This window comes from Bacillus sp. URHA0034 (assembly GCF_056280405.1).
The window spans coordinates 2,014,166-2,129,508 of sequence record NZ_JBWCDK010000002.1; the positions used below are offsets into that span (position 1 = coordinate 2,014,166).

The following is a 115,343-nucleotide window of genomic DNA, read 5'->3' on the forward strand; positions in this document are numbered from 1 at the left end:
CATCATCAGTGACAAAGCTGTTACAGGCATGGCGGCTTGAAGTTCAAGTGCTGTTTCAATTGTCCATTTTCCTTCTCCCGAAGAATGCATAACCCCTTTAATAGAATCGAGTTTCGGATCTTTAGAAAAGGCGTTTTCCGTTAGTTCCATCAGCCAAGAGCGGATGACGGAACCATTATTCCAAACACGCGCAACCTTTTCATAATCAAAATCAAAATCACTTTTTTCCAAAACTTCAAACCCTTCCGCAATTGCCTGCATCATTCCATACTCTATTCCATTATGAATCATTTTTAAGAAATGGCCGCTGCCGCTCTTGCCTGCATACAAATAGCCATTATCTACATTAATATCACGAATAACCGGCTCAATTGTGCTAAAAATCTCCTTATCCCCGCCTATCATCATACAGGCGCCTTCCCTAGCACCAGCCATACCGCCGCTCGTTCCAGCGTCGAAGAAATGGATGCCCTTCTCTGCAAGTTCCGTTCCTCTTCGGATAGAGTCCTTATAGTGTGAATTTCCACCGTCAATAACGATATCACCTTCTGCCAATACGTCCTTAAGCTCCTCAACCACTTGTTCAGTGATAGGCCCAGAAGGAACCATTATCCATATGATTCTAGGCATGGAAAGCTGATTAACAAGTGCAGAAATTGACTCAGCACCAATCGCCCCATCCCCGCTTAGTTTTTTTACAGCTTCCTTATTTACATCAAATGCGACTACATTATGTTTATTTTCCATTAAATTAAGTGCAAGATTATAACCCATTTTTCCTAATCCAATTAATCCGATCTCCATGAGCAAACCCTCCGAAATAAATTTTTCTTGATAGTTCCATTATATGAAAATTTATTTCTTAAATCAAATACTACTTGAAAAAATATTTTTTCAGAAAATTTCATGCTATACTAAAGATACGATTTTTTTATAGAGAGGAAAACAAGTAATGGCGCAAAACTGTCTGGGAAAGATACGATCTTATTATGCTCGGCTTAGTGAGAAGGAAAAGAAAGTAGCAGATTATATCTTGCAGAATCCTGATAAAATAATTCATAATACCATCAATGAAGTTGCCGAAGATTTGCAAGTAGCTGATGCTACTGTATTCCGCTTTTGTAAGCGGATTGGCTTTAAGGGTTATCAAGCCATGAAAATTGCTCTTGCTTCTGAAATTATTGAACCCATCCAGCAGATTCATGAGGAAATCAGTGAAAACGATAATGAAAAAACTGTGGCCGATAAAATTTTTCATTCAAATATCAGAACATTAGAAAACACCTTGCAAATCCTTGATGAAACTTCCATTCAAAAAGCAGTTGGTCTGCTAATCAAGGCTAAACGGGTGGAGTTTTATGGTACTGGTGGATCAAATGTGGTAGCAATGGACGCTTTTCATAAATTTGTGCGCACCGGAATTAAAGCGTTTGCATTTATAGATACCCATTTCCAACTCATGTCTGCTTCACAGTTAGGAGAAAATGACGTTGCTGTTGTGATCTCCCACTCTGGCACAAATAAAGATACCCTAAATGTATTAAAGACAGCTAAAAAAAATGGGGCAAAAACAATTGGCATTACAAGTTATCCAAAATCGCCGATTTGCCAGTATTCGGATGTAGCACTTTTTACTAGTTCAGAAGAAACAGAATACCGTTCCGAAGCTCTCTCATCCAGAATCGCCCAATTAAGCATCATTGACGCACTATATGTGAATATAATGATCCTTAATAAAGAAAAAGCAAAACACTCACTTGGGAAAGTAAGAGAAGCGATATCCGATACAAGAATATAGTTTATTCATCAATAATTAAGAGGATGGCCTAAGGGCCATCCTCTTACTATTTATACAAAAATGTTAAGAATAAGTGCACCTGCGAACGCAATGAAGGATAAAATCGTTTCCAGGACAGTCCATGTCTTAAATGTTTCTTGAATCGAAAGACCCAAATACTCTTTCACCATCCAAAAGCCGGCATCGTTAACATGAGAGAACATTAACGAACCTGCTCCTGTAGCGATAACAAGTAATTCTAAATTAACCCCTGACATGTTAGCTACAATTGGGGCAACAATCCCAGCTGCCGTTGTTAAAGAAACTGTAGCTGAACCAGTTGCAATTCGAATTAAACCAGCAATCAAAAATGCTAATACAAGAGGAGATAATGACATTCCTTCTGACATAGAGGCAATAACCTTTGCTACTCCACTTTCAATCAGAATCTGCTTAAATCCACCGCCGGCACCGATAATTAAGACAATCGAACCTACTGGGAGGATGCATTCCTCTGTAAATTTCTGTATCTTGTTTTTATCGATTCCCTGACGGAAGCCTAGGAAATAAAAGGCAAGGAAACAAGAGATTAGTAAAGCGATGATCGGACTTCCAATAAACACTAAGAACTTTTCAAATCCAGCTGGTACAGGTAAATAGGGCGCTGCTGTTCCTAAAACCATTAAAATAACGGGCATTAAGATCGTTAGGAAAGAAATTCCTACACTTGGCAATGCCTTTTTATCCATATGGTCATCAATACGAACTAATTCAGGTTCTCCAACGGGAACTACACGTTTATTGATAAATTTCGCAAATAGTGGTCCGCCAATGATGCCGGCTGGAATTGCAATAATTAAAGAATACAGTAATACTTTACCGAGATTAGCCCCGTAAAGCCCAATCGCAGCAATCGCACCTGGATGGGGAGGAACGAGTCCATGAACAATTGACAAACCTGCAATCGCTGGTAAACCAATTAATAAGATATTTTGTTTTGATGCTTTTTGAATGGAGATAACAAGCGGTAATAAAATTAAAATTCCAACTTCAAAGAAAACAGGGATCCCGATGACAAACCCTGATAAAAACATAGCCCAAGGCAGTTTCTTCTCACCAAATACTTTGATAAAGAAATTAGCAATCTGCAAACCTGCGCCTGATTCAGATAACATCTTTCCTAAAATAGTTCCCAAAGCCAAGATTCCGACTAAGTGCCCTAACGTACCGCCAACTCCTGTTTCGTAAGCGGCTACAATCTTATCTAAACCTAATCCTGACATAATCGCCAAGAATAATCCTGCTACTGTTAAACTAATAAACGCATGCCACTTAAACAATGAAACTCCTAAAATAACAATAACAATTGAGACAAGTGTAACTAGTAATAAATAGGCATCCATTAAACTGCCACCCCTCTAGGTTATATCTATTTTTGCAGAAATACTATGAAAGCACTTCCAACAAAAATGATTATACGAAAAAAAATTTCTTTTTTCAATACCTTTTTTCAAAAAATTTTTTATTAGTTAGACTGGTAAACGAATTATTTTTTCACATTTGAAAGAAAATGGTCTGAAAATGATCTCTACACAACAAACAAAAGACGGGTGCAAATGCCCCGTCACTACTCTCCAATATTGTCTTCAAACCATTCTTGGAGCTGATTCAAAGAAGTGAAAGTAAAAATTTCTTCACCATTTTGGCCATTATCCATTCCAGCATTTCCTCTTAATGTAATTTGCCCCTCATCCTCGGAAACCAGGATAGCATAAGGATGATTGACATTGATATACCTTGAGTCTAAATCGGTATCCCGCCAATTCTTGCTTCGTAAAAATGCTTCAATATGATCCATTTATTTCCCTCCTCTTCCTTTTATTGTTCCAAACTGCAAAAAAAAGAGACAAATTAATGTCTCATTGTGATATTTTTATTTTTTAGTCATTTAAGTAAGGCTCTGTTAAACGATATTGTTGTTTTTTATACTCTTTTGATTGGAGCGGAAGGCGCTCGACTCCTATTACAAACTAAAATCAGATTCCAGTCGTCTCATAAACTCCTCTGCAGCACTATATCCTTCCTGCTTCAGAAGCCAGTTATTTGCTGCGGCTTCAATCAACCCCGCAACATCACGGCCAGGTTGGAGCTGAATCTCAATATGAGGTATTCGCACGTCCATATATTCCGTAAATTTAGATTCGTGATCCAATTCATTATGAAGGGAATTTTTTTGCCATTTGGTTAGTTCAATATCGAGTGCGACCCTCGTCTCGTCCTGAAATGCTTTTCTCCCGTATAGGCGGACTACATTCAATAGTCCGACACTTCTTAAAGCAAGGAACTCCTTCGTTTTTCCGTCATGTGTGGCAAGTATGGTTCTTGGACTAAGCTTTTTTAATACAACAATATCATCAGCCACAAGCCGATGACCTCTGCCAATCATTGTGTGTGCAATTTCACTTTTACCAATTCCTGATTTCCCTCGAAGTAAAATGCCCATTCCATATACATTGATACATACACCGTGTACGGCGATTTCTGGAGCTAACTTTTTTACCATATAAGCATCAAGCTTCATAATAAATTCAGAAGTCGTTTGAGGCTCTAACGTACATAACAACGGGATTCCCTCTTCAATACAATACTGAGTTAAATACGTTAGTCCTTCCTGTCCCGCTGTAACGATAAAGCATGGCGGGTGGTATTTAACGATATTACCTATTCGTATTTGACGCTCCTCAATGCTTAACTTATGCAAATAGGTAATTTCTTTTCTTCCAAGGATTTGAACACGTTCAGTCGGAAAAAAATCAAAGTGTCCCACGAATTCTAAACCCGGACGATGAGATCGGGATTGTGTAATGGTTTTTTGTAATTGATTTTCTCCAGCCAATACATCCAAAGAAAACTTTCGTACTAAATTTTCAACTGTTAATATCTTCACGTCTTTGGCACTCTCCATCCTAAGTCACTTTCTTATTCTTGATTTTATCATCCTTTACAAAAGGGAATGAGCTATAGCAGTTAAAGTTATAATAATAGAAAAGGTCAACCAGGAAACTGGTTAACCTTAAAGTTTATTAGAATCTACGAAAAAAAACAAAGAAACCATTCATACTCTTACTATATAACATAGTTACATAGATTGTTATTTCTGTGATTTTACCACTTTTGCCTTCCGTGTTGAAAAGTCTGTATCTTGGTAATAACTGCTTTTCACTAAAATATTAGGGCCTAGGCACGCTGCAGCTGGGCAATGACAACTTAATTCTTTGGCTAGTTTAGAGGATTGCCAATTATGGTATGCAGTTAACAAATTGGTTGTTTGAATATTTCCTAGGGCTGGTGTATCACCAAAATCCGTTACGATGATATCACCATTAAAGATGTTCACATTCAAACGGGAACGGCCATCAGGATCATTTCTGACGGTAACATTTTTACTATCATATAATCTTTTTAAAAGGATTAAATCCTCTTCATTACTGCTGCAAGCATAAAACGGAAGGGTTCCAAACAACATCCAGATTTTTTCATCACGAATATCCAATAAATGATGGATGGCCTCTCTTAACTCTCTAAGCGACAAGGTTTCAAGGTTGCTGGCAAAATCGCTCGGGTACATCGGATGAATCTCATGCCGCTGACATAACATCTCATCAACTATTTGACGGTGAATCTTTTCTAAATGTGGAAGCGTCCGCTTGTTTAACATTGTTTCTGCAGAAACCATTATTCCCGACTTCACCAGTTCACGGCTGTTTTCTATCATTCTTGTAAAATAGGCTTCCCGTTGTTTACTATCAGGCTGTTTCTCCATTCTCGCAAACCCGCCTTGAGCGAAATCTTCTACAGTACCCCAGTTATGTGAAATATGTAAGACATCTAAATAAGGAACAATTAACTCATAACGTCCTAAATCCAGGGTTAGATTGGAATTGATTTGCGTTCTTACCCCACGCTCATGGGCGTACTTTAAGAGCGGTACAACATAATTTTTTACAGAGGATAACGATAGCATTGGTTCTCCCCCTGTAATACTTAAGGAGCGTAATGTTGGAATCTCGTCTAATCTCTTTAATAACAGTTCAAGCGGTAATGCTTGCGGATCCTTTGTCTGCAATGTATAACCAACTGCACAGTGTTCGCAGCGCATATTACATAGTGTTGTAGTGGTGAATTCAATATTTGAAAGCAGAGGCTTCCCATACTCCTCAATATCTAAGTAAGCTTCCCATGGATCATATTCTGGGGTTATATTTTTTCTAGTTAACATATTTACTCCTTAAAAATCAGTCTTCAAAACCTTTTTATTATAGCTGATTTCTAGAAAAATGGGTTGTTTTAACTATTACACAATTCTATGTTGCCTAATATGTGTCTATTCAAGGAATATTCCCCAAAATTATACATATCCCGACTACTTTCGTTTACAATATACAGATAATAATAAATGTACGAATGGTGGTAATCTAGATGGAAATGCAACCTTTAAGTGAAGCGGAAAAGCTCGCTTTAAAAAAAGTTAAAATTTTTCGGCAAAGTATCCTTCGCTATTTATTAAGGGCGATGCTCGCGAGTATGTTTATTGGCTTTGGTGTCATTGTCGCCTTTAAGACAGGAAACTTTTTTTATTTAAAAGATTCACCGTTTGCCTATCCTATGGCAGCACTTACTTTTGGGGCAGCAATCATTTTAATAGCTTATGGCGGCGGTGATTTGTTTACCGGTAATACATTTTACTACACCTATGCAGCCATCAGGAAAAAAATGGTGTGGCTAGATGTCATAAAACTATGGATCTGCAGTTATATTGGAAATATTTTAGGAGCATTGGTGTTCGCCTTTATTATCTTTACTACTGGACTTTTTGCTGATTCGTCTGTTAATAGTTTTTTACTTCATGTTGTGGAAATAAAAATGCAGGTTCCAACAACCCAATTATTTTTCCGGGCTATTCTATGTAACTGGCTCGTTTGTATGGCCTTTTTCCTTCCAATGGGGTTAAAAGGGGATGGACCGAAAATGTTTGCGATGATGCTGTTTGTATTTTGCTTCTTTATTTCTGGCTATGAACACAGTATTGCTAATATGTGTACATTCGCAATTGCTTTAGTATTAAATCATCCGGGAACAATTTCTTGGGCAGGTGTCGTACATAATTTGGTACCGGTCACGATTGGTAACTTAATTGGCGGTGCTGTTTTTATGGCGATGATGTATTATTACGCTAATAAACCATTCTTAGAGGAGTACGATAAGGAGGGGCACTAAGGAAGGAACTCTCCCTGTTTATCGACAATTTCCAGGGAAATATCAACAAGAATATTGGGATTTCGACAATTATCAATGAGGAAAACCTCACTGCAAGAGATAGTGAGGTTTCCATAACTGCAAGGATTCCTCCATTCTCGGCTGCCCCAAGGTTATGAAACTAATAAATTATGTGCTGTTCAGCGGTTATCAATTAATTTCTCAAAACTGCCGTAGGGTTTCCATCTCTTGCTTTCCAGCAGTTATGAGCCTCTCTTATCTGTCGTAGCACCTTCATCTCTTGCTTTTCAACAGTTATGAACCTCTCTTATCTGTCGTAGCACCTTCATCTCTTGCTCTTCAGCGGCCATAAACCGCTCATAACTGCTGTAGCACACCCACCACTTGCTGTTCAAGGGGTTATAAACCCTCACTCGAAGCCTTAAACTTACCCCAACTTCAATAGCTTTCTTTTATTATCAGTATAGACCTGATTATTTACTTAAAAAATAAAGATATGCCTTAATCATAAAGTAGCTGACTTCTTCAGGCAGTAGTTCCTTAATCGGTTTTAAGCGGCTTCTTCCTGCTTCCGATACAGCCTGCTTCAGTAATGGCAGATACTCGCCAGGAATGAGTTCGGTAAAGTTAACCTCCATCCCCTGCTGTGCGCATTGGATGATATGTTCCTCAACCGTTTTGAGAGATAAGTCCCTCTTTTCAGCAATTTCATTTAAAGACAGATTTTCTTTATATAAGCTATACGTTTCTAAATGAGAGTCACGAACAGGCCTTTTGGTCGTTTTTTTCGGCGCATTGGATGCTGGTACTTCTTCACTCTGATATTCTGGATTCTCCTCAAGAAACTTACGAATACCCTGAATAAACTCGAGCCCATATTTTTGCAGCTTGTGCTCTCCAACTCCACTCACCTGTAAAAATTCCTCATTCGTTTTCGGCTGTTTGGCACACATATCTTTAAGCGCGGCATCTGAGAAAATCACAAATGGCGGGACATTTTCCGTATCAGCAATTTGTTTACGCACTTCTCTCAAGTACTCAAATAGTGGATCATTTTTCGAAACTTGTGTGACCTGCACTGCTTCTCTTCGGTAGACCTGCTGCTTGCCCAGGAGGACATCCTTACCCTTAGGTGCGACAAAGATGGTTGGAAATTGCCCCTGCTCGATCGCGATTAGTTCTTGTGAGATTAGGAATTCAATAAATTCGCCCACTTCTTTTGCACCCTGGTTTTTCATGATTCCATAAGTGGTCAGCTTATCAAAGCCCATCTCTGAGACTTTTTTGTTCTTTGAGCCCGTTAACACTTGAGCAGTCAGATTTTTCCCAAAGCGCTGTCCCATTCGAATCACACAGGACATCACCATTTGTGCCTCTTTGGTTACATCTACCTTGCTTCTTGAATCTAAGCAATTACCACATCTTCCGCAGCTTTCCGTTTCAGTTTCACCAAAATAGTTTAAAATAAATTCCTGAAGGCAGTTCTCGGTATGACAGTAATCCGCCATTTGCTGAAGCTTTTCTAACTCCTGTGTCATTCTACCGCGATCACTTGATTGATCGATAAGAAAACGCTGAACTTGGACATCCTGCGGGGAATAAAGCAAAATACATTCACTATCTAACCCATCCCGGCCAGCACGGCCTGCTTCCTGGTAATAGCTCTCCATATTTTTGGGCATTTGAAAATGAACCACATAGCGGATATTGGATTTATCTATCCCCATGCCAAACGCTGAGGTTGCAACCATAACAGATGCTTTATCCTCTAAAAAGCGTTCCTGTTCCCGTGCTCGCTCTGCATCCCCCATGCCTGCATGATAGCGGGCAGCATCAATTTGTTCCTTGCGTAGTTTTTCATATAGCTGATCAACATTCTTTCGTGTAGCCGCATAAATAATTCCTGCTTCTTGTCGATTCTTTTTTAGATAATCAAAAAGGAACTTAAGACGGTCCTGCCCCTTAATAACGGAAAAAGATAAGTTAACCCGTTCAAATCCAGTAATAATCGTATTCGCTTGATCGATTTCGAGAGAATAGCAAATATCTTCCCGAACCCTTGGTGTCGCAGTTGCTGTAAGGCCGAGTACTACCGGTTCTTGCGGCAGGTTGTGAACCATCTGCTGGATATGACGGTAACTTGGGCGGAAGTCGTGTCCCCATTGGGAGATACAGTGGGCTTCATCCACGGCTACTAATGGAATTTCCATCTGTTTTAAGTCCTCGATAAAATCATAGGACTCTAATCTTTCGGGCGCTATGTACAATAGCTTATATTTACCTGCTTTTGCTTCGTTGATTCTCCTGCTTGCCTCTGCAAAGCTTAACGAGCTATTAATAAATGTGGCTGGGATTCCTGCTTGGATAAGGGTATCAACTTGATCCTTCATTAAGGAAATCAATGGGGATATAACGATTGTGGTCCCTGAAAGAACGAGGGCGGGAATTTGATAACAAATCGATTTACCGCCGCCTGTTGGCATGACACATATGGTATTCTGGCCTGATAAAACGGACCGGATTGCCTGTTCCTGCCCGTTGCGGAAGGAACTATAACCGAAGTGAGTTTTTAGCAGGGAAAGTGCTTGTTCGAACAAAATGGCATCTCCTTTCAATTTTAGGAACTGACTCTATTATACTGCTATAGGAGCCGATCCTGCTCTATTAATTAAAAAAACTGAGTGGTAATTTCTTGTTGATGAGAGTGAATTCTTCTTATCCCCTCTTCATACAAGAGCAACACCCGTATATGCCTTTCCAAGATGATCGTTTTACTACTAAATAAAATAATAAGGCTATCGGATTAACCGACAGCCTTAACCAGTTATATAAAAATATCTTTTAAAATCTCTGCTTCATGCTCCCCCTTTTTAGGAGGAGGGACCATTACGGAAAGAGGTAAGTCACTGTGCATTTTAACCTGATAATCTCCCCAAGGCGATTGAAAAACGAGTTCCTTTTCCTTAAAGTATGGGTTCTCACTCAGTTCCCTCACCTCAAGCACAGGTGCCATACAACAATCCACTACTTGGGCGAACTCAATCCATTCATAAAACGTCTTACTTTTAAAAAGGCCGGTGATCTCCTGGTAGACGTGGTTGGAAGCATCTGTTTTGGAAAAGTGAGCACTCAACCAATCCTCACGACCATGTGCTAAACAAAAATTCTTCCAAAACTTTGGCTCCAAGGCTGCTAAGCTCATGTAACGCTGATCCTTTGTTTCGTAAAGGGCATACGAAATAAGGCTGCCGTTCAAAACATTAATACCTGTTCCTTCACCTGTTTCTTTTTCTATCAAAACATGATTTCCAAGCAAAGATACTAGTTGATCAGTAATGGAAATAGAATGATAGCTTCCCTTCCCTGTCAAAAGTTTTGAAACAAGCCCTGCCAGAATCCGCTCATTGGCGGCAAACCCGCCTAAATAATCAGCAAGGGTAATGGATGGATGAATTGGTCTGCCCTGATGATCTTTAAGCTGAGAAAGAACTCCACTTAGTGCCATATAATTAATGTCATGGTTGCCAAGCTTACTTAACAGACCATTTTGGCCATAGCCAGAGATAGAACAATAAATGATATCAGGCTTCACCTGTTGAATGGCTTGATATCCCAAACCGAGTTTTTCCATTACACCCGGTCTGAAACTTTCTAATACCACATCAGCTTGGGAGATCAAGCGTTTTGCCGTCCCCAAGTCATCCTGCTCCTTCAGATTAAGAGTAATACTCTTCTTTTGCCTGTTATTAGCGAGAAAAACAAGGCCCGTATTATCCTTCAATACTCCTGTATTCCTGGCCGGATCTCCTTCAGGCGACTCTACCTTGATGATTTCTGCACCCAATTCCGCTAATCTGAGCGTCGCAAATGGTCCCGGAAGATAGTTGGTAAAATCAATCACCTTTATCCCTTTTAGCATAGACAAAACCCTTTCCTATTTACTGGAATCCGGGGCTAGAAGCTGCTCTAATTGTTTACGCAAAATAAATTTTTGAATTTTACCGCTTGCATTCCGCGGAAGTGTCTCACAAAAAACATAGTTGCGAGGTCGTTTATAATTAGCCAGCTTGTCGCTGTTTTTACAATACTCATCCAGCTCCTGCTCTGTAACCGCCGGATTCTTTTTTACAATAAAAGCAGTAACCGACTCACCCCAGCGGTCATCAGGCTGCCCCACGACGGCGACGTCCAACACACCTGGATACCCATGCAATAAATCTTCTACTTCCCGTGGATAAATATTTTCTCCGCCGCTTATAATCATGTCATCAACACGGTCATTGACATATAGGTATCCTTCTTCATCCAGATAACCGATATCCCCAGAGTGGTACCAGCCTTTATAAAGAGCATTTTCAGTTGCAGCTTCCCGATTGAAATAACCCCTCATCATACATGGCCCCTGTACAATAATCTCCCCCGTTTCTCCCACCGGAACGATATCATCCGGATCAGAAGGACCATCCTCTCTTGTGCGGACAATTCGAATATCATGACTCAGAGCCGCTTGTCCAGCAGAGCCTGCTTTCCGAAGCTGATCATTCTCTGACAAGAAGGTAATGGCAGGTCCCATTTCCGTCATCCCGTAAGCCTGGACCAGAGAAATACCTAAGCGGTCATGCAGCGCGTGAACAAGCGATGGGGCCATGGGAGCCGCACCGTAAAGTCCTAGCTTCAGACTGGAGAGATTATATTGAGTTAAATCCTCTTGAAGGAGCATATTCCACATCGTTGGAGCGGCAAACAGTTTCGTTATTTTTTCTTGTTCAATTAATGGAAGGATCGCCTTCGGATTAAACTGATGCAAAATAACATTACTGGCCCCGACATGGACTCTTGGGATAAAGGCACAATGGAGTTCAGCACAATGGAACATAGGGGCCGTAACAAGACCCACATCGCTTGCTTCAAGCTTTTCGGCAGCAATACACAATAGGCTTTGATCTACCATATTGCGGTGTGTATGCATCACGCCTTTTGGCCTTCCAGTTGTTCCGCTTGTATAGATAAACGCATAGATGTCAGATTCATCTATCTCTATTTTTATGTCCTCATTCGTGGCATCCGCCAGTTTTTCTTGATACGATGCAGCATAGTCCGGCTGATCTTCCTCGATATACCAAAAGGCTGTTTGATCAAATCGGCCTGCAATCGCCTCAATTACAGTCTCTAAAGCTTTTTCAAAAAGGACGACCTTTGGGGTGGCATCTGAAAGAATAAATGCAACCTCCTCTGGAGTTAACCGGAAATTTATTGGATTAAATACTGCTCCGATTTTGGCGCAGGCAAACAGTGACGTTCCTAATTCTTCAGTATTAAACATGAAAGTGGATACGCGGTCTCCTTTTTTTACCCCTTCTTTTAAAAGGGCATTGGCGAGCCGATTCACTTGTTCGCTCCACTCTCGATAAGTGTAACGGACATTTTTTCTGACATCGTAAATGGCCGGTTTGTTCGGGAGCTTTTTCACTGTTAAATCAAAGATTTTGCCAATCGTAGTACTCATTAGGCCGCCTCCAATTATTTATTCATAAGGATTTGGAATAGAATTTTTGTTTATCGGCGATTTTTTTCGGGTTATCAGCGGTTTTCCAGTTTTATCAGCGAATTCATATTTTAACGCGGTTACAACCTCTCAATAATCGTCGCATTTGCCATTCCATGACCTTCGCACATGGTTTGTAATCCATATCTCCCACCGGTCCGCTCGAGCTCGTGCATCATCGTAACCATTAAACGTGCACCACTGCCGCCAAGAGGGTGTCCTAGGGCAATCGCACCTCCGTTCGGATTTAACTTTGCTGGATTGGCACCTGTCTCCTTCAGCCACGCCAGAGGTACTGGTGCAAAGGCTTCATTGACTTCAAATACATCAATATCATCAATCGAAAGGCCTGATTTTTCAAGCGCCTTTTCTGTCGCCGGGATCGGTCCTGTCAGCATTAAGGTCGGGTCTGATCCAACGACCACACGTGTGTGGACTCGGAAACGCGGCTTAAGACCAAGTTGTTCTGCTTTTTCCCGTGACATCAGTAATAAGGCGGCAGCACCGTCACTAATTTGGCTGGAATTCCCGGCATGAATCACACCATCCTCTTTAAAAGAAGGCCGTAAACCAGATAATGCTTCAAGGGAAGTTCCTTTTCTTGGCCCCGAATCATCCTTTATAACAGCCGAAGTTCCATCAGGAAGGGTTACCTTAATCGGAAAAACCTCTCTTGCAAAATATCCCTCTTCCTGTGCCTTAAGGGCCTTCTGGTGGCTCTCCAGTGAAAATCGGTCAAGTTCCGCTCGGGTTAATCCATATTTACCAGCAATTCGTTCGGCCGACAGACCCTGGTGAATCATTTCATACTTTGACCGTAACGTCGGGCTAAATGGCTCTTCCGCTCCCTTGTAATTGGATCCCATTGGCACTCGGGACATGCTTTCAACACCGCCAGCAATAACCACATCCATATCGCCGGCAAGAATTGCTTGTGCCGCGAAATGAACGGCTTGCTGGCTGGAGCCGCATTGACGGTCAATCGTTGTTCCCGGGACCTCGATTGGAAATCCGGCAATTAATGCGGCAACCCTTGCAATATCTCCAGCCTGCTCCCCCGCTTGAGTCACGCATCCTAAAATAACATCATCAATGATTGCCGGATTGATACCTGCCCTTTTTACCAGCTCTTTTAGGGTTAAACCTGCCAGGTCATCCGGCCTGATATCCTTTAAAACCCCATTTTTTCTACCTACTGGTGTACGAACGCCTTCGATAATGACAACCTCACGCATGATTACTTCCCCCTATAATCCTAGATTTCTAGCAATAATCGTTTTCATGATTTCGTTTGTCCCAGCGTAAATGCTTGAAACTTGAATATCGCGGAATCGCCTCGCAATCTCATATTCTTCCATATAGCCATAGCCGCCGTGGAGCTGCATACATTCGGAAGCGACCCGTTTAGCTATATCTGTTAGTTTCCATTTGGCCATCGACACCTTTGTTACCACGTTCTTCCCTTCAATGTGTTCGGCGATTAATTGGTCTAAAAAGGCTCTGCCCATTTCAATTTCGGTAGCCATTTCGACAATCTTAAACTGGGTATTTTGAAACTGGCTAACTGGTTTTCCAAAGGCTTCCCTGCTCTTCACATAGTCAATCGTCGTCTTGAGCATCACTTCTGCCGCCGTTTGCGCTCCAATCGCGACTAGAAGGCGTTCCTGCTGGAGTTTTTCCATTAAATATAGAAATCCTTTGCCCTCCTCTCCCAGTAAGTTTTCCTTAGGGACACGGCAGTCATCAAAAATTAATTCGGCGGTATCTTGAGAATGCAGACCGACTTTGTTCAGTTTTCTCCCTCGAGAGAATCCCGGTGTATCCCGCTCAATCACAAGGAGACTCACGCCTTTGTGTTTAGGAACCGCTTGTGGGTCTGTTTTGACGGCAACAAGGATCAAGTCAGATTGAATTCCGTTCGTGATAAAGGTCTTTTGACCATTGACTGTATAATAGTCGCCGTCCAGTTTTGCTGTAGCTTTTATGTTGGCTAAATCTGAGCCGGTTCCGGGTTCAGTCATTGCGATGGCTGTAATAATGTCGCCTGTTACGCACTTCGGCAGCCAGCGCTGTTTTTGTTCATCCGTTCCGTAAGAGGTTATATACGGAATGACAATATCATTATGGAGCCCGATACCCACTAAGCCTGACCCGACTCGTTCAAGCTCCTCATTGATGACTACGGCAAATCCCCAGTCGACCTCGCTGCCGCCATACTTTTCATCAATATCCGGACACAGAAAGCCTTGCTTCCCCATTTTCTTCCAGAATGACCGAGGAACCATCCGAGTTTCTTCCCACTGCTCATAGAAGGGATATGCTTCTTTTTCTAAAAACTTTCTTAATGACTGGCGAAATATTTCATGATCTTCGTTTAAGTATGGATGTTTCATTCTAATAACCTCTCTCCCTGATTTTGCAAACGCTTACTTTTTCGATTTGATTTAAGCAAAGAATCATTTTGTGGATTCTACCAATTCTTACGGTTATTCTACAAATCTAAGCTTTTATCTACAAAAATAAAGGGTAATTCTACGAAAAAAACAGCAATTCTACAAAAACAAAGAGCAATTCTACATTAATTAGAAAATCATTTCCAAATTATATCCACATACCCCTATTGTATCAAAAAGGGCAGAAAATTTTAGAATATTTTTACATTTAATTAGCAACTTTTTCTGGTGTCAATCGTAAATATCTTGAGATATTTACATTTGGAGTTGATGGCGATGAGTGAAAAAGGTTGTATTAAATGCGGAAGCAGGGAGACTGGCACGAAAGATGTAGCAATGACAGGAACAGGACTATCCAAGATGTTTGATCTGCAGCACAACACATTCACAGTTGTTTTTTGTAAGAACTGCGGATATTCAGAGTTTTATAATAAAAAAACATCGACCGCTTCGAACATTCTTGATTTGTTCTTTGGAGGATAATTTTAAGTAAGGGATTCTCCTAATGGGAATCCCTCCAGTTTTATCAGCTTAATTTTACTCCGTTATGACATGTAGAAAATGGATTCTTAACTAAAAAGAGATGACGATATGTCGTCCCTTCCATCCTATTACTTAGGCTGCATCCGTATTGCCCCATCAAGCCTGATGGTTTCACCATTTAGCATTGGGTTTTCGATAATACTCTGGACAAGCTGTGCGTATTCGCTTGGATAACCTAGCCGTGGAGGAAACGGCACCATTTTTCCAAGTGAAATTCTTGCTTCTTCCGGGAGAGTATCAAACATCGGTGTGTGGAACAATCCCGGTGCAATAGTCATTACGCGAATACCGTAACGGGCTAACTCTCTCGCAATCGGCAAGGTCATGCCGACGATCCCGCCTTTGGAGGCACTATAGGCAGCTTGGCCGATTTGTCCGTCAAAAGCGGCCACAGAAGCCGTGTTGATAATAACACCGCGCTCGTTTTGTTCATTCGCAGTATTTCCTGTCATTTTCTCTGCTGCCAAACGGATGACATTAAAGGTACCGATTAAATTTACTTGGATGACCTTGGAGAAGAGTTCAAGATTATGTACCCCTTTCTTCCCCAATACTTTATCGGCTATCCCGATACCCGCACAATTCACTACTGTATTGATTTCACCCAAGAAATCGGCCGCGTGATTGATTGCCTCTTGAATCTCTTTTTCCTTGGTCACATCTGCTTTTAAAAATAAAGCAGCTTCTCCTAATTCATTCTTAAGTCGTGAACCATTTTCTTCTGATTGGTCGAGGATAACCGCTTTTCCGCCCTTTCCAATGATGTTGCGAACAGTAGCCTCTCCAAGGCCCGAAGCTCCTCCTGTAACAATGGCCCTGCAAGATTGACTTTGCATTAATATCCCCCCTCAAATTCACTTCATATTCATTTTCATATTCATAGTTTGCAATTTTTATGATAGATAAGATTATTGCACGAGCTACATGGGAGGACGAGACGGTACACTTTTTTTGATTGTTCTTGCAGACAAAAAGCTGTAACTGCAAGCTATTCTTCCCTCATGGAGCTTTCATGCAGACAAAAAACTGTTAATACAAGCTTTTCTTGTCCTCATGGTGCTCTCATGCGGACAAAAAACTGTTGCTACAGGCTATTTCTGTCCTCATGGAGCCTTCATGCGGACAAAAAACTGTTGCTACAGGCTATTTCTGTCCTCATGGAGCTCTCATGCGGACAAAAAACTATTAATACAAGCGATTCTTGTCCTCATGACGATTAAGTCCATATAATTGTGTAAAAAGAAATAGGTCATCATCATGACCCGTGTTACAATGTTTTCGACCAAGAAACCATTTAAACGGAGGACATGATGATGACCCAAATTAATATTACTATAAATTTAGAAGATCTCAAAGCCAAAGTTGAGAATAGCTCATTAGAATCACCTGTGAAAGCTTCTTTATCACTTATATTAAATTCTTTAATGGAAAAGGAAAGAGATGAATATATTAACGCTCTCTCACATGAAAGAACCGAAGAACGTAGAGGCTATCGAAATGGTTATTATGAACGTGAACTCAACTCATTACTGGCGTTGGTTCTCTTAAATTAAAAGTTCCTCGTACTAGGGACGGAGAATTTTCTACTACCATCTTTGAAAAGTACAAACGCTGCGATCAAGCTCTAATCCTTTCCATGATTGAGATGGTTGTGAATGGTGTTTCCACTCGTAAAATCACTAAAATTGTAGAGGAACTTTGTGGGACTAGTGTGTCTAAATCACTCGTTTCAAACCTAATCAAAACAGTGGACCCAGTAATTAACGACTGGAGAAACCGACCACTAAACGTGCAATATTATCCATATGTGTACGTTGATGCCATGTACATTAAAGTTCGTGAGAACGATAAAGTAGTTTCTAAAAGTGTTCACATTGCTGTTGGGGTGGGTACAAGTGGTCATAGAGAAATTATTGGCCTAAAAGTCAATCACACCGAATCTATTGATAGCTGGACTTCATTCTTTGAGTACCTAAAGTCCAGAGGACTTCAATCCCCTAAAATGGTGATTTCTGATGCTCATGGTGGCTTGGTCACATCCATTAAAGAAACATTTTTAGGAACTTCATGGCAGAGGTGTAGTGTTCATTTTCTAAGAAACATCATGGATACCATGCCGAAAAAGGGTACTGTTGAAGCCCGTCAAGAACTAAAGGACCTTTTCCAAAACTCAGATATAGACGTGGTAAGGAAATTAAAAAATCGCTTTGTAGAGAAGTATCAAGATATGAAGGGATTTTCAAAAGCGATTGAAACACTAGAAAATGGATTTGAGGACGCTATCCAATTTCATTCCCAGCCGGTCGAGTACCATAAACACTTACGCACAACGAATATGCTTGAGCGCTTAAACCAAGAAGTGCGTAGAAGAGAAAAAGTTATTAGGATTTTTACAAATGATCAGTCAGTTATCAGAATTATTGGTTCAGTATTAATGGATATTGAAGAGGATTGGAATAAAAATAATGTTCTGTATTTCAAAAATACAAAAGATAAATAACACTCTATTCAAGCCAAGGATAATGACCTAATTTCGAATTGACATTGAGCCTCCAGCGGGCATGATGTAAAGCCAGGAAGCCAGGCGTCTAACAACACCTGGCTTGCCCTCCAGGCTATCATGCCCGCCCCTCAATGTAAATTCGAAATAATAGTAGTGCACTATACTAATTTTTTTAGTTGAAAATCATTGTTGACACTTTTACACAATTAAATGGACTTGACTCTCATGACGCTCTTATGCGGACAAAAAACTGTTGCTACAGACAAATTCTGTCCTCATGGCGCTCTCATGCGGACAAAAAACTATTTATACAAGCGATTCTTGTCCTCATGGCGCTCTTATGCGGACAAAAAACTGTTGCTACAGGCTATTTCTGTCCTCATGGCGCTCTCATGCGGACAAAAAACTGTTCCTGCCGCATGAACAAAAATTCCACCGCAACAATTGGACAATTGCCCAAACAAGAGTGTCTAAATTTTCTACACAGCCCGATAAAAAGAAAAGGTTAATTTTTAAGTTTAGATACGATATGATTAGTCTATATCAATATAAAGGTGGGAGTTAAATGAGTAACCGGAAAATAGTCATTACACAAAACTTAAAGCAGGAATACATAGACAAACTTAAAGGCATCATCCCTGAATGGGATGTAATTGTCAGCAAAGAGCCAGAAGTTTGGAAGAAACATGCGAAGGATGCAGAAATTATTGCCGGCTGGAGAGAGGAATTAGCAGATTATTGCCTTACCCCTGGGTCAAACCTGCAATGGCTGCAAACCTGGAGTGCCGGGGTCGATTCGCTGCCTCTTGAGAAGCTGCAATCAAAAAATATTAATGTAACCAGCGCCAATGGTGTACATGCCTATCCAATCTCTGAAACTATCTTTGCCTTAATGCTCGGATTAACAAGGAAAATCCATACCTATGTTAAAAATCAACAAACAAAAACTTGGGATCATGCCCACATCAGCCTCGAAATCCACGAAAGAACGATTGGGATAATAGGCGTCGGTGAAATCGGAAAAGAAACAGCCAAATTAGCCAAAGCTTTTGGAATGACGGTGCTTGGAGTCAGGCACTCTGGGAAGCCTTCTGACTTCGTTGATGAAATGTATACACCAGACCAGTTAGATGAGTTGCTGCCAAAATGTGATTATGTGGTAGTAACCTTGCCGCTTACAAAAGATACACATAGCTTAATTGGAATGCAGCAGTTTAAGCAAATGAAACCGTCTGCCTATTTTATCAATATTGGCCGAGGTGAAATCGTGGTTGAAGCGGATCTAATTACGGCTTTACAAAAAGGTGAGATTGCGGGTGCCGGTTTGGATGTATTCGAAACAGAACCACTAAGTCCAGAAAGTCCATTATGGGAAATGGACAACGTCATTATTACCCCGCACACCTCCGGGGCAACGGAACACTATAATAAACGGGTCGTTGAAAACATCCTTATTCCCAATTTACAAACCTATTTAACTGGAAAAACTCCAAACATTAATTTAGTTAATTATGTAAAAGGCTATTAATAGGGACTTACCTTTATGTAGCTAGTCATCCTTTAAGAGCACTAGGAAAAGAAGCAAAGATTTCATCTACTAGCTGTTCAAAATATTAATAAAAAATAACTTGTGTCCAAACTTTGAAACAAAAAGTCTCGTTCATTAATTCTTCACACCAGTCCTCTTTTTATAGATAAGTTATTTATTATAGTTAACGTATCTCTATTAATAGGAGGAACACCCATGAAGAAATTATGGACAGCTTTTCTGCTAACGGCTCTAATCACGAGTGGATGCGGTTCAAATGCTACGCAGGAAAAGACTACTGCAAAAGCCGAAAAAGTTGTAAAAACAGCAAGCTTTGATGAGAAACTCGCTGGAGGTCAGCTTGGCAGTAAAACAATCGCTTTTGTCGGCGCTGGAACGGCCAATAAACTATGGGTCATTGATGGTAAGTATCACAAACTAGTCTCAACCATCGATGCAGGCGGCCCATATAATGAAAGAACCAATAAAGATTTTTATCCCAATTTAAATGACACCCACGCCATCGCTTTTACAAAAGATTTTAAAACTCTGTTCACAGGTGACTGGTATAACTACGACGAACCATCCTATGTAATTGCCATTGATCCAGTTACGATGAGAGAAAAGTGGAGACTCCCAACCGGAAAAGGCGCACATCATATTGCCCTATCTCCTGATGATAAGTATCTATTTGTAGCAAACCAGCATGACGGTACCCTTTCCGTGATTGATTTAGCCAAAAAGAAAAAAATCAAAGACCTGCAGACAGGTAAAGGAACCTGCTACTTAAGTCCAACAATGTATTGGGATGGAAAATCCATTGATACACAGTACATGTTCTTAAGTATTGAGAGCGAAAACAAAGTTGTTGCAATTGACATGAAGACGAATGAAATCGCGAAAAACATTCCGGTTGGCGGCATGGTCCATGGTACAAACCTAACTCCTGATGGCAAATATGTTTGGGCTGCTGTCATGGGCGCAAAAAAGGTTGCCGTCATTAATCCAAAAACACTTGAAGTTTCTGACGAAATTAAGTTAAAGGAAAGTCCGATTCACATCGCCTTTAGTCCGGACAGCAAATACGGATATGTGACAACAGGTGGAAATCAAATTTATAAACTTAATGTAAAAACCCATAAAATTGAGTGGAACTCAACAGGGACAACAGTTCCCGCTCATGTTGGCGTAGCTCCAGACGGTAAAGAGCTTTGGACACTAAACCATGGAATGGATAAGCGTTATCCCTATACACTTGGCGGTGCAGCCGTAAGCGGGGTCCAGGTTTGGGATACTAAGACAGGAAAATTAATTACAGAAATTGTCGCAGATGGTGTACCGCATGAAATCCAATTTGTTCCTTACAGTGTGTTCACACCGAAAACTGAAGCTGCAACAAAGTCTTCTCATGGAAATCATAACACAGTATCCGCGGCAGAAGATATTTATAAGAAAACGTGCCTAAGCTGCCATGGCAATGATTTAAAAGGCGGAGCCGGTCCAGATATTTCTAAAGTTGGCGGTAAATACAGCGAGCAAGAGATCCTCAACATTGTGAAGGATGGCAGAGGTATGATGCCTAGTAATTTGCTTTCTGATCAAGATTCTGAGAAAATCGCTAAGTGGTTAACTGAGCAAAAATAATTTAGTTGTAAAAAAACCCTTAAATCAGAAAAAAGATTTGAATACTCAGCATTAGTCCAAAAAAGGAGAACCTCACAGGTTCTCCTTTCAACTATTAATATACAGTTTGTATTCCTTTTCCGGCCACAGTCATCCATTCGAATTGTCGGAGCCTTACCCCGAATAATGTTAATGGATCGCGGAACATTTCCGGATTGGTATTCATCTTATTCAGCTGCTCCTGGTTTGATTCAATTCCCAGCTGAGCCTCACCTACTGCGGTGGTTAAATTCCTTAAAGGACTCTTAAAGAATAAGGTTACATCCCGCTCTAGAGATTTTTCAAACAGCTCAAATGGCTGGAAAAATTGCTTACTAACTTCTTCAATCGTTTCTGTGTAATCCTCATTTTCTACAAAGGCTTTGTATTTGTTATAAAGCATTGCTTTGTTTTGCGATATTGCGCCGAATAATTTTCCGGCACTCTTTAATAAAAATTGCGATGCCGTCCGGCGAAGGAGGATATTGACGGATTCCAGCTGGAATCTGCTTGTCATACGATCTGTGTCGCGGAGCCAATCATCGAGCACCTTGAAATCACAAGCAAGCGTCAGATGTTCTTCCCCGTACATCTGGTTAAAGCCATCAGCCATCTCATTTAAAAATTCCTGTGCCTGGTCAAACTCCTCTTTGCTATAGCCAATCCAATCCTGTAAGGAACCATAGAATTTAGGCATCACCGTTTGTTCCAAGTATTCTTGTAGTCGGCGATTCATTTCTTCGTTCAGTTCAAGATGAATATTACTAAAGTTGCTGTCTTCCTTAATAAGGGAGGAGCATTCTTTCAACATAGCAGGAATAGTGTTGGCAATATCCTTATGAATGGTTTCCCGAATCGTTCGGTACGATTTTGTAATTGCCTTTGTTTTTTGTGCCTCCGTATCCTTTAATTGATTAACGGCACCATTTAACTTGATATGCATATCTTCATTCCAGCGGATCGCTTCTACTAATTGATTTTCGACATCAATTCGTTTTTGCAATAGACTGGCAATGGTGGTACGAATAAAAAACAACAGCTTAGCCAGTCGTTTATCCTCTAGATTTCTAGTAACCTTGATCGACTGAATAAACTCTTTAATGTCCCCCATCTGCTGACGGCTTTCATATTGCGAAGAAAAGGCAAACACGTTTGCATCCGGTATAATTGAGTGAATCCTTGACTTGGTTTCCTCAAATATTCTTACCGCTTCATGCTCACCAACAATCGTATCCATTTTGCTTAATAGAAAATGTACAGGTATATCAGGTGCTAATTCTTGTATTTGGACGAGCGCTCCTCGTTCTTTGTCGGTAAACGGAGAGTTTCCATCAAGCACAAACAAGACAGCATCTGCTACTTGCAAGTTTTTCAATACTTCATAGCGGTCATTGTGATTTCCCTTTAACCCGGGCGTATCAATAAAAGTCACTTTGTTTTCTTGCAAAAATCCGTTTGGAAGCTTGAATTCAATAATGGATTCTAAGGCATTACGGCGGCGGTCCATTCGCTCTTGGAATTCATTAAAACCTTCTAAACTAGAAATTTGCCAATCAGTTATTTCCATTATTTCTTCTTCATCACTATCTCTAAACATGACAAGTGATGACGTTGGGCTGTCTTGAAGGTCTTCCCCAAGAACAGTATTAACAAAAGTCGATTTTCCACTTCCAGTTAACCCGGTAATCAGCAGATGCTGTCTATCAAAATCTACTAATTGCTCGACTAGCCATTTATATCGGTTATTCTCTCCCATATCATGTGCCGATGCCCAATCGACAATGGTATCAAATAGTGCAAGGCTCTCCTCTAGTTCATTGATGTCCGTCTCTGTTATGCTAATCAGCTGTTCCGCTTCAGAGACGATCGATAAACTGATTGTAGCCGGGAACAATTCGTTCCAAGAAAGCACCGCAGCAGATGCTAACACGACATTCCTTTCATCCGCTAAGCGAAACCAATTGGTCAACATGTCCGGGATAAAATCTTGCAGCATTTTAATAAAATATCGGCCTTCTATTAAATCGAAATAAGCCATTTTGTGAAGCTTTGATAGCTCATACCAGCTATCTTCTCTTTCGAGGTCGAGTTGTAGTAATAGCTGGTTGATTTCTCTGATCCAAGTGAAATAAGATTCTTCGTGTTCGTAACTTTTCCATAGTGAAGATACGAGCTGTTCAAATTTTTTCTTATCAAGTTGAAACAAACGAATCAAGGCTGGGGTAAAATAGCTCGGTGCATGGCCTTTTGTGACACCTTTGTCTACATAGGTATTTAAAATATTAAACCAAATTGGATCCTCCGAACGCATGGCTTCGGAGACGGCCAATTCAACCGCATGATCCCAATCCTGCTGCTCTTCGAAAAAGGTTCTGGCGATTTCGGTAACATTCGGATACTCCGGGTTTGCAGCAATTGTCCTTTTAATCGTGGCAACCGCTGACTCCGTCTTGCCGCGTTCTAGATAAAGAGAGAAAAGCTGTAAAGCTACCTCGGTATTTAATGTTGCATTATCGCTTGAGATTGCGGTATAAATATCCTCGGCAGTCGAAAGCAAACCTAGTTCATAATAGGCATCACCAGTATTTTTCTTTGCCCATGGGACGAGTTCATCGGTGATGTTTTCCCATTTAAAAATCGCCGTTTCATAGTCTTTATGATGAAAATACACTTCCCCTTGAGCAAAGCGTATAGATGATAGGTCTGGGAGATCCTTTGCTGCCTCTTCCTGAAACGCTTCGCCTAGAACGCGAATCGGGTGAATGTCTTCATGCTCATCGATGAACATTTTATAATACGTCTTTTGTTTGAGCTGCTCTTCTAACGTCATTTTCTTTCCCTCCAATTGCAAAACACTCTATGTCATTCATATGGAAAAGAGTCATATTTATTCCATATACTATTCGACGTATGTATGGATTTTAAGTCCCAATTATATCGATTCTAACAAAGGAATTTTTTAAAATGATGTCAGTTGTATTTCATTTTGAAGACAAACGTTAGGTTAGCGGGGAAACGATGAGGAGAAAAGGGTACTTTCTTCCTTTTTTTACGATTTTCAACGTATAATGGAAACAAATACCTAAAGGGGATACTCATTTGGAAAAGGGTCAAGCAATTTTTTTAACCGGACAAATCGAACACTCAAATCCAATAAGATATGAGATTAAGAAGCTAGAAACCGTGGGCGGGATGCTGAATAAGTTCCATCAATGGACGAATGGCAAGCAAGTGCTGGCCGGATATGAAGTATTCCGGCCAGATAGCGAACTCGGGCTTTATCTTTTATTCATAGACTGGCACCGCAATGGTAACTATTATTTAGTGATTTATGCACATGATAAATCCACTACCTGTGCAGAGATACGGCAAATACAAGAATTGGAAGACGGGCCCCATCTGGTTTGGTCCTATAAACCGTTTAAACGAGACGGAAAAAATGATCAAAGAAAGGCATATTTTAAACAGATGTTTGGTTCGACGACTATTCATATTAAATTGCCATCATCGCCAGCAGGAGTGGAAGATTTTCTTACACAGTTATTCAAGCTATGCCAAAACCGGGTTAGAGCGGATAAAATTACCGAAGTGTTTGATTTTGAGAATTGATATGGAGTTTAGTTTCTACTAAGACAAAAAAATAGGGAGCCCCTATGTCAGGCTCCCAATATCAACTATTATAATACCTTACTCAAAAACGCCTTCGTCCGCTCTTCTTGTGGATTGTCAAACAACTCAGCAGGAACCTTTTCTTCCACGACCAAGCCGCCATCCATGAAGATGACCCGGTCCCCAACTTCTTTCGCAAAGCCCATCTCGTGGGTAACGACCACCATCGTCATTCCCTCTTTAGCAAGATCCTTCATTACTTCTAAAACCTCACCAACCATCTCAGGGTCAAGTGCAGAGGTTGGTTCATCAAACAGCATGATCCTCGGCTCCATCGCCAGTGCCCTGGCAATCGCCACCCGCTGCTTCTGCCCGCCTGATAATGAATCCGGATAAGCATCGGCCTTATCCTCAAGGCCAACTTTTCGTAACAGCTCTATTGCTTTTGCTCTTGCCTTTTCTGCAGGAATATTCCTTACCTTCATTGGGGCAAGCATAATATTGTCAATCACCTTTTTATGAGGGAAAAGATTAAATTGCTGAAACACCATTCCTACTTCCGTGCGAATTTTATTGATATCTGTTTTTTTATCAGTAATATCAACGCCTTCAATCAGAACATGTCCGCCAGTAATGGTTTCAAGCATGTTAATACAACGAAGAAACGTTGATTTCCCTGAACCAGAAGGTCCAATAACAACGACTACCTCTTGCGGCTTGACTGTAACGTTAATGTCTTTAAGAACCTCATTCGTTCCAAACGACTTTTTTAAATTTTTCACCTGAATCATTCGGTTGCAAACCTCCTTTCAAGTTTACCTAATAGGAAGTTAAGCGATAAGGTTAGCACTAAATAAATAGCAGCTGATGATAGATATGGTTCCCATGGACGCATATACTCCCCTTGCATAGCCTGTCCCCAGTACATTAACTCAGGAGCTGCAATCAGTGCCGCTAATGAAGAATCCTTGATTAAAACGATAAATTCATTCCCAAGCGGAGGAATCATTCGTTTAAAGGCTTGAGGCAAGATAACATATCGCATAGCTTGTACATGTGTCATCCCAAGTGAACGGGCTGCCTCCATTTGTCCCTTGTCAATCGATTGAATCCCGGCCCGGAAGATTTCCGCCACATAGGCTGCCGAGTTTAAGGATAATGCTAAAATGGCAGCAACGATTGCATTTGTGGAATGAAGAAATGCTGGTACAACGGCAAAATGAATTAATAGTATTTGGACCATTAACGGTGTGCCGCGGAAAAAGTTTATATACCATCTAAATGGCAAAGAATATAACTTTTTTTTCGTCATTTTCCCTAATCCAATAAATAAACCAAGAATGGTACCAATGATAATACTTGCGATTGAAAAACCAATCGTTAATAATGTCCCCTTTAAAAGTAAGGGCGCATAATCTACTATGATATCCCACCTAAAATCCATTACGATCCCCCCGACATATTGAGTAGGCAAATTCATTTATTAAGCAAAAATTGCGTAACTGCCTATTAATAGAAGTTACGCAATTTCAATAGAGTACTATTGTTGGTCTTTCAATGTTTGAGTATCAGGTTCCACCCCAAACCACTTTTTGTAGATTTTTGCATATGTTCCGTTGTCAATAACATTCTTCACCGCTTTGTCTAACTCACCTTTCAGCTTACTGCCTTTTGGTAATAACAGACCATAAAATTCATTTGAAAAAGCAGCATCATCTTCTATGAATTTAAAGTTGTCTTTTGGATTGTTTTTTACATAGGTTTCAATAACCGAGTTATCAGCCACAACGGCGTCAGCTCCACCATTTTTCAATTCAAGAATGGCTAGATTGTTATTTTTAAACTTTTTAAGGTTTTGGTTATTCTTCCCAAATAACTTTTCGACTACTTCCTGTCCAGTAGTTCCATTTTGAACGGCAATCTTTTTGCCTTCTAAATCCTTCGCACTCTTAATAGAACTTCCTTTTGGCACTAGGATTTCATTTCTGGATAGGAAATATGGAACTGTAAAATCATAGCTCTGTTGGCGTTCTGGAGTGATGGTAATCGCAGATACAGCGAAATCAGCTGTTTTCTTTTCAATCTCAACAAAGATTGGATCCCAGCCAACATGCTCAATGTTTACATTGTAACCAGCTTCCTTGGCAACAGCGTTAACAAAATCAACATCGAATCCGACGACTTTTCCTTTTTCTTGGTATTCAAATGGTGCATAGGCCGCATCGGTTACCACTCTTAGTGTTTTCTTCTCGCTTCCCCCTGTTTTACTAGTTCCACAAGCTGATAGCAGCAGGAGTAAACCTACTACCATAAGGGTTGTAACTACCTTTAATTTTTTCATGTTTGAACCTCCTAATTATTTTTTATAAAAACTATTTTTTAAACATTGATAATTTTTAGACTATATATGATTATAATCTTTTTCGTGTTTTTATTCAATATTTTATTTTCTTACTATATTAATATGTTAGAGGCTAAAATCAATTATAATATAGAAGTTTTACCTCCTAATTCCACTAGGGTCACAGATTTAATGAATAGTAAAAGCTAGTACATCTCTCCATATCCTGTAAATAATCTGACGAAACCCCTTAAATTAAACGCCATACTAACTTCCATTATTATGAAGAATATAAAAATTTTATAAAAATCAGATGAACAGGGACTATTTTCAGTGTGTAAATGATCCTTATAGGCATTCGCCGTTTCTTCAAACCCTCCGCTACATAATCTATAGGGTAATATCACATAAGGAGAGATGCCTAAATGAATCCCTACGAATATTATCAAGTTCCACAAATGCCAATTGAATATCACAGCTATGTACCTGTAGAACAATATCCTTCCTACGGTCCAACGGAACCAATTCATTCCTATGGTCCAACAGAACCTATTCATTCCTACGCGCCAATCGAACAAGTGAATCATTATGCTCCAATTGACCCATACGACCCAAATCGGCAGCCACAGCAGCTAGAACGTCGAGTGAGTCAGCTTGAAAGACAAAATGAACGTCAAATGAGAGATATTAATCAACTCCAACGGGATATAACTCAGCTGCAAAGACGGCTCCTACGCGTCAATCAGCGAGTAAGAGCAATCGAAAATCGTCTCCACATTCCATTTACACCTTTTGATGGAGAATTTTAAAGCCTCATGAAGAACCGGTCTTTGGCCGGTTCTTTTTCATTCGTTAGAAATTCTTTCAAAACTATCCATGCCCAAGAAAATATCCTGTTAACCTTTCTAACATCTTCCCTGACAAGAGCAAAAAAATAAGGTAATTTTTGATTATAAACTTATCGAAGGGGAGAATTGACATGAATCAACGACATGAAATTAAATTAGCGATGCAAATCTTACAATTAGATAAATTACGTGATGAATTATATGAAGAGCTCATGAAAACGATGGGCTCTAAAGGACACGAACTTTTACGAAAGCTGCAAAACGCCTAATATCAAAAGGAGGGAATGACGTTGACAACCCACTTACGAAGAGGCCTTGAACGACTAAAACAATATTATATTAAAAAGTTAGCAGGTTCAGATATCTTTTATTCATCTGCCGAGCTTCAATCACTTACCGTTAGTGAACTGGAGATTCTTTATAAGAAGTCGATGCCCTCTAAAAAATAACGTCCCTCTACTCCAAAAAGATTTATTCCATAAAAAAATAAAGCATCTAAGTACAAATATCCATTTTCATGTGAGAAAATGTAACGTATAATATTTAAAATATTCTAACTACGAGCAAAACGGGGTGTGGTGAGCGACTATAATGGGAAAAGATATGTCTTATAAAGATAAAAAGGTTATTACCATTGGTATTGTCAGGGATTTAACCGGACTTTCCGAAAGACAAATACGGTATTACGAAGAGAGAAAGCTGATTTTCCCTGAACGATCTTCAGGCGGAAGCCGTAAATTTTCCTTTTCTGATGTTGAATTATTAATGGATATTGCGAACAAAATTGAGGACGGAATTCAAACACACGAAATTAGAAAGGAAATGCTTCGGGAACAAAAGAAACAAAATCAGGATGATATTCGCCGGAAAATGATTCAAGGACAGCTTAATGCCCAGTTTGGTATACGAAGAAGCTAACACGAAAAAGAAAAGGCCTCGATTCTTTTTATTAGAAACGAGGCCTTTTCTATGTGGCTTAGGGAGATTTCTTCCCCTTTCTTAAAAACCATGTCAGAAAATCTCCCACAATTATAGATAGCAGACTCTAACTATTGTAAAGTTACAACTACAGAGGATGTTATAAAAATTAACATTATTAATAAGGGGGAGAATAAATGGATACTACATTCTTAATGAACAGTCTATGGGTAATGTTGGGTGCAGTACTCGTTATTTTAATGATCGGCGGTTTTATCTTGTTAGAAACAGGATCGACCCGAATGAAAAATGCTGGACATATCGCTGGCAAAACCATATTAACATTTAGTATCAGTTCCATTATCTTTTGGGCAGTTGGTTTTGGTTTAATTTTTGGTAAAGGAAATGCACTGATTGGTTTCTCAAATTTTTTATATTCGGGCTATGATATGGATAGTTTATCACTCTCTGGTTCAGTCTTCTTTTTATTTCAATTAGCTTTTGCAGGTATTTCATTAACGATTGCGTTTGGCGGGTTCGCAGAGCGGGCGAAATTAAGTGCTTATCTTGTATTTGCCGTTCTTTTCTCAGTCATTGTCTATCCCCCTATCGCTCACTGGATCTGGGGCGGCGGCTGGTTAGCTGAGCATGGTAAACAAGACTTTGCTGGATCAACGGTTGTTCACTTAACAGGAGCAATGGCAGCACTTGCTGCTACCATTCTATTAAAGCCACGGATTGGAAAATATAACAAAGATGGTTCCGCTAATAATCTAGCCGGACATAACCAGGTATTCACAGCCTTAAGCGTCTTACTATTATGGGTTGGCTGGTTCGGATTCAATGCAGGCAGTACGTTATCTGTTGACAAAGGTTTCTTTGGGTTTGTTGCCATGAATACCAATCTTGCTGCAGCAGCTGGAACGATAGCAGCGATGATCGTTTCTTGGATCGTATTAGGAAAAGCAGATGTTCCTATGATGTTAAACGGTGCTTTAGCCGGTCTTGTAGCAATCACTGCATCCTGTGCTTTCGTAGAAACCTGGGCAGCCGTCCTTATTGGATTTATCGCTGGAATATTAGTGTTTTATAGTATCAGATTCTTTGAGAAAATTAAAATTGATGACCCGATTGCCGCTCTATCTGTTCACGGAACCGCTGGGGTTTGGGGAACGTTATCGAACGGATTCTTCGCTACAAAAGAATTAGCCACTGTTGGTAAACCAGGTTTATTTTACGGCGGCGGTTTACATCAGCTTGGCGTTCAAGCATTAGGGGTTTTCACCTGTGCCGCCTTCGCCTTTATCGTCTCCTTCATCCTTCTAGCCGTAATGAAGAAAGTAATGAACGGTTTACGTGTCACTGAAGAGGAAGAAATTATCGGTCTAGATATGAGTGAGCACGGCAGCTACGGATACCCTGAATTAGTAAAAGCTGAACAGCAGATTAAAGTTCAATAATAAAAGCTGCAGCGCCTTGACCGGGCGCTGCAACTAGCAATTAATAAAATATTTGGGCGGTCATTCCTTTTTTGCAGGGTGTGACTGCTATTTGAATTTAGGGGGTGTACATGTTGCTGCATGACCCATATTCGGAAGTAATTCAGATTAAAGACGAAAAACTGAAAAATGTTTGCTATGACCATTTTAAACTTAACCAACTGCATGATGATTTGATCCACCGGGTAGCAGCTATCGCTATTAACCAGGTTTCGATCCAACACGGACTTCCTCCATCACCATTTACATTCTTCGTCATGGGCAGCGCAGGCAGGATGGAACAATCAGTATGGAGCGACCAAGACCATGGCATGATTTATCTTGATTCATCAGACGAAGTCAAATCATACTTTTTAACATTAGGAAAAGAAATTTCCAAAGGACTCTATCAGGCAGGATACAGGTATTGCGACGGGGGCGTGATGGCCAGCAATCCTTTCTGGTGTAAATCGCTTAGTGAATGGGAGCAGCAATTATCGAAATGGATGGCTGAATCCACTTGGGAATCGATCCGTTATCTTCTCATTTTTCTAGACGGAAGAACGATTTATGGAGAGAGCGCTTATGTTGAAAAGCTAAAGGACTTTATTTATCAAAACATGAATCAACATCAATTACTGACTAAATCATTAAGCAATACTCTTCATCTCAAAAAAGGCATCAACGTATTAGGCCAGCTTTTAACAGAGACACACGGAGCGCATACCGGGAAACTAAATATCAAAGAAATAGGCCTTTTTCCATATGTAAATGCGATTCGACTCCTATCGATGAAAGAAAAGCTGCACGAAACCTCATCACTTTTACGCCTCGAAAAAATACCAGAGGTATATTTCCCTGCGAGTGACAAAGCTTTTTTTAAAAAACAATTCTTAAAACTGCTATCCTACCGATTATTATTTTCTGACCATAAAGACTATGATTCAGGTCATTATTTAACTGTCAGCCAACTGACAAAAGAACAGGCTAGAGAGGTAAAGGAGATCATCAAAAATGGTGCAGCTCTCTTTCATAATATGAAAAGGTTACTAGAAAAGGATGATTCAGATGAGAATGAATAATATGGTCCACTTTTTCCGCCAATTATCTGGGAGAGCAAATTCAAACCTATTCGCAAGTTTACCAAATCAATCCTCGCTGCAGCAAATGGCCTTCCTTAGAGAAATACAAAGAGAAATGAAAGAAAAGAACAGCTTAGACGTTCCACTCAACGAATTAAGGGTGGTTGTCTTTGATTTAGAAACGACCGGTTTTTATCCTGAAAAGGGTGACCAAATCATTTCGATTGGCGCTGTCAAAATGACAGGCGCCCAACTGAAGGAACAGGAAACCTTTTATACATTAGTAAAATCAGATCTTCCATTATCGAATGAAATTTCTGCCTTAACCAATATTTACGATGAAGATTTAAGTACCGCCCCGATTGCTCAAGAAGCACTAATGCAATTCTTTCAATTTATCAAAAGTGACCTTTTAGTAGCACACCATGCCAGTCACGAGCAGGCTTTTATGAAAAAAATTACAAGCGATGTATTACGAACAAGGTTCGACCACAGGGTAGTCGATACTTCCTTTCTCATCCGCCTTTCAAACCCTTATCTGAAATCTGCTCCACTAGAGGAGGTTTGCGAGACTTGCGGGATTGAGGCAGAGAATCGGCACCACGCCCTAAGCGATGCCATTATGACAGCTAAAGTTTGGAGATATTATTTACAGCTAGCAGAGGAAAAGGGCTTCCGGTATCTGCGCCAAGTTTATGAATATTTAGCAAAAATTGGGTGATAAACTACTATACTAGTCTAATATTTTCTCCTATTAGCTTAGTAGTTTCCAACTGGACTTTTATTCCCCTCTCCCCTACTTACTACTGAAATTTCTCCGAATTTTCTCTACTCACTATTAACGAATAAAAAATTTTTTAAAAATTTTTTATTTACAAATTCCTTATTAGACCAATAATGAAAACGCTATCAGCTAATTTAATTTGTTAGAATTGTCAGATTTCTATATTGACCATGTTTTCAATTGGTTGTATGATTATCGAAAATAAAGCATCAATCATTAACAGATGAATTGTTACAATCGACGGAGTGGCTTGTTACCTAGAAGGAGCAAACCATGCTATTGTCAGTTAGGAGCTAAAAAAAATGCGAAGCGATATGATTAAAAAGGGAATTGATCGTGCTCCCCACCGCAGCTTATTATACGCAACAGGGGTAAAAACGAGTGATCTAGAAAAACCATTTATCGGAGTTTGTAACTCGTATATTGACATTATCCCAGGACATAAACATCTTAATCATTTCGGGGAAATAGTAAAAGAAGCGATCCGGGAAGCCGGAGGTATTCCATTTGAGTTTAATACAATCGGTGTCGATGATGGAATCGCAATGGGACATATTGGGATGCGCTACTCCCTTCCCAGCCGTGAAATTATCGCCGACAGTGCTGAAACAGTCATTAATGCACACTGGTTCGATGGTGTTTTTTATATCCCAAACTGTGACAAAATCACCCCAGGGATGTTAATGGCTGCCGCTAGAACAAACGTGCCATCAGTTTTTGTATCTGGCGGTCCAATGGAAGCTGGCGTTTCACCATCTACAGGTAAAAATCTTTCCCTTACTTCAGTTTTTGAAGGCGTTGGTGCATACCACAACGGCACAATCAGCCAACAGCAACTGCTTGAAATTGAAACCAATGCCTGTCCTACCTGCGGCTCCTGTTCCGGAATGTTCACAGCAAATTCCATGAACTGTTTAATGGAAGTTTTAGGAATGACGGTTCCTGGTAACGGCACGATGGTTGCGACATCCGAGGAAAGACATGAACTTATCAAACAAGCTGCTAGACATCTTATAGAATTAATTAAAAATGATATTAAACCACGTGACATCATTACTAGGGAAGCCATTGATAATGCTTTTGCACTTGATATGGCCATGGGCGGCTCGACTAATACCGTGTTACACACATTAGCCATCGCCCATGAAGCAGGTATTGATTATGATCTCCGCGAAATTAATAAAATTGCGGAAAGAGTCCCTTATCTATCAAAGATTATGCCGGCATCTGACTATTCTATGGACGACGTACATCGTGCCGGAGGCGTTAGTGCTATCATCAATGAGCTTTATAAAGTGGAAGGCGCCTTACATGATAACTGCCTGACTATTACAGGAAAAACTCTACAGGAAAATGTGAAGGAAGCAACAATCACAAATGAAGCGGTTATCCGGACAAAAGATAATCCATATAGCCCAGTTGGTGGACTATCCATCCTATATGGAAACATTGCTCCAGATGGTGCCGTCATCAAGGTTGGTGCAGTTGATCCTTCAATTAAAACATTCTTGGGTGAGGCAATTGTCTTTGATTCCCAGGAAGATGCACAAGAAAACATTAATAACGGCACTGTGAAGGCAGGCCACGTCGTGGTTATTCGTTATGAAGGACCAAAAGGCGGACCGGGAATGCCGGAAATGCTTGCTCCAACCTCAGCCATTATGGGCCGGGGATTAGGTAAAGAAGTTGCCCTTATAACCGACGGCCGCTTCTCTGGTGCAAGCCGAGGGATTTCAATCGGCCATATCTCACCAGAAGCAGCAGAAGGCGGACCAATCGCCCTCGTTGAAAATGGTGACAAAATTTTAATCGACCTTGAAGCTCGTTCAATTGAACTTGTTGTTGATGATGAAGTACTAGCTGCAAGACGTACGGCATGGGTAAAACCTGAGCCAAAAATTAAAACTGGTTATCTAGCAAAATATGCAAAGCTAGTCACATCTGCCAATACTGGCGGGATTATGAAAATATAAAGTTTAGCAATTGTGCCGGTTCTGCGGTTAAATTCGCTGAGGTACCAAGCTAAATACGGGAAAAGTTAGTACCCCTCCCCTTCCCTATGGAAGTTAAGGTGCTAGAAGTGTTAAGTGAAGATCATTTGACAAAATCATAGTTAAATCGATGACGGGAATAAAGGAATAAGAACTTGTATTTTCAGAGAGCTGGGGTTGCTGGAAGCCCAGTAATACAACTTATTCTGACATCATCCCTGAGTGTTGGGCTGAAATGTGTTACAAGTAGGCTCAATCAGGTGTATATTTTTTAAGCACCTGTTACCAAAAGAAGCGAATCTTTTTAGTTGTCGCTTCCTAAGACAGTATTCGTAAGGATACTGTGAAAACCGGGTGGTACCGAGAAATGAAAGGCCTTTTCTCCCCGATTATTCTGCTATGATGTCTTTATTGCAGTTAATTCGAGGAAAATAGGCCTTTTTAACTATGTTGGAGCAGATATACTGGAAGGCCAGATTAGGATTCTACAAAATATCAGTGAATTCTACAAATTTTGAAAAGATTCTACAAAATTAATTACAAATCTACAAAACTTGTAGATTATTCTACAAAAATAAGATATGATTCTAAAAAATAGAGATTATTCCGAAAATATAAACAAAGCATCAATCAATGACAGACACCGTCTACTGTGAATTTTTCAAATATTCAAATACCCTTAAGGAGGGATTATGACGTGAAAGTAGAAGCAAAAAAGCTTGAGGTCCAAACAACTACAGAGCCGAGAACCGGTGCAGACCTTCTCATTGACTTACTAAAAGAAGAAGGTGTAGAAACCCTGTTTGGCTATCCAGGTGGTGCAGTGCTTCCAATCTATGATGCCATTTACCGCGCAAAGGATAGAATCAAGCATGTTCTCTTCCGACATGAACAAGGAATGATTCATGCAGCTGAAGGGTATGCCCGGGTTACCGGCAAACCTGGAGTCGTCATTGCCACCTCAGGACCTGGAGCAACCAACCTTGTAACAGGTATAACTGATGCAATGATGGATTCCCTGCCGCTTGTTATTTTCACTGGGCAGGTTGCAAGAAGCATCATCGGAACAGACGCCTTCCAAGAAGCGGATATTATGGCGATTACCACGCCGATTACGAAACATAACTATCAGGTACAAACAATTGAAGACTTACCGCGCATTGTCAAAGAAGCCTTTCATATTGCTTCTACCGGACGGCCAGGGCCAGTCTTAGTCGATGTCCCTAAAGATATTTCCGCCGGATTTTTAACAGAAGAACCTGAAGCAGCAAGCATTAATTTGCCTGGATACCAGCCAACAACAAAGCCAAATCCATTTCAAATTAAAAAGCTTGCCGAATCCATTTCAAAGTCAATTAAGCCTGTGATTCTTTCAGGCGCCGGTGTTCTCCATGGAAGAGCATCAGCAGAATTGACTGCTTTTGCGGAAAAACATCAAATCCCTGTTGTCACTACTTTACTTGGACTTGGTACCTTTCCGGCAGATAATCCACTTTCGTTAGGAATGGGTGGAATGCATGGAACGTATGCAGCTAACATGGCAATTTACGAGTGTGACCTGCTGATCAACTTTGGGGCCCGTTTCGATGACAGACTCACAGGCAATCTTAAACACTTCGCACCTTTTGCGAAAGTTGCCCATATTGACATCGATCCAGCCGAAATTGGTAAAAATGTTTCAACACATCTTCCGATCGTTTCTGATACGAAAGAGGCACTTTGCGAGTTGCTTGAACAGGAAATTGAGTCACCTAAAGCTGCTGAATGGCTGGAGAAATTAACCCAAGATAAACAGGAGTATCCGCTTTGGTATAAACATGATCCAAACGGAATGTGTCCGCAATGGGTGATTGAAGCAGTCCATAAAGTAACGAATGGTAATGCCATTGTCGCAACTGATGTGGGACAGCACCAAATGTGGGCCGCACAATATTACACCTTTAAGCAGCCGCATCGCTGGATTACATCAGGTGGACTTGGAACAATGGGCTTTGGCTTCCCTGCTGCGATTGGCGCACAAATCGCCGAACCGGATAGTACTGTCGTTGCAATTGTTGGTGATGGCGGCTTCCAAATGACACTTCAGGAGTTATCGATTATTTATGAAAGAAACCTTCCGGTAAAAATCATTATTGTCAACAACGGCGCACTTGGAATGGTTCGCCAGTGGCAGGAACTATTACACGGAAACAGGATTTCTGAATCGATTCTTCATACACAGCCTGATTTTGTCAAACTGGCTGACAGCTATTCGATTAAGGGTTATCGGGTTAATAATCAGGAAGAATTAATTACAGTTTTACCGGAAGTATTTGCCCATAAGGGTCCGGTATTAGTTGATTGCCGTGTTCTTCAGCAAGAAAAAGTATTCCCGATGATTGCCCCTGGTAAAGGTATTCATGAAATGTTAGGGGTGAAACCATGAAACGGATCATAACAGCAACCGTTCAAGACCGAAGCGGTGTCTTAAACCGGGTCACCGGCCTCTTACAAAGACGCCAATTCAATATTGAAAGTATTTCAGTTGGTCCATCCGAAACTGAGGGTATTTCAAAAATGACCCTGGTGGTTGAAGTAGAAGACGAACAACGCCTTGAACAGGTAACGAAACAATTAAACAAGCAAATTGATGTATTAAAAGTTTCCGATATTACTGATAAGGCAATTGTCGCCCGCGAGCTGGCCTTAATTAAAGTAGCCTCAAGCAGCCATTTGCGCAGTGAAATCAACGGGATTATTGATCCGTTCCGTGCCTTAATTATTGACGTAAGTAAAGACAGTCTCGCCGTTCAAATTACAGGCCGTCCCGATAAAATCGATGCCCTGATTGAGATGCTCCGCCCTTACGGTATTAAAGAAATTGCCAGAACCGGTCTGACTGCCCTCCAACGCGGGCACCAGCCACAAGTAAATGATCTAGCAACATATTCACTATTAAAATAACAATATATCTGAGAGGATGATTCATAATGGTAAAGGTACTTTATAACGGAGATATTCAAGAGGAAATTTTACAAGGAAAGAAAATCGCAATAATCGGATATGGTTCTCAAGGTCATGCACATGCACTTAACTTAAAAGAAAGCGGCTTTGATGTAGTAGTCGGTTTACGTGAAGGAAAATCTTGGGATAAAGCAATTGAAGATGGTTTAGATGTACGTCCTGTTGCAGAAGCAACTGCAGCTGCGGATGTAGTAATGGTTCTTCTTCCAGATGAAATGCAGCCAAAAGTATATGAAGAAAGTATCAAACAAAACCTTGAAGCAGGAAACGCTCTTGTATTCGCTCATGGCTTCAACATTCATTTCAGCCAAATCGTCCCTCCTGCTGATGTTGACGTATTCTTAGTAGCTCCAAAAGGTCCAGGACATTTAGTTCGCCGTACTTACACTGAAGGCGCTGGAGTTCCTGCTCTATATGCGGTTTACCAAGACTACACTGGGCAAGCTCGTGAAGTTGCTCTTGCTTATGCAAAAGGAATTGGTGCTGCTCGTGCCGGCGTATTGGAAACTACTTTCCAAGAAGAAACAGAAACAGATTTATTCGGAGAACAAGCGGTTCTTTGCGGTGGTGCTACTGCCCTAATCAAAGCTGGCTTCGAAACTTTGGTTGAAGCAGGTTATCAGCCTGAAGTTGCTTATTTCGAGTGTTTACATGAGTTGAAATTAATCGTTGACCTTTTATATGAAGGTGGCTTAGAAAACATGCGTTATTCTATCTCTGACACTGCACAATGGGGAGATTTCGTTTCTGGACCACGTGTAGTTAACGAAGAAACTAAAGCACGCATGAAAGAAGTACTAAAAGATATCCAAACTGGTAAATTTGCTCAGGGCTGGATCATTGAGAACCAAACTAACCGCCCGCAATTCAATGCTATTAACCGTGCAGAAAACAATCACCAAATCGAGGTTGTTGGCCGCGAGCTTCGTGCGTTAATGCCGTTTATTAAAAAGCCTGTAAACGCCAAGAAAGAAGTGGTGGTAAATGGTTCACGTTAACATCTTTGATACAACCTTACGTGATGGAGAACAGTCCCCTGGTGTAAATTTAAACCAGCTTGAGAAATTAGAAATTGCCAGACAGCTAGAGCGGTTTGGGGTTGACATTATGGAGGCCGGATTCCCGGCTTCCTCTCAAGGCGATTTCGAAGCAGTTAGAGCCATTGCTCAGACGATCAAAAACTCATCTGTTACAGGCTTGGCACGTGCAACAAAATCGGACATTGACATTGCGTGGGATGCGTTAAAGGATGCAGCCGAACCAAGATTGCATGTATTTCTTGCTACCTCCCCTATCCACATGAAATATAAGTTGATGAAAACTCCAGAGGAAGTAGTGAACACAGCAGTAGACATGGTTAGATATGCGAAACAGAGATTCCCGCATATTGAATGGTCTGCAGAAGATGCCTCCCGTTCTGATCTGGATTTTCTAGTCCAAATAATAACCAAGGTCATTGATGCCGGGGCGACAGTCATTAATCTTCCGGACACGGTAGGCTATACCACACCTGAAGAATATGGCCGGATGTTCCGCTACATCAGAGAAAATGTACCCAATATTCATAAAGCCGCCCTATCCTGTCATTGTCATGATGATTTAGGTATGGCCGTTGCCAATTCTTTGGCGGCAATTGAAAACGGGGTAACGCAAGTGGAAGGTACTATTAACGGTATTGGTGAACGTGCCGGTAACGCCTCATTAGAAGAGGTGGCCGTTGCCTTGAATATCCGTAAAGATAAGTATCCATTTACTACAAATCTAGTATTAAAAGAAATCAAACGCACAAGCGACCTGGTCAGCCGTTTAACAGGCATGATTGTTCCACCTAATAAAGCAGTCGTAGGAAGAAATGCCTTCGCTCATGAATCAGGGATCCATCAGGATGGCGTATTAAAAAATACGTTAACCTATGAGATTATTACCCCTGAATTAGTCGGCGTTAAATCTAATGATTTAGTCCTGGGAAAACATTCCGGCCGACATGCTTTTAAAGATAAGATTGAACAAATGGGCTATACCTTAGCGCCTGAAAAACTTGCTGAAGCATTTACTGCTTTTAAACAGTTGACTGATCGCAAAAAAGAAGTGACCGACGAGGATCTCTTCACCATTCTGACTGATATTCAAACTACCACGATCGATGTGAAAAAATATGAATTGGTTGCCTTCCAAGTACAGTATGGTTCCGCAAACCTTCCTACCGCGACAGTTGCTCTAACAACACCAGATGGAAATCGGGTTGAAACAGCACGTACGGGTTCTGGAAGTGTTGAAGCATTGATGAACACACTTGAGGCACTAATTGCAGAAGAAATTCATTTGACTGATTTCAGACTAAGCTCTGTCGGTCAAGGACGTGATGCACTTGCTGAAGCCCATGTGAAAATGACTGTAAACGGAACCTCATTTTCGGGCCGCGGCTCTGCACAGGACGTTCTGGAAGCATCTGCAAAGTCCTTCTTAAATGCAGTCAATCGCGTATTTTTTAATCAATCAGCAGTAGTTCAGGAACCAGCAACAATATAAAAAAGTAAGGCGTCTACATAGGCGCCCTCTCGTAAAACAAAAAAATGAGGAGGTTGCTTCTAATGAAAAAACATATTGTCTTACTTCCCGGGGATGGGATTGGCAAGGAAGTTATTAATTCTGCAAGAGATGTGTTACATGCGATTGCGGAAGAATTTAACCACAGTTTTAGCTTTGAAACCCATGAAATCGGAGGAGCAGCCATTGACCAATATGGCACTCCCCTTCCGGATTCAACAGTAGATGCCTGTAAACAAGCAGATGCTGTTTTACTAGGAGCTGTAGGCGGACCTAAGTGGGATCAAAATCCCTCTCATCTTCGCCCTGAACGCGGTTTGCTCGGTATCCGAAAAGCACTGGACTTATATGCAAATTTAAGGCCAATTAAGGGATTTAAGAACCTGCTCCATGCCTCCCCTCTAAAAGAAGAAGTGGTGTCAGGAAGCGACCTCCTCATTGTACGTGAATTAACGGGCGGGCTTTATTTTGGTACACCAAGTGAACGGCGTGATAATGGAAGCTCTGTTGTCGACACCCTTTCCTATACTCGTAAGGAAATTGAACGAATTGTAGATAAAGGCTTTCAGGCTGCCCAGCAGCGCCGCGGTCACCTTACCTCGGTTGATAAAGCAAATGTTCTTGAGTCCAGTAAGATGTGGCGGGAAGTCGTGGAGGAAAAGAAAGCTCAATATCCTGATGTTGTGGTTGAACATCTGTTAGTTGATGCGGCTGCAATGAAATTAATCACAAACCCAACACAGTTTGATGTAATTGTGACCGAGAACCTTTTTGGCGATATTTTAAGTGACGAAGCTTCCGTTTTAACTGGCTCGATTGGTATGCTCCCTTCTGCGAGCTTACGTGAAGATGGTGTTGGTCTGTACGAACCTGTTCATGGTTCGGCACCTGATATTGCCGGTAAAGGCATTGCCAATCCAGCAGCCATGATTTTATCAGCTGCCATGATGCTGAGATATTCATTTGATTTAAATAACGAAGCCAAAGTGATTGAAGATGCTGTGCAGTCGGTTCTTGATTCTGGATTCCATACAGGTGACCTTCAAATTTCAGAAGGACGCCAAGTTGGAACAGCAGAGATGACAAAATTGATTGTTGATTATATTAAATCGCAGCATGCATCCAAATGCATCGCTAGCTGTTATTATTAATTCATTTGCAGGGTAAACCAGTTGGTAAAATGGTTTACCCGCAATTTTTCTATCGATGAAAACTATAAATCTCTTATAGTGAGGAAGTGTGCTATGAAAACACCAAAAACGATTATCCAAAAAATTTGGGAACAACATGTTGTCCATCAAGAAGAAGGAAAACCAGATTTACTATATATTGATTTGCATCTTGTTCATGAAGTAACCTCTCCTCAAGCATTTGAGGGCTTACGCATGAACGGGCGCAAGGTTCGCCGCCCTGACCTTACTTTTGCAACAATGGATCATAACGTACCAACCCGCCAGAGGCTGACTATTGACGATCCTGTTTCAAAAAATCAGATCGATACCTTACAAAAAAATTGTCAGGAATTCGGCGTAACCCTTGCTGACATTCATCATCCGGACAACGGCATTGTCCACGTTATCGGACCTGAGCTAGGTCTTACACAACCGGGTAAAACGATTGTTTGCGGCGATAGTCATACTTCTACCCACGGTGCATTTGGTGCTCTTGCCTTTGGAATTGGAACCAGCGAAGTGGAACATGTTCTTGCTACCCAAACGCTTTGGCAGGCAAAACCAAAGACCCTTAATGTAAAGGTAAATGGAAAACTTGGGACAGGTGTTACCGCGAAAGATCTAATACTAGCAATTATTGGTAAATTTGGCGTTCAATTTGGCACTGGTTATGTCATTGAATACACTGGTGAGGCAATCCGCTCTCTTTCCATGGATGAGCGCATGACAGTCTGCAACATGTCGATTGAAGCTGGTGCTAGAGCAGGATTAATTACGCCGGATGAAACCACTTTTGAATATTTACGCGGACGCAGACATGCCCCTCAAGGCGAAGAGTTTGAGAAAGCTGTCGCAAAATGGCGTGCCTTAGCAACCGATGAAGGTGCAGTCTATGATACAGTTGTGGAAATAGATGCAGCTGAAGTTGAACCGCAGGTTACATGGGGAACGAACCCTGGTATGTGTATCCCGGTTACAGCAAACGTACCAAGCCCTGATGATAGCGATAAGCCAAGTGAAAAAGACGAAATTAAACGTGCCCTTGAATATATGGGACTTGAAGCTGGACAGCCTCTATCAAGTGTGGTCATTGATCACGTATTTATTGGTTCTTGTACAAATTCACGTTTAAGTGATTTACGTAAAGCTGCTGAAGTTGTCCGCGGCAAAAAGGTGAACCCTGCGGTTAAAGCGATCGTCGTTCCAGGTTCATTTAGCATTAAACTTGCTGCTGAAAAAGAAGGTATTGATCAGGTGTTTATCGAAGCTGGTTTTGAATGGCGTGAAGCTGGCTGCAGTATGTGTCTTGCAATGAACGATGACATTGTTCCACCAGGTGGACGCTGTGCTTCTACTTCTAACCGTAACTTTGAAGGACGCCAAGGAAATGGTGCCCGCACCCACCTTGTAAGTCCCGAGATGGCAGCTGCCGCAGCGGTAGCCGGTCATTTTGTAGATGTCCGTCAATTTACTGCACAGGAGGTTATTTAAATTGGAACCGTTACGCGTACATCAAGGCCTTGTTTATCCATTAAACCGGTCTAATATTGATACTGACCAGATTATCCCTAAGCAGTTTTTGAAACGGATTGAACGAAGTGGTTTCGGCCAATTTCTATTTTATAACTGGCGTTTTGATGACAACGGAAATCCCCGCCCTGATTTTTCACTAAATGAGCCAAAATATAACGGCGCATCCATCATCGTGGCTGGTGAGAATTTTGGCTGTGGCTCCTCTCGTGAGCATGCCCCATGGGCTGTTCAGGATTACGGTTTCAAGGTCATCATTGCCCCAAGCTATGCTGATATTTTTAAAAACAACTGTGTGAAAAATGGCATTCTTGCTATTCAGGCTAGTGAGGCTCAGGTCCAGACAATTATTAAAAAGGCAGAGTCCACTGAATACACATTGACAGTAGACCTTGAGGAACAGAAAGTTTACGACAATGAGGGCTTTGAGCTTTCCTTCGATATCGCACCATACCCTAAGCAAATGCTGCTTAATGGCTGGGATGAAATTGGCGTTACTTTAACTTATGAGGACAAAATTAAGCAATATGAAGCAGTAAACAATTAATGAATGCGCTGGGCGTTGCCCAAGCGCATTTTTTTCTTGCTCTTTAAAATTCGGGGAGCTGATCAAGGTTGTTTTCCTTAATACCGTCCGGCTCACTCCGAATAATGTCCCGGCCGTATTTATGAAACACATCTACGTGGGCAAGTTTACCAGCCTTCGCCTCACTCAATGCCGTTAGATAATCTAACTCCCGGCCCACATTGGTTCTGAACGCGATGATGTCGCCATCATCATTTTTTCTAACTGCTACAAACTCCTCTTTTCCCGTGTTATTACCTTGTTGTGCTTCGATTTGTGCCTGCTGCTCACTTTGCGCCTTATACTCTTCGTAAATTTTTTGATAATCCTTCTGCTCCATACGTTCCACCTCCGAACATTTGTTAGTATTTTTCATTTTGATGAGATTTATCCTTGTACCTCGTACCTAAAAGTATTAACTTGGCTTTTTACTATCTACACTTACTTAATGGTGCCTGACACCTCTTTTACGTTTTTCAAGATGATTACCATGGTATAGAGGAAAACGATGTTGATGAGGAGGACGATTATAATTACGGCAGGACTAATTTTTATACCTGTTTGGTATTGTAGAATGACCATGGCGGAAAGTGCTGTTAATAGGGTCACATCTTTAAAGGTGATCACGGCTGCAAGGAGATAGCCAAATGGTCTTCGTTTGATGAGTAATATGGCTGCCAGGAATCCAACAGGAATGACAAAGCCGAGGTCTAGTGCCTGTATGATAAGAGTTGTGTAATGTTCCAAGCCGTCAGGCTGATTACCATGAATCATTGGGGGTACTACTTTCCCAAGCCACATCAATCCAAACACAGACGAGACAACGAATAAGAAGCCGCTGATGAATTTAACAGGAAGCGCCCCCTTAAATACCTGTGGTAGATTAGGAATATCAAAGGACATCATCGCAAGTATAAACGCAAAGAAACTCGCTGACATGATGCTAACATAAACTAAGAACAGGGAGTTGTACATCGAAAGGAACGAATACGAAGCGTATGTGTATAAGAAGTAGCCGATTGTTCCCGTAAGAAGCAGCTTCCCCTTTACCAGTCCTTTTCTAGTTAGAACAAGTGAAATAATGAGCAAAGGAATACCTAAAAATAAGGTCACATAATCTTGTGCAAGTGCTTGTATAGCCATTGAAACGGAATCATGCTGATAGAGCCACCGTTCCATAAATGTCCACTTTTTCTCTAAATATTGATTTGTATTCGTATCGCCCCTTACCCTGATGTGAAACAAGCGCATATGTTGTGGCAGCAAAGGAAAATAACGAAATAAGTACAACTAAGATGCTGATCGATCTTTGATTTTTCATGATCTCTGTCCCTCCTTATTATTTGTGCAATCCACTTCTTTATCGTAACCCATATATTTCCTATAACCTACAAATATTATCGCTGTTCACAAAAGATTCAGAAATTAAGTCACGTTTGTAATGCCCCTGCTTTTTGACAAAGGCTGAACAGGGTATACTATTTTCATATGCTTTTACGGAGTGAGAAAAATGCTGAATTTTGATAAAACACATGATCCGCATCAGAATAAGGTGCTGATTGACCAAATTACCGGAAACAAACTACATATTAAAGAATTGATTCAAGAAACTGAGACCTTATTTCAGCATTCACGCAACCTTTCAAGTGCACCACAACCCGAAGCAAGTACATCGCCTTCTAATCCGAAAAAACTAGCAAGCGGGCTTTTTAGGATTACTGCAGAGCGGTCTCAGGTTTTAGAACCTACCCGCATTTTGTTTGACCAGGATGGTGGAAATGTCATTCCAGATTGGAAAGACAAGCTTGATGTGGAATACAAGCGATTACTAGCAAATATCACAAAGGAAATAAATGTAGCTGATTGCGGTGCGATTGGGGATGGAAAAACCGATTGTACCGCTGCGTTTAAAAAGGCGCTCGGCAGCGGGCAGGTAAAAGTAATCGTTCCTCCGGGGACTTATATCACAAAGGGAATCACACTGCCGTCTTGGACATGGCTTATTGGCTCAGGTCCCGGCACGACGACGATTAAACTACATGATGAAGCCCCAAAGGGTACAAGATTAATCACAAACGCTAACCATTGGAAAGGAAATCATCACCTTTTCGTTCAAGGCTTAAGTTTGGATTGGAATGTCGAAAGACTCGGTAATATTCCAAAAACGAGTACACGGGGCAACCATTCTAGCTGCTTAACCTATGCCAACGTTACCTATGGATGGGTGAAAGAGGTGGAGGGTATTAATCCTGGGCTTCATTGTTTTGATATTTCTTCAACACTATACAATTATGCAGGTGACGGATATCGGGCCCGAAGGGGCAGCAAATATGTCTGGCTTGATCATGTAACAGGGTATGGTTTTGGTGATGATGGCATTACCACACACCACAGTGATTATATTTTTATCTCTAATTCTCATATGTGCGACCCCAGCGGCCGTGCACATCAACAAGGCTTCTCTAATTCGAACGGAATTGAAATCGATGATGGCTCCCGGAATGTTTTATTAGTGAATAATTCAAGTGCTCGATGTTTTGGCGGGGTTGAAATAAAGGCCCATCAGAATTCCTCAGCGGCCTCAAATGTAATAATCATTGGACACCTATCGGTCAATGATAACCGATCTTTTAACTTCCGGCATATTGGCCATCATAAATTAAATGATTCTGAATCAAAGAGTGCGTACAATATTATCGCAGCCAATCTCGCAGCTATTGCACCGGTATATTCTGATTTATATAAAGATTCAGCGCCGCGTGGAATGGTGATTTCTGCTTATAAAAATGTCGTTGTTAATCAACTTACAGTCGTTGGCAGCCCTGAATATGACTTTAAAGGAAATCCGGTTATTGCAGTTCAGTATCGGGCAAGAAATGTAATTCTGAACAGAATCACAGTCAAGAATTTTACGAATCGAGGAGCGTGTATAAAGGTTTACGGCGGCGATAATCGTGCTGATTCACTTAAAATTCAAGCTTGCGATCCGGAAGAAATAGAGGTTGGAAAAGCAGTGCAAGATGTTAGGATTGAAGCTCGAGATACCATGCATTGACTCTGCTGCAATTGCGCTAGCAAGAGATATAAAAAAAGCGTCAAGCCTTACTTTTGACGCTTTCCTTCTTTATCAACAACCATTTCATCTACTAGTTTTTCCGCTGCTTTTCTGTATAAATTACTCATATGGACTAATGAAGAAATCATCAGCACCCTCTCTAAATAAACTGCGTCTTCCTGGTGGTCCTCCGTGATTTCCTCCATTACAGAAGTTACCCGTTCTTCAAAATCTTCCTTAAAATCAGCAGCGTTTTGGCCGGTTAGATGTAAGTAGCTCGTATAAAAAGAGGCTAAATCCATTTCATCATTTACTATTTTTTTATTCATTCCGCTAAGGGTCACTTTAATATCATTGATCGACAGTGCCCCCTTTAGCTGATAGATCAAGCTCATTAGAATCAAATGCTCTTTTGAATACTTTTTATTTTGTATTGGAAAAATCAATTTTCCCTTTGCATAGTTATTGATCATGGTTTTAGTAAGAATCTTATCGTCTTGATTCCGCTTTGACTCATTGAATTTATTTTCGAATAACTGAATAACTTGGTCCATATACAAATCGATGTTTGGAATATCATCCAAAGTTAAATTTGTGTCAAGACTTAATGAATCAATGATATGTTTGAAATTTTCCATGTGAAAGACCCCGCTAACTTAGTCGATATTTTTTATTATACCTAATGAGATTAAGATTGACTAGGTTATGTTTTATCAGTATTATTATAAGTAGTTATAAAAACTACATGTTATGTTAGGAGGATAAACAATGCATCAATACATTCGCGAACCCATTAATGGGTTAACCCATTTAGCGGGTGCTGTTTTATCATTCGCCGGGTTACTGGCAATGGTCATAAAAGCGTCCATGACCACCCCCACCCCGCTTGCGCTTACCGCTGTCATTATTTTTGGTGTCAGTATGATCCTGCTCTACTCTGCTTCAGCGACATATCATATGGTGATTGCTCGGGACAAAGTGATTGCCTTTTTACGCCGGCTCGATCATTCGATGATCTTTGTTCTGATAGCGGGAACGTACACGCCTTTTTGTTTTATTAGTCTGAACGGAAAAACTGGGGCTATTTTGTTTTCGATTATCTCGGCGGTTGCGATTAGCGGCGTTGTTTTTAAAATGGTCTGGTTTGCATGTCCACGCTGGATTTCGACGGCTTTGTACATCGCAATGGGCTGGATGATTGTGTTTGTTTTCTCTCCACTGACTGGAAGTTTAAACATGACTGGACTGTTCTTGCTGATTCTTGGAGGAATTTTCTATACGATAGGTGGCGTGATTTACGGGGCAAAACCGAAGTTTCTTGAAACAAAGTATTTAGGCTTTCACGAGATTTCCCATATCTTTATTTTATTAGGAACTCTGTCACATTTCTTAACGGTTTACTTATATGTGATTTAGGTTTAGACGCCTCTTACCAAGGCGTTTTTTTTTGTAAAAAATAAATATTCATTAAATTTTTTATAAGGCTCAAACTAATAATGAGGTTTTAATAGGGTGATTTTTTTCTGGTTCTTATTAGTTCTATTTTGGGACTTGGGAACTGTCATGTGACTTCCGGACAAATGGCTTAATAATGACTGAGGTGTTTTGTTTGTTTCGATTACTTTTTCAAATTATTGTCATCGGACTATCAGCCATCCTTTTCGGCTTTTCTTTTAATTCCTTCCTCATTCCACATAAGCTGACTTCAGGTGGTGTAACGGGGATCTCCTTCTTAATCCAGCACTTTACCCATATCAATACGGGATTGATTATTTTAGCGATTAATATTCCATTATTTTTCGTTGGGATAAAATATTTAGGGAAAAGGTTTGTACTGTTTACTGGTTATGCTGTATTGGTTTTATCCCTTAGTATGCGATTTATTCCAATTCGAGCTATTAGTCCCGATATTCTTTTATCTTCGATTATCGGTGGTGCTCTCTATGGAATATCTGTTGGGCTTATCATCCGCCAAGGCGGGTCGACGGGCGGGACTGATATTATCAGCTTAACACTGGCTAAAAAGAAGAACATTCAGGTTGGCTTTTTAAATACGATTATGAATCTTTTTGTCGTGGGGAGTTCGGGGCTGATTTTCGGATGGAATATTACCCTTTATACCATCATTGCGATCTATGTGGCTGGCCGTGCTGTCGATATGGTTTATACTAATCAAAATAAGCTGACCATTACGATTATAACGGATAAGTATCATGAACTGACCGATTCATTATTTAAGCTCCACGCTAGAGGGGTAACGGTTACTGATGTCGAGGGAGCTTACACTCATAAGCAACGGAAGATGTTAACGACGGTTATTACTAAATTTGAGCTTAATGAAACCAAGCATACGATAAAAAGTGTTGATCCACATGCGTTTGTGAATATCATGCAAACGATGGAAGTGATGGGACGATTCCGGAAAAATTAAAAGCAGAGGGCCGTTTGATTTTGGCCTCTGCTTTTTGAAGACAGATTCCTCTTCTTATTTCCTGGCTTTGTCCTCATAAACGCTCCATGAAGACAAATTCGCCCTTTTATTACCTAACTTTGTCCTCATGAACGCTCCATGCGGACAGATCTACTCATTATTATCTAATATCTGTCCTCTAAGCTCCTCCATCAATACTTGTGCATGATTATAGATAGGTTCCTTTGCTCCATATAAAAGAGTCACCCGATCCTTCTCCGCCAGCTCAAGGATTTGCCTGACTAACCCACGCTTTTCCTCATCCGTCCGAAGCTCTTCAAGGTACTTTGTACGAAACTCTTCAAAAAGCTCTGGCACATGACAAAACGACTTCCGCAGCTCATTACTAGGAGCGACTTCTTTAAACCAATACGACAGACGCGCAGCATCCTTCGAAATCCCACGCGGCCACAACCGGTCAACCAAAATCCTGCAGCCATCCATCTCATCATATGGTTCATAAATCCTTTTAATAAAAACATTATCCATAAACAATCACCTCAATGAGAGTACCTTCGCCATTTGTCCATACTGCATGGACAGTGTCCATGAATGGTGACAGGCACCAAAGGGGCACTAAAGGGCACCAAAAGGCACCAATAACTACACCTAACCACTATTAATCTTCGTCTTTTACATCGATACTTTCTGGGATAGGTTCGCTTAGGTATTCTTCGACGAGCTGTTTGTATTTTTCCACTTGTTTTAGATGTGTGGCAAATTGTTCTTTGTAAATGAGGTATTGTTCACCATCAAATAAAGCACGGATTTTCTTTTTTTGGATCATGCTCTTGACGGCTGCCTCTGGTACCGCTAAATATTCCGCTGTTTCTTCTATTGTCAGATACATTGTAATTACTCCTTTTAATCCAAATTAATGCTCAATTCCCGGCCGGTGATTAAGAAAGTTTTCGGAGGCAAAGCCTCTTACCTCTTCCTCTTTAAAATGTTTTAACAACTCATTAATCAGATTTTGACTCTTAGAGGCATCATCCAAATCTCTTACAAACGTATTGATGCCATCAAAATCAGAGCCAAAACCAATCTGTTTCACGCCGCCTAAACCACAAAAGTGATCAATATGTCTGATCAAGTCCGAAATGGTTGCTTCGCCACTTTCCTTAATAAACGAAGGAAGGTAAACCACATGGACCAATCCGCCCCGTGCAAACATCGCCTTCGCTTGTTCATCTGTTAAATTCCGTGGATGGTTGCAAAGTGCCCGGGCATTGGAATGGCTGGCAATCGGATATTTTGCTAATTCGATCACATCCCAAATTCCCTTGTCACTCAGATGAGATACATCCGTAAGGATTTGATGCTGATTATTAAACTCAACAATCTCCTTACCCAACAAGGTCAGCCCTCCGCCGCGCGGTTCCCCCGCACCATCGGCAGCAAGATTCGCCTGGTTCCAAGTCAATCCCACCGACCTGACCCCCAGCTGATAAAGGATATGAAGCCTCGCTAAATCATTCCCGATGGCATCCACGCCCTCAAGTGTTAACATCGCTCCTATCTGGCCAAGCTTCAAACGGTCAAAGTCTGACCACTCTTTGATATGGACCATATCTGGATTACGACCGAGAACTTCCTTATAAAAATAATCAATTTGCTCAAGTGCAACCTGAAACTTCTGATCGCCTTTAATGTCCGGCTCGATAAATATCGCAAAACATTGGACTCTGACCTGGCCGGCTTGTAAACGTTTCTTACTAGCATGGAGTTCCTTAGCATCAGCAAATCGTAAAGCGCCCTTTGCTTCTTGGAGTTTCATCAAGGCATCACAATGCAGATCAATAATATTCATGGTTTCCAAAACTCCTTTTTATAAAAAGTGTACCACAATAAAAAAAGGCCAAGTATAAAAAATACTTAGCCCCTAAATCTCTTCCGCCATCTTTTTAACCTTCGGCAGAACTTTATCCCAAATTTCTGCGCTAGCATCTCGATAGTACTGCCCATTCGTCATTGCAGAAAAATCACCTTGTAAAATATGAAGAGTCGTCTTTCCATCAACTTCAGCTAATTGAAAGGTGATTCCATCTTCCTCGGAAACCTCTGGTCTTTCCTCCATACGGACATCAAAAACTGTAAAACGAAGGAGTTTATCCTGCCTAACAGCCGTTACATTCCCTTCGACAATCACAGTCCCGTCCTGACCTTTCCAATAGACCGGACTTCCTAACTCCCAGGTTGATTCCAGATGAAACTCTGGCCCGCCGCTAGAAAACTCAACCGCCCACTGACGATTGAATTCACTTCTTGTTAAGACATCCCAAACCTTTGAAGCTGGAGCATTAATTTCCATCATCTTGTCCACAAATAACTTCGTCATATGATCCCCCAAAACTGGTAATGTGTTATCTCTATTATAAAGAAAAATCGGCGATGGTCCAAACCACCTGCCGATTAATATTTTCTTAGAAAAACAGGTTCTGTTTTCAATATCCTCCGCCGGATGGTTTCATGACAGATTGATTGGATCTTTTCAATCGTCTGCGTCGAATTGGCCAAAACCCTCAGCGTAAAACCTGGAACCTCCAGCATTGAAAGACCAATCCTGCCATCCAAATCCACATTAAACCGTTCTTGCAGCTCCTCTAAGACAGCTGAATTAATCCGCTGGTCCATAACGATCATCGAACCAAAATGGGTATAACCCTCCATCATGCCAATCCCTTTTATATCTTTGTCAGGCTCTAATTTTACATGATCAAAAAGTACCAAGCGGTCAGCCATATAAATTTCCACTTTTGACTGGAGGAAGTCATATTGAAACAGAGTTCCGTCAGGGGCCCAGCCCGGAGTAAAAATATCCGAGCAAATAAACGTAGCATCTTTCTCCATCTTCACCAACATCGTTTGCTTAAAACGGGCATTCTGATAGGCGATGACTGGGTCTGGCAGATATTCTAGGACACTGCCACTTTTTAAATAGATGTTCATCTCCTGGAAAGCAGGTCGATTTCGTGTTTTATAGATTTTAGTAGAAGATTGGGTTGTCACAACCGTGCTTGCTGCTTCTTTAACACAAATATCGATTTTATAAGTATCACCGTCAATGTAGCCCCCACCGGGATTCATAATATAGAAATAGGCTTCGCCGCTTGTAGTAAGATAAACGGGTCGAGTGATTTTAAAGGCCCCCTCTGAATAAGAGTCTTCTAATATCGTGTGCCCTCCTTTGGCTGCAGCCGTTAGGCTTAGGTATCCTGTCTGCGTTACCACCTATCCCAATCCTACCAACAGCGTATTCCTTTTTATCCAATCAATTACTTGGTCTAGGCCTGTATCGGTTTTTAAATTGGTAAAAATAAATGGCTTGGTTCCTCTTGCTTCCTTCGTATCTGCCTCCATGACCTCCAGACTGGCCCCTACATATGGAGCTAAATCAATCTTGTTAATAATAAACAAATCCGATTTAATCATCCCCTGTCCGCCTTTACGGGGGATTTTCTCCCCTTGAGCCACATCGATAATATAAATAGAGAAATCGACGAGTTCCGGACTAAAGGTGGCAGCTAAGTTATCCCCTCCGCTTTCGACAAAAATAATCGAAAGATCAGGATGTTTTTCCATTAATTCGTCAATCGCGGCAAAATTCATTGATGCATCTTCCCGTATCGCAGTATGCGGACAGCCCCCTGTTTCCACGCCAATAATTCGGTCATCGGGCAGCACACTATTTTTAATTAAAAATTGGGCATCTTCCTTTGTGTAAATATCATTCGTTACGACCGCCATTTTAAATTCATCATTTAAATGTCTTGTTAATCGCTCGACCAGCATGGTTTTTCCTGCTCCAACCGGCCCGCCAATTCCAATTCGAATGGGTTCCATCTTCTCCCCTTCTTTCTTCACTTTTTTTAGGACATAAATAACCGTACATGCAGCTGCTCATGACGCATTTGAGCTATTTCGATTCCAGGTGCAACTGCACCAAAGTCCTCTTGATCCATCCTGCCAATTCGTTTTACCGTTTCTACTAATAAAGGCTGCAGTTCTAAAAGCACTTGCTGGCCCGCTGTTTGACCAAGCGGAATGCCGCGAACCGCATTTTGGACAAGTGTGCCAACGGTGGAATATAAATACGTTAACAACATTTTATGTTGATCTATTTTTAAAAATTGGCTAATAATCGCAAATACAAGGGACGGATGACCATAGGCCTCACCCTTCTTGATTTTCTTTTGATATTCCGCTAGTAATGGGATCGAATATAAATCCAGTCCCATTTTAATCAGTCTTTCACCAATTCGCCTATTAGCTTGGCGGGTTTCCTTAGGAAGATTTTGCATAAAAAGCTTTCTGTCGATAACCCAAATCTCTTGAATCCTCTTATGTTTCAAGGCATCAATCGCAAACCGGCAGGCGAGCCCATCGGTTACCGCTAGGTGTTTTTCCAAAAACATTCTGATCCAATTAAAAAATGTTTCTTTATCATGAATCGTGCCTTCTTGTATATAGGTTTCCAAACCAAATGAATGGGAAAAGGCCCCTGAAGGAAAATTTGAATCGCCAAATTGCAGTAGAACTAATAACTGGTTATCCATGTTGATGACCGATATGACGAAATGCATTTTTCACTTTTCTTATTTGCCGTGAATATGGTACATCTAATTGTTCAAGAAGCTCTTCAACAAGGTAATCATATTGGACAAGCATGACTTCACCTTCAAACTGAGCAGGCAGGTGGCGGTTGCCAAGCTGATGGGCAATTTCCCCCATCTGCTTGATGTTCGCAGGCTGAATCACCAGCAAGTCATCACTCATCACACTTATAACAATCATATTTCGTTCATCCATAAATAAAATATCGCCATCCATCAAGTCTTTAGGTTCCTTTAAACGAATCCCTACCTCTTTCCCATGGTCGGTGGCCACCCGCTGGATTCGCTTTACTAAATCATCACTAGCTAAGTAGACTTTCTCAATGTGCCTGCCATCAGCAGGGATTTCATCAACATTACCAACAATTTTTTCAATAATCATCTATTCTCCCCCTTTACATGTGCACGACTGGAAGTTAAAACAAAAAATAGCGCTGGGCCATTGGTAGAATCTCAGCCGGTTCACAGCTGACAAGTTCCCCATCTACTAATACTTCATAGGTTTGTGGGTCCACTTCTATTTTTGGCATTTCACCATTTAGCCTCATGTCCCTTTTACTTAGACTGCGTATTCCCTGGACTGGTTTGATGAGCTTCTTTAATCCAAGCTGCTGAGGAACACCTTGGCTAATTGCGGCTTTTGACATAAAGGTTATGGAGGTTGAAAACTTTGCTTTACCATACGCAGCGAACATCGGCCGGTATAACACAGGCTGCGGAGTAGGAATGGATGCATTCGGATCCCCCATTAAGCTGTGAGCAATCATACCGCCTTTTATTATCAGCTCTGGCTTAACACCAAAAAAAGCTGGATCCCAGATGACGAGGTCAGCTAGTTTTCCTGTCTCGATAGAACCAACTTCCTCCGCAATACCATGAGTAACCGCCGGATTAATCGTATACTTGGCAATATAGCGTTTCACCCGAAAGTTGTCACCGACACCTGAATCCTCCTGCAGTTTCCCGCGCTGTTTCCTCATCTTATCCGCTGTTTGCCATGTCCGGGTAATGACCTCTCCCACCCGTCCCATTGCCTGTGAATCGGAACTAATCATACTAAATACGCCCAAATCATGAAGAATATCCTCGGCGGCAATCGTTTCTTTGCGGATCCGCGAATCGGCAAAGGCTATATCCTCTGGCACCTCCGGATCTAAATGATGACAGACCATCAGCATATCTAAATGTTCATCTAAAGTATTTTTTGTATAGGGACGAGTCGGGTTAGTGGAAGAAGGAAGTATATAGGGATAACTGGCGACCTTAATAATGTCTGGGGCATGCCCCCCGCCAGCACCTTCTGTATGGTATGTATGAATAACCCGGCCATTAATGGCTGCCAAGGTGTCCTCGACAAACCCGCCTTCATTTAGGGTATCGGTATGAATGGCTACTTGGACATCGTATTGGTCTGCCACCTTTAGGCAATGGTCGATTGCCGATGCAGTTGTCCCCCAGTCTTCATGGAGTTTTAGGCCGATGACACCAGCATTGATTTGTTCAATTAACGGGGCTTCCCCGGAGGCATTCCCTTTTCCTAAAAACCCTAAATTCATTGGGAATTCCTCTGCTGCTTCTAACATACGATGAATATTCCATTCGCCCGGTGTACAGGTGGTAGCATTAGTGCCAGTCGCAGGTCCTGTACCGCCGCCAATCATGGTCGTAATCCCTGAAGCTAGGGCTGTTTCAATTTGCTGCGGGCTAATAAAATGAATATGGGCATCAATACCGCCAGCCGTTACAATCATCCCTTCTCCGGCAATTACCTCTGTTGATGCCCCAATCACCATATCAACTTGTTCCATTAATAATGGATTCCCACTTTTCCCAATTCCCGCAATCCGTCCATCCCGAATCCCAATATCAGCCTTATAAATCCCGGTATAATCAACTATCATCGCATTGGTAATCACGGTATCCAGCGCCCCGTCTGCCCGGGTTGCCAGTGGATGCTGCCCCATTCCATCCCGTATGACTTTACCGCCGCCAAACTTGACTTCATCGCCATATACGGTAAAGTCTTTTTCAATTTCAATAAATAAATCGGTGTCAGCCAGCCGGATTGCATCTCCTGTTGTCGGACCAAACATGTCAGCATATTGCTTTCTCGACATCTTAAAGCTCATGATCTCCCTCCTTTTCGGGATCTAGAGGACCATTGGTTTGATTATTTAATCCATAAACTTCGCGGCTCCCCGCGAAGGGAACAAGTTCTACTTCTTTGGCATCGCCTGGTTCAAACCTGACAGCGGTGCCTGCCGGAATATTTAAATGCTTGCCAAATGCTTGATTGCGCTCAAATTTTAGTGCTGTGTTTACTTCATAAAAATGAAAATGTGACCCTATTTGAATCGGACGGTCTCCTAAGTTAAGCACCATAACCTTGGAAGCCGGCCTTTCTTGATTACAAATAATTGGGTCCTTTCTTAGGTGGTACTCACCTGGAATCATACTTTTCACTCCGTAAAATTAGGCGTATTTTATATTTTTTTAGATTATTTGTAGAATAGTTTGGTTACTTCGAAGAAATAAATTAAGTTTTGTAGAATTAATCCTAGAAAACGTAGAAAACTCCCTTAGTTTCGTAGAATAACTCACAAATTTCGTAGATTAGTCCTAAAACCCGAAATGCCTATCGAATCGGTTGATGTACGGTTACTAGTTTTGTGCCATCAGGGAATGTCGCCTCGACCTGAATGTCCCGAATCATGTCTGGGATACCTTCCATCACATCTTCGGCGGCTAAAATTCTGGTACCCTCACTCATTAATTCCGCAACTGATTTGCCATCCCTTGCCCCTTCCATCATCTCGTACGTTATCAGCGCTACTGCTTCCGGGTAATTAAGTTTTAAACCTCGGTCCTTTCGGCGCCTCGCCAGATCGGCTGCCACCACGACCAGTAATTTCTCCTGCTCCCGCTGGGTTAGTTTCATATCGGTTACCTCTCTCCCTTCATTAAAGGCAGACTCCCCATTTTTCATCTGTTACACCTTTTTGATCATCATAAATCACCTTGCCACGCAGCATCGTCTTTTTAACCTTGGTAGAAAATACTCGGCCCTCATAGGGAGAATAAGCATTGCGAAAGCCAAAGGACTCCTTATTCGCAACCGTTGTTTCATCTAAACAAATGAAGACTAAATCTGCATCCAGCCCTGGACTAATTCTTCCCTTTTGGTGCTTGATTCCAAACCGGTCTGCGACATTAGAGGTGCCCAAAGGCAAGATTTTTTTTAGAGCTATTTTCCGCTTAAGTGCCTCATCAAGCATGGCCAGCCATGTAAATTGTACCCCTTGAATACCGCCCCAGGCATCCCAGATGCTAGCGGTTGATTTCATCGAAAAAAGACATGGAGAATGATCAGACCCAATCGTATCAATCATCCCATTTGCAAGACAGTCCCATAATCCTTCTACATCTTCCCGTGGTCTTAACGGCGGTGCACATTTTAGGATGGCACCCTCCCGAAGAAAATCCTCTTCATCAAACAGTAAATAATGCGGGCAGGTCTCCACCGTTACGTTCACTCCGCTTTTTTTCGCTTGGTCAATCAATCCGATTACTTTTGGTGAACTAATATGAACAAAATGAAGAGCAGTTCCGTATTTAGCAGCAAGCTCTAATGCATAGCCAACTGCCTTTTCTTCGGCAGAAATCGGCCTGCTTGCTAGGAAAGCCCTTCGTTCGTCCAACCGCGGCTCCTGTTTATGTAAAGCTGTAAGTCTAGCAATCTCCTGTTCCCATTCCGCATGGAGGGCGAGGATTTTATCATGCTCCTTTGCCGCTTGCATCGCTTGTTTCAAATCTTCTGGAGATAAGTGTTGAAAATCCTCAATCCCACTCTCACTCATAAACGACTTCCAGGCAATCACTCCCTCACTCATTTGCGCTAATTCCTGCCTATTATTAAGATTGGTACCAGTCATCCCTCCCCAGAGGGCATAGTCAATATGAGATAAGGAGGTTAAATATTCTCTCTTCTTGTTTAAATTTTGTAGGTTAATAGTCGATGGGGAACAATTCAGCGGCATATCAAAAATGGTGGTCGTCCCTCCCATTGCGGCAGCACGGCTCCCTGTCTCAATCCCTTCCCAATCCGTCCTGCCCGGGTCATTAAAATGAACATGGGCATCGATAAACCCTGGAACCACTAGACAGCCGCTTGCATCAATGATGTTTTCCGCTGTCTCTAAGATTGGGCCTGCTTCACTCTCCACAAGCGAGACAATCTTCTCATCAATAATTTTAATGGTTACCTCACGAAAGCCTTCTACAGTAAAGACTAGGCCATTTTTCACCAATAGCTCTGTTGTCTTCTTAGCTTCCTTGATCAGCTCAGTTAATACTTTAGCCATTCAGTAAATCACTCCTCGATGTTAGTAACCTGTTTTTCTTGAAAGCTTGAAATTGTCTTTTCAACAGCACGAATGATTCCACCATATCCCGTACAACGGCATAAATTTCCGGATAGTGCTTCCTGGATTTGTTGTTTCGCCGGGTTTGGGTTTGTGTCCAGCAAAGCCTTAACGGCCATAATCATCCCTGGGGTGCAATACCCGCATTGAAATCCTCCTTCTTCTAAGAAGGCTTTTTGAATCGGATCTTCCTCCAATCCCTCAATCGTACAAATAGAAGCCTTGTTTGCCTGGTAGGCCATAACCAAACAAGAGTTAACCAATTGACCATTCATATGAATTGCGCACGCACCGCAGCGGCCAATTTCACAAGATATTTTTGTACCTGACAATCCTAAGTCTTCTCGCAAAATATCGACTAACCTTACGGCTGGTGCCACTTCTAAGCGATGGGGGACTCCATTAACGGTAAGCGTAAGCTCTATTTTAGGAGTCATTGTTGGTAGTTCTACACTTTGGATGACATCTTTCATATCCATGGTCTCTCTCCTAAACGATCAGATTTTAATAAGGATTCAGGAGAAACCGGCAACTTATTCACCCAACAGCCAGTCGCATCAAAAATGGCCCGAACAATTGCAGGAGCAACCGCAACCGTTCCAATTTCCCCTACCCCTCTTGGGCCAAATGGGTCGTCATCCACTAGTTCTTCGATCGCTTCAATACTTGTTTTGTAAGGAACGTCACATATGGTCGGAATGAGATAGGTATCAAAGTTATCAGTCATATAGATGCCATTCTCCATGATAGCGTCCTCCATCAAGGTATAGCCTAAAGCCATTACACCGCCGCCTTCAATTTGGCCTAAATACCCCAGCGAGCTGACAACGGGACCTGCTGCTACCGCTTGATCAATGGCATCTACCTTCACTCTGCCTGTTAACAAATCCACCTCTACTCGTGCCATAACAGCTGCAAAGGCATAGAGATAATGACTTCCTCCAACCGTTGCATCCGGACTCGTCGGAAAGTTAAACGAAGTATGGACATTAATCGAACGACCGCTTGGCATACGTTCTGCCAGTTCCTTAAAAGTGATACAAGGACCCGCGGCAGTCATCTCTTCCTTCAGCCATATCCCGCCAGGCCCCATCTGGAGTTGACCGGCAGTGATACCCGTAAGAAGCTGTGCCAGTTCTAGAACTTCCTTTCGAAAAGGTCCCTTCATTCTTTGCAGTGCATGCCATACCATACTTGTTGATCTGGAAGCAGTTGATGAACCGCTCACAGGTACCAAAGCTGTATCTCCGATAACAATCCTAATATCTTTTTCTGAGCACTCAAATTCTTCTAATAGTAAAGTTTCAATTACAGCCAAAAGACCTTGACCACATTCTTCAAAACCAAAAGCGGCTTCAATTTTCCCTGCCTTGGTAAAAGAAAGGCGCCCGCCGGCGGAATCGATACGGTCAATACCAAGTCCCCCTCCGTGCATGGTGAGGGCAATGCCAATCCCTCTCACCCTCCATTTATCTGAGGTTTCCTGTTTCCAGCCCTTGGCTTTTTCACCATGTGAATGGTCAATGGCCTGAAGAACATCCAATGCTCCATTAGTCGGAGCAATTTTTTGACCTAGTGGACCAGGATCCTCTGGCTTCCTTAGATTCTTTAAACGGAACACCAGGGGATCCATTTTCAGCTGATCGGCAAGCCGGTCCATTTGCCCCTCTAACGCGAAGGTGATTTGGTTCCCGCCAAAGCCCCGGAACTCACCCGCTACACCGTTATTAGTAAATACAGATAATCCCTCTATTTCAAGATGAGGGATGATATAGGGGCCTGGTGCATGCTCGACAGCAAAATCTAACACAGCCGGACCTAAAGTGGCATATGCCCCGGTATCCGCAATGATTTTTACCTTGTGCGCAAGAATATTTCCCTCGTTATCCACCCCTGTTTTCATCGTTATTTTCATAGGGTGGCGCTTAAGGCCTGCTCTCACCGATTCTTGTCTGCTGTTATGGATTTTGACAGGGCAGTTTGTAGCAAGTGCTAGTAATGCTCCATAAGGCTGAATGTTTAATTCATCCTTCCCTCCAAAGGATCCGCCCATTGGGCTCGAAACAACCCGGATATCTAATTCCGGCATATCAAGAATTCTTGCTAATTGAAACCGATCTTTGAAACCATGCTGCGTCCCAACATATATGGTTAATTTCCCATCCGGTTCAGGGACAATCACACCGCCCTCTGTTTCCATATAGGCATGCATTTGCCTTGGCAATTCGTAGGTTTCCTCAACCACAATAGCAGAGGCCAAAAAACCCGTTTCCATATCCCCCTTTATAAAATGAGGATGGTGAAGAATGTTTCCACCAGGATGAAGAAGCGGAGCATCGGGCTGAAGGGCCTTTTCGGGAGTGTCAACTAGTGGAAGCTTCCTGTATTCCACCTGAATTAAGCGTAAAGCCTGTTCGGCAATTTCCTCTGTATCGGCTGCGACAGCCGCAAGAGCATCGCCGACATATCGTACGCGGTCTTCACAAAGAACAGGCTGGTCTGGAAAAATAAGTCCAAAACCGTTTAATCCTGGGACATCCTTATAGGTCAAAACGCCCCTTACACCAGGAAGCTTCTTTGCTTCCTCGACCGAAATAGTTAAAATTTCGGCATGCGGCTCCTTGCTTCTTAAAACTTTTCCATACAGCATGTTAGGAAACGTTAAATCAGTGAGGTATTTCATTCTGCCGGTCACTTTTTCGGGACCATCAGGACGTATCCTCCTTTTCATAGCTGAAAGGTTAGTTTGTAGTGCCATAAGATCCCCCTTTTCTAACCAGCAAGACTAGCAATCTTTGAAACGATCATATTGGCCGCAACTGTTTTTTTATAAGCTGATGTCGTAAACACATCGGTTGCAGCAGTAAATTCCTCATTTATGCCCTGAAAAAGGGTTTTTAAAAGGTCATTGGATAGGGTTAAACCTTCTACTAATCTTTCACACTCTGTTAATCTTTGATACGGCGTTGTGCCTCCGCCTGCAGTTAGACGAATGTATTCCACCTCATTTTGTTCGCCCAGCTGGCAACAGCCGGAAATGGTGACAACACTAGGTGTAAATGCCTCCCTAAACCCCAGCTTTTTGTAAAAAAAGCTCTTCTTATCGATTTTCAGATTGTCTGGGACATAAACGGCAGTAAGAATGAAATCATCGGAGGCAGTCCCCCCTCTTATCCAATCAGATAATGGTAGAAATAGATTTTTACTGCCATCATAAAGGGATAAAGTGGCGTCGAGTGCCAAGAGGGCAGGAATTAAATCGCCAAATCTGCCCGCAATATTTCCTCCAATCGTTGCCCTGTTACGAATAGCGGGAGCAGCGACATTTCTGACTGCCTCTTCTAATAGGGGAAATTGGTTAAAAAGTGAAGGGTGTTCCTTACACGCAGCTAGTGTGGTTAATGCACCAATCCGGATACCAGCTTCTCCGGAAAACTTAGCATTTTCACAGACTTGCATTTCTTTGATTTTTTCCAAGCTGATTAAATGAAGTGGACAATCTACACCTTTTTGCCACTGGGTCTGCATGAGAGTCCCTCCTGCAATAAAACAAGACTCTCCAGCAAATTGCTGTTTTAATTTCCAGGCCGCCGCAAGATCATCCGGAAGCCAAACCGTTGGTGAGTTCAACATTGCTGCTCCCTGCCTAATCATAACTCGGACCAGCTCCTTTCAATTCTTGCCTGTTCAGGCCCTTGGCTCTTTAAGCGCTGCCTCTGAATTAATTCCGCTACAATACTAACGGCAATCTCCTCTGGACCCTCCGCTCCGATTGGAAGACCCACTGGACTGTTAATCTCCGGTGGAATTTCCCTGCCATCCAGTAAGCGCTGTGTTCTCGCTTTTGATCCAAGTACCCCTAGATACGTTAACTTCTGCCCTTTTAACAGATTTAGTAATTCCTTATCCCTTTGAAAATGATGGGTAAGAATGGCGATGGAGTCTAACTTAGACAAATCCAGCATCGGCACCACTTCACCCGGAAATCCTTCGATTAATTGAGCAGCGTCCGGAAAAAATTCTTCCTTACACAAGGATGAGCGCCAATCAGATACAAGTACGGAAAAACCAGCTTGTGCTGCCATCTTGACTAATGGTACTGCATCCCTGCCAGCGCCAAAAACAATTAACCGAGGTCTAGGCTCGTAGCAATGGATATAAAATTCAGCTGATAACTCCGGAAAAAAAGTTATTCCACTTTTTGGCGATGTTTGATGGATATCATTTAACAGTTTTTTAATTTGCGAGGGTACTCTTCCATGCCACTTTCCAAACAGCTGTTGATTATCTGTCATAAACAAATAATCGAAAACCGAATTCTTTGCTGCTAATCTTTTTATTACCGTTACTCGGTTCCCACTATTAAGATGGAACTTTAATTTACAAAGGTGCTCACGAAGACAGGCATCAATCGGTTCCAATAGGACACTGATCACACCATTGCAGCCCGCCCCCGGCCCCCATGACAGATCATCCTCGTCCCTTAAGTCATAAACAACGGTTTTTGTCGTTCGCTGATTGAGGACTTCTTGAACTTGATAAGACAGATCTGTTTCTAAACAGCCAGCACTTAAAAGACCTATTTGCTTCCCATCTCCTCGGAACAGCATGGAAGTACCTTCTTTTCGATAAGCTGATCCTTCTACCCGAATAATGGTAGCAAGGACATTATCATTAGCCGACCCATCCAAAGCGTCTAAAATCTCGTGTATCCCGTCCATACAAGACCCCCTGTAAATTTTTTAATTATATATTTATAGACCTCCTAAAAACTTCCATATTCTATCTCTAAATTTTGGGTTCGAGTGGATAGGTGAGAATATGTAACTAAGGATATTGTCAACGTTTCTATCATCAGCTTTTCACTTATGATATCCAAAAGGGGAAATTGCTTCTACATTGGTGTTATAAAATCTAACATGAATTTTTTCTAGGTCCCCGTAATAAACTTAAAAAAATGCTTGATTCAAAAAGACTGGAACGATGATTTCTTTAGGATTACATGATTGGAAATTTTTCTAACGAGAGTCATTTTGAAAAAGGCTGTCAGATATCCTTACAGCAAAGAAGAAAATTTCCGGGTGTTATAGAATAATAAATCTCAAGTTTAAAAGGGAAAATTTTTTTTCTCCTTTAACCAAGGCAGGTATAAACCCATAATAACCAATGTTTAATATAGAGAAGATTGGAGAGATGGTAATGTCAGCTGATAAATTTATGGAAGAAGCAATTGATGAGGCTCTAACCAATGTGATGACCAGTCATGGAGGACCATTTGGAGCGATCGTTGTAAAACAGGGGAAAATTATCGGCAGAGGCCGGAATGAAGTTACTGCCTCAAACGATCCGACGGCCCATGCCGAAGTCCAAGCAATTCGCGAAGCCTGCCAAGATCTTAAAAGCTTTCAGCTTGAGGACTGTGACATCTATACGAGCTGCGAACCCTGCCCAATGTGCATTGGCGCCATCTATTGGGCTCGTCCAAAGGCTGTTTATTATGCCTGTACTAAAGAAGACGCAGCAAAAATTGGCTTTGACGATCAATTTATTTATGAACAACTAGCATTACCTAACGAAGCGCGAAAAATCCCAATGAAACAAATTTTTCCCGAGAATGGCGACCTTCCGTTTAGAACCTGGGAGAGATCACAAACTAAGGTTGAATATTAATCTGATAAAAAGAGGATGTTGAAGATGGAGAGAAATCAATTAGAAAGAAGAATCTCTGTGGCATCTGGAAAAGAACTGGCAGATACCGTCATTAAGAATGGAAAAATAATTGATGTCTTTAACGGTGAAATCATCGAAGCTGACATTGCGATTGTAGACGGATATTTTGCAGGAATAGGAAAATATAGCGGAAAAAATATCATTGATGCAAATGGCTGTTATGTATCTCCAGCGTTCATTGATGGTCATGTCCATATTGAATCCTCTACAGTAACAGCCGGGGAATTCGCCAAAGTCCTCCTCCTTCATGGAATTACGACCGTGATTGCGGATCCCCATGAAATTGCGAATGTCTCAGGAGTGGCAGGTCTTCAATATATGCTGGATTCTACGGAGGACCTTCCTTTTGACTTTTACTTTATGCTTCCCTCCTGTGTACCGGCAACCGCCTTCGAACATTCCGGTGCCATTCTTATGGCTGAGGATTTAAAGCCTTTTTATCATCATCCGCGTGTCCTGGGGTTAGCAGAAGTAATGAATTACCCAGCTGTGGTAAATGCAGACCCAGATATGATCAATAAAATATCTGATGCAAAGCTTTTTGGAAAAAAAATCGATGGTCATGCTGCTGGACTAAAAGCTAATGATTTAAACGTATATATGTCCGCGGGTATTCGAACTGATCATGAAAGTACAACTGCTGATGAAGCAAGAGAGCGCCTTCGCAGAGGAATGTACTTGATGATTCGTCAAGGGACGGTTGCTAAGGACTTACATCAGTTAATTTCTGTTGTGAATGAGCATAATGCCAGGCGCTGCCTGTTTGTAACGGATGATAAGCACCTAGACGATCTTGTGCAGGAAGGCAGTATTGACCACAATGTTCGGCTGGCGATTGCCTCCGGGATCTCCCCAATAACTGCCATTCAAATGGCGTCCATTAATGCGGCCGAATGTTTTGGCCTTGAAGATAAAGGAGCTATTGCCCCCGGTTACAAAGCGGATTTCATCCTTTTTGATAACCTCGAAACCATCCAAATAACGGATGTATATAAAGATGGACTTGCGGTTGTCAAGGATGGCTTGCTGCTCAATGTACAAGAAAATCCAAATCCCCCTATCCCAGCATCAATAAGAGAATCTGTTCGCTTTCACGAGCTTGAAGAGGATAGTTTTCAGTTCCTTTTAAAGGGTACGAAAGCGAATATTATTGAAATTATCCCTAACAGTTTGGTAACCATTCAACAAATAGAAAAGGTGGATACCTGTGAACTTGGATTATTTCGACCATCCATTAAAGCTGATCAATTAAAGCTGGCTGTTATTGAACGACATCATCTGACAGGGGCAATTGGTTTGGGTATTGTGAAAGGTTTGGGTCTAAAATCGGGGGCCATCGCGACCACTATCGCCCACGATTCTCATAACCTCATCATTGCAGGCACTAATAATCATGATATGGTTGTCGCCGCAAACGCGATCAAACATATGCAGGGTGGCATGGTTGTTGTTAATCAAGGCGAAGTGACTGCCTCTTTGGAGCTTTCTATTGCGGGTCTAATGTCTGATCTCCCTTACGAGGAAGTGTACGGCAAGCTAAACGAGATCAATCTTGCTCTTAAGAAGATTGGAGCAAACGACCACCTTAATCCATTTTTAACCCTATCCTTTTTATCTCTTCCGGTTATTCCCGAGTTAAAACTGACGGACCAGGGGTTATTCCAGGTTTCAGCATTCAAGCATATTGGGATAGATGCATAAGAAAAGCGCAAGCGCCCTGGTCAGCGGCGTATGGCCTGGAGCACTCCAACCAAGATAAAGGAAAGTCGAAAAGCGGAGGCGCCTTGATCAGGGGCGACAGGCATAAGACGAGCCGGCGAGAAGGCTGCTCTTTAGCCTTCTTGACGGATTGGCTTATGACCCCGAGCCCCTAGGCGCTGGAGCTAGACAACACGAAGAGCGGTAGCGATTCGATGTTGACTTATCGTATGGCGGAATGCGAAGGACACTAGCCGCTAGGGCGCTGGAGCTGGACAATTTTCAAAGTCAATTTTATACTTCCTTAATCTTTAATAAAAAGAAGCTGACCCAAAAGGTCGTTGAATAACGACTCTTTTGGGTCAGTTTTTTTTCTCTTTCAGTTTTTTTGGGATAATTTGAAAATTCGGATGGTGTGAGAGGGAATTTCCCCTCTATTTTTTTGCTATTTTCAATTGTTTTTTGGAAGTGGATTGCCACTTCATTAAATTATGTGCAACACAAATAAGACCCCAATCCGTCGTATTTTTGGATAGGCCTCTTAACGCAAACCTCTTGAACCCCTGATTGTGTTTAATTTGTCCAAACACCGGCTCTACTTCGATTTTTCTTTTCCGGTATTTTCGTTCTCCTTCTTCAGTCGACAAACGCTCCCGTACTTCCTTTCTTTGTTTTTGGTTTTCAACCGAAACCTGGACGGTCTTTGTATCTTTATTTTTGGCACAGGAAGTTTGGAACGGGCAGTTAAAGCACTCCGTACATCGATACGTTCGTTTGACGGAATCGTACCCATTGTCTGATTTTTTTCGACTTTCATATTGGAAGATAAGGCGTTTGCCATTTGAACAAATCCACTCATCAAGCTCTTCATCATAGGTCATATTTTCGACACGTCCGATTTGTTGTCTCCATGCCTTTGTTTGTTCTTCATCGAACGTGTTATATTTGATCAATGCCTCAATTTCTGCTTTTTCACAATGGGTATAATTTTCTTCACTTCCATAACCGGAATCAGCAATAACGGACTTTGGTTTTGGACGATTATACTTCTCCAATAGATCTAAATGGGGAATCAGGCAGCCAGGATCTCCAGCACGTTGATGAAGGCTGAATCCAATGATGAATTGATTTTCCGTTCCAATTTGTACATTATAGCCTGGTTTAAGCTGGCCATTCTTCATATGGTCCTCTTTCATTCTCATAAAGGTTGCATCATTATCCGTCTTGGAATAGCTGTTGCGTTCTCCGAACGTTGCCTTTTGTTCCTCGTACTTTTGTTTTCGAGGCAGAAGATCCTTTTCTAACTGACGCTTCGCTTTCTTTAATGGTTTGTTCTTAGGATCCCGTTCCAGTCTTTCCTCCAATTTTTTCACGGTATCAGCGATTTTCTCGGAAGTAATCGATGATTCTTCTAATTTTTCCTCCAAGTCTAGATTCTGTTCTGCTTCTTCGTCTTCTTTCATGACTTGTTCGATGCCTAATACAATTTGTTGAAATTTCTCATCGAGTTTCTTATCATATTTTTCAGTAGATTTACGCCACACAAAGGTATACTTATTTGCATTCGCCTCAATCTTGGTACCGTCCAGGAAATAATCCTCCAGTTTCACTAAACCTTCTTCATGAAGGAGGTCAACGACGGAAAAGAAGGTTTCATAAATAACCTCTTTCATCCGTTCAGAACGGAAACGGTTAATGGTACGGAAATCTGGTTGTTGCTCACCCGAAAGCCACATAAAGATTATGTTCTCCTTCAGTTGCTTTGCGATTTGTCTAGAAGAGTAAATACGAATGGAATATGCATAAAGAATAACTTTTAACATCATTTGAGGATGGTAGGGAGGTCGACCTCCACCCGGATACATGGATGAGAAAATAGTAGGATTGATTTTGTCGACCGCAAGTCGATTAAACGTGCGAGATGATGTTGGGGTATCAAAACTTGAATGTCCATTGTAAGAGTTAATTGGTTCGTGTTATACTGTTTGTACATAAGAAAATCATTCCTTTCTGATAATTTGTTGTGGTGACTAAATTATATCAAAAGGAACGATTTTCTTATTTTTTTATGCTCAAAAAGAGGATGCCCCCAAAAGTTATACTTTTGGGACACCCTCCTTCCGATTTATAACGCAATCGATTCCTGATTATCAACGGCTTTTTTACTATAATAACGCTCAACAAAATGACCATTTAACGAAGCCAGAACTTGCTGGAATAGCATCGCAACCACAACCGGAACCGCTACCGCTGCGGGAAAAAAGGAGACTGCTAAAACTGCACCGGCACTAATATTTCTCATCCCGCCTGTAAACGTCAAAGTGATAACAGTTCCTTGTCCTCTTTTCATCAAGCGTCCAATAAAGAAGGAAAACAAATACCCCGTTAAGGCAATGAAAAAGACAACTACTATAATACTAACCAGCTTAAGGCTAAAATTTTTCAAATAAGGTGCCACAACAGCACCATTCAGCATCACAACAATACCTAAACAAAGTTTTGAAAAAGGGGCAAGATTTGGCCCTATTTGTTCTTTCACCTTCCCCTTTGTAAGCTGGTTTAAAGTCATCCCAATCAATGACGGGATCACCACCATTCCCAACATACCTTTCATGATACTAATTGTATCCATGTCGACTTTTTGACCGATAAATAATGTCAAAGTTAATGGAACAACAAACGGTGATAATAAAGTATCAATTAAAATAACGGATAAAACCAAGGGAATATTTCCTTTATAGATCGATACCCAAATGAAACTTGTGACACCCGTTGGAATGACCATGCCGAGAACAAGACCAGTGATGGTATATGCATCTCCCGAAAAAGCAGCATGTCCAATCCCCCAGGCCCAAAGCGGCATAAAGACATGTAAAATCATCAACGCTAGAAATATTGGGAATGGATGTGTAATGACATCCTTTAACGATCGGAAATTTGAACTTAAACTACCTTCAAAAGTCATAAAGGCAAAAATCCAAGGAATTAAATAAGAAAAATCTTTTATATAAGTGCTTAAGAGAACGCCTAAAATCACACTAACTGGAGTGATTAACGGCATAATTTTAACAAGTCGTTTATTTAAACTTTGCAGCATGTAAATCTCCTCCCTACCAAAGGATACCATAATTTCTTTAGCGGGAATGAAAAAAACTTCGTAAATCGAAAAATTAAAACATTTTAATGTCTCGGGGCCCAAAGGATCACCGTAACACCAATCAAACAAATCAACGCACCAATCCAATCATATACATCAGGGGTCTTTTTATCGATTCCCCATCCCCAGAGTATTGCTAGAAGAATAAAGACTCCCCCATATGCAGCATACACCCTTCCAAACGAAGGAAATTTTTGAAACGTGGGAATTACGCCGTATAGGACTAGGACAATTGCGCCTAGAATTCCAAACCACCATGGCTTATCCTCACGCAGCCACAGCCAAATCAAGTACCCGCCGCCAATCTCAGCAAGTCCAGCTAGAATAAATAAAACAATTGCCTGATTAATGTTAATCACTCTCCTCTTAAATAACTTTATCATTCGATTTTAGTTCATTCCCCCATTTAAATAACAATAGGAGAATTTTAATAAATACAACCCTACACTCATTATCCTCCCTGTTCGTACCCATACTACCCACGTGGAACAAAAGTCCCCCATTTTTCATACCGTATATTGTCTTGTTTTTTAATTATGGAAGGAGAGACACCATGTACTACAACCCTTTTCATTATCCGGTTGTTCCTCCCATGCCGGTATACCCGCCATATACCGTCAACTATCCAATTCCTCGTATGTATCCCCCAGTCGATACGAAAATCTTTGAAGGGTCGGTCAAATCATTTCGGCTGTTAATGGCACAAGGAAGTATCCTGTTAGACCGGTTAGGAAATGCATCATTTGCACAGAAAGTAATGAATGCAGCACAGCAAGGAAAAAATGCTGAAGTCGATCAATTAATTAAAACAATTGGTCTAAAAGTCCCAGTTATAACTAAATTTACACCGACCGGCGTAAACTTCACCCTAACGACGCAAGCTACTCAGCAACAGCCGATGAACTGCTGCACCTTAACCGTTGCCATGAAGTGGGGGCAATAAAACGGCTAAATTTATTCACTGTTTTCAAGACTAGCTGACTCTCAAATTAAAGGAGTCAGCATTTTTTTCATAACGTCTTATACAAGCCTAAATCGAATATGGTAAGAGAGACCCGAGTGAGATTTCCACTACTTTTATCAGTCAGTTGGGTGTACAATGGAAGTTATGTTTGAATAAGTTACTAGAGCAAAGGAGTATAAAACTTTGGAGGAAAAATCTTATAAATATCAAGAACAATCCCTATTCAGTATTTCATGGCCGCTTTTTATTGAACTTTCCCTGCATATGGGAATCGGTATTATTGCGACCTTCATGTTGGGGCATTTCTCGGATTCAGCGGCTGCCGGTGTAGGAGTTGCCAATCAGCTATTAAATATATTTATTCTCGTCTTTAACGTGACTTCGATTGGAGGAACCGTTTTAATCAGCCAAAAACTCGGTGCCGGCCGTTTGAAAGGCGCTAGGCAATTAGGGCGTACGGTATTTGGACTGAACGTTTGGTTCGGCCTCTTTGTGGCATTCATCGTTTTCTTCTTCGGTGAACAGCTTTTACAACTATTTGATATCCATGGAAAAGTATATGACTACGGACTGACCTTCCTTCGTATATGCGGAATCTCGCTCTTTTTTGAATCCATTTCTCTTGCATTAAGTGCTATCCTACGCAGCCATGGGTATACAAAAGAATCAATGTTCGTAACGATGATGATGGATTTTATTAGTATAGGCGGAAATATCCTTGCTATTTCGGGAATTTTTGGGTTGCCCATTACCGGTGTGACAGGTGTGGCTTGGGCGATTGTGGCGGCTCGTGCCTTTGCCGTTTGTGCTTTACTATATCTTGTATATAACCGGCTGGCTTTAAAGCTGGAATTAAAAGATGTTATGACGGCTAAAAAAGAAGATATTAAGGGGCTGCTGGGTATTGGGATCCCCTCAGCGGGTGAGAATCTTTCCTATCAATTCTCACAGTTGATTATTACTAGCTTTGTTGTATCCATGGGTACCGCTTCCCTTGCGGCACGTGTCTATGTCTTAAATATAAACTATATTTGTTTTCTATTTACAGTGGCAATCGGCCAAGGGACACAGTTGTTAGTGGCTCGGTACATTGGCGGAAGGCAGTATGACCGGGCTTTAAAGCGAGGCATAAAGACCTTGAAAATTGCCATGGCTGCCTCGACCTTAACTTCGCTAATAATTGCTTTGATTGGGTCGCCTTTACTAGAATCTTTTACAAAAAACCCTGAAATTATCGCTGTTGGCCTCCCTGTCTTATGGGCCATTGTCTTTGTAGAACCAGGCAGAGCGATGAATATTATTTTGATGAATTCACTTAAATCAGCGGGTGATGTTCGTTTCCCAGTGATGATTGGCGTACTGTCAATGTGGGGAATTGCCGTCTCCCTCAGCTACCTGCTTGGAGTGCACTATGGACTTGGATTATTAGGTGTTTGGCTTGCTCAGGGTGCTGATGAGTGGCTGCGCGGTTGTTTCGCATTAAAACGCTGGTTTATGAAACCATGGGAGCGACGCAAGGCCGCAAAAGTGGAACTTTCGATATAAACAAAAAGTGGCAATCAGTTCAAAATGAACTGGCTGCCACTTTTTTTATTTCATAAATAGAGATTCTATTTGATTAGCGGGTATTGGCTTTCTAAGCCAGCTTTACTTTGATTATTTCTTAAACAGCCGAAAAATTAGACGTTCAAAAGTTTGCCATAACATTTCGAACAAACTTTGAACTTATCACTATACCCATGTTTTTAAAGTGAGAAAGGGAATATAGTAGAACCATAAAGAACAAACAAAATTTGAAGGGCGGAATCATTTATGTTTAACAAATTTTTAAGAGAAAATAAAATTGCAGCAGTCATCCTTACTGTTTTACGTGTATATCTTGGATATTCTTGGATCTCTGGAGGAATTGGAAAATTAACGAGTGGCGGCTTCGATGCTTCTGGATTTTTAAAAGGAGCAATTGCGAATCCTGTAAAAGGCCCGGACGGCGCAGTCGTGTTTGGCTGGTATGTAGACTTCCTAAAACACATTGCATTGCCAAACGTTGATATCTTTAACGTTATGGTTCCTTGGGGCGAAACATTAATTGGTTTAGGCTTAATTCTTGGCTGCTTAACAACTACAGCAATGTTTTTTGGTCTATTGATGAACTTCTCTTTCTTCTTAGCAGGTACAGTATCTCACAACCCTAGAGACATTTTCTTAGGCTTCATTATCTTAACTGCTGGCTACAACGCTGGCAGAATCGGCCTAGACCGCTGGGTAGTTCCTTTCTTTAGAAAATTGGGTAACAAAAATGCTCACACTGAAAAACCAAAAGCAGCTGCCTAATAGGAAGTTAAAAGAGACGATTCGATTTTCGAATCGTCTTTTGTATTTTAGAATATAAAAAGGGCCCTAGTTTTATTTCAACAAATATACTCTTGTTTCATAAGGCTTAAGGGTAAATTCTCTTCTTAATTTCTTGTCTGCTGTGTCATAATTATTTAATACCAATTCAGAACTCGTATAGGAGATACTTGTTGGAACTTTAAACATAGTTGCTTTCTCCCTAAAGTTATTAATCACAATCGCTTGACGACTTCCATGACGACGGGTGTAAACAAATAAATGTTTGTGGTTTGGTAGAAACAGCTCGTAAGTTCCATATACAAATAGCGGGTTATCTTTCCGTAGTCGAATTAACTTTTTGTAGAATGATAAAATAGAGTCAGGGTCATTTATTTGCGACTCAACATTAATCTCTTGATAATTTGGATTAATCCCCAGCCAGGTTTGATTTGCGGAAGTAAATCCTCCCATATTGGAAGCATTCCATTGCATCGGCGTCCGAGCATTATCACGGCACTGTTTCCAAATAATCTCCATAATCTCATCATGGGAACGGCCACTTGCTGTTTCAACCTTATAATAGTTAAGCATTCCAACATCATTATAATCTTCAATCGAAGGGAACTGGACATTGGTCATGCCTATTTCCTGTCCTTGATATATAAATGGCGTTCCTTTCATGAGGAAATATAAGGCACCCAGCATTTTCGCACTTTCTTTCCAAAGCTTGCGGTCATTACCCCAGCTTGAAACGCGGCGCGGCTGGTCATGGTTTTCAATAAATAGAGCATTCCAACCCTTACCTTCTAATCCTTTTTGCCATTTTGTCAGATTCTTCTTCAATGCACGTACGTTAACACGGTCTTCTGCATCCTTTTCCCAGAGGCCTAAAAATTCAAATTGGAAGATCATATTGAAGTAGCCATTGTCTTCCCCAACCCATTTATCCGCATCGTCCAACCCAACACCGTTTGCTTCCCCAACTGTCATAATGTCGTAGTTTTTAATCGTTTTTTGTGAGAATTCAGTTAGGAACTCATCAATCCCGTCCACGTTCATCATTTTCGGAAAGCATGGGACAAAGTCTAGATTCTCAGGGTTCGGCATATCGGGGAATCCGGGTTCCTTTTTTATGTGAGAAATCGCATCCACACGGAATCCATCTATTCCCTTATCGAGCCACCAATTGACCATGTCATATAATGCATTTCTGACTTCAGGATTTTCCCAGTTTAAATCCGGCTGGCGTGGTGAAAAGATGTGCATGAAATATTGTTCTGTTTCTTTATCGTATCTCCATGCCGGTCCGCTAAAAATAGATTCCCAGTTATTTGGTGCCTTACCATCTTTACCGTCTCTCCAAATGTACCAATCACGCTTTGGATTATCCTTGGAAGAGCGCGACTCAATGAACCAAGGATGCTCGTCACTTGTATGGTTTATAACCAAATCTAATATCATTTTCATCCCGCGTTGATGAACACCTTCAAGGAGTTCATTAAAATCAGCCATCGTTCCAAACTCATCCATAATATCTTGATAATCGGAGATATCATAGCCATTATCATCATTTGGAGATTTAAACATTGGCGATAACCAAATCACATCGATGCCAAGTTCTTTTAAATAATCTAACTTGGAAGTAACACCTTTTAAGTCGCCAATCCCATCCCCATTGCTATCCATAAAGCTTCTTGGGTAAACCTGATAAGCAACGCTTTCTTTCCACCACTTTTTATTCATGTTACACCTCTGATTCTTCATTGACGTTTTTCTTAGCTGTTATACCCACCACATTTGAGAAACAGATTCCTCAATCAAGACAGATTTCAAATTAGTAACTGCTCTTGTGAAACCTTCATTAATCGACATGATTGGATCTTCATGCTCAATGCTGACCACATAATCATAGCCATATGTGCGAAGAGCACTCATCATATCAGACCATTCTTTTAAACCATGGCCGCAGCCTACTGAACGGAACGTCCAAGCCCGTGTCTGCACGTCTCCATAGGGCTGCATATCCGTTAACCCATACATATTCACATTTTCTTGATCAATGTAGGTGTCCTTTGCATGGAAATGATGGATTGCATTTTCTTTTGCTAGAATCTTAATCGCAGCTACTGGATCAATTCCCTGCCACCATAAGTGACTTGGGTCTAAGTTAGCTCCAATGGCATCACAGGTTTCTTCACGTAATTTTAACAACGTATATGGGGTATGAACTAAAAAGCCGCCATGTAGTTCAAGTCCAATTTTGACATTATTGTCTTGAGCAAATTGGCCAACTTCCTTCCAATATGGAATCAGCTTTTCTTCCCATTGCCATTTTTTGACGTCACCATATTCATTTGGCCACGGGGTAACAGGCCAGTTCGGATACTTTGCTCCTTCATGATCACCTGCTGTTCCCGAAAAACAATTTACTACTGGTACATTCAGTAAAGATGCCAATTTAATTGTTTTTATGAGTGTTTCATGTGAGCTTTCAGCAAATTCTTTTTCTGGGGAAATTGGATTCCCATGGCAGCTGAACGCACTGATGATTAAGCCGCGATCCTCCACTTTTTGAATATATTCACGTCTTGCCTCTTCATTCTCCAATAATAAATCTAAATCGCAGTGATTGCTCCCAGGGTAGCAGCCGGTTCCGATTTCAACCGCATGTAAACCAGCTTTTTGAACAGTATCCAACATTTCCTCAAATGTTTTTTCAGCAAATAAGACAGTAAAGACGCCTAGTTTCATATCAATATCTCCTCACTTTTTTTAAACTGTGGTACCTTATCATATCTTTTTAAAAAAGAACTGAGTTGGCTGCATTCCTTTGCGGCCAACTCTTATTTATAAATGTCACCTAAAATATTATCTTAATTGAACAATTTGCTTCGTCTCGTTTGACTTAAGGGCCGCTAAAATTACCTCTAGTGACTTCATTCCTTCCTCACCAGTTACAAGCGGCTCCTGATCAAGCAGAACAGCATTTACAAAATGTTCGATCACGTGGGAATTATTCTGACCGCCAGCGTCGTTCGATTGGATTTTTCCAAGTTCATACTTAACTACTTCTCCAGTGGCATACTGTACAACAAGAGAATTAACCGGATCGTCCTCCAAACGAAGAATGGCCTTCTCGCCATAGATAATCGTAGAGTTGTCCTCCTTGCTGACATACGCCCAGCTGGCTGCAAGTGTACCAATGATGCCGCTTTCTGTTTTCAGTACACAAACCGCATTGTCATCCACATCGGCGAACTTCTTGGCATTCGTCTCAACAAAAGAACCGACTTCAACTATTTCTTCCCCTAATATATAGCGGAGTAAATCGGTTTTATGGACACCTAAGTCACCCATGGCGCCAACAAATGCTTTTTCTTTTTCGAAAAACCAGCTCTCTTTTCCGTCTACACTCCAGCCTTCTGGACCGCCGTGACCGAACGCTGTACGAAAGCTATAAATTTTGCCGGCCTCACCGTTTGCAATTAACTCACGGGCTTTTTGGTGTGAAGGCACAAAGCGCTGATTATGACCGATCATTAATGTTTTTCCGCTTTTTTCCGCTGCAGCTATCATCGCTTCAGCTTCTTCTTTAGAGGTGGCCATTGGTTTTTCACATAAAACATGCAAACCTGCCTCTAAGGCAGCTATCGTGATCGGTGCATGAAGGTAGTTTGGTGTACAAACACTCACCGCGTCCACCTCACCGCTTTTCAGCAACTCGTTATAATCTGTATAGGAAAGAACACCGTATTTTTCGGCTACTTCGATTGCCCGCTCTTGATTGATATCACAAACAGCTACAAGCTCTACATTAGAATTCACTTGGTATTCAGGTAAATGACGGTGCTGGGCAATACTGCCGCAGCCAATTACGCCGATCTTTAACTTTTTCATATTATATTCCACCCTTAATGATCTCGATTGGTTTAGAATTTCCGTATACGGGCCGTTCACGTTTTACAGGCTCAGCCCATTTCACCGCATTAATAATGACACGCTGAATTTGTTTATTATGGTAAGTTGGATATGTTTCATGACCAGGCCTGAAGTAAAATACTTTACCGTTTCCGCGTCTATATGTACAACCGCTGCGGAATACTTCGCCGCCTTCAAACCAGCTGGTGAAAATTAGTTCATCTGGCTGTGGGATATCAAAATGCTCACCATACATTTCTTCATGTTCTAATTCAATATATTCAGGGATTCCTTCTGTAATTGGATGGCTTGGACTCACGACCCAAAGACGTTCCTTTTCACCCGCTTCGCGCCATTTTAAATCACAGCTTGTACCCATTAATGTCTTAAAGATTTTTGAAAAATGACCGGAATGAAGCACAATTAGTCCCATTCCTTCAAGAACACGCTGGCGGACTTTCTCCACGATTTCATCTTTTACCTCACTATGTGCGAGATGCCCCCACCAAACTAATACATCCGTGCTGCGTAATACATCATCCGTCAAACCATGTTCCGGCTCATCAAGAGTCGCTGTTCTTGTATCAAATCCTTCAGTCTGGAGGAAATCAGCGATTGTTCCATGGATCCCTTCAGGGTAAATATCTCTTACAGCTGGATCTTTTTGTTCATGACGGTGTTCATTCCATACCGTTACTTTCAACATGATCGGTCACTCCTTTTCATTGTCCACCTTTTATTTTAAAGATTACTAGAATATTTGAAACTGCTTACATTGACAAACAGGGTGAAAAATATTGAACATTTTTATTTATTTACTAGATACGGAAACTTTGTTTTTAAGAAATTCATACTAATTTCAACGCTTTCAAGTGGCGAACGACGGCTTGCATCCTGCTCGACAATCCACCACTGAATGTCTGCCTGCTCACCCATATTAAGTACAGCGTCTAAGTCAACCCCGCCTGTACCGAGTTCAGCAAAGAATTGCTCCTCATCTGTCGTCATGTCTTTTAAATGAATAAGCGGGGTCCGATTTTTATATCGTTGTATCCATTCTGCCGGCTTTTCGCCCGCTTTGGTGAGCCAGTAAATATCAAGCTCTGCTTTAACTATATCAGGGGTTGTTTCATCAAAAATAGCTTCCAGTACCTTCCGTCCATCGGCTAAACGAACAAGTTCAAAATCGTGATTATGATAGCATAAGGAAATTCCTTCACGCCGGCAGATTTCACCAGCTTGTTCTAAGAACGAAATTAGAGATTGGTAGTCACTTTCACTGCGTCGTTCCGGCATTAAATAGGGACAAACCACAAACTTACTTCCTAATATTTTTTGATCTTCAATCACTTGAACCAGATTGCTCTCCAATTGTTCAAGCGGTACATGGCAGGCAGCTGTCTTCAGTCCAAGCCCATCCAATAAACCTTTTACTTCACTCGCTGTTAATCCGTGGAAACCTGCAAGCTCAACACCGTCAAAGCCAAGAGCTGCCACCTTTTTTAAAGTACCTGCAAAATCCTTGGCACTTTCTTCACGTAAAGTAAACATTTGTACCGCTACTGGAATATTTCTCATCCTTATCCCTCCATTACTAAAACATAGCTTATATGATTTCATCTTATATTGTATTTCTACTGATAAACATAGATGATATAATTAAAACATCTACTATTCTGCTACTTTTTTTGAGAGGAAACTTATGACCACAAACATACTTTTTTGCGGCTATTCCTATCACACAAAGGGATATCATGACCAGCATAAAGCCGGGTACCCATCCTATCTTTTTCGCCTCCAAACTGAGGGGGTATGCGAGGTAGTTGTTAAAGGAAAAAAGGTGGAACTGGAGAAGGGAGATTTACTCCTTATTAAACCTGGCGATCATTATGAAATCCTTGTCAGGGAAGGAGAAATCAGTGGTGACTATCACATTGTCTGCGAGGGAAGGTGGCTCGAAGAGTGGTGGAACCGCTCCACTAAACCGGCTGTTTCCCAAATTGACTTAGACGAAAAACTGCTGCTCTTGTGGCACCAAATTATTATTGAAAAACGCCGCCCTGTTTCAAGCGTGAATGAAGAACTTGCAGACTATTTACTCCGAGCGCTTTGTATAACGCTTGAACGGGCTATAAGTGAAACCGTTCCCTCCTATCATTATCCCTTTCCAGTAACACGGATGATGCGGTACATTGAGGAGCATGCGACAACCCAGTTTAAAGTCGAGGATGTGGCCCGATATGCGGGACTTAGTGTCTCAAGATCGGTTCATCTTTTTAAAAGCTGTGTCGGGAAAACCATCATGGAGTACACGCAGGAAATCCGCTTGTCCGCTTGCCTGGAGCGAATGAAATACACTACCTTAACACTTGAACAGATTGCTGAAGACTGTGGCTTTGGCACCTATCCCTATTTCCATCGCGTTTTTAAAAAGAAGTATGGTGTTGCTCCAGGAACATACCGCAGGCTCGAATAATAGGAAAAGCGCAAGTGCCCTGGTCAGCGGCGTTTGACCTTAAGTGCTCCAGCTCAGATAAAGTCAACACAAAGAGCGACAGCTTTTTCGTGTTGACTTATCGTAGGGCGGAGCGCGAAGGACAGTAGCCGCTAGGGCGCTGTAGCTGGACAATTTTCAGTGTTAATTTTATATTTTTTGAATATAAAATAGAAAAGCTAGAAGGTTCTTAGACTCACTCTAACCAACATTCTAGCTTTTTTGATTTGGTTTAACTCATTTTGAAGTGACAAGATCAAAGTCTTTTATCACTTCGTTTGTTTCAGCTGATTTAAAGATTGTTTCCATTAATCGCAAAACACGCAAAACTTCCTCATTTTTCACAATCGGTTCAGCCCTGCCTTCAACTACAGAAGTAACATTTTCATAGAAGCTCTCCATCGTTTTTTCTGCCTTAGGCAAATTAGATGTACTTACAGCTTTCTCTGAAGGTGGAGCCATTGTCTTCGTTAACCCCTGGCCCGCTTTAATTGGTTTTGGTGCTTCCACCTCGCCCAAATTCTGAGTCACAATCTTACCATTTATATCCCAATCATTAATGACTGCGGTACCTTTTGTCCCTTTTACATACCAACGCGGCAATTGAACGAAGTTTGTTGTTCCAACCTCCACCATCGAGGTGATTCCGTTTTCAAACGTGATAAACACTTGAAACCCATCATCAACCTCGTCTCCCAAAATATAACTTAAGTTAGCATAGACACTCGCAATTTTGCTATCAACCATAAATAATAGCTGATCTAATAAATGGACACCCCAGTCAAGCAGCATTCCGCCCCCATACTCTTTCAAGTGGCGCCAATCTCCTGGAATACCATTTGCCCCTTGAACCCGAGATTCGATATGAAAAACATCTCCAATGGTCTGCTCATCATAAACCTTTTTAACCGTAAGAAAGTCCTCGTCCCATCTCCGGTTTTGGTGCACAATAAACTCACGGTCATTGATTTTTGCGGTCTCCATAATCTCGACCAAATCATTACTGTAGATAGTAACTGGTTTTTCGCAAATTACGTTCTTTCCGGCGTTTAAAGCAGCGATGGCGATTTCTTTATGTACATCATTAGGGGTAGCAATTAGAACAAAATCAACGATATCATCAGCTAAAACAGCAGCTAAACTTTCATAAACCTTGTATCCGTCTGCCAAGGAAACTGCTTTTCTGTCATCAGATATGTCATAGGTTCCAACGACCTTTATATTTTGGTTATCTTTTAATAACTTTGCATGGTAACTCCCCATTCCACCATAACCAACAATAACTAAATGATAGTTTCTACCCGTCATTTCAAATTCTCCTTTTTATCGTAATTTTCCTTTTTATCTGTATTACTGCTCGCGTTGCAGTTTAATAAAAACATTGCTTATTGATTAAATCTTATAGGGCAAAGGTGCATTTAAACATAGATGATATAATTAAAACCTATACTATTTTGCTATTATTCTTTTACTGAACCCGAGGTTAATCCGGATACGATTCTCCGCTGGAAAATTAAAACCATAATGACTAATGGTACACTTACGACTACAGTTGCGGCGGCAATTTCACCCCATGGAATGGTAAACTGTCCCTGGAACATAGCAATTCCAATCGGTACGGTTTTATACTTATCATCAGTATTAATGGTAAGCGCAAAAAAGAACTCATTCCAAGCGGCAATGAAAACAAGGATAGCGGTTGTAAAGATTCCCGGTAAGGCAAGCGGCATGATGACCTTCCAATAAGTTTGCATTAAAGTAGCTCCATCAATTTTTGCTGCTTCTTCAAGATCCAGCGGTATTTTACGAAAAAAAGTGACTAGAATCCAAATCGACAGCGGCAGCGTAAAGGTTGAATAAGGAATAATCAATCCTAAATAAGAGTTGGTTAGTCCAAGGTTCTTTAAAAAGATATAAATCGGTGTAATGGTTGCAATTTGTGGGAACATCGAGACAGATAGGACAATCCCAAGAATAAATGTTTTTCCTTTAAATTGAAGTCTCGCAATCGCATAGGCAGCAAACGAAGCAACGGTCACGGCATACACAGTTGTAATCGTTGAAACTACGGTACTGTTCCATAAATATTTTAAAAACGGATGTTCAAAGAAGACTGATTTATAGTTCTCCATTGTTGGATGTGAAGTATATGGAGTAAAGGCCTTGTCCCCGAAAAGTTCAGTTGCTGGTTTTATTGAACTAATCAGCATCCATAAAAATGGGAACATGACAACAAATACAAAGACGATCAGAAACAGATAAAAGAATGGACTTGCTTTTTTCTGCATGTTAAAATTCCTCCCTCAAAAATGGGGTTCTGTCGAACTCCCTTATCTGTCATTTAGCAGGTCTCTACCCAGAAATTTGATATAAATCATTGAAATGATGGCTACACAAATAAATACAATGACAGAGAGGGCAGATCCATCACCAAAATTCGTTTGAGAAAACATCACTTTATAGGCAAGGATAGAAATCGTTTCAGTGGAATTGGCAGGCCCGCCACCGGTTAGAACGTAAATTAAGTCAAAAACCCGGAATGCATCCAGTGTTCTAAAAAGAAGTGCAACAAGTATGCTTGACTTTAACAAAGGTAAAGTAATTTTTGTGAATTGTTTCCACTTTCCCGCTCCATCAATGGAAGCTGCTTCGTAAAGTGAGTCTGGAATTGTTTGAAGCCCTGCTAATAACAGTAAAGACATATATGGAGTAGTCTTCCAAACATCAGAAAAGATAACTGAAAACATCGCACCTGTATCTGTTACAAGAAGTTTTTCCATCTTATCAACTAAACCGAAATCAGCGAAAATTTTGGCGACAATCCCATTTTGCCCATCATATAAAAACTTCCACATAAGGGCAGATACTGCGGTCGGAATTGCCCATGGGATCAGAATACTCGCCCTAATCAGCCCTCTTCCAATGAAAGCCTTATTGATTAATAGGGCAATAGCCAGTCCTAAAACTAGTTCCACAAAAACAGAAAAGATGGTAAATGTAGTAGTATTTCCAATTGCTTTCCACATTCTGCTTGAGGTTAAATTATCTTTGTAATGTTGTAAACCGATAAAGTTGGGTTGAATGAGCGCATCGCCATATCCTGAGGCTAAACCTAGAAGTTTCTTCTCTTGCGTAAACTTAACCTTAACCGACAATGCCTTGATTTTTTTATTAATGTTTAACGTGGTTTTTTCATATTCCTTTGCCATTGTTCGATCAATCTTTGCAATGCTAATATCGGAGTTCACCTGTTCAAAATTCATTAACTTATCATTTACGGTAGTATATTTTGAACTGATTTCAGATTTGCTTTGAATCTCTTTATCTAATGATTGCAGTTGATTTTTTATAGCTTGAAGCTCTTCGGTGCCGTTCCCACTCTTGATTTCATTGTCAATCGTTCCAATTAAAAACGGATAGTTATTCAGATATCGTTCTAAGTCGAGATTATAACTTAAGTGAACTTCCGATTTAGTAGGATTGTTTAATTTTAAATCAAACAAACTAAAATAAAAGGATTGCAGAACAGGCCATATCGCAATGAGGAAAATTAAAATCATAGCTGGTGCGACAAGATAGTACCCTGCTGTTTTCTCTGTAAAGAGTTTCTTTCTTTTCTTTTTCGGGGTAATAGAAGTATCTGTAACTGATGTTTGATAATCATCTGTTTTTATATTAAGGTTATTATTTTTCAAGTTAACCCCTCCTTTTTAGGGATAAAAACGGATTAGCCTTCGAGGTGAAGGCTAATCCCCTACCTGCTATTATTATTGATTAAGGGCTGCCTTCATTTCTTTTTCCATGGTTTGAGCCGCTTGTTCAACAGTCTGCTCCCCTGCAATTGCCTTTGATATATTAATTTGAATAATCTCGGAAATTTCCGGATAATTCGGAGCTACTGGTCGAGAAACCGCTGCACTTAAGCCATCTACAAAGCCTTTATCAGCAAAAGTTGGGTTAGCTTTAAGAATTTCTTGATCTTGGTAAAGCTTTGTAATGGTTGGGGCGTGTCCGCCATAAATGGCATCAATCTTTTGACCTTCAGCACCAGCCATGAACTTTAAGAATTCCCAGGCTTCTTTAGGATGTTTAGAATACTTATTGATACCAGCCATCCAGCCGCCTAGGGCCGCAGCCGATCCTTTGTCACCTGCTGGAAGCGGTGCTACGCCTACCTGATCTACTATTTTGGATTTTTCTTTGTCGTTAGCACTTGCATATTCATATGGCCAGTTACGTAAGAACACGGTTTGACCTTCAATAAAGGCCTGGTCTGATTCCACTTCAGTAAAAGTAGTAACGTTTCCTGGTACTACATCGGACTTGGCCACTTCTACTAATTTCTTTAAACCTTTGATTGCTTCAGGACTATTTACGGCTACGTTACCACTTTTATCGATAAACGCTCCGCCATAAGAAGCAACAAATTCTACAGCATTACAAACCAGTCCTTCATACTGTTTTGATTGAAAAACATAACCAAATTTGGTGTTGCCCTGTCCCTTTTTTTCCTTTGCCTTTGCCAATAGCTCATCCCACGTCTTTGGTACCTCGTCTGCTTTAACCAAATCTTTTCGATAGAAAAGAAGCCCTGCATCAACAAATTTAGGAAGTGCCCATTGTTTTCCGTTAAACTGGGCTGCACCTAAAGCTCCCTGGTTATATTCATTTAAGTCAATTCCATCTTGCTGGATAAAGCGGTCAAGTGGAAGCACATAGCCAGCTTGAGCAAATTCAGCAGGCCATATTACATCCATATCAATAACATCAATTTCAGAGGATTTTGCATTAAAAGCGGTTATATATGCATCATGCTGCTTTCCTGTATCGGATGGCATTTCCCTGAACTCGATATCTATATTTGGATGAGTTGCTTCAAACGCTTCGACCATTTTTTCTGTTCCCTTTGTAACATCCTTTCCGCGTGCATACACGAGTTTTACTTTTTGCTCGGCCGCGGTCTTTGTCTTGTCACCAGATGGCTTTTCTTTTGTGCTTGTTTGATCGGAACTACAGGCAGCAAGTGCCAGGGATAAAGTGGCAAATACGGCTAAAAGTTTGGCTTTATTAGACTTTTTCATGTTCTTCCCCCTATATTGAAATCGTTTTCAATTTTGACATTGTTGAATCTCTAATTACCAAATCATAGGGTAATAGAATCTCTTGGTGGTTGAGTTCTTTCTTAAAAGCAATAAGATCAATCATTACTTCCATTGCTGTTTTTCCAAGTTCTTCAATGGGTTGTCTAATGGTTGTGAGAGCGGGTTCTACCACTTTGCAGATTGGCTGGTCATCAAAGCCAATGATTGCGATATCATCTGGCACACTTTTACCTATCGACTTTGCTGCCATAATCATTCCAGCCGCCACTTGGTCACTTCCCGTAAAAACTGCTGTAGGTGCTTCTTTCAAATACATCATCGTTCTTAAAACCCTTTTACCATCTTCAAGGTCGAATACATTTGAAAATATCCATTCATCTAGAACTAATAGTCCTTTTTCCGCCAGTGCTTTCCTGTACCCGGCTTGTCTATCCTTAGCCAAGTTACTTTTATCGCCACAGGTGCATGCGATTCTTTCATGGCCTTGTTCGATCAAGTGCCGTGTTCCTATGTAGCCGGCCTCAAATTGATCCATTCGAATGATTGGCACTTTTGTATTTCTTTCATACTCATTACATAAAACCATGGGGCCAAACTCTGCAAATGGTTCAATTTTTCTCCACTCATTTTCATAGGAGGTTAAGATTAAACCGTCTACTTGTTTTCTTCTTAATAGTTCCAGAAAATCCAGCTCTTTTTGTTTGCTATATCTGGTTTGACAAATAAGTAACTGAAGATGGTTCTTTGTTGCTACCATATCCATTGATTCCAGTAAGTAAGCAAAAAATGGATTTGTAAGGACTGGAACTAGTATGGCAATGGTGTCTGTTCTTTGATTCCGAAGCCGCTGAGCTGTTGTGTTTGGAACATACTTTAACGACTCCATTGCTTCACGAACTAACCTCTTTTTATCTTCCGTAACATTTGGGTGATTGTTAAGCACCCTTGAAACGGTAGCTCTTGATAGCCCTGCTCTTTTTGCTACATCAGCAATGGTTGCCAAACAAAATCCCCCCTTTTCCCTCCTTTAAAAATATATTCTCTTTTTATGTAATCGATTTCAAATACAAAAAAGAAAGCGATTACATTTTCACTTTAATGGATTTCCATTCCAAATTCAATATATATTTACAGGAAAGTTATAGATTTCTAGAAAATATTTAAACGTCACATACTTTTCCTAATAAACGATTAAATGACCCTGGTTTGATCATATACCAGGGTCATTTTTATTTATCTTTGATTATTATTCTATTAATATGAATTTTTTTCCATTCCATTCATTTAACAAAGGAATGGAACAGAAGGCTATTTATTAAAATAAACCGCTTCTCCTGTTTGTGCCGATTTATAGATAGCTTCTAAAATTTCGGTAACCACTAGGGCTTCCTCAGGTTTCACGACTGGGTCTGTATTATTTATGATGCTTTCAATCCACAATCTCGCCTCTAATTCTGCTGCACTTTCCGTTTCCCCGTCATAAAAATCAACACCTTTAGCATCTAGATTGATGTGATTTGTATACAACTTGCTGAAATTCTCTCCATTAATACGGAGGCCGTCCCACATATCTGCTCCGCCTTCTGTCCCACACAGCGTACATTGGGCTTCTCCTGTCTGCAGCATATTAATGGCCCAACTAGATTCAAGCATAATCGTTGCACCATTTTCCATGGTAATGTATCCGAAGGCCGAATCCTCCACCTTAAATTTGTCCGGATCCCAAGATCCCCAAGCATTTGCCGCATCCTTCTTGTTTCCAAGCTTATGGAACGTACTTCCTAAAACTGCTTTAGGCTTATAGTTATTCATCATCCACAGGGTCAAATCGAGCGCGTGCGTTCCGATATCGATTAATGGACCTCCGCCTTGCTTTTCTTCGTCCAGGAATACACCCCATGTTGGAACCGCCCGACGGCGAATTGCATGGGCCTTGGCATAATAGATTTCTCCTAGATCTCCGCGTTCACATACCTTTTGCAAGTATTGGCTGTCAGTACGAAAACGGTTTTGGTAGCCGATCGTTAATTTCTTTCCAGTCTGTTTCGCTGCTTCTACCATTCTTCTAGCATCTGCTGCTGTTTTAGCCATAGGTTTCTCGCACATAACATGTTTATCTGCTTCCAAAGCGGCAACTGTAATATCAGCATGAGAATCATTAGGCGTACATACATGGACGACATCGATACACTCATCCTTTAACAGTTCTTGATAATCCGCATAGATTGCAGCATTCTCGGTTCCATATTTTGAAGCTGCCTCAACAGCACGCTCCTCTTCAATGTCACAGAATGCCACCATTTCGACCTGTGAAAGCTTTGCCAGACTTGGCAGGTGCTTTCCCTTCGCAATTCCACCGCACCCGATGATGGCAACGCGTAATTTTTTTGTCATAATCAATTCCTCCTATCTCTTATCAAAATCTCTTTATAGAATGAAAACGCTTAAAAATCATAAATTAATCTTAAATTGTATATTGGTGATTAAACATAGACCATCTAATGAAAACATATACTATTTTGCTATTTTTGTATCATTCTTCCTTTGAACACAAAAGAAATAGCATTCCGTTCGTGAGGAACTGCGAATGCTTTTCTTTTTGAACTTTATCTAATTTCAGATGAAAGGGTCCACTGCTGGCGCTCTAAATCTGGATTCGAATCGTTTAGTGTCAACAACCCCTCTTCGGATATTTCAAGTGCCCTCCCGTTATGAACAGATGTAATGGTTACCGTTCCATTCTCATTTTTTGTAAGAATCCAGCGCTGATTGTTATAGCCCAGATAATTATAGAGCTGAATTTTATTTTGCCCCGTATCAAGGTCAAGTGCCCTGCCGCCCTCAGTACGTATCGAATAAGAACCATATTCGTCACCAGTTGGAATTAAAGTCCAATCAGTAGCTTTGTCAGCATCAGTTATTGTCACAGGCTCCCCGTTCTCTGACTTAGCTGTATAAAGGGCTTTGCCTAGTACTTTATTTGTAAAGCTTGTAACAGTTAAATCAGCTGAAGACAGATTGCTGACATTCGCATTCTGATAGGAAACTTGACCTCCAAATACATTTAAACCAAAATGACCTTCTGCAAAGGTCCCATCCTGTAAATCCATGATTTCCTGGCCATCCACATAGATCTGGATGTGAGGACCTTTCGCTTCGATTTTCACCTTATATGTCTTTCCTGGTTGAATAAAGGCAGGGACTTTCGCTATGACCATACGGTCCTCAAAGCCACCGTCAATCTTGTAAAATAGACGAAAAGCCTTCATATTTGGATCAAGATTGAAGTAATAACCACTTCTGCCGTCTTCACTTGCTCGGAAAAGAATAGAACCTGCTCCGCCCGATTGTCCCAGCATCATATCTGTTTCATACGTAAAATCTCCCGCTGTTTCCTTGGCCACATAGTTGGCATCACTTGTATACGTACCACGAATTCCATTTTCGGTGATGGTCCAGTGGGAGGAAGACAGATCTGATTTCCATCCAGTCAGATTCGTATAAAATTCACCATCGTACACTCTTACCACTACACTTGCAGAAGCTTTTCCATTTGGTAGATAGGCTGTAATGGTCGCTTCACCTTTGCTTCCTGCTTTAAGCACAGCTTTGGAGTTAGCTGCAGAGGCAACCTCCACCACATTAGGATTACTCGATTTCCACTCAATTGGCTGCGTTCCCTTTCCTTTTCCATTTTTCACGGAAGCAAACAAAGTGAGCGCATCGCCAATACTCATCTCTTTTAGATTTGAATCCATGACAATACTGGTACCCTCATCACCGTATGGCCTCCAAGTATTGGATAGCGAATGGACTTTTAAGGATACAACCTTCACCTCTCCACCCTTTGTATAGAAGTTCATGCTGCGACTTGATGGATCAGGAAAAATTACATCAGAAAAAACTATTTTTCCATCATTAGCAAATACCTCAATCGAAGATTCATCTACAAATATATTCATTTTAATACGTTTATTATTTGGTTTTAAAGGAGCTTCATGCAAAGTAGAAAAAAGGCTGGAGAAATCAGTCTCTCCTGACTCGGCACGATCAACGAATAATTGATTGTCCTTTGTTTTATAACCAACAACCGTTTTTTGTCCAGCTCCTTCACGAACATGAAATCCAAATTCGCTTGTCTTACTGTCAGCAGGGATTTCGACCTCTGCTTCTATTTCGAAGGCTCCTGAGTTGATTCCCTTCAATAAGTTGGAAGCATTGGTCGAATTGACTACTTTATTTTGCGCCTGAAATAGAGTACTGCGAATGGACTGCAGCTCTTTAATCGGTGCTTGTGCAAGTCTGATTCCATCAACAGTTTTCACCAATCTTACTTCTCGCGGAATTGTCAGTTCTCCCTTCCAGCCCGTCGTCGGGAAAGCAAATGGATAATCCCAGTTGGTCATCCACGCCAACATTACACGGCGGTTATCAGGCATATTGGCAAAGGACGTCGACGCATAGAACTCCTTCCCGTAATCCGTTTTTAGTACCGCACCCGCTGGATTATCATTAATAAATTTACCCTCAGCTGTTAGATTACCAATAAAATACTCCGCATCGGATCCTTGTGTCTTCGGATTGGCCCCTGTACTGATCATCAGAACCCATTTCTTCTCCCCTGTACCGTCTACCGGAAGTTCGAAGAGATCAGGACATTCCCAAACACCACCGCGAACATAATCTCCATAACCAAAATTATCGGTAAGCTTCCAATCTATTAAGTTTGTTGAAGTAAAGAAGCGAATGTGGTCTCCTCCAGATACAACCATAATCCACCGATTGTTCGTCTCATCTCGGACCACCTTTGGATCGCGGAAATCCCATCCGCCTAGATCGTCACCATTCTTACCCGGATTCTCGATAACGATAGGGTGCTCTGTTGAATATTTCCAGGTACGCCCTTGATCCGTACTATAGGCAAGACCGACCCGCTGATTCCCATTAGGTCCATCTGGGTTAAATGAAGTATAGTAGGCAATCAGCCCTTTACCACCAGCATTAGTGAATAAACCGGAGGCATTTGTTACATCTGCTATGGCAGAACCAGACCATACATGTCCGTAATCATTCCATGGTAACGCAATAGGAAGGCGCTTCCAATTCACCAAATCCTTACTTACTGCATGAGCCCAAGTTCCTCCATCTTGATGGAATAAGTGATATTCTCCTTCGTAATAAACAAGTCCGTTCGGATCACTTACAGAGCCGCGAGCCGGAGTATAATGATAATCTGGCCGATATTTTTCCGTATAATAGCTTGATGCTGGAACAAGATAAGTATCTTGGAAGTATGCAGTCCCTGATGCAACGGTAAAACCGGCAAAGCCTGTACTGTAACTCTGATCCGTCACATTTACTGCTGCATCCGTATATCCATCAACATAAAGTTCAATTTGATTGCCGTTTGTGATAATTTCAAGATGGTGAATGGTACCTTCTTGAGTTTGAAAGTCGCGGTCTGATGTTTTAAGTACAGTACCGTCCGCTTTCTCCAATTGAGCTTTGACCGAGTTTCCTTCTTTGATAAGTACCGCTTGATAACCCGTAGTTCCTTGCTCATTTGTACGAAATAAAAGGCCAGCTTCCGCTAGGTCTTGGTCAAATGATATATTTCCTTCCAAAACAAAGTCGCTTCCACTCTTATTATAGATTTGCTTAGCTTTCCCCCCATTAACGGCAATTCCCTTCAACCCTTTGATGTTTGGTTCCCAGCTTCCTTCCTTATATTGAGAAGAGCCTAGATTGCTAGATAGTTTGCTAACGTTTACATTTTGGAATAAGGCAGATCCATCCCATACGTTAAGACCAAGTAACCCCTTCTTATATAAATCATTATGAACATCAATGACAGGAGCATAATGATCCCCCCAATAAACTTGGAGATGATCACCAACCGCCTTTACCTTCAGGTGATAAATCCCTCCTTCTTGCAGGTTCACTTGGTGTTCGACTTTTAATCTCGACTCATCACGAGCATCACGAAGACGAATAATTCCCGCAGTTGGCACGATTTGCAGCATGTACGAGTCCCACCCATCTTCATTTGATCGGAACACTAATGTGGCGTCTGCGTTCTTGTCGATGATTTTTACATCGGCTTCATAAATAAAATCTTCAGTTGTAACACCCGATATCGCCATGGCATTTTCCTTAGGTTCTGAAGTGAGCAAAAGTCCCTGTTCTGTGTCTTCTAATGTGCCTTTCCCTTTCACTTGCCAGTCTGTTAGATTCGTATTTGCTTTGGTTGTATTTTCAATAATAGTTGAACCCTCCTCGCTTTCTGTCGATTCAGTTGCCCTGCCTGTCGTAGGATGAGTAAAAATCGTTCCCATTGCAGCCGTGATAAGCACGATTGACAAAAATACAAAAGTCCATTTTTTCAAAGTCGATTTCATCCTTTGCCCTCTCTTCCAATTACATTAATTACTAGATTGATAATTTTATTAGAGCTCGATTATAAATTCACTTCTTCGATTCCATCTCATCAAAAACTGTATCTTCATACTTGTGCTTTTTACCATTTAGGATGTCTTTAACTTTGACTGGCTGGCCAATTGTTGCGGATTCTAGTGCAGCAAATACAACTCCTAATGCTTCTAGGCCTCTTTGAGCACTAGAAATAGGTGTCTTATTTTCAACTATAGCATCCCATAATTCTACATAGGAGTGGGCTAATGGATGTTCAACAATATCCGATGCATATCTTTCAATTAGCTCTGGTATTAAAATTCTTTTTCCATCTTCAAATGCTACATGCTGTCCCGGACGAAGACATCCTTTATTCCCATAAATCCACACACCTCCGGTTCTTTCACCCTGAGCCGATGTGGCACACATCCAATGTCCAAGTCCTCCATTTTTAAATTTGAATACTGTAACTGCCGTATCTTCTCCAGTAGGTTTAATTGTCACTTCACCATTACTTAATTCTTTTTCAAAAATTTCTGTATAAGCAAAAACCTCATCAATCGCACCATTAATTTCAGTGAAGAAGTGTGTTCGATGTACACCGTGATCATTAATCCAGCCAGCACCAGCCTTCCCCTTCATATGCCTCCACGGAGTACCAGCGAAAAATCCTCGATTTAAAGAAACTGTCGCATAATCCATAATTAAAGAAACAGAACCAATTATTCCATCTTTTACAGCATTCACCATCGCAACATTAGCTGCACCTAACACACTTGGTTCTGAAACTGTTAGAACACGATTATACTTTTTGGCATCAGAAATCATTTTCTGACCAAAAGAAGGGGTAATTGCTAACGGCTTTTGCATTTGTACATTTACCCCTGCGGCAAAGCAATCTTCAGCTACTGTATGATGCAAATCATGGTTAACCAAAACAGAAACGGCATCTAATTGTTTTTTTTCTAACATCACACGATAATCAGAATATACAGCTGGCCGTTTTCCTAACCTTTTTTCCACCTCTATAGAAAAATTTTCAGCTCTTTCAACCTGAATGTCACATACTGCTGACAATTCAAATATTTCGAGTCCTTTGTTCTTTAACTCCGCTAATCCTTCAACATGTTCAATTGAAATAACTCCACATCCTATAAAGCCTAATTGCATGAAATGCCCTCCTATTAAGTGTTTTATACTCAATTAATGGCTGAAAAAGGGCAGGTTCACTCAGGTTGAAATCTGCCCTTACTCAAATAATTCATTTAGTTTGAAATAACAATTAACTTCAGCAGTTCAGAAAAAGCAAGACTGGATGTAGTCATTAAAAAATCGAAGCCAATTGAACGATCGCTAACGAGGCTAATTTAACTTTCTTATCTGTGGTATATAATTCAATCCCTGTGCTTTTAGGATCAGGGAAGATTAAATCCGTGATCACCACTTGGCCATTGTTCGCAAAAATCTCGACGGAAGAACTATCAACAAAAATTTGCAGTTTAATTCTATTATTCTCCGACTTTAACGGAGCTCCATGCATACAAGGAAAATATTCGTTAAATTCAGTAACCCCCGAGTTAATCCGATTAACAAAAAGGAATTCATTTACAGCGTCATATCCTATTATGGTTTCCTTTGAATCGGAATTTTGGATTTTGATACCAAATTCTGTTGCCGAATGCAGTTCAAATTCAGCAATAATTTCTAACCGATTTCCATTAACGTCAACTGAAACATTTTTCTCCGGTTCAAGAATGAACTGATCCCATGAGCGTTTTTCCCCTCTGATTTTTTCAAGCTCAGCCACTGGAGCTTGAATAAGTCTAACGCCATCGGAGGTTTCTTTTAATGATAACTCCCTCGGAAGGGTCATGGCACTTCTCCACCCGACGGTTGGGGTTTCATTCGCATATTTCCAATTACTCATCCAGCCAATAAAGAGCCGCCGTCCATCTTCATGTGGAATATCTGACCATGTTACTCCAGCATAATTATCTCTTCCATGGTCAAGCCAAAGAACTGTGTCATCAGGGTTATCATTGGTAAACAAGATACCATCAAATTCACCGATAAAGTACTGTGTTCTTGAACCCTCGGCAAATGCAGTATCATTACCAATACTTACAATCATCACCCATTTGCTCGAATCCTTATTTCCGTCAACCGGTAACTTAAAGATGTCAGGACACTCCCAGACACCAGCATGGGATCCAGCTTGAGCACCGAATTCACTAGCAAACTCCCAAGATATTAGGTTGTCTGAACTATAAAACCTTACATGGTTCCCCGCAGCAAGAATCATCATCCACTTATTGGTTTCTTCATGCCAAAATACTTTTGGATCACGGAAATCTGTAATTGATTCCTCCACTAAGACGGGATTTCCTTCATATTTAGTCCAAGTACGTCCACGATCTGTACTATAGGCAAGACTCTGCCTTTGTCTTGGACGGTCTGAATCCGGATATTGATCCGCATGTGTAAAAATGGCTACAAGTCCAGATGCACCTTTAAAAAAACCTGTTGAATCATTCCAATCGACCACCACACTGCCAGAAAATATGTCTCCATGCTCGTCAGGTGCCAAAGCGATTGGATGGTGATCCCAATGAATTAGATCTTTGCTTACAGCATGCCCCCAATGCATGGGCCCCCATGTCGTACCGTAAGGATGGTGCTGATAAAACAAATGGTACTCCCCGGCATAATAAACCATTCCATTTGGATCATTCATCCAGTTCGATTCGGGTGAAAAATGATACTGCGGACGAAACCTTTCTTTCATATCAACGTTTATCATAATGATTCCATTCCCCTTTTAATAAAAACTTGGCTGTCTCTTAATGCGCTAATTTCTTCCATAAATGGCATTGCCGGGATTGCCCCTTTTTTCGTTGTTGCTAAGGCTCCTACGGCATTCGCAAATATTACTATTTGTTTTACATCATTTAAAGTCAATTCAGATAGCGAACGATTAAACTCAAGAATCTGATAAAGAACGCCTGCTAAAAAGGCATCTCCTGCACCTGTTGTATCGATTGATTCAACCTTATAGCCACTGCATTTTCCCACTTTTTCTCCCAAACGGTAGAAGCAGCCTTCTCCTCCCATGGTAACGAAGATTAATTGGGTATGAAACCGATCATAGATATAGGCCGTACCCCTTTGAGGATCTTTCGTGCCTGAAATAAAATCTAGCTCTTCTTCAGATATTTTTAAGACGTTGGCATATCCTAAACCAATAGAAAACATCTCCTTTGCGCGGCTCAAATCCCCCCAAAGATTAACTCTTAAATTGGGATCAAAGGATATGAGTTGGCCCTTTTCTTTCGCATACTTAATCGCCAATAAAGTGGCAGATGCAGCAGGTTCATGTGTCATGGAGATCGTTCCGAAATGGAAAATACGCGTATGATCTAATAACTCTAGATTGACTTCTTGCGCCTTTAACATCATATCCGCCCCAGGATTACGATAGAAACTGAAAGACCGATCCCCTTGTTCATCTAAATGTACAAAAGCTAGTGTTGTATTTGTCTCACTCGAGAACACAAGGCCCTTCGTGTTGATGTTATTCTTCCCTAAAACAGAATGTAAATAATGACCAAACTGATCATTACCTACCTTACCAATAAACGCAGTTTTCTTTCCTAACTTAGCTAGTGCTGCAAGAACGTTTGCTGGTGCTCCTCCTGGATTCCTTTCAAACCGCACTTCACCACTTTCTGATTTACCTGCTGGCGTAAAATCTATCAATAATTCACCCACTGCCGTTAAATCGAACATGTCTACTCACCTAACTTTATGAAAAATAAGCCGAACAGAAACGAAATTCTGTTTCGGCTTGGATGGTCATTCTTTAATTTAATAATCTACTAATTTATTCCCCAGCATTATACTTATCTAAAGCTTTTTGTTTAATGTCTAATAGTTTTGGAAGTCCGTTTTTGTCCAATTGTTTTAAATAGTCGTCCCATTGTTTTTCAATACCGCCTTTTAAAATCCATTCCGCTTTCTTTCTTTCCACATATGGTTTTACCACTGTCTCTAGTTGTGTTAATTGATCTTGATCGTCTTTACCTAAGAAAATTGGTGGATAATTATAGGTTGCTTTCATAAAAGGAACATATATTTTATGCAGGATATCAAGTCTCCAAGCAGCATCATCTGGCATGGTGGTTACCGTTCCATAGTAGTTATTTAAAACGGCCAAAGGCCCATCAACATTTGTTTTCTGCCTTATATCCCAAGGTGAAGCGGAACCAAGCGGTAAATGTTTTAGAGAACCATTGCTGGTAAGTTCAAAGATATTTTGTTGCTTTTTATCTCCATAAGTACCCCAGTTATTTTGTACAGATTGAATTGGTTCATAAGCCTTATCAATCCATTTTACTGTTAATTCAAGATTCTTGTTTGCACTTGTTACGACCATTCGGCCCCTATCAAAACCATATCCATTGGTCCTTGCAACATTGATCTGCCCATCTGGTCCTTTTAATGGAGGAAGTGGAACATAATCTTCATTATTACCAGAAATATTGGCTCTGTCCCACGTAAAGTATAAGCCGTAGCGACCGTTTTTCCCCTTGGCCACATACGTATTCCAATCTTGCGTAAAGGCCTCTTTATCGATTAAACCCTTTTGCTGCAGCTGGTGAAGCCATTCAATTCCCTTTTTATATCCCTCTTGGTTTGCTGTATACATGACTTTCTTATCTTCTGATACTACATAATGATCATAGTTATCGCCTGACCCGAAGGCACCTAAGAGCATAGCCGGATCTTCACCGCCATGGTTAATCATGAAAGACATCGGAATGATATCATTTTTCCCTTCTGGCTTCTTTTCTTTAAACGCAATTAAAACTTTTTCTAACTCATCAGTAGTTGTCGGCATTTTTAAACCTAACTCATCTAACCATTTCTTATTAATCCAAGGTATGTCATCTAACGCTTGAATCGCTTCTTTCCCACTGCCAAGTTCCTCGATCCATGGGAAGGAATAGATATGTCCATCAGAAGCAGTAATTAATTTTTTATATTCCGGGCGAGTATCTAGAACTTTCTTGAAATTTGGCATATATTTATCAATTAGTGTTTCTACAGGGACAATAACTCCTTGTTTCGCGTATCTCAGAATATCATTATCGCTTAAACCCGCTTGAAATACGGCATCCGGCAGGTCGCCGCTAGCAAGTTCTAAGTTTCTTTTATCTCCAAATTGTTCCCAAGGATAATTCGTCCAATCGATATGAACATTTGTATCTTTTTCTACTCTTTTCCAAATTAATTTATCATTTGGATTCTTTGGCGCAATTGGTGAACTTTGTGTTAAAAATTTTAGTGTCACCTTTTTATCTAATGGAAAATTGACATTTTTCAGTTCATACTTTGGTGATGAATTGGCCCCATCTGCCTCTTTTTTCGAACTAGCCGAATTCGAACAACCTGAAGCTAGTAAACTTGTAACAAGTGCTGCTGTTATTAAAAAACTCATTTTTTTCTTTTTCTTCATAATCCCTTCACCCCATTTAATAGTTTAAAATTAATTTTTTAACCCTTTATTGAACCCACCATTACTCCTTTTTCAAAGTACTTTTGGAAGAATGGATATATTATTATTAGCGGCAAACTGGAAATGACAATACTTGAATACTTGACCATTTCCGCAATTTGCTGCAGCTGGGCTGTGTTTTGTGCGTCTTGAATCATGCCAGGTCTAGGCTGCATTTGAACAAGAATTGATCGAAGGACAATTTGTAAGGGCTGTAAATTCTCGCTTTTTAAATAAATCATGGCATCAAAATAAGAATTCCATTGTGCGACAAATTGATATAACACTAATACAGCTATGATTGGTTTACTTAATGGAAGCAGTATTTTAAAGAAAAACTGGATTTCCGATGTACCGTCAACAATAGCGGCTTCTCGTAATTCATCTGGGATGCCCTGAAAGTAGGCTCTTGCTAAAATAATGTTCCATACATTTACAGCACCTGGTAATAAAATGGCCCAAATCGTATCCAGCATATTTAAATTTTTGACTAGCAGATACGTTGGGATTAATCCCCCGCCAAAAAACATCGTTATAATAAAGAGAGTCATCATCAGTTTTCTGCCGACAAAATCCTTCCTTGATAATGGATAAGCGGCGAATAACGTGATTGTAACTGAAATAATCGAAAAAGCCGTGGAGTAAAACAGTGAATTCCTAAAACCTATTAATAGTGATCCATCTTTAAATACTCGTGAATATCCCTGAAGTGTCCATTTGGATGGATTAAGGGTAATCCCACTGTTTAACAAAGTTGCTGGATTTGTAAACGATGCCAAAATGACATAAATTAATGGGATTAAAATAGCAAATACGATTAAGGTCAGGATAATCCCGTTTGTTGTTAAGATGACCTTATCAGCCCTCGTTTGATGCTTAAACATACCTCTCACCTCCATCTAGTAGATTTATATACCTTCTCCTTCATTTAACCGTTTTACGATTTGGTTAACGCTGATTAGTAAGATGACATTAATCACGGCGTTGAAAAGGCCAATTGCTGTTGAGTAACCATAGTCCCCCATCTGCAAGCCAATTTTATAAACATAGGTAGGCAATATTTCAGATGTAGGAAGGTTCATTGATGTTTGCAATAAATACGCTTTTTCAAACCCAAGGCTCATGATGTTTCCGGCAGCTAAAATAAATTGAATCACCATAATCGGTTTAATTGTTGGCAAATCGATATGACGTATTTGCTGCAATATATTAGCTCCATCTATTTTTGCAGCATCAATTAAGTCTTGGCTTACATTGGAAAGTGCTGCTAAATAAACAATCGAGGCCCAACCCGCAAATTGCCAAATATCACTTATAATATAGATCGACCTGAAATAACTAGGTTCTGTCATGAAAGAGACACTGTCTCCACCCAAAAAAGTGATGAAACGATTAATAGGTCCAACCGGTGATAGGAAAATGAAAACGATCCCAACTACAACAACGACTGAAATAAAATTTGGAGCATATAAGACTAATTGAATATTTTTCTTAATGGACACTCTTTTGATTCGATGAATCATAAGTGCTAGAATAATAGGTACAGGAAAGCCAAATATTAATCCAAAGGCACTTAATTTTAGGGTGTTCTTTAAGAGATCCATAAAATCTGGGGTGCTCATAAACTTCTCGAAATTCTTCCATCCAATCCACGGACTACCCATAATTCCTTGTAGTGGATTAAAATCTTTGAAGGCAATAATGGCTCCGTACATGGGTACGTATTTAAAAATAATAAGCAGGATTAAGGCTGGAAGAACAAGGAGATATAATTGATAATTGTTCTTCATATACTTTAAATTCCTCGACATTTTGGTGCCCACTTCTGCTTTCCTTACTTCGTTTGAACCATTCTCTACCTTTTGGTATATCTGTTCCACAATTGCTTCCTCCTCTCAGGGGTATTTTCTTCTTCTGGCTTTACTTTAACAAAATGACTCCTATGAATATTTCAATATTTTCGGTTTAAGGTATTTAATATTTTCGGCACTTCGAAACCGGTTACAACTTGAACAAATAAAAAAACCTCTAGTTTTGAACTAGAGGATACCTTTTAGGGGTTCTGTATTTGTTTTAGATTAGTGTTAATTTTCTCCACGGCTTCCTTTGCAGAAGCCCCTACATCATTTCCACCAAGTCCAACCTCTTCAAATAAGGTCTTTAGGGCATCGCTGATCACAGGATAAGCCGGGGTAACCGGGCGGTTTTTAGAAAATTTTTGTGCTTGTTGTAAAAAGATATTTTTAGGATATTGATTAAATTCAGGAAAGTCTTTCGCAACAGAGTATCTAGCAGGTATATCACCTGTTTCCTCGACATACATTTTTATCCCTTCATAACTTGTAACATATTTGATAAACTCCCAAGCTTCCTTTGAGTATTTAGTTTTGGAGGAGATACCGAGGGCCCATCCTCCATTTGGAACAACTTGATACTTCTCTTTTGGCAAAGGGGCAACTCCAAAATCTTCACCTAATTTAAACTCAGAACTATTTTCCAAATCCTTCAATCCCCAAGAGCCAAGAACAGTCATCGCGAGTTTCCCTGATATAAATGGGTCTGGCGGTAATTCAAAACCGGCAACTTTATCTTTATAATATAAATCTTGATAGAATTGCAGGGCTTTTAATGCCTCTTTTGAATCCAAATACCCGCTTGCAGTTGTACCATCTGGACTTAGCGCGTCCGCTCCAAACTGCCAAAGGAGAGGCATTTTAAAATAAGCAGGAGACTCGCCATCATTAAAGCCATCTGCAGGATCAATCCCATACACTCCCTTTTCAGGATGGGTTAGTTTTTTGGCAATCTGCAGCACTTCCTCCCATGTCATTGGCTTATTGGGATCGCCTGAAGGAAAAGGTATGCCTGCCTTTTTAAAAAGCCGCTTATTATAAAATAATGCAATACTAGATTCAACGAGAGGAGCCAAGTAAATGTCCCCCTGAAAACTCATTCCTTTTAATGTCGATTCAGGAATATCCTCAATATGTCCCTCGTTTCTCATATATGAGTCGAGTGATGATAATGAACCTGTATTGGCATAAAGCGCCAAGGTTGGGCTGTCAATTGTCAGGACATCAGGAGGGTTTCCAGTGGCAAGCTCGGTTCGCAGTCTTATTTCATAATCACTATAAGGAAATGATTTCATATGAACTTTAATAGCAGGATGAGCTGCTTCGAAAGAAGAAACTAATTTTTCATATGCTCTATTTTCTGCTGCATTTCCATTATTGCGCCAGAAGGTTAGCACGATTGGGTTGGTTTTATTTGGTTTTTCAACATTTTCTGTTTTACTGCTAGAGAATGTTCCAAGGAAAGATAGCGCATACAAGGAACTACTTATAAGTAAAATGGTAAAAGTAATCAAAGATAACCATTTTTTCATCTACATTCCCTCACCTTCCTGCTTTAAAAAATCAACTTATGAATCTAGTGAGTTTCGGAACTCAACAGGGGTTTGTCCAAAATACTTTTTAAAAACGGTACTAAAATACCCTGAGTTAGAAAAGCCAGTCAAGTTTGCCACATCAATTATTTTAAGCTGTTTATCTTCCAGGAACTGCCTGGCCTTCTGTAGTCGTAATTGAACAAGATAATCGCTGAAATTCTGTCCAACAGTATGTTTAAACGTTTCGGATAAATGTGCACTATTGATATGGAAGAGTTCCGATAGCATGGAAAGGGAAATTTCACTTGCGTAATGATGTTCCAAATATTGCTGAACACTAGCTACGATAACTTTTCCGTTCGAAAAACGCGCTACACGGACCTTCTCGATAATTAGCTTCGCTAATTGAAGAAGATGCTCAATTACTTTACTTTGCGAATTGAGTTCCCAAATGCTTTGCTGACAATTCCACATTATCTTTTGAAAATCATTTGTTTCCATATTATATTTTCTTGCGAGTGAGCCTAACAAAAATAACACACGATTAGCAGCAAAGGTAAAGGACATAATTGAGAGGTTTCTGTCCCCTTCCAATAAAAAGTATATATTCTCTTTAAATGCCTCGTAATTGACACTTTCAATTCCATTAGTTAACTTTCTTTCAATCTCAGGTGAAAACTCAAATACTTCGTCTTTTACATTCGACCCATCCAATACTTGTGATTGTGAGCCTAGTTGACTTTGACTCCATGCAAGTAAACTAGAGATATAACCAGTCTTAAAATTTGTAATTCCACAAGTCACATTTCCTATTCCCACAACCGTTTCTAATTTCAAGAGTCTCTTAATCGTCTGTTGTATTTCTTTTACTAGCTTTGAAGGACTGTCTCTATTGTCTGAATCGAGAATCTGTAAAAAGTGAATCATATTTGCATAACTAGGGTCATAAAACGAATACGTTTTGGGATGATCTTTTGCAATTTCCTTACATAACATCTGAAAGGGAATCCATAGTTTCTTTAATCGATTCGGGTTGCATTCCTTCTCTCTTATTTCCACCGTAACAAATTGTACCTCAGCGTTTTCATTTACTAGATCTTCTAACTGCAATTGGAGCAATCTCTCTGTTACCATGTTTAGCTCTAGCCATTCCTCTTTTACAAGGTAGAGTAAATATTGCTCCTGTACTTCTTGAAGCTGAGAATGAACAAGCCTGCGCAATCGAGCCGATTCCGCTTGGATTCGCTTCTCTTCTTCCACTTCCTTGCGAATCTTACTCAATACCTCTACTAATTCATCAGGGGCAACAGGTTTCAACAAATAGTCTTTTACCCCTTGTTTCAATGAACCTCTTACATATTCAAAATCAGAATAACCCGATAAAACAACTACCCTTACGTTCGGAAATTCCTGCTGACAACGTTTCGCTAATTCAATTCCATCCATAATCGGCATCCTCATATCCGTAATAACCACATCGATATCCAAATCCCGAAGTACTTCAAGCGCTTCTGCTCCATTGGAGGCCTCCCCTGCAATTTGGAAGCCTTCTTCTTCCCAGTTCACTTTCATTCGTAAGCCTTTACGAATTTGAATCTCGTCATCTGTGATGATCACCTTCAACATGCCTATCACCCCGATCTGTATTGATACATAACGTAATCCGTGTGCCTGCATTCTTTTCAGATTCAATCGTATAAGAGAAATTTGGACCATAGTAAATCTTCGAGCGACTTAGTACATTCCTTAGTCCAATGCTGCTTCCTTTACTCATGAGGACACTATTTATATCATTTTTCGTTTCGACGCTCATTAAATTGGAGATCACTTCTTCTGACATTCCGATCCCCTTATCTTCAATGACAATAAATACCAAATGATTACTTTGCTTGGTTTTAATAAAAATTTCGGCGGATGTCTTTTCAATAAAACTATATTTCACTGCGTTCTCGACGAGCGGCTGCAAAATAAATTTAATAATAGGAATACTCCTTGTCCCCAAATCTTCTTCAATCTCAATTGATATAGCTTCTTCATATCTTAGCTTTAATATTTCAGTGTAACTGCGAATATACTTTAACTCTTCTCCCAAATTTACTACATCACTGTGCGTGTTCAAGGAATATCTCATCATTCGGCCTAAGTGAATACTTACATCCATAACCTGTTTATTTTTTCCTTGCATTGCTAATCCACCAATAATTTCAAGCGTATTATTTAAAAAGTGTGGATTGATTTGTAATAACAAGGCTTTATATTCTGCATCTTTTTGGCGTAAATTTGCCTCATATTCGGTTTCAATTAAATTCTTCAACCGATCAATCGTCTGATTAAAAACTGTTATTAGGTAACCCACTTCATTATTTGCTGATTTTATGGTCGGCATAAAGCTTTTTGCACCGGAAAAATCACCTTTTTCTATATACCTCATTGCTTTTGCCAACTTACCTAAAGGGCTAACAATATTCGAAGAAATCATGTAAGAAGCTACAATAGTTATTAAAAACACGATGGCACTAGTTAACAGCAGGTTCCGTTGTAAACGCGTGACCTTAGCGAATAATTCAGACTTAGTTACTTCACTAATTAAAATCCAATCTCCTACCCCTAACTTTTGATAGAAAACTAAATATTTTTCTCCATGATCATCCGTTTCGACTATTCCTTTTTGATTTTTATCATCACTTAATTTAATTAAGGTTTGTTTCAAAACCTTTTTAGGAGTTTGAATCTTTCCAGGAAGGATATTTTCGCCATTATGATTGATCAAATAAGCATGTCCGTTTTTTCCAATCTTGGTTTTATTCAACGATGTTTCAAGCAATTCTGAAGGAAAGTTCACCTTAATCATTCCATACGGAACAAATGTATTCATATCGAAGAGGGGTAAAATATAGCTATTAATGTTACCTTGAGTTGGCCGAAATGGATCAATGTGTGACCTAATATATCGCTGTTTATTTTGAGAATAGTCTTTATACCAATCTACTTGATTTAAGTTTGGGATATTTCCCCAGGTCCCTGTCCCATCATTCAAAACAACTGAAATCGACATGCCATTTGAATTGTTTACCATCATCGACGATAACAGCATTTTGAGCTGATTCTTCTGTAACAGCCTCTGTCCATCGGTAATATTGGCATTCTTGCTTTCTAGTTTGATCCATTTTTGTGTCGTTTGGTTCACAAGTACCTGATTCCCTAAATCTTTCGCTTGCGTTGTGATAGAATCCATAAAAAGAGAATATTGGTCCATAGCCTCCACTGTCAGTTCCTGAGTCTGTTCCTCAATGATAGATGTAAACCAGCTTGGGATAATAAAGGACAATATAATTAACGGGATTGTTAATAAACAAGTAAATACGATAAATAAACGATTACGTAAGGAAAAAATCATATCAGTCCCCCTGAAGGCTTAAGTAAGCCCTTACAGTATTATCTAGTTGTATTATTAATTCAATTTAACATATCCTTTCTCATCCTACCAATAGATTTTTATTGGTCAATCTAATTCTTAAATAAAAATATAAGTGACCCAAAATAGAGATACAGCCCCCTTTGGGTCGCTGCATATTGAACATAAAAAAAATAAGCAGAATCCGAATTCGACTCTGCTCATTTCTGACTAATATGTAATTCACGATACTCATTTGGCGTTACGCCTTCGACCTTTTTAAATACCTTACGGAAATACTTGTCGTCCTGGTAACCGACTATGTTGGCTATTTCATAGATTTTGAGCTCACTATTTTTTAATAATGATTTTGCCCGCTCCATCCGGATCTTGATCACATAATCGGAAATATTAACATTAAACTCCTGCTTGAATTTCCTCGAAATATATTCTCTGCTAATATAAAAATGGTCAGATATCTCCTGCAGCTTTACATCCCGGTCAAAATTCGCCTGTAAATATTTCTCGATCTCATATATGACGTTATTGTTTTTCTGAACCGTCTTTCTCTTCACTCTCTTTAAAAAGATGGAAACCTCCCGTAATATACGCTCAATATAAGCTTCCAGCTTAAATGTTCCATAATGGCTAAAAAATTGATCCACTCGATTTTCAATATGATCAGACACTTTGACGTTAATATTGAAATGTTTAAACCAACGATTACTAATAACCAAATACTCACTTTCAAGCAGAAGCAGCTGGCTCCAGGCTAGATAATCGCCTTCCGTATAATCTTTAGAAATTCCCTTAATCAAATCTTCGAAAGCTCTGATCTCACTTGCTTGAACAGCTAATTCAATATCCGATGAATAGGCATAAAGATTTTTTAATTCTGGAGTATGAAGAACATCTTGCCTGTAAACCTTGGTGTCCGTTATATCTAATACATTACTGTTTAATAAAACCTGCTTTGCATGCTGATAGGAATTCATTAACTTGTTTCTATTATCTACATTAATTCCAACAGCAATATGACAAGAAACACTGATAACATTCAGAATTGCTTTATAGATTCGTCCTAACAGTTTTTCAACTTGGGCAAATTGGTCCCAAAAAATAATCACAATTTCACCTTTATGGGCCAGGTAGCGAAAGGCAATTCCACATTCCTTTTCTTGTAAAATCTCATTTATGACATTCAAGAGTGTAAAATACGTTAAATCCCTGTCTCCTTGAAAAGCCTCTATCGCCTTCCGATTAATCCGGACCAGGGCGACAAGGTATTTTTGCGCTTTAGTAAAACCGAATTCTTCATACCACTCTTCTTTAAGATTATCACTATTCAATAATTGTGTGAGTTTCCGATCCCGGTAAACTGGCTTCATTTCATTAATTAATTGGGAGCTGGTCGTTTTACTGTTCCGTTCTTCTTCCTCTTTTCTCCACTCCTTCACCACTTTTGCCAGCGTTTGGTTTAAAATTTCCGGATCAACCGGCTTTAATAAATAGTCTGAACTGCCAAAATGTATAGCTTTACGCATATAGTGGTAATCATCGTAACCAGTTACAACAATCGTTTTACTAGTCGGCTGATTTTCTTTAATCCACTCTAACAACTGTGTACCATCCATCTTGGGCATTTTCATATCAGAAAAAATGATTTCCGGGCGAAGGGTCTGAATCAGCCGGATCGCCTCCTCGCCACTACCGGCCTCATAAATCTCCGTTATCCCATTCTGTTCCCATTCTCCGAGCAGATTAATTCCCTCACGAACGTGTTTTTCATCATCTACGATTAAAACTTTCATGGATGTATCACCTCATTTTGAATATCTCTTGGAATGATTATCGTAACTGTAAATCCGTTTGTTTCCCCACTGGAAACTTCCATTTCTACCCTGTTGCTATAATAGATCTTTAACCGGTCATATATATTTTTCAAACCAATACCAGCGCTTTTTTGCTTTTCATCACTCCCATTGTCGGACAATTCCCGGCGAAGCTGTTCAAGATCGTCTTCCCTAACACCAATTCCGTTATCTTGGACAGAAATGCATAAATAATCATCATGCTCCCCTCTTGCTGTAATCACAATCCTTGCTTTTTCTAGCTGCTGATCAAAGCCATGCTTAAAGCAATTTTCGACAATCGGCTGTAATATCATTTTCGGCACTAGTATCTCTTCTACACTTTTTTCAATATTTAATTCAAACTCAAACTGCTCGTCAAATCTTTGTTTTTGTAAATTAAGATAGGATTTAACATGGTTTACCTCTGCTAAAAATGGGACAACATCATCCTTCATATTCATGCTGTACCGCATGATATTCGATAATGAGTTTAATAACGAATACACCTGGACTGCCTTCAATTTTAAGGCAAGCGTTCCAATCGACTGAAATGCATTATAAAGAAAATGCGGATTTATTTGTGATTGGAGGACTCTTAACTGAGAGGATTTATTTTCAATCTCTAGTTTATATTCACGTTCAATTAATGCATTTATTTTCGAAATCATTAATTTGAAATGTCTGCCCAGCATCCCAATTTCGTCATTTCCTAATGATTCAAAATCTGCTTCAAATACACCTTTTTCTACCTTTTTCATATTTGCAATTAATACTTTGATTGGAGCAGTGAGTCTGAACGAGATGAACATGGTAGCAATTAAAACGATTATAAGTGTAATAATTACAATGATAATATTGGTAAAGACCGTCTGCCTCGCACCTTGGTAAAGTACATCATAAGGAATTCTTTTAACAATGTACCAGTTTTTAAACGAATCAGAGAACTTTTGGTAGACAATTACGCCTGAAAATTTTTCATCTTTCCAGTCAAGGCTTTTATTAGCCTCCGGTTCCTTTTTTAGTTGCTTAAACCACGCTTCTTTATTGACCTTTCCAATTACATTGTTCTTTGAAGAATACACAACGACCCCATCTTCATTCATTATGTATAAGTCTTCGATCCCATCCGTATACAGCCTTCCAGAAATATCTCTTATCTTAGAGAGATTAATATCTATAGATACAAAACCTAAAATAGTATCTAATGGTACATCTCTTATAATCGTATGGAAACTTAATACCTGATTTTTCTCGGAGTTAGGTATCACCGACAGATTATTGTAACTATAAATTTCATGGGGCGGCTCAATAACTGAGAAGTCATGAGATCTGCTTAAACGGGAATAGAAAGGATTGGATAAAATACTCTCGTATTTCCCTCTGCCGCTAATTCTTGAATGATAATTGGTATACGAATCTTTTCCTTTATCTATGTAAAGGAGCATTTGTTCAATCTCGGGCCGGGAATTGAAGGTATAGGCAAGCATCCTGCGGACTTCTTCTTGGTTACTGCTTAAGTTATCGGAAACTCCAACCCTCATCACTGACATAAAGGGAGTATAGCGGTATAAAACCGTTGACATTTGTGCGACATCCTCTAAATAGGTAGTGAGCTCTTCTTCCCCTTTAACAATTAACTCATGATTTGTTGTTACAAAACGGTCATTGATCGACTTTGTCGTTTGGTAATAAGTAATCGTAATGGCAATTCCAAAAGGGAGTATGATGACCGCCATTAGAGTAATAATTAGTTTTGTTCGAATCCCCCATTGCATGAGCTTCTGGGCTAGTCCCCAACCTCGAACTAGCCTCCCCCCTTTTCAAAGTAATACTAATTTCCCCATCATTTTAGCATAAGTAAACTTCGTAATACATGGTGTCTATTTTAATGGAGCAAAATGGACTGTTCAATATTTTCCACCCTACTGGTCAATGTAAGCCGTTTCATAATTTTTCAGAATCCCTAAAATAAAGTTATAGGAGGTGCAGTCAGTGAATAATCACAGTGAGTTAGAAAGTTCAGCTTTACCTGGCAAAACTAGTATAAAAATTTCAGAGTCTTCTTCATTAAATAAAAAGAAGAAGCTAAAAGACGCAGGGTTATTCGCCCTATTTGTCGGACCAGTATTCTTAGCGTTTACCATTATTGTCCTAATTCCATTCTTTACGGGTATCTATTACGCCTTCACCGATTGGAACGGAATAACAGGAGATATCAAATGGGTTGGTCTCGATAACTTTAAATACCTATTTACACAGGACAAGCAATTTCAAGATTCCTTTATCCTTACAACTAAATATACCGTTGTAGCCATCGTTTTAACAAATATTATCGGTTTTGCATTAGCGATCCTGGTTACACAGATGTTGAAATCAAGGAATATATTGCGAACCGTATTCTTCATGCCAAACATGGTGGGGGGTCTGTTGCTAGGATTCATCTGGCAATTCATTTTTGTTAAAGGATTTAGTTCACTTGGACAATTAACGCATATTCCTTTTTTTGAATTACCATGGCTAGGAGATGCTAATACCGCCTTCTGGGGAATTGTGATTGTCAGCGTATGGCAAGGGGCAGGCTACATTATGATTATCTATATTGCAGCCTTGCAGAATGTCCCGCAAGAACTAATAGAAGCAGCGAAAATTGATGGAGCAAATAGATTTCAGATTTTGCGCCATATTACCATGCCGCTAGTGGCACCAGCCGTTACAATTTGTTTATTTTTAACCACCGCTTCATCTTTTAAAATTTTCGATGCAAATCTGTCGTTAACGAACGGTGGTCCATTTAAATCAACAGAGATGTTAGCACTGAATATTTACACAGAAGCTTTCGTCAATAACCGTTATGGTATTGGTGAAGCTAAGGCATTAATTTTCTTCATCGTTGTGGCAGCCATTACCGTCCTCCAAGTAACGATTTCGAAGAAAAGGGAGGTTGAGTCATAATGGGAAATAAATATACAAGCAAGAGCTTTGTTCTTGAGATTTTTGCTATCGTGCTTGCTCTTGTCTTTTTAGTACCGTTTTATTACTTGATTTCAAACTCCTTAAAACCGTTTGCTGAAATTTTGTCCAATACTTCTGCAATTCCAAAAGTGTTCATGCTTGATAACTATATTAACGCTTTTGAGAAATTGGATTATTTAAGGGTGTTTTCTAATTCCTTAATAATCACAGTTATCAGTAATATCGTACTGGTTATTTTTTGCTCAATGGCCGCTTATATGTTAGTCAGAACGAAAAAGAAAATTAGTAACATCATCTTTATGACCTTTGTTGCTGCAATGATTATCCCATTTCAATCGATCATGATTCCGCTTATCAAAACGGCTGGAACTCTCGGAATGTTGAACAGCATTTGGGGACTTGTCATTATGTATTTGGGATTCGGTTCTGGAATGACAATCTTCTTATATCACGGTTTCATCAAAGGGATACCAGTTGAGTTGGAAGAAGCAGCGATTATTGACGGATGTTCAAGGTTTGGTGTTTTCTGGAGAATTGTTTTTCCATTATTGAAACCTATAACAGTAACCATTGTTATTTTGAATAGCTTATGGATCTGGAACGACTACCTATTGCCTTCACTTGTCTTGCAAAATCCAGAATATAGGACAATTCCATTGGCAACCTTCTTCTTCTTTGGACAATATACAAAACAATGGGATTTAGCATTAGCAGCACTTGTTCTTGGTATCATACCATTGTTAATATTCTTCTTTTCAATGCAAAGACACATTATCAAAGGGATTACGAGTGGTTCTATCAAGTAAATCGAAAAGCGGAGGCGCCTTGGCCAGAATAAAAAGTAGTTCATTTCTTCCCAGGCGCTGCTGCTAGATAACTCTCACTAGGGTCAACCCCCGCTGCCAGAATCGACTGACAGCAGGGATAAATAAATTAGATAGATAATTCAGGAGGGAAAACAAATGGCATTTAAAAAATATTCAATCGCAGCGGGGATTTTATCAGCCTCACTTCTTCTAGGAGCTTGCGGCAATAGTGACAGCGCATCCGGTACGAAAAAAGACAGCGGCAGCAAGGATGGAAAAGTAGTCGTTGATATCTTTAACGGTAAGGTTGAAATTGCAGATCAGTTGAAAGCGTTAACAGATAAATATACAAAAGAACATCCAAACGTTACATTTAATATCGAATCAGTTGGCGGCGGCGCTGATGGTGCAGCAGCCCTTAAAGCAAAATTCGCTTCAAACAAAGCACCTGACATTTTTGGAAACGGCGGATATCAAGAAGCGATTACTTGGAAGGATAAATTAGAAGATCTATCTGACCAGCCTTGGGTAAAAGATGCTTATGAAGATGCCTTAAAACCAATGACAATGGATGGAAAAATCTATGGCCAGCCAGTTAACATGGAAGGTTACGGTTTTGCTTACAATAAGAAATTATTTGAGAAAGCTGGTATTACAGAACTTCCAAAAACTTACTCAGAATTAGAAGCAGCAGCGAAGAAGCTTAAGGCTGCTGGAGTCACTCCTTTCTCTGTTGGCTATGCGGAATGGTGGGTATTAGCAAACCATGGTCTTAACGTTCCATTTGCTTACGAACAAGCAGATAACGAAAACTTTATCCCTGGTTTAAATGAAGGTAAATCAAAGATTGCAGGAAACAAATACTTTGAAGACTACTTTAAGCTTGTGGATTTAACAGTTAAGTATGGAAACAAAAATCCATTAACTACTGACTATAATACAGAAGTAACTCAATTTGCTAACGGCGAAACTGCCATGATTCAGCAAGGAAACTGGATTCAGCCAATGCTGGATAAATTGACTCCTGGTATGGAAGTCGGCTTTATTCCTTTAGCACTTACAGATGATGCAGCACAAGCAGATAAATTAATGGTTGACGTACCAACTAACTGGGTTGTTTATAACAAAGCACCTAATCCAGACAAAAAGGCTGCAAAAGATTTCTTGAATTGGATGGTAACTTCTGAAGAAGGTAAGACTGCATTAGTTAAAGATTTCAAATATGTACCTGCCTTTAAAACAATTGAAGCAAAAGCAGAAGATATTGGACCACTAGGTGCCGACCTTCAAAAGTATTCTAATGACGGAAAAACGTATTCTTGGCAGTTCATGAAGTATCCTGATGGTGCTGGACAAGAGTTTGGTGCAACACTACAAGCATATGTTGGCGGTCAAAAAACGAAAGAAGAAGCTATGAAAGCTCTTGACGCAACATGGGCTAAATTAAAAAAATAAATTAAGAAAAGCGCAAGCGCCTTGTTCAGCCCCGACAATCACAAGACGAGCCGGCCGAAAGGTTGCTCTTTAACCTTTTGGACGGATTGGCTTGTGACCTCGAGGGGCTAGGCGCTGGAGCTGGACAACTCTCTTGGTAAAAATATTTATACCCTCTAATCTACGTACAAAAGGCTCCTCTCTCAGTGAGAAGAGCCTTTATTTTATTTACTATCCGGTGTGTTTACCATGATTCCAGCTACGTGCGTTAATCTCTCATAAAAGGCTGTTCCTGCAGGATTCTGATCAAGACCAATTTCCTGAAATGCTTCCTTCATACATTTCAGCCAATGCCTAGCCCTGGTTGGTGTTACCTCAAACGGGAGATGCCGCGCTCTCATCGCTGGGGGACCAAATTCTTGACTATAAAGAGCAGGTCCACCTAAAAATTGCGGTAAGAACATTCGCTGTTTTCGTTTGATTTCTTCCATCTCTCCTTGAAAAAGCGGGGCCAGGATTGGATCAGCATAAACACGCGGATAAAAAGCATCCACTAACTTATCAATGGTTTCCTGTCCGCCAATTTCACTATATAGTGATCTAAAATCATAATCCATTTTTCTCACCATCCACTATTATTTTTCCCCTATTTACCTAATAATAAAGGCAAACTAAATAGAGTTTAGTGATGTAAATCACTGTTATCGAAAGTAGTTATTATGCCATCCAAATTTTTGTTATGGTATTCTAATTTAGAATGGTTATTCTCCCAAGAGGTGCTAACGATGAATAAAGCATGGTTTTATGTTGTTCTAACTTGTGTATTTGAATGGATCTGGGTATACGGTTTTAATACTGCCCATACTTGGTGGCAGTGGGCATTGGTTATAGCTGTAATTTTATGGGACTATCATATTCTTCCGAAAGCATGTGAAACGCTCCCAACTGGTACGGTTTACGCGATTTTTGCTGGAATTGGTACAATTGGAACAGTTTTAATGGATGTATTCCTTTTTGGAGGCAGGATCAGCATAGGTCAAATCTTTTTTATTTCGATTATTATTATTGGTGTAATTGGTTTAAATCTTTCTGATAATAAGGAAGAAAAAGCGGTCATGAAAGGGGCTGCTTAAGATGGGCTGGTTATTCGTTTTATTAGCTGCTACCAGTGAAGTGGCTGGGGCTGTCGGTTTAAAATTATACAGCCAGCAAAAAAATATCGGGAATGGAATTCTTTATATTGGCGGTTTCGGGGCTTCGCTTGCCTTTCTATATGGATCGTTTCAGTTTCTCCAGTTAAGTATTGCCTATGCTGTTTGGGTTGGAATTGGGACAGCCGGGGCCGTTTTCATTAATATGTTTCTTTTAGGTGAATCGAAAAGGGCTGGACGTATTTTTAGTGTTGTATTGATTATTATCGGGGTCATAGGGTTAAATGCACTTTCTTAAAAAATCTGCCAGCTGGACGGCTGGCAGATTTTGCTTTAACTCTTTAAGATATCTTCAATTCTTCCGAGTTCTTCATCTGAAAAGTCAAGATTGTTGACTACTGCAACATTTTCTTCAATTTGACTCACGCGGCTGGCACCAATTAGAACTGATGTCACTTTTCCTCCGCGCAATACCCATGAGAGAGCCAACTGAGATAGGCTTTGTCCACGTTCCACAGCGATTTCGTTTAATTTGGAGATACGCTCCACTACCTGAGGGGTGATCTGTTCCTTTTGCAAGAATTTAGATGCACCTGCAGCACGGGAGTCTGCTGGAATACCAGTTAGGTATTTGTTTGTCAATAAGCCTTGAGATAACGGACTAAAGGCAATTGACCCAACCCCATTTTCTTGTAATACATCCTGCAGACCATCCTCAATCCATCTGTTAAACATGGAATAACTTGGCTGGTGGATAAGAAGAGGCGTACCAAGCTGGTTCAAGATTTTTACTGCTTCTGCTGTTTGCTCGGCACTGTAATTAGAAATCCCAACATATAGCGCTTTTCCTTGACGGACAATAGAATCTAATGCCAGCATGGTCTCCTCTAGCGGTGTGTTCGGGTCCGGACGGTGGGAGTAAAAAATATCCACATAATCAAGACCCATTCGCTTGAGGCTTTGGTCTAAGCTTGAGATTAGGTACTTTCTTGAGCCCCATTCTCCGTAAGGACCAGGCCACATATAATAGCCTGCTTTTGTTGAGATGACCATTTCATCGCGATAAGGAGCGAAATCTGCATTTAACATACGGCCAAACATTTCTTCGGCTGAGCCTGCTGGCGGGCCATAATTATTGGCCAAGTCGAAGTGGGTGATACCTAAATCAAAGGCTCTTCTCAGCATGTCCCTGCCATTTTCATATGTATCGACGCCTCCAAAGTTATGCCAAAGGCCTAAGGAAACAGCTGGGAGCAATAATCCTGAACGTCCAGTTCGATTGTATTTCATGGTTTCGTAACGATTTTCTGCTGCTTGGTAAACCATTGTAATCCCCCTCGCTTTCATTTGTGTAAACCCTTCCACTATTATAATTGACTTAGGGGTTTTTCTAAAGGAATCTTGCTTGGCTGTCAACAAATTTCTATTTTCTTCCCTACCTTATCCTTGCCAATTCCTCTAAAAATGCTGGTCTTCTTTTGTGCTTATCCCTTAACTCTGTAATAAGGTGGTGAGATGCAATTGTCCCACAAGCCTTTTTATAAGTTTTAATTAAGGCACAGACTTTCCGGTATTTTTTTCGATCAGTCGCTTCATCTGCTGATTGATTAATATATTGAGAAAACACATCGTTTACTTCATTAGGATAGTCTTTAATTATATATGGATAATATTCCGTAATTACCAATTTATTGTGCTGACAATAGCGCAATAGCTCCTCTTTCAAATCTTCCTGTATTAAAATCGATACATAAGTAGAAGGCTGATATTTCTGCCTGCCAAATTCATCAACAATTTCTTGCAAAATCGATTCCCATTCACTTACGGGATATAACTCTTTTAACTTTTGATAATATTTAAATTCATTATTAAATAAAAGCTCCCTAGCTAACTCCCTTTGCTTCTCCATGTCCCCAAGCATTTCGTATGCCTGAAAGCGGAATTCCTTCCATTCTTTCACAAGGCCAGGATATGCCTGATCTGCTGCCTCCCCATCTAAACAAAGCTGAATTACCTTTTTATAGTCCTCCGCTTCAAGCTCTAACGCAATCGCCCTCTTTCGGAATTCACTAAAATGGAGATTTTCATCAATAAACTTCCTGGCTGCATCCAATCCCTCACATTTTGTGACTATTTCCAGCTGCAGCAGCTTTACTTCTTTTATGTCATACTTAGCATTCCAAGAAGTCCCGGCTTGCTCAAGGAGGATATCCAATTGTTTTTCTAACTTCTTTCTTATTTCATTATCATGCGAAAAATGGGTACAAATCCTTAAAAGGTCGTACCGCCAATCACTCCAGTCGTCGTAAATTGCTTTTTGCGATTCTTTTAAGATGGCTTCAAAAAGTTTCCTTTGTTCTTTTTCAGGTAAAAGCTTTAAACTCGCTGAAACTGCCTTTTGCGTAATGGCTAGCGCCCAATTAATTATGCTGCCGGCAGAACCATCGGAATCATCCGCATGCTGGAGCATTTTTACAACGGGAGAAAGGACGATAAGGGACAATAGCACCGCATTCTGTGTATCCCCTGCATCTAGTTTCTCCTGTGCCTTTTGCAGTGTTAATTCTGCCCCTTTTAGTGCTTGGCCAATATGACGCCAATCAATAAATCCTTTTCTTTTTGCACCTGTAATGTACTCCTGAATTAACTTTTTAGCAGAAGATATCTCTTCTTTATCAGGACTAAACTTAAAGAGCAATCTTTTTTCTATATCTGGGAACTCCTCAGTTAATTCTAAAATCATGTCAATTAAATCTTCTTTGTTTTGGTTGACTAGAATTGAATTAACACTCCCTTTCCCAGGTTCCTCGCTTTTCGCGGAATCTTGTAATTGAGGCCTTTTGTCTCTTAATGCATAGAGAACAGCTGCCTTATGCTTGCAATATTCATTCAAGTCGTATGGACAATCACAATAAGCATTTACAATGACTTCATCATTCAGATAAACATTTACATGATAGACTTCAGATCCATCAACGAGGGCTTTATAATGAATGTCATCTGAAGTAGTAAGATTTAGGATTTTCCCCTTTTTAAAATAAGCGTGGCCGCGTTCGAGAATTTTATCTTCAATCCACTGCTCAAAATTGGTTAATTTCACAGACTCACCCCCAAGGATAAATTATCTATTATTCTACCATTTTCTAATCCTTGATGCCCTACCCAAAACAAAAGAGCCTGTCCCAACTGGGGCAAGCTCTTGAAAAAATTAATTTAATTTCTCACCGTTTGTAGCAATAAGTTCTTTATACCAATAAAAACTTTGCTTGCGAATACGGCGTAAATCTCTTAAATCAAACTCATCACGGTTAACAAAGATAAAACCGTAACGTTTGCTGCAGCCTTGGTGTGTACTGATAAGGTCAATCGCTGACCATGGGCAGAATCCGAATACCTCAACTCCATCTGTAATGGCCAGCTGCATTTGCTCGATATGCTTACGTAAGAAGTCAACCCGGTATGGATCGTTGATTACATCGCCTTCTTCAAGCTTATCAAATGCACCTAAGCCATTTTCAGTTATAATCAGTGGAAGGTTATAGCGATCATAGATTTCTCTTAGTGTATTTCTAAAGCCAATCGGGTCAATCTCCCAGCCAAACTCATTCTTTTTCAAGTTCGGATTGGTCGCTCCTTTATAAACGCCTGACTCCCCAATCGTAATATGCTGGTCTCCCGTATGATTTACATCGGAACCGTCATCTTCACTTGCGGCTACTGTTTGGGATGTATAATAATTAAAGGCAATAAAGTCAGGCTTTGCAGTTGCTAAAACCTCCATGTCACCATCAAGAATAGTTGGAACATAGCCTTTTTCTTCAAAATAATTCCATGCCGTTGTATTATAGCGGCCAAACACAGCCATATCTAAATAGAGCCAGTTACGGATTGCTGAATAATTTTGAGCTGCCATGATATCCTCCGGCTTAGAGCTAGCTGGATAGATGGATACAATGTTCGGTGCTGGACCAATTTTTGCATTTGGCAGCATTTGATGACACAGGATCATCGCCTTTGCCTGAGCAACAAGCATGTGGTGATTTTGTTGATATAATTCCTTTTTAGGGTTTTCTAGATTAGGATCAACAGTTCCAATCGCATCACCGTGAAGGATCATCATGTTTTGTTCGTTAATGGTCAACCAATAGTTCACGCGGTCACCGAAGTTTTCGAAAAGGGTTTTGGCATACACTTCAAAGGCTTCAATCGTTTCTCTGTTTGACCAGCCGCCTTTTTGCTGAAGAGCATACGGTAAATCAAAGTGATACATCGTAACAATAGGTTCAATCCCATGGGAGACAATTTCGTTGATTAAGTTATTGTAAAACTCGATTCCCTTTTGGTTTAACTTCCCTGAACCATTTGGATAGATTCGTGTCCAGGCAATGGAGAAGCGGTATGCCTTGAAGCCCATTTCGGCCAGTAGCGCAATATCTTCTTTATAATGATGATAGTGGTCGCTGGCTACTTTAAAATCAGTTGTTCCTTCTGGATATTTGGCCATATCAATAACCGAAGGGCCTTTTCCATCTTCATTCCAAGCCCCTTCAATCTGGTAAGCTGATGTGGAACCGCCCCAGAAAAAGTCAGCTGGGAATGGTTTAAGTTTAGTGTGTTTCATTTTTTTTCTCCTCCAATTCATGTCTACTTTAAAGTCTTATAGAACCCTGTAATCTGCGGAATCTTACTCATGTGATTTCTTTTGGGGTTATGAACCCTTCTTATCTGTGGTAGTCCTATCGCGTCTTGTCCTTCAGGGGTTATGAACCACTCTTATCTGTCGAAATCCAATCGTGCCTTGTCCTTCCGGGGTTATGATCCACTCTTATCTGTCGTAGTCCTCTCATGCCTTGTCCTTCAGGGGTTATGAACCACTCTTATCTGTCGAAATCTAATCGCGCCTTGTCCTTCAGGGGTTATGAACCCTTCTTATCTGTCGAAATCCAATCGCGCCTTGTCCTTCAGGGGTTATGAACCACTCTTATCTGTCGAAATCCAATCCCAGCTTGTCCTTCCGGGGTTATGAACCACTCTTATCTGTCGAAATCCAATCGTGCCTTGTCCTTCCGGGGTTATGATCCACTCTTATCTGTCGTAGTCCTCTCATGCCTTGTCCTTCAGGGCTATAGAAGATTTTAATCTCATAAAATTCATCCAAAAGCTCAATCAACTTTATTTTTCAATTTCAAAATACGAAAAGCCGGAAGCACATAGGGCTTTCCGGCAAGCTCCAGTATTAAAGTTGTTCGCCATTAGTGGCAATAACATCT

Annotated in this window: 100 protein-coding genes and 2 pseudogenes (2 of these 102 running past the window's edge); 36 read left to right on the plus strand and 66 right to left on the minus strand. The window is 40.5% G+C overall.

Annotation, left to right across the window (positions count from 1 at the left end; translation table 11 throughout):
- Positions 1 to 804, minus strand: the 5' portion of a protein-coding gene (gnd, locus tag ACZ9EE_RS11675; protein ID WP_476027221.1) for a phosphogluconate dehydrogenase (NAD(+)-dependent, decarboxylating). The gene continues 93 nt to the left of window position 1, outside the view; 804 of the gene's 897 nt are visible here — the first part of the coding sequence; the start codon lies at positions 802 to 804; the stop codon falls past the left edge of the window.
- A gap of 148 nt (positions 805 to 952) precedes the next feature.
- Between gnd and ACZ9EE_RS11680 the strand changes: the two genes are divergently transcribed.
- Entirely contained in the window at positions 953 to 1,798 is an 846-nt protein-coding gene (locus ACZ9EE_RS11680) for a MurR/RpiR family transcriptional regulator (protein ID WP_476027223.1), read from the plus strand.
- Between the two features lie 50 nt (positions 1,799 to 1,848).
- Here ACZ9EE_RS11680 and ACZ9EE_RS11685 read toward each other — a convergent pair whose 3' ends face one another.
- The 4 genes from ACZ9EE_RS11685 to yfkAB all read right to left on the minus strand — a co-directional run bounded on the left by ACZ9EE_RS11685 (position 1,849) and on the right by yfkAB (position 6,056).
- Positions 1,849 to 3,180: a GntT/GntP/DsdX family permease gene (locus ACZ9EE_RS11685; RefSeq protein ID WP_476027225.1), complete on the minus strand. Its 1,332-nt coding sequence runs from the start codon at positions 3,178 to 3,180 to the stop codon at positions 1,849 to 1,851.
- Between the two features lie 224 nt (positions 3,181 to 3,404).
- Positions 3,405 to 3,635: a hypothetical protein gene (locus ACZ9EE_RS11690; protein WP_476027227.1), complete on the minus strand. Its 231-nt coding sequence runs from the start codon at positions 3,633 to 3,635 to the stop codon at positions 3,405 to 3,407.
- Between the two features lie 165 nt (positions 3,636 to 3,800).
- Complete coding sequence (gene hprK, locus ACZ9EE_RS11695; RefSeq protein ID WP_476027229.1) at positions 3,801 to 4,742, minus strand: HPr(Ser) kinase/phosphatase; 942 nt, start codon at positions 4,740 to 4,742, stop codon at positions 3,801 to 3,803.
- Between the two features lie 186 nt (positions 4,743 to 4,928).
- Positions 4,929 to 6,056, minus strand: coding sequence for a radical SAM/CxCxxxxC motif protein YfkAB (yfkAB, locus tag ACZ9EE_RS11700; protein WP_476027231.1), 1,128 nt, complete (start codon positions 6,054 to 6,056; stop codon positions 4,929 to 4,931).
- A 200-nt stretch (positions 6,057 to 6,256) separates the two neighbouring features.
- Here yfkAB and ACZ9EE_RS11705 point away from each other — a divergent pair, with 200 nt between their 5' ends.
- A complete protein-coding gene (locus tag ACZ9EE_RS11705) occupies positions 6,257 to 7,054 on the plus strand; it encodes a formate/nitrite transporter family protein (protein ID WP_476027233.1) in 798 nt (265 codons plus the stop codon).
- Between the two features lie 473 nt (positions 7,055 to 7,527).
- Here ACZ9EE_RS11705 and recQ read toward each other — a convergent pair whose 3' ends face one another.
- The 5 genes from recQ to ACZ9EE_RS11730 all read right to left on the minus strand — a co-directional run bounded on the left by recQ (position 7,528) and on the right by ACZ9EE_RS11730 (position 14,992).
- A complete protein-coding gene (gene recQ / locus ACZ9EE_RS11710; protein WP_476027235.1) occupies positions 7,528 to 9,651 on the minus strand; it encodes a DNA helicase RecQ in 2,124 nt (707 codons plus the stop codon).
- A 227-nt stretch (positions 9,652 to 9,878) separates the two neighbouring features.
- On the minus strand, positions 9,879 to 10,973 hold the full coding sequence (locus ACZ9EE_RS11715; RefSeq protein ID WP_476027237.1) for a CaiB/BaiF CoA transferase family protein: 1,095 nt from the start codon (positions 10,971 to 10,973) through the stop codon (positions 9,879 to 9,881).
- A 15-nt stretch (positions 10,974 to 10,988) separates the two neighbouring features.
- Positions 10,989 to 12,560 carry a fatty acid--CoA ligase gene (locus ACZ9EE_RS11720; RefSeq protein ID WP_476027238.1) on the minus strand — a complete coding sequence of 524 codons (1,572 nt, stop codon included), beginning with the start codon at positions 12,558 to 12,560 and terminating at the stop codon, positions 10,989 to 10,991.
- Between the two features lie 119 nt (positions 12,561 to 12,679).
- Positions 12,680 to 13,834: a thiolase family protein gene (locus ACZ9EE_RS11725; protein ID WP_476027240.1), complete on the minus strand. Its 1,155-nt coding sequence runs from the start codon at positions 13,832 to 13,834 to the stop codon at positions 12,680 to 12,682.
- Positions 13,835 to 13,846: 12 nt separating this feature from the next.
- Entirely contained in the window at positions 13,847 to 14,992 is a 1,146-nt protein-coding gene (locus ACZ9EE_RS11730; RefSeq protein ID WP_476027242.1) for an acyl-CoA dehydrogenase family protein, read from the minus strand.
- Between the two features lie 336 nt (positions 14,993 to 15,328).
- Here ACZ9EE_RS11730 and ACZ9EE_RS11735 point away from each other — a divergent pair, with 336 nt between their 5' ends.
- Positions 15,329 to 15,535, plus strand: a complete 207-nt coding sequence (locus ACZ9EE_RS11735) for a zinc ribbon domain-containing protein (protein ID WP_476027244.1) — start codon at positions 15,329 to 15,331, stop codon at positions 15,533 to 15,535.
- 128 nt (positions 15,536 to 15,663) lie between these two features.
- On the opposite strand, the gene ACZ9EE_RS11740 is transcribed toward ACZ9EE_RS11735, so the two are convergent.
- The gene (locus ACZ9EE_RS11740; protein WP_476027246.1) at positions 15,664 to 16,431 is read right to left on the minus strand and encodes a 3-hydroxyacyl-CoA dehydrogenase; all 768 of its coding nucleotides are present in this window, start codon (positions 16,429 to 16,431) and stop codon (positions 15,664 to 15,666) included.
- A gap of 477 nt (positions 16,432 to 16,908) precedes the next feature.
- Between ACZ9EE_RS11740 and ACZ9EE_RS11745 the strand changes: the two are divergent.
- The 3 genes and pseudogenes from ACZ9EE_RS11745 to ACZ9EE_RS11755 all read left to right on the plus strand — a co-directional run bounded on the left by ACZ9EE_RS11745 (position 16,909) and on the right by ACZ9EE_RS11755 (position 21,270).
- Positions 16,909 to 18,095: pseudogene (locus tag ACZ9EE_RS11745) on the plus strand (IS256 family transposase).
- Positions 18,096 to 18,663: 568 nt separating this feature from the next.
- On the plus strand, positions 18,664 to 19,626 hold the full coding sequence (locus ACZ9EE_RS11750; RefSeq protein WP_476027248.1) for a D-2-hydroxyacid dehydrogenase: 963 nt from the start codon (positions 18,664 to 18,666) through the stop codon (positions 19,624 to 19,626).
- 216 nt (positions 19,627 to 19,842) lie between these two features.
- Positions 19,843 to 21,270 (plus strand): DUF5074 domain-containing protein, encoded by a 1,428-nt coding sequence (locus ACZ9EE_RS11755; RefSeq protein WP_476027250.1) that lies wholly within the window; start codon positions 19,843 to 19,845, stop codon positions 21,268 to 21,270.
- Between the two features lie 94 nt (positions 21,271 to 21,364).
- Here the strand turns inward: ACZ9EE_RS11755 and ACZ9EE_RS11760 are convergent, their stop codons facing one another.
- Complete coding sequence (locus tag ACZ9EE_RS11760) at positions 21,365 to 24,118, minus strand: dynamin family protein (RefSeq protein ID WP_476027252.1); 2,754 nt, start codon at positions 24,116 to 24,118, stop codon at positions 21,365 to 21,367.
- A gap of 269 nt (positions 24,119 to 24,387) precedes the next feature.
- Between ACZ9EE_RS11760 and ACZ9EE_RS11765 the strand changes: the two genes are divergently transcribed.
- Positions 24,388 to 24,897: a hypothetical protein gene (locus tag ACZ9EE_RS11765; protein ID WP_476027254.1), complete on the plus strand. Its 510-nt coding sequence runs from the start codon at positions 24,388 to 24,390 to the stop codon at positions 24,895 to 24,897.
- 68 nt (positions 24,898 to 24,965) lie between these two features.
- Here the strand turns inward: ACZ9EE_RS11765 and ACZ9EE_RS11770 are convergent, their stop codons facing one another.
- From ACZ9EE_RS11770 to ACZ9EE_RS11780, 3 genes are all read right to left on the minus strand, one after another.
- Positions 24,966 to 25,688 (minus strand): amino acid ABC transporter ATP-binding protein, encoded by a 723-nt coding sequence (locus ACZ9EE_RS11770; RefSeq protein WP_476027256.1) that lies wholly within the window; start codon positions 25,686 to 25,688, stop codon positions 24,966 to 24,968.
- Positions 25,685 to 26,341: an amino acid ABC transporter permease gene (locus ACZ9EE_RS11775; protein ID WP_476027257.1), complete on the minus strand. Its 657-nt coding sequence runs from the start codon at positions 26,339 to 26,341 to the stop codon at positions 25,685 to 25,687. Before ACZ9EE_RS11775 ends, ACZ9EE_RS11770 begins: the two co-directional genes overlap by 4 nt.
- Positions 26,342 to 26,437: 96 nt before the next feature.
- The gene (locus ACZ9EE_RS11780) at positions 26,438 to 27,238 is read right to left on the minus strand and encodes a basic amino acid ABC transporter substrate-binding protein (RefSeq protein ID WP_476027259.1); all 801 of its coding nucleotides are present in this window, start codon (positions 27,236 to 27,238) and stop codon (positions 26,438 to 26,440) included.
- 425 nt (positions 27,239 to 27,663) lie between these two features.
- On the opposite strand from ACZ9EE_RS11780, the gene ACZ9EE_RS11785 reads away from it, so the two are divergent.
- The 15 genes from ACZ9EE_RS11785 (at position 27,664) to leuD (ending at position 43,138) form a co-directional block, all read left to right on the plus strand.
- Complete coding sequence (locus tag ACZ9EE_RS11785) at positions 27,664 to 28,047, plus strand: hypothetical protein (RefSeq protein WP_476027261.1); 384 nt, start codon at positions 27,664 to 27,666, stop codon at positions 28,045 to 28,047.
- Positions 28,048 to 28,217: 170 nt separating this feature from the next.
- Positions 28,218 to 28,355, plus strand: coding sequence for a hypothetical protein (locus tag ACZ9EE_RS11790; protein WP_215041302.1), 138 nt, complete (start codon positions 28,218 to 28,220; stop codon positions 28,353 to 28,355).
- A gap of 21 nt (positions 28,356 to 28,376) precedes the next feature.
- On the plus strand, positions 28,377 to 28,535 hold the full coding sequence (locus ACZ9EE_RS11795) for a hypothetical protein (protein ID WP_476027264.1): 159 nt from the start codon (positions 28,377 to 28,379) through the stop codon (positions 28,533 to 28,535).
- A gap of 142 nt (positions 28,536 to 28,677) precedes the next feature.
- Complete coding sequence (locus tag ACZ9EE_RS11800; RefSeq protein ID WP_476027266.1) at positions 28,678 to 29,004, plus strand: MerR family transcriptional regulator; 327 nt, start codon at positions 28,678 to 28,680, stop codon at positions 29,002 to 29,004.
- A gap of 197 nt (positions 29,005 to 29,201) precedes the next feature.
- On the plus strand, positions 29,202 to 30,464 hold the full coding sequence (locus ACZ9EE_RS11805) for an ammonium transporter (RefSeq protein ID WP_476027268.1): 1,263 nt from the start codon (positions 29,202 to 29,204) through the stop codon (positions 30,462 to 30,464).
- Between the two features lie 110 nt (positions 30,465 to 30,574).
- Positions 30,575 to 31,564 (plus strand): DUF294 nucleotidyltransferase-like domain-containing protein, encoded by a 990-nt coding sequence (locus ACZ9EE_RS11810; RefSeq protein WP_476027270.1) that lies wholly within the window; start codon positions 30,575 to 30,577, stop codon positions 31,562 to 31,564.
- Complete coding sequence (locus ACZ9EE_RS11815; protein ID WP_476027272.1) at positions 31,551 to 32,285, plus strand: exonuclease domain-containing protein; 735 nt, start codon at positions 31,551 to 31,553, stop codon at positions 32,283 to 32,285. Before ACZ9EE_RS11810 ends, ACZ9EE_RS11815 begins: the two co-directional genes overlap by 14 nt.
- A gap of 365 nt (positions 32,286 to 32,650) precedes the next feature.
- The gene (ilvD, locus tag ACZ9EE_RS11820) at positions 32,651 to 34,321 is read left to right on the plus strand and encodes a dihydroxy-acid dehydratase (RefSeq protein WP_476027274.1); all 1,671 of its coding nucleotides are present in this window, start codon (positions 32,651 to 32,653) and stop codon (positions 34,319 to 34,321) included.
- A 715-nt stretch (positions 34,322 to 35,036) separates the two neighbouring features.
- A complete protein-coding gene (gene ilvB / locus ACZ9EE_RS11825; RefSeq protein WP_476027276.1) occupies positions 35,037 to 36,764 on the plus strand; it encodes a biosynthetic-type acetolactate synthase large subunit in 1,728 nt (575 codons plus the stop codon).
- Positions 36,761 to 37,282 carry an acetolactate synthase small subunit gene (ilvN, locus tag ACZ9EE_RS11830; protein ID WP_476027278.1) on the plus strand — a complete coding sequence of 174 codons (522 nt, stop codon included), beginning with the start codon at positions 36,761 to 36,763 and terminating at the stop codon, positions 37,280 to 37,282. Before ilvB ends, ilvN begins: the two co-directional genes overlap by 4 nt.
- A gap of 26 nt (positions 37,283 to 37,308) precedes the next feature.
- Positions 37,309 to 38,340, plus strand: a complete 1,032-nt coding sequence (gene ilvC / locus ACZ9EE_RS11835) for a ketol-acid reductoisomerase (RefSeq protein ID WP_476027280.1) — start codon at positions 37,309 to 37,311, stop codon at positions 38,338 to 38,340.
- Entirely contained in the window at positions 38,327 to 39,871 is a 1,545-nt protein-coding gene (locus tag ACZ9EE_RS11840; protein ID WP_476027282.1) for a 2-isopropylmalate synthase, read from the plus strand. Before ilvC ends, ACZ9EE_RS11840 begins: the two co-directional genes overlap by 14 nt.
- 62 nt (positions 39,872 to 39,933) lie before the next feature.
- A complete protein-coding gene (leuB, locus tag ACZ9EE_RS11845) occupies positions 39,934 to 41,040 on the plus strand; it encodes a 3-isopropylmalate dehydrogenase (RefSeq protein ID WP_476027284.1) in 1,107 nt (368 codons plus the stop codon).
- 93 nt (positions 41,041 to 41,133) lie between these two features.
- Positions 41,134 to 42,552, plus strand: a complete 1,419-nt coding sequence (leuC, locus tag ACZ9EE_RS11850) for a 3-isopropylmalate dehydratase large subunit (RefSeq protein ID WP_476027286.1) — start codon at positions 41,134 to 41,136, stop codon at positions 42,550 to 42,552.
- Position 42,553: 1 nt separating this feature from the next.
- Complete coding sequence (leuD, locus tag ACZ9EE_RS11855; RefSeq protein WP_476027288.1) at positions 42,554 to 43,138, plus strand: 3-isopropylmalate dehydratase small subunit; 585 nt, start codon at positions 42,554 to 42,556, stop codon at positions 43,136 to 43,138.
- Positions 43,139 to 43,181: 43 nt separating this feature from the next.
- Here the strand turns inward: leuD and ACZ9EE_RS11860 are convergent, their stop codons facing one another.
- The 3 genes from ACZ9EE_RS11860 to ACZ9EE_RS11870 all read right to left on the minus strand — a co-directional run bounded on the left by ACZ9EE_RS11860 (position 43,182) and on the right by ACZ9EE_RS11870 (position 44,477).
- Positions 43,182 to 43,496 (minus strand): DUF3892 domain-containing protein, encoded by a 315-nt coding sequence (locus ACZ9EE_RS11860; protein WP_476027290.1) that lies wholly within the window; start codon positions 43,494 to 43,496, stop codon positions 43,182 to 43,184.
- A gap of 101 nt (positions 43,497 to 43,597) precedes the next feature.
- The gene (locus ACZ9EE_RS11865) at positions 43,598 to 44,335 is read right to left on the minus strand and encodes a hypothetical protein (RefSeq protein ID WP_476027292.1); all 738 of its coding nucleotides are present in this window, start codon (positions 44,333 to 44,335) and stop codon (positions 43,598 to 43,600) included.
- On the minus strand, positions 44,310 to 44,477 hold the full coding sequence (locus ACZ9EE_RS11870; protein ID WP_476027294.1) for a hypothetical protein: 168 nt from the start codon (positions 44,475 to 44,477) through the stop codon (positions 44,310 to 44,312). Before ACZ9EE_RS11870 ends, ACZ9EE_RS11865 begins: the two co-directional genes overlap by 26 nt.
- Before the next feature lie 189 nt (positions 44,478 to 44,666).
- Here ACZ9EE_RS11870 and ACZ9EE_RS11875 point away from each other — a divergent pair, with 189 nt between their 5' ends.
- The gene (locus ACZ9EE_RS11875; RefSeq protein ID WP_476027296.1) at positions 44,667 to 46,211 is read left to right on the plus strand and encodes a glycosyl hydrolase family 28-related protein; all 1,545 of its coding nucleotides are present in this window, start codon (positions 44,667 to 44,669) and stop codon (positions 46,209 to 46,211) included.
- A 47-nt stretch (positions 46,212 to 46,258) separates the two neighbouring features.
- Here the strand turns inward: ACZ9EE_RS11875 and ACZ9EE_RS11880 are convergent, their stop codons facing one another.
- On the minus strand, positions 46,259 to 46,849 hold the full coding sequence (locus tag ACZ9EE_RS11880; RefSeq protein WP_476027298.1) for a DUF1836 domain-containing protein: 591 nt from the start codon (positions 46,847 to 46,849) through the stop codon (positions 46,259 to 46,261).
- Between the two features lie 130 nt (positions 46,850 to 46,979).
- Between ACZ9EE_RS11880 and trhA the strand changes: the two genes are divergently transcribed.
- Positions 46,980 to 47,627, plus strand: a complete 648-nt coding sequence (trhA, locus tag ACZ9EE_RS11885) for a PAQR family membrane homeostasis protein TrhA (RefSeq protein ID WP_476027300.1) — start codon at positions 46,980 to 46,982, stop codon at positions 47,625 to 47,627.
- Between the two features lie 175 nt (positions 47,628 to 47,802).
- Positions 47,803 to 48,642, plus strand: a complete 840-nt coding sequence (locus ACZ9EE_RS11890) for a YitT family protein (protein WP_476027302.1) — start codon at positions 47,803 to 47,805, stop codon at positions 48,640 to 48,642.
- A 150-nt stretch (positions 48,643 to 48,792) separates the two neighbouring features.
- Here the strand turns inward: ACZ9EE_RS11890 and ACZ9EE_RS11895 are convergent, their stop codons facing one another.
- The 16 genes from ACZ9EE_RS11895 to ACZ9EE_RS11970 form a co-directional block, all read right to left on the minus strand.
- Positions 48,793 to 49,170, minus strand: coding sequence for a DUF488 domain-containing protein (locus ACZ9EE_RS11895; RefSeq protein WP_476027304.1), 378 nt, complete (start codon positions 49,168 to 49,170; stop codon positions 48,793 to 48,795).
- Between the two features lie 130 nt (positions 49,171 to 49,300).
- Positions 49,301 to 49,531 (minus strand): excisionase family DNA-binding protein, encoded by a 231-nt coding sequence (locus tag ACZ9EE_RS11900; protein ID WP_476027306.1) that lies wholly within the window; start codon positions 49,529 to 49,531, stop codon positions 49,301 to 49,303.
- Between the two features lie 24 nt (positions 49,532 to 49,555).
- On the minus strand, positions 49,556 to 50,491 hold the full coding sequence (locus ACZ9EE_RS11905; RefSeq protein WP_476027308.1) for a dipeptidase: 936 nt from the start codon (positions 50,489 to 50,491) through the stop codon (positions 49,556 to 49,558).
- A 72-nt stretch (positions 50,492 to 50,563) separates the two neighbouring features.
- On the minus strand, positions 50,564 to 51,019 hold the full coding sequence (locus tag ACZ9EE_RS11910; protein WP_476027310.1) for an SRPBCC family protein: 456 nt from the start codon (positions 51,017 to 51,019) through the stop codon (positions 50,564 to 50,566).
- Between the two features lie 74 nt (positions 51,020 to 51,093).
- Positions 51,094 to 51,912, minus strand: coding sequence for an urease accessory protein UreD (locus ACZ9EE_RS11915; protein ID WP_476027312.1), 819 nt, complete (start codon positions 51,910 to 51,912; stop codon positions 51,094 to 51,096).
- Positions 51,913 to 52,524 (minus strand): urease accessory protein UreG, encoded by a 612-nt coding sequence (gene ureG / locus ACZ9EE_RS11920; protein WP_476027314.1) that lies wholly within the window; start codon positions 52,522 to 52,524, stop codon positions 51,913 to 51,915.
- 26 nt (positions 52,525 to 52,550) lie between these two features.
- Positions 52,551 to 53,237 carry an urease accessory protein UreF gene (locus ACZ9EE_RS11925; RefSeq protein WP_476027316.1) on the minus strand — a complete coding sequence of 229 codons (687 nt, stop codon included), beginning with the start codon at positions 53,235 to 53,237 and terminating at the stop codon, positions 52,551 to 52,553.
- Complete coding sequence (gene ureE, locus ACZ9EE_RS11930; RefSeq protein WP_476027318.1) at positions 53,230 to 53,676, minus strand: urease accessory protein UreE; 447 nt, start codon at positions 53,674 to 53,676, stop codon at positions 53,230 to 53,232. Before ureE ends, ACZ9EE_RS11925 begins: the two co-directional genes overlap by 8 nt.
- Positions 53,677 to 53,710: 34 nt before the next feature.
- On the minus strand, positions 53,711 to 55,423 hold the full coding sequence (gene ureC / locus ACZ9EE_RS11935) for an urease subunit alpha (protein ID WP_476027320.1): 1,713 nt from the start codon (positions 55,421 to 55,423) through the stop codon (positions 53,711 to 53,713).
- A complete protein-coding gene (locus ACZ9EE_RS11940) occupies positions 55,413 to 55,748 on the minus strand; it encodes an urease subunit beta (protein WP_476027322.1) in 336 nt (111 codons plus the stop codon). Before ACZ9EE_RS11940 ends, ureC begins: the two co-directional genes overlap by 11 nt.
- Positions 55,749 to 55,929: 181 nt before the next feature.
- Positions 55,930 to 56,232: an urease subunit gamma gene (locus ACZ9EE_RS11945; RefSeq protein WP_476032936.1), complete on the minus strand. Its 303-nt coding sequence runs from the start codon at positions 56,230 to 56,232 to the stop codon at positions 55,930 to 55,932.
- A gap of 22 nt (positions 56,233 to 56,254) precedes the next feature.
- The gene (gene allB / locus ACZ9EE_RS11950) at positions 56,255 to 57,655 is read right to left on the minus strand and encodes an allantoinase AllB (RefSeq protein ID WP_476027323.1); all 1,401 of its coding nucleotides are present in this window, start codon (positions 57,653 to 57,655) and stop codon (positions 56,255 to 56,257) included.
- Between the two features lie 8 nt (positions 57,656 to 57,663).
- Positions 57,664 to 58,194, minus strand: a complete 531-nt coding sequence (locus ACZ9EE_RS11955) for a (2Fe-2S)-binding protein (RefSeq protein ID WP_476027325.1) — start codon at positions 58,192 to 58,194, stop codon at positions 57,664 to 57,666.
- Positions 58,185 to 60,473 (minus strand): xanthine dehydrogenase subunit D, encoded by a 2,289-nt coding sequence (gene pucD / locus ACZ9EE_RS11960; RefSeq protein ID WP_476027327.1) that lies wholly within the window; start codon positions 60,471 to 60,473, stop codon positions 58,185 to 58,187. Before pucD ends, ACZ9EE_RS11955 begins: the two co-directional genes overlap by 10 nt.
- A 14-nt stretch (positions 60,474 to 60,487) precedes the next feature.
- On the minus strand, positions 60,488 to 61,369 hold the full coding sequence (locus tag ACZ9EE_RS11965) for an FAD binding domain-containing protein (protein ID WP_476027329.1): 882 nt from the start codon (positions 61,367 to 61,369) through the stop codon (positions 60,488 to 60,490).
- Complete coding sequence (locus tag ACZ9EE_RS11970; RefSeq protein WP_476027331.1) at positions 61,366 to 62,436, minus strand: XdhC family protein; 1,071 nt, start codon at positions 62,434 to 62,436, stop codon at positions 61,366 to 61,368. Before ACZ9EE_RS11970 ends, ACZ9EE_RS11965 begins: the two co-directional genes overlap by 4 nt.
- Before the next feature lie 478 nt (positions 62,437 to 62,914).
- Between ACZ9EE_RS11970 and ACZ9EE_RS11975 the strand changes: the two genes are divergently transcribed.
- Both ACZ9EE_RS11975 and ade read left to right on the plus strand, forming a co-directional pair.
- A complete protein-coding gene (locus ACZ9EE_RS11975; protein WP_476027333.1) occupies positions 62,915 to 63,385 on the plus strand; it encodes a nucleoside deaminase in 471 nt (156 codons plus the stop codon).
- 24 nt (positions 63,386 to 63,409) lie between these two features.
- Positions 63,410 to 65,146 carry an adenine deaminase gene (gene ade, locus ACZ9EE_RS11980; protein WP_476027335.1) on the plus strand — a complete coding sequence of 579 codons (1,737 nt, stop codon included), beginning with the start codon at positions 63,410 to 63,412 and terminating at the stop codon, positions 65,144 to 65,146.
- A 431-nt stretch (positions 65,147 to 65,577) separates the two neighbouring features.
- Here the strand turns inward: ade and ACZ9EE_RS11985 are convergent.
- From ACZ9EE_RS11985 to ACZ9EE_RS11995, 3 genes and pseudogenes are all read right to left on the minus strand, one after another.
- Positions 65,578 to 67,136, minus strand: a pseudogene (locus ACZ9EE_RS11985) (IS1182 family transposase).
- Between the two features lie 132 nt (positions 67,137 to 67,268).
- Entirely contained in the window at positions 67,269 to 68,240 is a 972-nt protein-coding gene (locus ACZ9EE_RS11990; RefSeq protein WP_476027337.1) for a bile acid:sodium symporter family protein, read from the minus strand.
- An 83-nt stretch (positions 68,241 to 68,323) separates the two neighbouring features.
- Positions 68,324 to 68,683, minus strand: a complete 360-nt coding sequence (locus tag ACZ9EE_RS11995) for a YnfA family protein (RefSeq protein WP_476027339.1) — start codon at positions 68,681 to 68,683, stop codon at positions 68,324 to 68,326.
- Between the two features lie 170 nt (positions 68,684 to 68,853).
- Here ACZ9EE_RS11995 and ACZ9EE_RS12000 point away from each other — a divergent pair, with 170 nt between their 5' ends.
- The 3 genes from ACZ9EE_RS12000 to ACZ9EE_RS12010 all read left to right on the plus strand — a co-directional run bounded on the left by ACZ9EE_RS12000 (position 68,854) and on the right by ACZ9EE_RS12010 (position 71,595).
- The gene (locus tag ACZ9EE_RS12000; RefSeq protein WP_476027341.1) at positions 68,854 to 69,243 is read left to right on the plus strand and encodes a YuzC family spore coat inner layer protein; all 390 of its coding nucleotides are present in this window, start codon (positions 68,854 to 68,856) and stop codon (positions 69,241 to 69,243) included.
- Between the two features lie 204 nt (positions 69,244 to 69,447).
- Positions 69,448 to 70,809 (plus strand): MATE family efflux transporter, encoded by a 1,362-nt coding sequence (locus ACZ9EE_RS12005; RefSeq protein ID WP_476027342.1) that lies wholly within the window; start codon positions 69,448 to 69,450, stop codon positions 70,807 to 70,809.
- Positions 70,810 to 71,076: 267 nt separating this feature from the next.
- Positions 71,077 to 71,595: a DoxX family membrane protein gene (locus tag ACZ9EE_RS12010; protein ID WP_476027345.1), complete on the plus strand. Its 519-nt coding sequence runs from the start codon at positions 71,077 to 71,079 to the stop codon at positions 71,593 to 71,595.
- Between the two features lie 72 nt (positions 71,596 to 71,667).
- On the opposite strand, the gene ACZ9EE_RS12015 is transcribed toward ACZ9EE_RS12010, so the two are convergent.
- The 5 genes from ACZ9EE_RS12015 to ACZ9EE_RS12035 all read right to left on the minus strand — a co-directional run bounded on the left by ACZ9EE_RS12015 (position 71,668) and on the right by ACZ9EE_RS12035 (position 77,091).
- Positions 71,668 to 73,338, minus strand: a complete 1,671-nt coding sequence (locus ACZ9EE_RS12015) for an alpha-glucosidase (protein ID WP_476027347.1) — start codon at positions 73,336 to 73,338, stop codon at positions 71,668 to 71,670.
- 39 nt (positions 73,339 to 73,377) lie between these two features.
- Complete coding sequence (locus ACZ9EE_RS12020) at positions 73,378 to 74,346, minus strand: sugar phosphate isomerase/epimerase family protein (RefSeq protein ID WP_476027349.1); 969 nt, start codon at positions 74,344 to 74,346, stop codon at positions 73,378 to 73,380.
- Between the two features lie 117 nt (positions 74,347 to 74,463).
- Positions 74,464 to 75,492, minus strand: coding sequence for a Gfo/Idh/MocA family protein (locus tag ACZ9EE_RS12025; RefSeq protein ID WP_476027351.1), 1,029 nt, complete (start codon positions 75,490 to 75,492; stop codon positions 74,464 to 74,466).
- 1 nt (position 75,493) lies between these two features.
- A complete protein-coding gene (locus tag ACZ9EE_RS12030) occupies positions 75,494 to 76,219 on the minus strand; it encodes a ThuA domain-containing protein (RefSeq protein WP_476027353.1) in 726 nt (241 codons plus the stop codon).
- 101 nt (positions 76,220 to 76,320) lie between these two features.
- The gene (locus ACZ9EE_RS12035) at positions 76,321 to 77,091 is read right to left on the minus strand and encodes a sugar phosphate isomerase/epimerase family protein (RefSeq protein WP_476027355.1); all 771 of its coding nucleotides are present in this window, start codon (positions 77,089 to 77,091) and stop codon (positions 76,321 to 76,323) included.
- A gap of 124 nt (positions 77,092 to 77,215) precedes the next feature.
- Between ACZ9EE_RS12035 and ACZ9EE_RS12040 the strand changes: the two genes are divergently transcribed.
- Positions 77,216 to 77,989: an AraC family transcriptional regulator gene (locus ACZ9EE_RS12040; RefSeq protein ID WP_476027357.1), complete on the plus strand. Its 774-nt coding sequence runs from the start codon at positions 77,216 to 77,218 to the stop codon at positions 77,987 to 77,989.
- Positions 77,990 to 78,244: 255 nt separating this feature from the next.
- Here ACZ9EE_RS12040 and ACZ9EE_RS12045 read toward each other — a convergent pair whose 3' ends face one another.
- The 18 genes from ACZ9EE_RS12045 to ACZ9EE_RS12130 form a co-directional block, all read right to left on the minus strand.
- Complete coding sequence (locus tag ACZ9EE_RS12045; RefSeq protein ID WP_476027359.1) at positions 78,245 to 79,315, minus strand: Gfo/Idh/MocA family protein; 1,071 nt, start codon at positions 79,313 to 79,315, stop codon at positions 78,245 to 78,247.
- 152 nt (positions 79,316 to 79,467) lie between these two features.
- On the minus strand, positions 79,468 to 80,295 hold the full coding sequence (locus ACZ9EE_RS12050; protein WP_476027361.1) for a carbohydrate ABC transporter permease: 828 nt from the start codon (positions 80,293 to 80,295) through the stop codon (positions 79,468 to 79,470).
- Between the two features lie 42 nt (positions 80,296 to 80,337).
- Entirely contained in the window at positions 80,338 to 81,567 is a 1,230-nt protein-coding gene (locus tag ACZ9EE_RS12055) for a carbohydrate ABC transporter permease (protein WP_476032937.1), read from the minus strand.
- 207 nt (positions 81,568 to 81,774) lie between these two features.
- On the minus strand, positions 81,775 to 83,088 hold the full coding sequence (locus tag ACZ9EE_RS12060; protein WP_476027363.1) for an ABC transporter substrate-binding protein: 1,314 nt from the start codon (positions 83,086 to 83,088) through the stop codon (positions 81,775 to 81,777).
- A gap of 10 nt (positions 83,089 to 83,098) precedes the next feature.
- Positions 83,099 to 84,112 carry a LacI family DNA-binding transcriptional regulator gene (locus ACZ9EE_RS12065; protein ID WP_476027365.1) on the minus strand — a complete coding sequence of 338 codons (1,014 nt, stop codon included), beginning with the start codon at positions 84,110 to 84,112 and terminating at the stop codon, positions 83,099 to 83,101.
- Positions 84,113 to 84,417: 305 nt separating this feature from the next.
- Complete coding sequence (locus ACZ9EE_RS12070; protein WP_476027367.1) at positions 84,418 to 85,503, minus strand: Gfo/Idh/MocA family protein; 1,086 nt, start codon at positions 85,501 to 85,503, stop codon at positions 84,418 to 84,420.
- A gap of 212 nt (positions 85,504 to 85,715) precedes the next feature.
- Positions 85,716 to 89,444: a GH32 C-terminal domain-containing protein gene (locus ACZ9EE_RS12075; RefSeq protein WP_476032938.1), complete on the minus strand. Its 3,729-nt coding sequence runs from the start codon at positions 89,442 to 89,444 to the stop codon at positions 85,716 to 85,718.
- 130 nt (positions 89,445 to 89,574) lie between these two features.
- Entirely contained in the window at positions 89,575 to 90,690 is a 1,116-nt protein-coding gene (locus ACZ9EE_RS12080; RefSeq protein WP_476027369.1) for a Gfo/Idh/MocA family protein, read from the minus strand.
- A 154-nt stretch (positions 90,691 to 90,844) separates the two neighbouring features.
- Positions 90,845 to 92,320, minus strand: coding sequence for a glycoside hydrolase family 32 protein (locus ACZ9EE_RS12085; protein WP_476027371.1), 1,476 nt, complete (start codon positions 92,318 to 92,320; stop codon positions 90,845 to 90,847).
- The gene (locus ACZ9EE_RS12090; protein WP_476027373.1) at positions 92,317 to 93,306 is read right to left on the minus strand and encodes a carbohydrate kinase family protein; all 990 of its coding nucleotides are present in this window, start codon (positions 93,304 to 93,306) and stop codon (positions 92,317 to 92,319) included. Before ACZ9EE_RS12090 ends, ACZ9EE_RS12085 begins: the two co-directional genes overlap by 4 nt.
- 94 nt (positions 93,307 to 93,400) lie before the next feature.
- Positions 93,401 to 95,035 (minus strand): ABC transporter substrate-binding protein, encoded by a 1,635-nt coding sequence (locus ACZ9EE_RS12095; protein WP_476027375.1) that lies wholly within the window; start codon positions 95,033 to 95,035, stop codon positions 93,401 to 93,403.
- A gap of 38 nt (positions 95,036 to 95,073) precedes the next feature.
- Positions 95,074 to 95,958, minus strand: a complete 885-nt coding sequence (locus ACZ9EE_RS12100) for a carbohydrate ABC transporter permease (RefSeq protein WP_222429641.1) — start codon at positions 95,956 to 95,958, stop codon at positions 95,074 to 95,076.
- 24 nt (positions 95,959 to 95,982) lie between these two features.
- The gene (locus ACZ9EE_RS12105; protein WP_335573041.1) at positions 95,983 to 96,885 is read right to left on the minus strand and encodes an ABC transporter permease; all 903 of its coding nucleotides are present in this window, start codon (positions 96,883 to 96,885) and stop codon (positions 95,983 to 95,985) included.
- A gap of 242 nt (positions 96,886 to 97,127) precedes the next feature.
- Positions 97,128 to 98,459: an ABC transporter substrate-binding protein gene (locus tag ACZ9EE_RS12110; RefSeq protein ID WP_476027377.1), complete on the minus strand. Its 1,332-nt coding sequence runs from the start codon at positions 98,457 to 98,459 to the stop codon at positions 97,128 to 97,130.
- Between the two features lie 36 nt (positions 98,460 to 98,495).
- A complete protein-coding gene (locus tag ACZ9EE_RS12115; RefSeq protein WP_261380600.1) occupies positions 98,496 to 100,088 on the minus strand; it encodes a response regulator transcription factor in 1,593 nt (530 codons plus the stop codon).
- Positions 100,063 to 101,859: a sensor histidine kinase gene (locus tag ACZ9EE_RS12120; protein ID WP_476027380.1), complete on the minus strand. Its 1,797-nt coding sequence runs from the start codon at positions 101,857 to 101,859 to the stop codon at positions 100,063 to 100,065. Before ACZ9EE_RS12120 ends, ACZ9EE_RS12115 begins: the two co-directional genes overlap by 26 nt.
- A gap of 218 nt (positions 101,860 to 102,077) precedes the next feature.
- Positions 102,078 to 103,667 carry a response regulator gene (locus ACZ9EE_RS12125; RefSeq protein WP_476027382.1) on the minus strand — a complete coding sequence of 530 codons (1,590 nt, stop codon included), beginning with the start codon at positions 103,665 to 103,667 and terminating at the stop codon, positions 102,078 to 102,080.
- Complete coding sequence (locus ACZ9EE_RS12130; protein ID WP_476027384.1) at positions 103,664 to 105,445, minus strand: sensor histidine kinase; 1,782 nt, start codon at positions 105,443 to 105,445, stop codon at positions 103,664 to 103,666. Before ACZ9EE_RS12130 ends, ACZ9EE_RS12125 begins: the two co-directional genes overlap by 4 nt.
- 256 nt (positions 105,446 to 105,701) lie before the next feature.
- Between ACZ9EE_RS12130 and ACZ9EE_RS12135 the strand changes: the two genes are divergently transcribed.
- From ACZ9EE_RS12135 to ACZ9EE_RS12145, 3 genes are all read left to right on the plus strand, one after another.
- A complete protein-coding gene (locus ACZ9EE_RS12135; protein WP_476027386.1) occupies positions 105,702 to 106,661 on the plus strand; it encodes a carbohydrate ABC transporter permease in 960 nt (319 codons plus the stop codon).
- Positions 106,661 to 107,488, plus strand: coding sequence for a carbohydrate ABC transporter permease (locus tag ACZ9EE_RS12140; RefSeq protein ID WP_476027388.1), 828 nt, complete (start codon positions 106,661 to 106,663; stop codon positions 107,486 to 107,488). Before ACZ9EE_RS12135 ends, ACZ9EE_RS12140 begins: the two co-directional genes overlap by 1 nt.
- A 156-nt stretch (positions 107,489 to 107,644) precedes the next feature.
- Positions 107,645 to 108,943 (plus strand): ABC transporter substrate-binding protein, encoded by a 1,299-nt coding sequence (locus ACZ9EE_RS12145; protein ID WP_476027390.1) that lies wholly within the window; start codon positions 107,645 to 107,647, stop codon positions 108,941 to 108,943.
- A gap of 203 nt (positions 108,944 to 109,146) precedes the next feature.
- On the opposite strand, the gene ACZ9EE_RS12150 is transcribed toward ACZ9EE_RS12145, so the two are convergent.
- Positions 109,147 to 109,551 carry a globin domain-containing protein gene (locus tag ACZ9EE_RS12150; RefSeq protein WP_476027392.1) on the minus strand — a complete coding sequence of 135 codons (405 nt, stop codon included), beginning with the start codon at positions 109,549 to 109,551 and terminating at the stop codon, positions 109,147 to 109,149.
- A 156-nt stretch (positions 109,552 to 109,707) separates the two neighbouring features.
- Here ACZ9EE_RS12150 and ACZ9EE_RS12155 point away from each other — a divergent pair, with 156 nt between their 5' ends.
- The gene (locus ACZ9EE_RS12155; protein WP_476027394.1) at positions 109,708 to 110,055 is read left to right on the plus strand and encodes a DMT family transporter; all 348 of its coding nucleotides are present in this window, start codon (positions 109,708 to 109,710) and stop codon (positions 110,053 to 110,055) included.
- Between the two features lies 1 nt (position 110,056).
- Complete coding sequence (locus ACZ9EE_RS12160) at positions 110,057 to 110,371, plus strand: DMT family transporter (RefSeq protein WP_476027396.1); 315 nt, start codon at positions 110,057 to 110,059, stop codon at positions 110,369 to 110,371.
- 35 nt (positions 110,372 to 110,406) lie between these two features.
- Here ACZ9EE_RS12160 and mgrA read toward each other — a convergent pair whose 3' ends face one another.
- The 4 genes from mgrA to ACZ9EE_RS12180 all read right to left on the minus strand — a co-directional run.
- Complete coding sequence (mgrA, locus tag ACZ9EE_RS12165) at positions 110,407 to 111,399, minus strand: L-glyceraldehyde 3-phosphate reductase (RefSeq protein WP_476027398.1); 993 nt, start codon at positions 111,397 to 111,399, stop codon at positions 110,407 to 110,409.
- Positions 111,400 to 111,508: 109 nt separating this feature from the next.
- The gene (locus tag ACZ9EE_RS12170; RefSeq protein ID WP_476027400.1) at positions 111,509 to 113,173 is read right to left on the minus strand and encodes an SWIM zinc finger family protein; all 1,665 of its coding nucleotides are present in this window, start codon (positions 113,171 to 113,173) and stop codon (positions 111,509 to 111,511) included.
- 108 nt (positions 113,174 to 113,281) lie between these two features.
- Positions 113,282 to 114,694: a glycoside hydrolase family 1 protein gene (locus tag ACZ9EE_RS12175; protein WP_476027402.1), complete on the minus strand. Its 1,413-nt coding sequence runs from the start codon at positions 114,692 to 114,694 to the stop codon at positions 113,282 to 113,284.
- A 615-nt stretch (positions 114,695 to 115,309) separates the two neighbouring features.
- Positions 115,310 to 115,343, minus strand: partial view of a glycoside hydrolase family 1 protein gene (locus ACZ9EE_RS12180; RefSeq protein ID WP_476027404.1) — the final stretch only. The gene runs 1,400 nt beyond the window's last position; the window shows 34 of its 1,434 coding nt (coding positions 1,401–1,434); its start codon lies off the right edge, out of view; the stop codon is at positions 115,310 to 115,312.

Excerpts from the sequence above, each read along its gene's own strand:
- ACZ9EE_RS11680 (WP_476027223.1), top strand. The coding sequence starts at position 953 with ATGGCGCAAAACTGTCTGGGAAAGATACGATCTTATTATGCTCGGCTT.
- ACZ9EE_RS11685 (WP_476027225.1), bottom strand. The coding sequence starts at position 3,180 with ATGGATGCCTATTTATTACTAGTTACACTTGTCTCAATTGTTATTGTT.
- ACZ9EE_RS11690 (WP_476027227.1), bottom strand. The coding sequence starts at position 3,635 with ATGGATCATATTGAAGCATTTTTACGAAGCAAGAATTGGCGGGATACC.
- hprK (WP_476027229.1), bottom strand. The coding sequence starts at position 4,742 with ATGGAGAGTGCCAAAGACGTGAAGATATTAACAGTTGAAAATTTAGTA.
- yfkAB (WP_476027231.1), bottom strand. The coding sequence starts at position 6,056 with ATGTTAACTAGAAAAAATATAACCCCAGAATATGATCCATGGGAAGCT.
- ACZ9EE_RS11705 (WP_476027233.1), top strand. The coding sequence starts at position 6,257 with ATGGAAATGCAACCTTTAAGTGAAGCGGAAAAGCTCGCTTTAAAAAAA.
- ACZ9EE_RS11715 (WP_476027237.1), bottom strand. The coding sequence starts at position 10,973 with ATGCTAAAAGGGATAAAGGTGATTGATTTTACCAACTATCTTCCGGGA.
- ACZ9EE_RS11720 (WP_476027238.1), bottom strand. The coding sequence starts at position 12,560 with ATGAGTACTACGATTGGCAAAATCTTTGATTTAACAGTGAAAAAGCTC.
- ACZ9EE_RS11725 (WP_476027240.1), bottom strand. The coding sequence starts at position 13,834 with ATGCGTGAGGTTGTCATTATCGAAGGCGTTCGTACACCAGTAGGTAGA.
- ACZ9EE_RS11730 (WP_476027242.1), bottom strand. The coding sequence starts at position 14,992 with ATGAAACATCCATACTTAAACGAAGATCATGAAATATTTCGCCAGTCA.
- ACZ9EE_RS11735 (WP_476027244.1), top strand. The coding sequence starts at position 15,329 with ATGAGTGAAAAAGGTTGTATTAAATGCGGAAGCAGGGAGACTGGCACG.
- ACZ9EE_RS11740 (WP_476027246.1), bottom strand. The coding sequence starts at position 16,431 with ATGCAAAGTCAATCTTGCAGGGCCATTGTTACAGGAGGAGCTTCGGGC.
- ACZ9EE_RS11750 (WP_476027248.1), top strand. The coding sequence starts at position 18,664 with ATGAGTAACCGGAAAATAGTCATTACACAAAACTTAAAGCAGGAATAC.
- ACZ9EE_RS11755 (WP_476027250.1), top strand. The coding sequence starts at position 19,843 with ATGAAGAAATTATGGACAGCTTTTCTGCTAACGGCTCTAATCACGAGT.
- ACZ9EE_RS11760 (WP_476027252.1), bottom strand. The coding sequence starts at position 24,118 with ATGACGTTAGAAGAGCAGCTCAAACAAAAGACGTATTATAAAATGTTC.
- ACZ9EE_RS11770 (WP_476027256.1), bottom strand. The coding sequence starts at position 25,688 with ATGATTCAGGTGAAAAATTTAAAAAAGTCGTTTGGAACGAATGAGGTT.
- ACZ9EE_RS11775 (WP_476027257.1), bottom strand. The coding sequence starts at position 26,341 with ATGGATTTTAGGTGGGATATCATAGTAGATTATGCGCCCTTACTTTTA.
- ACZ9EE_RS11780 (WP_476027259.1), bottom strand. The coding sequence starts at position 27,238 with ATGAAAAAATTAAAGGTAGTTACAACCCTTATGGTAGTAGGTTTACTC.
- ACZ9EE_RS11785 (WP_476027261.1), top strand. The coding sequence starts at position 27,664 with ATGAATCCCTACGAATATTATCAAGTTCCACAAATGCCAATTGAATAT.
- ACZ9EE_RS11790 (WP_215041302.1), top strand. The coding sequence starts at position 28,218 with ATGAATCAACGACATGAAATTAAATTAGCGATGCAAATCTTACAATTA.
- ACZ9EE_RS11800 (WP_476027266.1), top strand. The coding sequence starts at position 28,678 with ATGGGAAAAGATATGTCTTATAAAGATAAAAAGGTTATTACCATTGGT.
- ACZ9EE_RS11805 (WP_476027268.1), top strand. The coding sequence starts at position 29,202 with ATGGATACTACATTCTTAATGAACAGTCTATGGGTAATGTTGGGTGCA.
- ACZ9EE_RS11810 (WP_476027270.1), top strand. The coding sequence starts at position 30,575 with ATGTTGCTGCATGACCCATATTCGGAAGTAATTCAGATTAAAGACGAA.
- ACZ9EE_RS11815 (WP_476027272.1), top strand. The coding sequence starts at position 31,551 with ATGAGAATGAATAATATGGTCCACTTTTTCCGCCAATTATCTGGGAGA.
- ilvD (WP_476027274.1), top strand. The coding sequence starts at position 32,651 with ATGCGAAGCGATATGATTAAAAAGGGAATTGATCGTGCTCCCCACCGC.
- ilvN (WP_476027278.1), top strand. The coding sequence starts at position 36,761 with ATGAAACGGATCATAACAGCAACCGTTCAAGACCGAAGCGGTGTCTTA.
- ilvC (WP_476027280.1), top strand. The coding sequence starts at position 37,309 with ATGGTAAAGGTACTTTATAACGGAGATATTCAAGAGGAAATTTTACAA.
- ACZ9EE_RS11840 (WP_476027282.1), top strand. The coding sequence starts at position 38,327 with ATGGTTCACGTTAACATCTTTGATACAACCTTACGTGATGGAGAACAG.
- leuB (WP_476027284.1), top strand. The coding sequence starts at position 39,934 with ATGAAAAAACATATTGTCTTACTTCCCGGGGATGGGATTGGCAAGGAA.
- leuC (WP_476027286.1), top strand. The coding sequence starts at position 41,134 with ATGAAAACACCAAAAACGATTATCCAAAAAATTTGGGAACAACATGTT.
- ACZ9EE_RS11860 (WP_476027290.1), bottom strand. The coding sequence starts at position 43,496 with ATGGAGCAGAAGGATTATCAAAAAATTTACGAAGAGTATAAGGCGCAA.
- ACZ9EE_RS11865 (WP_476027292.1), bottom strand. The coding sequence starts at position 44,335 with ATGGAACGGTGGCTCTATCAGCATGATTCCGTTTCAATGGCTATACAA.
- ACZ9EE_RS11870 (WP_476027294.1), bottom strand. The coding sequence starts at position 44,477 with ATGAAAAATCAAAGATCGATCAGCATCTTAGTTGTACTTATTTCGTTA.
- ACZ9EE_RS11875 (WP_476027296.1), top strand. The coding sequence starts at position 44,667 with ATGCTGAATTTTGATAAAACACATGATCCGCATCAGAATAAGGTGCTG.
- ACZ9EE_RS11880 (WP_476027298.1), bottom strand. The coding sequence starts at position 46,849 with ATGGAAAATTTCAAACATATCATTGATTCATTAAGTCTTGACACAAAT.
- trhA (WP_476027300.1), top strand. The coding sequence starts at position 46,980 with ATGCATCAATACATTCGCGAACCCATTAATGGGTTAACCCATTTAGCG.
- ACZ9EE_RS11890 (WP_476027302.1), top strand. The coding sequence starts at position 47,803 with ATGACTGAGGTGTTTTGTTTGTTTCGATTACTTTTTCAAATTATTGTC.
- ACZ9EE_RS11895 (WP_476027304.1), bottom strand. The coding sequence starts at position 49,170 with ATGGATAATGTTTTTATTAAAAGGATTTATGAACCATATGATGAGATG.
- ACZ9EE_RS11900 (WP_476027306.1), bottom strand. The coding sequence starts at position 49,531 with ATGTATCTGACAATAGAAGAAACAGCGGAATATTTAGCGGTACCAGAG.
- ACZ9EE_RS11905 (WP_476027308.1), bottom strand. The coding sequence starts at position 50,491 with ATGAATATTATTGATCTGCATTGTGATGCCTTGATGAAACTCCAAGAA.
- ACZ9EE_RS11910 (WP_476027310.1), bottom strand. The coding sequence starts at position 51,019 with ATGACGAAGTTATTTGTGGACAAGATGATGGAAATTAATGCTCCAGCT.
- ureG (WP_476027314.1), bottom strand. The coding sequence starts at position 52,524 with ATGGAACCCATTCGAATTGGAATTGGCGGGCCGGTTGGAGCAGGAAAA.
- ACZ9EE_RS11925 (WP_476027316.1), bottom strand. The coding sequence starts at position 53,237 with ATGGATAACCAGTTATTAGTTCTACTGCAATTTGGCGATTCAAATTTT.
- ureE (WP_476027318.1), bottom strand. The coding sequence starts at position 53,676 with ATGATTATTGAAAAAATTGTTGGTAATGTTGATGAAATCCCTGCTGAT.
- ureC (WP_476027320.1), bottom strand. The coding sequence starts at position 55,423 with ATGAGCTTTAAGATGTCGAGAAAGCAATATGCTGACATGTTTGGTCCG.
- ACZ9EE_RS11940 (WP_476027322.1), bottom strand. The coding sequence starts at position 55,748 with ATGATTCCAGGTGAGTACCACCTAAGAAAGGACCCAATTATTTGTAAT.
- ACZ9EE_RS11945 (WP_476032936.1), bottom strand. The coding sequence starts at position 56,232 with ATGAAACTAACCCAGCGGGAGCAGGAGAAATTACTGGTCGTGGTGGCA.
- allB (WP_476027323.1), bottom strand. The coding sequence starts at position 57,655 with ATGGCTAAAGTATTAACTGAGCTGATCAAGGAAGCTAAGAAGACAACA.
- ACZ9EE_RS11955 (WP_476027325.1), bottom strand. The coding sequence starts at position 58,194 with ATGGATATGAAAGATGTCATCCAAAGTGTAGAACTACCAACAATGACT.
- pucD (WP_476027327.1), bottom strand. The coding sequence starts at position 60,473 with ATGGCACTACAAACTAACCTTTCAGCTATGAAAAGGAGGATACGTCCT.
- ACZ9EE_RS11965 (WP_476027329.1), bottom strand. The coding sequence starts at position 61,369 with ATGATTAGGCAGGGAGCAGCAATGTTGAACTCACCAACGGTTTGGCTT.
- ACZ9EE_RS11970 (WP_476027331.1), bottom strand. The coding sequence starts at position 62,436 with ATGGACGGGATACACGAGATTTTAGACGCTTTGGATGGGTCGGCTAAT.
- ACZ9EE_RS11975 (WP_476027333.1), top strand. The coding sequence starts at position 62,915 with ATGTCAGCTGATAAATTTATGGAAGAAGCAATTGATGAGGCTCTAACC.
- ade (WP_476027335.1), top strand. The coding sequence starts at position 63,410 with ATGGAGAGAAATCAATTAGAAAGAAGAATCTCTGTGGCATCTGGAAAA.
- ACZ9EE_RS11990 (WP_476027337.1), bottom strand. The coding sequence starts at position 68,240 with ATGCTGCAAAGTTTAAATAAACGACTTGTTAAAATTATGCCGTTAATC.
- ACZ9EE_RS11995 (WP_476027339.1), bottom strand. The coding sequence starts at position 68,683 with ATGATAAAGTTATTTAAGAGGAGAGTGATTAACATTAATCAGGCAATT.
- ACZ9EE_RS12000 (WP_476027341.1), top strand. The coding sequence starts at position 68,854 with ATGTACTACAACCCTTTTCATTATCCGGTTGTTCCTCCCATGCCGGTA.
- ACZ9EE_RS12010 (WP_476027345.1), top strand. The coding sequence starts at position 71,077 with ATGTTTAACAAATTTTTAAGAGAAAATAAAATTGCAGCAGTCATCCTT.
- ACZ9EE_RS12015 (WP_476027347.1), bottom strand. The coding sequence starts at position 73,338 with ATGAATAAAAAGTGGTGGAAAGAAAGCGTTGCTTATCAGGTTTACCCA.
- ACZ9EE_RS12020 (WP_476027349.1), bottom strand. The coding sequence starts at position 74,346 with ATGAAACTAGGCGTCTTTACTGTCTTATTTGCTGAAAAAACATTTGAG.
- ACZ9EE_RS12025 (WP_476027351.1), bottom strand. The coding sequence starts at position 75,492 with ATGAAAAAGTTAAAGATCGGCGTAATTGGCTGCGGCAGTATTGCCCAG.
- ACZ9EE_RS12030 (WP_476027353.1), bottom strand. The coding sequence starts at position 76,219 with ATGTTGAAAGTAACGGTATGGAATGAACACCGTCATGAACAAAAAGAT.
- ACZ9EE_RS12035 (WP_476027355.1), bottom strand. The coding sequence starts at position 77,091 with ATGAGAAATATTCCAGTAGCGGTACAAATGTTTACTTTACGTGAAGAA.
- ACZ9EE_RS12040 (WP_476027357.1), top strand. The coding sequence starts at position 77,216 with ATGACCACAAACATACTTTTTTGCGGCTATTCCTATCACACAAAGGGA.
- ACZ9EE_RS12045 (WP_476027359.1), bottom strand. The coding sequence starts at position 79,315 with ATGACGGGTAGAAACTATCATTTAGTTATTGTTGGTTATGGTGGAATG.
- ACZ9EE_RS12050 (WP_476027361.1), bottom strand. The coding sequence starts at position 80,295 with ATGCAGAAAAAAGCAAGTCCATTCTTTTATCTGTTTCTGATCGTCTTT.
- ACZ9EE_RS12055 (WP_476032937.1), bottom strand. The coding sequence starts at position 81,567 with ATGATTTTAATTTTCCTCATTGCGATATGGCCTGTTCTGCAATCCTTT.
- ACZ9EE_RS12060 (WP_476027363.1), bottom strand. The coding sequence starts at position 83,088 with ATGAAAAAGTCTAATAAAGCCAAACTTTTAGCCGTATTTGCCACTTTA.
- ACZ9EE_RS12070 (WP_476027367.1), bottom strand. The coding sequence starts at position 85,503 with ATGACAAAAAAATTACGCGTTGCCATCATCGGGTGCGGTGGAATTGCG.
- ACZ9EE_RS12075 (WP_476032938.1), bottom strand. The coding sequence starts at position 89,444 with ATGGGAACGATTTTTACTCATCCTACGACAGGCAGGGCAACTGAATCG.
- ACZ9EE_RS12080 (WP_476027369.1), bottom strand. The coding sequence starts at position 90,690 with ATGCAATTAGGCTTTATAGGATGTGGAGTTATTTCAATTGAACATGTT.
- ACZ9EE_RS12085 (WP_476027371.1), bottom strand. The coding sequence starts at position 92,320 with ATGATAAACGTTGATATGAAAGAAAGGTTTCGTCCGCAGTATCATTTT.
- ACZ9EE_RS12090 (WP_476027373.1), bottom strand. The coding sequence starts at position 93,306 with ATGTTCGATTTAACGGCAGTGGGTGAATTATTGATAGATTTTACGCCA.
- ACZ9EE_RS12095 (WP_476027375.1), bottom strand. The coding sequence starts at position 95,035 with ATGAAGAAAAAGAAAAAAATGAGTTTTTTAATAACAGCAGCACTTGTT.
- ACZ9EE_RS12100 (WP_222429641.1), bottom strand. The coding sequence starts at position 95,958 with ATGTTTAAGCATCAAACGAGGGCTGATAAGGTCATCTTAACAACAAAC.
- ACZ9EE_RS12105 (WP_335573041.1), bottom strand. The coding sequence starts at position 96,885 with ATGTCGAGGAATTTAAAGTATATGAAGAACAATTATCAATTATATCTC.
- ACZ9EE_RS12110 (WP_476027377.1), bottom strand. The coding sequence starts at position 98,459 with ATGAAAAAATGGTTATCTTTGATTACTTTTACCATTTTACTTATAAGT.
- ACZ9EE_RS12115 (WP_261380600.1), bottom strand. The coding sequence starts at position 100,088 with ATGTTGAAGGTGATCATCACAGATGACGAGATTCAAATTCGTAAAGGC.
- ACZ9EE_RS12120 (WP_476027380.1), bottom strand. The coding sequence starts at position 101,859 with ATGATTTTTTCCTTACGTAATCGTTTATTTATCGTATTTACTTGTTTA.
- ACZ9EE_RS12125 (WP_476027382.1), bottom strand. The coding sequence starts at position 103,667 with ATGAAAGTTTTAATCGTAGATGATGAAAAACACGTTCGTGAGGGAATT.
- ACZ9EE_RS12130 (WP_476027384.1), bottom strand. The coding sequence starts at position 105,445 with ATGGCGGTCATCATACTCCCTTTTGGAATTGCCATTACGATTACTTAT.
- ACZ9EE_RS12140 (WP_476027388.1), top strand. The coding sequence starts at position 106,661 with ATGGGAAATAAATATACAAGCAAGAGCTTTGTTCTTGAGATTTTTGCT.
- ACZ9EE_RS12145 (WP_476027390.1), top strand. The coding sequence starts at position 107,645 with ATGGCATTTAAAAAATATTCAATCGCAGCGGGGATTTTATCAGCCTCA.
- ACZ9EE_RS12150 (WP_476027392.1), bottom strand. The coding sequence starts at position 109,551 with ATGGTGAGAAAAATGGATTATGATTTTAGATCACTATATAGTGAAATT.
- ACZ9EE_RS12155 (WP_476027394.1), top strand. The coding sequence starts at position 109,708 with ATGAATAAAGCATGGTTTTATGTTGTTCTAACTTGTGTATTTGAATGG.
- ACZ9EE_RS12160 (WP_476027396.1), top strand. The coding sequence starts at position 110,057 with ATGGGCTGGTTATTCGTTTTATTAGCTGCTACCAGTGAAGTGGCTGGG.
- mgrA (WP_476027398.1), bottom strand. The coding sequence starts at position 111,399 with ATGGTTTACCAAGCAGCAGAAAATCGTTACGAAACCATGAAATACAAT.
- ACZ9EE_RS12175 (WP_476027402.1), bottom strand. The coding sequence starts at position 114,694 with ATGAAACACACTAAACTTAAACCATTCCCAGCTGACTTTTTCTGGGGC.